The 85,042-nt window shown below is 67.6% G+C and carries 81 protein-coding genes, 1 tRNA gene and 1 pseudogene; 43 read left to right on the forward strand and 40 right to left on the reverse strand.

What is annotated here, in order from left to right; translation table 11 throughout:
• Nucleotides 1-161 precede the first annotated feature (161 nt).
• The 3 genes from AB0P21_RS33955 to AB0P21_RS33965 all read right to left on the reverse strand — a co-directional run bounded on the left by AB0P21_RS33955 (nt 162) and on the right by AB0P21_RS33965 (nt 2,572).
• A complete protein-coding gene (locus AB0P21_RS33955; protein WP_363702163.1) occupies nt 162-860 on the reverse strand; it encodes a class I SAM-dependent methyltransferase in 699 nt (232 codons plus the stop codon).
• Nucleotides 861-864: 4 nt separating this feature from the next.
• Nucleotides 865-2,361: a hypothetical protein gene (locus AB0P21_RS33960; RefSeq protein ID WP_363702165.1), complete on the reverse strand. Its 1,497-nt coding sequence runs from the start codon at nt 2,359-2,361 to the stop codon at nt 865-867.
• A gap of 88 nt (nt 2,362-2,449) precedes the next feature.
• Nucleotides 2,450-2,572 (reverse strand): hypothetical protein, encoded by a 123-nt coding sequence (locus tag AB0P21_RS33965; RefSeq protein ID WP_363702167.1) that lies wholly within the window; start codon nt 2,570-2,572, stop codon nt 2,450-2,452.
• Nucleotides 2,573-2,742: 170 nt separating this feature from the next.
• Here AB0P21_RS33965 and AB0P21_RS33970 point away from each other — a divergent pair, with 170 nt between their 5' ends.
• Genes AB0P21_RS33970 through AB0P21_RS33980 form a run of 3 tightly spaced genes read left to right on the forward strand, consistent with a single transcriptional unit; the run spans nt 2,743 to nt 6,008 of the window.
• Nucleotides 2,743-3,513: a GntR family transcriptional regulator gene (locus AB0P21_RS33970; protein WP_363702169.1), complete on the forward strand. Its 771-nt coding sequence runs from the start codon at nt 2,743-2,745 to the stop codon at nt 3,511-3,513.
• A complete protein-coding gene (locus AB0P21_RS33975; protein WP_363702171.1) occupies nt 3,510-4,169 on the forward strand; it encodes a YdcF family protein in 660 nt (219 codons plus the stop codon). The genes AB0P21_RS33970 and AB0P21_RS33975 overlap by 4 nt, the downstream gene beginning before the upstream one ends.
• A gap of 57 nt (nt 4,170-4,226) precedes the next feature.
• The gene (locus AB0P21_RS33980) at nt 4,227-6,008 is read left to right on the forward strand and encodes an NHL domain-containing thioredoxin family protein (protein WP_363702173.1); all 1,782 of its coding nucleotides are present in this window, start codon (nt 4,227-4,229) and stop codon (nt 6,006-6,008) included.
• Nucleotides 6,009-6,016: 8 nt separating this feature from the next.
• Here AB0P21_RS33980 and AB0P21_RS33985 read toward each other — a convergent pair whose 3' ends face one another.
• The 6 genes from AB0P21_RS33985 to AB0P21_RS34010 all read right to left on the reverse strand — a co-directional run bounded on the left by AB0P21_RS33985 (nt 6,017) and on the right by AB0P21_RS34010 (nt 12,372).
• Nucleotides 6,017-6,265 carry a DUF6458 family protein gene (locus AB0P21_RS33985; protein ID WP_020389121.1) on the reverse strand — a complete coding sequence of 83 codons (249 nt, stop codon included), beginning with the start codon at nt 6,263-6,265 and terminating at the stop codon, nt 6,017-6,019.
• Between the two features lie 70 nt (nt 6,266-6,335).
• Entirely contained in the window at nt 6,336-7,106 is a 771-nt protein-coding gene (locus AB0P21_RS33990; RefSeq protein ID WP_363702175.1) for a DUF4097 family beta strand repeat-containing protein, read from the reverse strand.
• Nucleotides 7,107-7,214: 108 nt separating this feature from the next.
• A complete protein-coding gene (locus tag AB0P21_RS33995; RefSeq protein ID WP_363702177.1) occupies nt 7,215-8,447 on the reverse strand; it encodes a hypothetical protein in 1,233 nt (410 codons plus the stop codon).
• Nucleotides 8,444-9,103 (reverse strand): hypothetical protein, encoded by a 660-nt coding sequence (locus AB0P21_RS34000; protein WP_363702179.1) that lies wholly within the window; start codon nt 9,101-9,103, stop codon nt 8,444-8,446. The genes AB0P21_RS33995 and AB0P21_RS34000 overlap by 4 nt, the downstream gene beginning before the upstream one ends.
• Complete coding sequence (locus AB0P21_RS34005; protein WP_363702181.1) at nt 9,100-10,320, reverse strand: hypothetical protein; 1,221 nt, start codon at nt 10,318-10,320, stop codon at nt 9,100-9,102. The genes AB0P21_RS34000 and AB0P21_RS34005 overlap by 4 nt, the downstream gene beginning before the upstream one ends.
• A 192-nt stretch (nt 10,321-10,512) precedes the next feature.
• Nucleotides 10,513-12,372, reverse strand: a complete 1,860-nt coding sequence (locus AB0P21_RS34010) for an acyl-CoA dehydrogenase (protein ID WP_363702183.1) — start codon at nt 12,370-12,372, stop codon at nt 10,513-10,515.
• A 90-nt stretch (nt 12,373-12,462) separates the two neighbouring features.
• On the opposite strand from AB0P21_RS34010, the pseudogene AB0P21_RS34015 reads away from it, so the two are divergent.
• Both AB0P21_RS34015 and AB0P21_RS34020 read left to right on the forward strand, forming a co-directional pair.
• Nucleotides 12,463-12,600, forward strand: a pseudogene (locus AB0P21_RS34015) (histidine phosphatase family protein); the annotation flags it as partial.
• A 103-nt stretch (nt 12,601-12,703) separates the two neighbouring features.
• Nucleotides 12,704-12,826, forward strand: coding sequence for a hypothetical protein (locus AB0P21_RS34020; RefSeq protein ID WP_363702185.1), 123 nt, complete (start codon nt 12,704-12,706; stop codon nt 12,824-12,826).
• Here the strand turns inward: AB0P21_RS34020 and AB0P21_RS34025 are convergent.
• On the reverse strand, nt 12,823-13,740 hold the full coding sequence (locus AB0P21_RS34025) for an endo-beta-N-acetylglucosaminidase H (RefSeq protein ID WP_363702187.1): 918 nt from the start codon (nt 13,738-13,740) through the stop codon (nt 12,823-12,825). The genes AB0P21_RS34020 and AB0P21_RS34025 overlap by 4 nt on opposite strands.
• A gap of 205 nt (nt 13,741-13,945) precedes the next feature.
• Between AB0P21_RS34025 and AB0P21_RS34030 the strand changes: the two genes are divergently transcribed.
• From AB0P21_RS34030 to AB0P21_RS34040, 3 genes are read left to right on the forward strand one after another with little or no spacing between them, the layout of a single operon-like run.
• A complete protein-coding gene (locus AB0P21_RS34030) occupies nt 13,946-15,229 on the forward strand; it encodes an MFS transporter (RefSeq protein WP_363702189.1) in 1,284 nt (427 codons plus the stop codon).
• Between the two features lies 1 nt (nt 15,230).
• A complete protein-coding gene (locus tag AB0P21_RS34035) occupies nt 15,231-16,397 on the forward strand; it encodes an anhydro-N-acetylmuramic acid kinase (protein ID WP_363702190.1) in 1,167 nt (388 codons plus the stop codon).
• A gap of 26 nt (nt 16,398-16,423) precedes the next feature.
• Nucleotides 16,424-17,320 carry an alpha/beta hydrolase gene (locus AB0P21_RS34040; protein WP_363702192.1) on the forward strand — a complete coding sequence of 299 codons (897 nt, stop codon included), beginning with the start codon at nt 16,424-16,426 and terminating at the stop codon, nt 17,318-17,320.
• Here the strand turns inward: AB0P21_RS34040 and AB0P21_RS34045 are convergent.
• Nucleotides 17,310-17,783: an AAA family ATPase gene (locus AB0P21_RS34045; RefSeq protein WP_363702194.1), complete on the reverse strand. Its 474-nt coding sequence runs from the start codon at nt 17,781-17,783 to the stop codon at nt 17,310-17,312. The genes AB0P21_RS34040 and AB0P21_RS34045 overlap by 11 nt on opposite strands.
• 87 nt (nt 17,784-17,870) lie before the next feature.
• Here AB0P21_RS34045 and AB0P21_RS34050 point away from each other — a divergent pair, with 87 nt between their 5' ends.
• From AB0P21_RS34050 to AB0P21_RS34060, 3 genes are all read left to right on the forward strand, one after another.
• Complete coding sequence (locus AB0P21_RS34050) at nt 17,871-18,917, forward strand: MerR family transcriptional regulator (RefSeq protein WP_363702196.1); 1,047 nt, start codon at nt 17,871-17,873, stop codon at nt 18,915-18,917.
• A gap of 246 nt (nt 18,918-19,163) precedes the next feature.
• Nucleotides 19,164-19,463: a hypothetical protein gene (locus AB0P21_RS34055; RefSeq protein WP_363702198.1), complete on the forward strand. Its 300-nt coding sequence runs from the start codon at nt 19,164-19,166 to the stop codon at nt 19,461-19,463.
• A 210-nt stretch (nt 19,464-19,673) separates the two neighbouring features.
• Nucleotides 19,674-21,338, forward strand: coding sequence for a hypothetical protein (locus tag AB0P21_RS34060; RefSeq protein ID WP_363702200.1), 1,665 nt, complete (start codon nt 19,674-19,676; stop codon nt 21,336-21,338).
• On the opposite strand, the gene AB0P21_RS34065 is transcribed toward AB0P21_RS34060, so the two are convergent.
• A complete protein-coding gene (locus AB0P21_RS34065; protein ID WP_363702202.1) occupies nt 21,335-23,833 on the reverse strand; it encodes a polysaccharide lyase family 8 super-sandwich domain-containing protein in 2,499 nt (832 codons plus the stop codon). The two genes, AB0P21_RS34060 and AB0P21_RS34065, sit on opposite strands and share 4 nt — an antisense overlap.
• Nucleotides 23,834-23,962: 129 nt before the next feature.
• Here AB0P21_RS34065 and AB0P21_RS34070 point away from each other — a divergent pair, with 129 nt between their 5' ends.
• Together AB0P21_RS34070 and AB0P21_RS34075 are read left to right on the forward strand one after the other, a co-directional pair.
• Nucleotides 23,963-24,652, forward strand: a complete 690-nt coding sequence (locus AB0P21_RS34070; RefSeq protein ID WP_363702204.1) for an SDR family oxidoreductase — start codon at nt 23,963-23,965, stop codon at nt 24,650-24,652.
• A gap of 40 nt (nt 24,653-24,692) precedes the next feature.
• Nucleotides 24,693-25,448, forward strand: a complete 756-nt coding sequence (locus tag AB0P21_RS34075; RefSeq protein ID WP_363702206.1) for a DUF4097 family beta strand repeat-containing protein — start codon at nt 24,693-24,695, stop codon at nt 25,446-25,448.
• 19 nt (nt 25,449-25,467) lie between these two features.
• Here AB0P21_RS34075 and AB0P21_RS34080 read toward each other — a convergent pair whose 3' ends face one another.
• The gene (locus AB0P21_RS34080; protein WP_363702209.1) at nt 25,468-27,387 is read right to left on the reverse strand and encodes a protein-arginine deiminase family protein; all 1,920 of its coding nucleotides are present in this window, start codon (nt 27,385-27,387) and stop codon (nt 25,468-25,470) included.
• A 175-nt stretch (nt 27,388-27,562) separates the two neighbouring features.
• Between AB0P21_RS34080 and AB0P21_RS34085 the strand changes: the two genes are divergently transcribed.
• From AB0P21_RS34085 to AB0P21_RS34095, 3 genes are all read left to right on the forward strand, one after another.
• Nucleotides 27,563-29,716 carry a (Fe-S)-binding protein gene (locus AB0P21_RS34085; protein WP_363702211.1) on the forward strand — a complete coding sequence of 718 codons (2,154 nt, stop codon included), beginning with the start codon at nt 27,563-27,565 and terminating at the stop codon, nt 29,714-29,716.
• Between the two features lie 88 nt (nt 29,717-29,804).
• Nucleotides 29,805-30,650, forward strand: coding sequence for a hypothetical protein (locus AB0P21_RS34090; RefSeq protein WP_363702213.1), 846 nt, complete (start codon nt 29,805-29,807; stop codon nt 30,648-30,650).
• Nucleotides 30,651-30,652: 2 nt separating this feature from the next.
• On the forward strand, nt 30,653-31,432 hold the full coding sequence (locus tag AB0P21_RS34095; protein WP_363702215.1) for a hypothetical protein: 780 nt from the start codon (nt 30,653-30,655) through the stop codon (nt 31,430-31,432).
• Here the strand turns inward: AB0P21_RS34095 and AB0P21_RS34100 are convergent.
• Nucleotides 31,429-32,223: an SDR family oxidoreductase gene (locus AB0P21_RS34100; protein ID WP_363702217.1), complete on the reverse strand. Its 795-nt coding sequence runs from the start codon at nt 32,221-32,223 to the stop codon at nt 31,429-31,431. The genes AB0P21_RS34095 and AB0P21_RS34100 overlap by 4 nt on opposite strands.
• Before the next feature lie 110 nt (nt 32,224-32,333).
• Here AB0P21_RS34100 and AB0P21_RS34105 point away from each other — a divergent pair, with 110 nt between their 5' ends.
• From AB0P21_RS34105 to AB0P21_RS34120, 4 genes are all read left to right on the forward strand, one after another.
• Nucleotides 32,334-33,101: a hypothetical protein gene (locus tag AB0P21_RS34105; protein ID WP_363702219.1), complete on the forward strand. Its 768-nt coding sequence runs from the start codon at nt 32,334-32,336 to the stop codon at nt 33,099-33,101.
• A complete protein-coding gene (locus AB0P21_RS34110; protein ID WP_363702221.1) occupies nt 33,098-33,925 on the forward strand; it encodes a DUF4097 family beta strand repeat-containing protein in 828 nt (275 codons plus the stop codon). Before AB0P21_RS34105 ends, AB0P21_RS34110 begins: the two co-directional genes overlap by 4 nt.
• 45 nt (nt 33,926-33,970) lie before the next feature.
• Nucleotides 33,971-34,192 carry a hypothetical protein gene (locus tag AB0P21_RS34115; protein WP_363702223.1) on the forward strand — a complete coding sequence of 74 codons (222 nt, stop codon included), beginning with the start codon at nt 33,971-33,973 and terminating at the stop codon, nt 34,190-34,192.
• A 124-nt stretch (nt 34,193-34,316) separates the two neighbouring features.
• A complete protein-coding gene (locus tag AB0P21_RS34120) occupies nt 34,317-35,837 on the forward strand; it encodes a hypothetical protein (protein WP_363702225.1) in 1,521 nt (506 codons plus the stop codon).
• A gap of 78 nt (nt 35,838-35,915) precedes the next feature.
• Here the strand turns inward: AB0P21_RS34120 and dcd are convergent, their stop codons facing one another.
• Together dcd and AB0P21_RS34130 are read right to left on the reverse strand one after the other, a co-directional pair.
• Nucleotides 35,916-36,491, reverse strand: coding sequence for a dCTP deaminase (gene dcd / locus AB0P21_RS34125; protein WP_363702227.1), 576 nt, complete (start codon nt 36,489-36,491; stop codon nt 35,916-35,918).
• Between the two features lie 173 nt (nt 36,492-36,664).
• The gene (locus AB0P21_RS34130; protein WP_363702229.1) at nt 36,665-37,105 is read right to left on the reverse strand and encodes a MarR family transcriptional regulator; all 441 of its coding nucleotides are present in this window, start codon (nt 37,103-37,105) and stop codon (nt 36,665-36,667) included.
• A gap of 236 nt (nt 37,106-37,341) precedes the next feature.
• Between AB0P21_RS34130 and AB0P21_RS34135 the strand changes: the two genes are divergently transcribed.
• A tRNA-Gly gene (locus AB0P21_RS34135) sits at nt 37,342-37,415 on the forward strand.
• A 79-nt stretch (nt 37,416-37,494) separates the two neighbouring features.
• Here the strand turns inward: AB0P21_RS34135 and AB0P21_RS34140 are convergent.
• The 8 genes from AB0P21_RS34140 to AB0P21_RS34175 form a co-directional block, all read right to left on the reverse strand.
• Nucleotides 37,495-38,649, reverse strand: a complete 1,155-nt coding sequence (locus AB0P21_RS34140) for a site-specific integrase (RefSeq protein ID WP_363702231.1) — start codon at nt 38,647-38,649, stop codon at nt 37,495-37,497.
• Nucleotides 38,649-38,852, reverse strand: a complete 204-nt coding sequence (locus tag AB0P21_RS34145) for an excisionase family DNA-binding protein (protein ID WP_363702233.1) — start codon at nt 38,850-38,852, stop codon at nt 38,649-38,651. Before AB0P21_RS34145 ends, AB0P21_RS34140 begins: the two co-directional genes overlap by 1 nt.
• Before the next feature lie 83 nt (nt 38,853-38,935).
• Nucleotides 38,936-40,039, reverse strand: a complete 1,104-nt coding sequence (locus tag AB0P21_RS34150; RefSeq protein WP_363702235.1) for a DUF3631 domain-containing protein — start codon at nt 40,037-40,039, stop codon at nt 38,936-38,938.
• A gap of 251 nt (nt 40,040-40,290) precedes the next feature.
• Nucleotides 40,291-41,166: a bifunctional DNA primase/polymerase gene (locus tag AB0P21_RS34155; protein ID WP_363702237.1), complete on the reverse strand. Its 876-nt coding sequence runs from the start codon at nt 41,164-41,166 to the stop codon at nt 40,291-40,293.
• A complete protein-coding gene (locus AB0P21_RS34160; protein ID WP_363702239.1) occupies nt 41,163-41,522 on the reverse strand; it encodes a hypothetical protein in 360 nt (119 codons plus the stop codon). Before AB0P21_RS34160 ends, AB0P21_RS34155 begins: the two co-directional genes overlap by 4 nt.
• Before the next feature lie 194 nt (nt 41,523-41,716).
• Nucleotides 41,717-43,915 (reverse strand): cell division protein FtsK, encoded by a 2,199-nt coding sequence (locus AB0P21_RS34165; protein ID WP_363702241.1) that lies wholly within the window; start codon nt 43,913-43,915, stop codon nt 41,717-41,719.
• A 2-nt stretch (nt 43,916-43,917) separates the two neighbouring features.
• Nucleotides 43,918-44,760 carry an ABC transporter permease gene (locus tag AB0P21_RS34170; protein WP_363702243.1) on the reverse strand — a complete coding sequence of 281 codons (843 nt, stop codon included), beginning with the start codon at nt 44,758-44,760 and terminating at the stop codon, nt 43,918-43,920.
• Nucleotides 44,757-45,008 carry a DUF6284 family protein gene (locus AB0P21_RS34175; protein WP_363702245.1) on the reverse strand — a complete coding sequence of 84 codons (252 nt, stop codon included), beginning with the start codon at nt 45,006-45,008 and terminating at the stop codon, nt 44,757-44,759. Before AB0P21_RS34175 ends, AB0P21_RS34170 begins: the two co-directional genes overlap by 4 nt.
• Nucleotides 45,009-45,168: 160 nt before the next feature.
• On the opposite strand from AB0P21_RS34175, the gene AB0P21_RS34180 reads away from it, so the two are divergent.
• From AB0P21_RS34180 to AB0P21_RS34190, 3 genes are all read left to right on the forward strand, one after another.
• Nucleotides 45,169-45,534: a winged helix-turn-helix domain-containing protein gene (locus AB0P21_RS34180; protein ID WP_363702247.1), complete on the forward strand. Its 366-nt coding sequence runs from the start codon at nt 45,169-45,171 to the stop codon at nt 45,532-45,534.
• Nucleotides 45,535-45,607: 73 nt separating this feature from the next.
• Nucleotides 45,608-46,981 carry a hypothetical protein gene (locus AB0P21_RS34185; RefSeq protein ID WP_363702249.1) on the forward strand — a complete coding sequence of 458 codons (1,374 nt, stop codon included), beginning with the start codon at nt 45,608-45,610 and terminating at the stop codon, nt 46,979-46,981.
• On the forward strand, nt 46,978-47,508 hold the full coding sequence (locus AB0P21_RS34190) for an NUDIX hydrolase (RefSeq protein ID WP_363702251.1): 531 nt from the start codon (nt 46,978-46,980) through the stop codon (nt 47,506-47,508). The genes AB0P21_RS34185 and AB0P21_RS34190 overlap by 4 nt, the downstream gene beginning before the upstream one ends.
• Here the strand turns inward: AB0P21_RS34190 and AB0P21_RS34195 are convergent.
• The 4 genes from AB0P21_RS34195 to AB0P21_RS34210 all read right to left on the reverse strand — a co-directional run bounded on the left by AB0P21_RS34195 (nt 47,505) and on the right by AB0P21_RS34210 (nt 55,721).
• The gene (locus tag AB0P21_RS34195; protein ID WP_363702253.1) at nt 47,505-48,254 is read right to left on the reverse strand and encodes a hypothetical protein; all 750 of its coding nucleotides are present in this window, start codon (nt 48,252-48,254) and stop codon (nt 47,505-47,507) included. The genes AB0P21_RS34190 and AB0P21_RS34195 overlap by 4 nt on opposite strands.
• Before the next feature lie 483 nt (nt 48,255-48,737).
• Nucleotides 48,738-51,635 (reverse strand): M36 family metallopeptidase, encoded by a 2,898-nt coding sequence (locus tag AB0P21_RS34200; RefSeq protein WP_363702255.1) that lies wholly within the window; start codon nt 51,633-51,635, stop codon nt 48,738-48,740.
• Between the two features lie 90 nt (nt 51,636-51,725).
• Entirely contained in the window at nt 51,726-54,632 is a 2,907-nt protein-coding gene (locus AB0P21_RS34205; RefSeq protein WP_363702257.1) for a M36 family metallopeptidase, read from the reverse strand.
• 90 nt (nt 54,633-54,722) lie between these two features.
• The gene (locus tag AB0P21_RS34210; protein ID WP_363702259.1) at nt 54,723-55,721 is read right to left on the reverse strand and encodes a hypothetical protein; all 999 of its coding nucleotides are present in this window, start codon (nt 55,719-55,721) and stop codon (nt 54,723-54,725) included.
• 129 nt (nt 55,722-55,850) lie between these two features.
• Here AB0P21_RS34210 and AB0P21_RS34215 point away from each other — a divergent pair, with 129 nt between their 5' ends.
• On the forward strand, nt 55,851-56,396 hold the full coding sequence (locus AB0P21_RS34215) for a hypothetical protein (RefSeq protein WP_363702261.1): 546 nt from the start codon (nt 55,851-55,853) through the stop codon (nt 56,394-56,396).
• Nucleotides 56,397-56,446: 50 nt separating this feature from the next.
• On the opposite strand, the gene AB0P21_RS34220 is transcribed toward AB0P21_RS34215, so the two are convergent.
• On the reverse strand, nt 56,447-56,830 hold the full coding sequence (locus AB0P21_RS34220; protein ID WP_363702263.1) for a DUF779 domain-containing protein: 384 nt from the start codon (nt 56,828-56,830) through the stop codon (nt 56,447-56,449).
• 5 nt (nt 56,831-56,835) lie between these two features.
• Complete coding sequence (gene adh / locus AB0P21_RS34225; RefSeq protein ID WP_363702265.1) at nt 56,836-58,359, reverse strand: aldehyde dehydrogenase; 1,524 nt, start codon at nt 58,357-58,359, stop codon at nt 56,836-56,838.
• A gap of 113 nt (nt 58,360-58,472) precedes the next feature.
• Here adh and AB0P21_RS34230 point away from each other — a divergent pair, with 113 nt between their 5' ends.
• Nucleotides 58,473-59,936, forward strand: coding sequence for a GAF domain-containing protein (locus AB0P21_RS34230; RefSeq protein ID WP_363702267.1), 1,464 nt, complete (start codon nt 58,473-58,475; stop codon nt 59,934-59,936).
• A 109-nt stretch (nt 59,937-60,045) separates the two neighbouring features.
• On the opposite strand, the gene AB0P21_RS34235 is transcribed toward AB0P21_RS34230, so the two are convergent.
• On the reverse strand, nt 60,046-61,059 hold the full coding sequence (locus tag AB0P21_RS34235; RefSeq protein ID WP_363702269.1) for a LacI family DNA-binding transcriptional regulator: 1,014 nt from the start codon (nt 61,057-61,059) through the stop codon (nt 60,046-60,048).
• Between the two features lie 149 nt (nt 61,060-61,208).
• Between AB0P21_RS34235 and AB0P21_RS34240 the strand changes: the two genes are divergently transcribed.
• Together AB0P21_RS34240 and AB0P21_RS34245 are read left to right on the forward strand one after the other, a co-directional pair.
• On the forward strand, nt 61,209-62,123 hold the full coding sequence (locus tag AB0P21_RS34240; protein WP_363702271.1) for an amidohydrolase: 915 nt from the start codon (nt 61,209-61,211) through the stop codon (nt 62,121-62,123).
• Nucleotides 62,120-62,683, forward strand: coding sequence for a cysteine dioxygenase family protein (locus tag AB0P21_RS34245; protein ID WP_363702273.1), 564 nt, complete (start codon nt 62,120-62,122; stop codon nt 62,681-62,683). Before AB0P21_RS34240 ends, AB0P21_RS34245 begins: the two co-directional genes overlap by 4 nt.
• 317 nt (nt 62,684-63,000) lie before the next feature.
• Here AB0P21_RS34245 and AB0P21_RS34250 read toward each other — a convergent pair whose 3' ends face one another.
• Together AB0P21_RS34250 and AB0P21_RS34255 are read right to left on the reverse strand one after the other, a co-directional pair.
• Nucleotides 63,001-63,459 carry an HNH endonuclease signature motif containing protein gene (locus tag AB0P21_RS34250; protein WP_363702337.1) on the reverse strand — a complete coding sequence of 153 codons (459 nt, stop codon included), beginning with the start codon at nt 63,457-63,459 and terminating at the stop codon, nt 63,001-63,003.
• A 37-nt stretch (nt 63,460-63,496) separates the two neighbouring features.
• Nucleotides 63,497-64,366, reverse strand: coding sequence for a DUF222 domain-containing protein (locus AB0P21_RS34255; protein WP_363702275.1), 870 nt, complete (start codon nt 64,364-64,366; stop codon nt 63,497-63,499).
• A 200-nt stretch (nt 64,367-64,566) separates the two neighbouring features.
• Here AB0P21_RS34255 and AB0P21_RS34260 point away from each other — a divergent pair, with 200 nt between their 5' ends.
• Together AB0P21_RS34260 and AB0P21_RS34265 are read left to right on the forward strand one after the other, a co-directional pair.
• Nucleotides 64,567-65,379 carry a class I SAM-dependent methyltransferase gene (locus AB0P21_RS34260; RefSeq protein ID WP_363702277.1) on the forward strand — a complete coding sequence of 271 codons (813 nt, stop codon included), beginning with the start codon at nt 64,567-64,569 and terminating at the stop codon, nt 65,377-65,379.
• The gene (locus tag AB0P21_RS34265; RefSeq protein WP_363702279.1) at nt 65,372-65,905 is read left to right on the forward strand and encodes a hypothetical protein; all 534 of its coding nucleotides are present in this window, start codon (nt 65,372-65,374) and stop codon (nt 65,903-65,905) included. The genes AB0P21_RS34260 and AB0P21_RS34265 overlap by 8 nt, the downstream gene beginning before the upstream one ends.
• Here AB0P21_RS34265 and AB0P21_RS34270 read toward each other — a convergent pair.
• Together AB0P21_RS34270 and AB0P21_RS34275 are read right to left on the reverse strand one after the other, a co-directional pair.
• A complete protein-coding gene (locus tag AB0P21_RS34270; protein WP_363702281.1) occupies nt 65,892-66,890 on the reverse strand; it encodes a hypothetical protein in 999 nt (332 codons plus the stop codon). The two genes, AB0P21_RS34265 and AB0P21_RS34270, sit on opposite strands and share 14 nt — an antisense overlap.
• Complete coding sequence (locus AB0P21_RS34275; protein WP_363702282.1) at nt 66,883-67,122, reverse strand: hypothetical protein; 240 nt, start codon at nt 67,120-67,122, stop codon at nt 66,883-66,885. The genes AB0P21_RS34270 and AB0P21_RS34275 overlap by 8 nt, the downstream gene beginning before the upstream one ends.
• A 134-nt stretch (nt 67,123-67,256) precedes the next feature.
• On the opposite strand from AB0P21_RS34275, the gene AB0P21_RS34280 reads away from it, so the two are divergent.
• On the forward strand, nt 67,257-67,652 hold the full coding sequence (locus AB0P21_RS34280) for a RidA family protein (protein WP_363702284.1): 396 nt from the start codon (nt 67,257-67,259) through the stop codon (nt 67,650-67,652).
• A 39-nt stretch (nt 67,653-67,691) separates the two neighbouring features.
• On the opposite strand, the gene AB0P21_RS34285 is transcribed toward AB0P21_RS34280, so the two are convergent.
• Entirely contained in the window at nt 67,692-68,327 is a 636-nt protein-coding gene (locus AB0P21_RS34285) for a hypothetical protein (protein ID WP_363702286.1), read from the reverse strand.
• A 249-nt stretch (nt 68,328-68,576) separates the two neighbouring features.
• On the opposite strand from AB0P21_RS34285, the gene kdpF reads away from it, so the two are divergent.
• From kdpF to AB0P21_RS34320, 7 genes are read left to right on the forward strand one after another with little or no spacing between them, the layout of a single operon-like run.
• Nucleotides 68,577-68,666: a K(+)-transporting ATPase subunit F gene (gene kdpF, locus AB0P21_RS34290; RefSeq protein ID WP_363702288.1), complete on the forward strand. Its 90-nt coding sequence runs from the start codon at nt 68,577-68,579 to the stop codon at nt 68,664-68,666.
• On the forward strand, nt 68,666-70,300 hold the full coding sequence (kdpA, locus tag AB0P21_RS34295) for a potassium-transporting ATPase subunit KdpA (RefSeq protein ID WP_363702290.1): 1,635 nt from the start codon (nt 68,666-68,668) through the stop codon (nt 70,298-70,300). The genes kdpF and kdpA overlap by 1 nt, the downstream gene beginning before the upstream one ends.
• An 11-nt stretch (nt 70,301-70,311) precedes the next feature.
• Nucleotides 70,312-72,315: a potassium-transporting ATPase subunit KdpB gene (kdpB, locus tag AB0P21_RS34300; protein ID WP_363702339.1), complete on the forward strand. Its 2,004-nt coding sequence runs from the start codon at nt 70,312-70,314 to the stop codon at nt 72,313-72,315.
• 14 nt (nt 72,316-72,329) lie between these two features.
• Nucleotides 72,330-72,917 (forward strand): potassium-transporting ATPase subunit KdpC, encoded by a 588-nt coding sequence (kdpC, locus tag AB0P21_RS34305; RefSeq protein ID WP_363702292.1) that lies wholly within the window; start codon nt 72,330-72,332, stop codon nt 72,915-72,917.
• Between the two features lie 16 nt (nt 72,918-72,933).
• Nucleotides 72,934-75,519, forward strand: a complete 2,586-nt coding sequence (locus AB0P21_RS34310; protein ID WP_363702294.1) for a DUF4118 domain-containing protein — start codon at nt 72,934-72,936, stop codon at nt 75,517-75,519.
• Nucleotides 75,516-76,193 carry a response regulator gene (locus AB0P21_RS34315; protein WP_363702296.1) on the forward strand — a complete coding sequence of 226 codons (678 nt, stop codon included), beginning with the start codon at nt 75,516-75,518 and terminating at the stop codon, nt 76,191-76,193. Before AB0P21_RS34310 ends, AB0P21_RS34315 begins: the two co-directional genes overlap by 4 nt.
• Nucleotides 76,194-76,209: 16 nt before the next feature.
• The gene (locus tag AB0P21_RS34320; RefSeq protein ID WP_363702298.1) at nt 76,210-77,226 is read left to right on the forward strand and encodes a magnesium and cobalt transport protein CorA; all 1,017 of its coding nucleotides are present in this window, start codon (nt 76,210-76,212) and stop codon (nt 77,224-77,226) included.
• On the opposite strand, the gene AB0P21_RS34325 is transcribed toward AB0P21_RS34320, so the two are convergent.
• Nucleotides 77,223-78,107 carry an alpha/beta hydrolase gene (locus AB0P21_RS34325; RefSeq protein ID WP_363702300.1) on the reverse strand — a complete coding sequence of 295 codons (885 nt, stop codon included), beginning with the start codon at nt 78,105-78,107 and terminating at the stop codon, nt 77,223-77,225. The genes AB0P21_RS34320 and AB0P21_RS34325 overlap by 4 nt on opposite strands.
• A 62-nt stretch (nt 78,108-78,169) precedes the next feature.
• Between AB0P21_RS34325 and AB0P21_RS34330 the strand changes: the two genes are divergently transcribed.
• Both AB0P21_RS34330 and AB0P21_RS34335 read left to right on the forward strand, forming a co-directional pair.
• On the forward strand, nt 78,170-79,012 hold the full coding sequence (locus AB0P21_RS34330; RefSeq protein ID WP_363702302.1) for a hypothetical protein: 843 nt from the start codon (nt 78,170-78,172) through the stop codon (nt 79,010-79,012).
• A 100-nt stretch (nt 79,013-79,112) separates the two neighbouring features.
• A complete protein-coding gene (locus AB0P21_RS34335) occupies nt 79,113-80,048 on the forward strand; it encodes a PE-PPE domain-containing protein (RefSeq protein WP_363702304.1) in 936 nt (311 codons plus the stop codon).
• Here the strand turns inward: AB0P21_RS34335 and AB0P21_RS34340 are convergent.
• Complete coding sequence (locus tag AB0P21_RS34340; protein WP_363702306.1) at nt 80,045-81,466, reverse strand: aromatic amino acid lyase; 1,422 nt, start codon at nt 81,464-81,466, stop codon at nt 80,045-80,047. The genes AB0P21_RS34335 and AB0P21_RS34340 overlap by 4 nt on opposite strands.
• Before the next feature lie 129 nt (nt 81,467-81,595).
• On the opposite strand from AB0P21_RS34340, the gene AB0P21_RS34345 reads away from it, so the two are divergent.
• The gene (locus tag AB0P21_RS34345) at nt 81,596-82,471 is read left to right on the forward strand and encodes a hypothetical protein (protein ID WP_363702307.1); all 876 of its coding nucleotides are present in this window, start codon (nt 81,596-81,598) and stop codon (nt 82,469-82,471) included.
• Between the two features lie 61 nt (nt 82,472-82,532).
• Here the strand turns inward: AB0P21_RS34345 and AB0P21_RS34350 are convergent, their stop codons facing one another.
• Nucleotides 82,533-82,778 carry a type B 50S ribosomal protein L31 gene (locus tag AB0P21_RS34350; protein WP_363702309.1) on the reverse strand — a complete coding sequence of 82 codons (246 nt, stop codon included), beginning with the start codon at nt 82,776-82,778 and terminating at the stop codon, nt 82,533-82,535.
• Nucleotides 82,775-83,887, reverse strand: coding sequence for a GTP-binding protein (locus tag AB0P21_RS34355; protein WP_363702311.1), 1,113 nt, complete (start codon nt 83,885-83,887; stop codon nt 82,775-82,777). Before AB0P21_RS34355 ends, AB0P21_RS34350 begins: the two co-directional genes overlap by 4 nt.
• Nucleotides 83,888-84,021: 134 nt before the next feature.
• Here AB0P21_RS34355 and rpmG point away from each other — a divergent pair, with 134 nt between their 5' ends.
• Both rpmG and rpsN read left to right on the forward strand, forming a co-directional pair.
• Nucleotides 84,022-84,189 carry a 50S ribosomal protein L33 gene (rpmG, locus tag AB0P21_RS34360; RefSeq protein WP_363702313.1) on the forward strand — a complete coding sequence of 56 codons (168 nt, stop codon included), beginning with the start codon at nt 84,022-84,024 and terminating at the stop codon, nt 84,187-84,189.
• A 7-nt stretch (nt 84,190-84,196) separates the two neighbouring features.
• Nucleotides 84,197-84,502 carry a 30S ribosomal protein S14 gene (gene rpsN, locus AB0P21_RS34365; protein WP_363702315.1) on the forward strand — a complete coding sequence of 102 codons (306 nt, stop codon included), beginning with the start codon at nt 84,197-84,199 and terminating at the stop codon, nt 84,500-84,502.
• The last annotated feature ends 540 nt before the right edge of the window (nt 84,503-85,042 follow it).

Consider the following 85,042-nt stretch of genomic DNA (forward strand, 5'->3'; position numbering starts at 1 on the left):
GAGATAGTGCGCCAGGTGGCCCGGGGTTCGGGTGGTGCCGCGCGCTAGGGAGACCTATAGACAAGAACAAAGACAACTGCAGAGAAAGATTGAGTGGGATGCTGCCTGGCTCGGGTGCGCTTGCTGCCTCCAGCAGGTAGTAGCCGTGGAAGTCGGTCCGACTACCTGCGAGCCACCACATAGGTGTTGCTCCCACCGATGGTTGTGACGTCGGCGAAGCCTGCGCCAGTGATGACTTCAGTCAGTTCGCCGATCGGAGTGACCCGGCGCAGCATGATGTCTTCGTCCTGGCTGCCGTCACGATGGCGCCACACTCGCCTGGTGGTCGCGATGCGGTTGATGAGGTTCCAGGATGATTCGACCTCAACCTCGGCGGTCACCAGGTCGTTGGTCAGCTCAATGCTCCCGGTGCCCAACGGTGGCCGGAGCATGGTGGCAATCAGCAGGAAGCCGCCGGGCGCAGCGTGGACTCCGAGAGTTTCGACCGCGGCGCAAAGGTCTTCATCGGTGAGTTGGTACGCAAGGGAATTCCCGAGGCAGAGAACCAGATCGAACTGCCGACCAAGTCGAGCAGACCTCATATCGCCGACCCTGAGGTCCAGACCGGGATGAACGGCCTGCCCGTACTCGATGAGGTCAGGCTGAATATCCACTCCTGACCCATCACAACCGTAGGCGTCTTGGAGCGCGGCGAGATGCCGACCGGTTCCGCATCCCAGATCGAGCACAGACCCCAAACCAGCGCCGATGGTCAACTGCTCGACGACAGCGATCAGATCGCCGCCATCGGCGAGATGGTCATAGAGGTCGGGCCGGCGATACATGAGATTCGCATGCGCCAACCGGGCCGCCAGATTCATTGAGTCACCCGTCCCTTCCTGTCACGTGCCTGTGGCTCTGCAACGAACGCTCGACGGCAATTGTGTCGTACAGCAGAGGCGGTACGACGCCATCACGCGCCAACGCGGTGTGAATCAGCTGGAGGCATCTGCGGTCGAGGAAGCCCTGGTCGACCAGAATCGAGTCATCCAGCATCTGTTCAAGGATGGTTGTACCGTGGCGTCGAATTGCCAGTTCCATAGTGGATTGGAACGATTCCACCGTTCTTGGATCGGTGACATGTGACCCGAATCCGGCCCGGCGTAGATAGTGACGAAGGAGCGTCTTTCTCGATCTCCATGCCACGGGCAACGACTCGCACAGTCGCAGCAATGCCGAATCGGCGAGTGGCGCCACGGGCCAGAGCCCGTGCGCGATGTAGGCCGGATTCCTGGCCGCGAACACCATCAATGTCGGTATCGCGACGGGCGATGCCGGGGCTGTGTTGGCCTCCAGGTCAGCGACGGCTCGCAGCGCTCGTTCACCAAGCCAGCATGGCAATTCTGGTGGTGGGGTGACGTGCATGCCGGGTTGCTCGGAGCCGCGCAATGCCATCAGTTCGTCGCCCCCGAATCCAGTGAGGAGGACCTGGGTGCCGGCGTCGCGCAACCAGCCTCTCAAGTGATCGAACGCCTCGGCATACACGTCGCCATCGGCATAGTGCAGACGATCGGTCGACCTTGGTCCACTCGGCTCGAACGGGAGGTGCGCACGGGCCGGGACGGTGTAGTCCCGCAAGTGGAGGCGATGGATGATCGCCTCCCGCCGGGACGCTTGCTGCTCACCGATGGACCCATCGATCGCCAGACCAACCGAGGCGACACCGTCCGCGCCGGCATGAGTGAATGCGGTGGCGACGACTGCGGAGTCCAGCCCGCCCGAGATCTCCAAAGCCCGCCGAAGATCTGTGGTTCTGGACAGTTCTGCAAGGCGTGCTGTCAGCAGACGATTGAATGCCTCGACCGGGTCACTACGTCGCCGGAGCTCGCGCGCTCTGAGAACATGTTCGGCTGACTCGGGATATCTGACTGAGATGCCGCTGCCGTCAATGATCGTCACCGATCGCTCGGTAAGCCTGTGAAGACCGTCGTAGATCGTGTCGGCCGAATATCGTTGTCTTCTGGTCAGCAACCTGGCTACAGCCCGGTCAACCAACTGATCCGGTGATACCGACTGGAGAAGGTCCGTCGGATTCCAGCTTCCTCGAAGCATCGAGCCGTCCATCACCAGGTACAGCGGGCACACACCGCCGGAACCTGCATTGATGCGGATGCTTGAGGCGTCACCCTCGATCAGCAGTGATTCTGCGCCGTCGTGGTTCTCATGCACGAAGATCTGCCAACCGTCGCCTGTGAGGTCGATCTTTGCCGACACCATCGGGTGCTGCAGCGGCGTCAGATGGCCTGCAGGTCCACGCAGTCCGCCTCGCTCTTGACGCCACGCACTGTCGAGTTGGTCCAGATCGACCGCCAGAGTCAGCATCTCTCCCGCTCCTCGCGATCAGTCACGCTGGATTCAGAAGGGGGTGGCGACTTCTTGTCGTAGCCACCACCCCCGGAGCGCAGTTGGATCAGTAGCAGAGATCCCCGTTCGCGTCGTACACACCGGGCGCCTTACGCCCGTACTCGTCGGCCAACGGTGGGATGCCGGTGATGGCATCACCTTCGAACAGGTCTTCCAGATCGATCAACATGGTGTCCTCCAGATAGCTCGGCCCGCTGGTAGCGAGATGATCACAATGAGTTACAGGTGGTTCTATTAAGACAAGCGTCAACAGTGATGTCAATAGGGATACCTCTATTTGGTTCAGAGGGATGGAGTCTGCAGTCACGGCTACGGTTACGTGAACAAGCGAGGAGGGCGATGAACGGCGGTTACAGGGCTCTCGCAGCAACGCTGCGAGAGGCGATCATGCGGGGCGACTATGCGCCGGACTCAACGTTGCCCAAGCAGGAGGAGCTGGCTGAACGGCACAGCGTCAATGTGAAGACTGTTCGTCATGCCATCGCATTGCTTGCTGCCGAGGGATTGGTGACACCGATACGGCGTCGCGGAACTGTCGTCCGCGAACGGCCGCCCCTGCGGCGGCTCGGCGCGGAGCGGTACGCGAAGAGCAAATGGAAGTTCGGCAACGTCGTCGCCTTCGTCGCCGACCGTGAAGCATCTGGGCAGGACTGGAAGCTGACGGACCAGACGCAGACGGTTGCCTTCGTGGAAGCTGATGTGGAGGTGGCCGAGGCGTTCGGGATCGAGATCGGCGCCGGGGTCTGTGAGCGAGCCAGGCTCGTGCGGGACTCGACCGGTAAGCCCACCCATACGTTGACCAGCTACTACCTCCCGGTCGATGTGGAAGGAACGCCGCTGGTGGATCCGACGCCAGGGCCTGCCGGACGGGGCGGCGGCTTCGCGGTACTCACTATGCAAGGGCTTGAGCCCGACACTATGACCGAGACGTTTCACTCCCGGATGCCCACCCCGGACGAGATCGAAAGACTGGATCTGCCGTCCGGGGAACCAGTAATGATTCTTCATCGAACGACCATGACTCGAACCGGGCGAGTGGTTGAGTTTGCCAGAGGTGTCCATGTGGCCAGCCGGTTCTCCTGGACCTACACGTTCCGGATTCCTGAGTGAGCGGCCAACGCATCCCGGACGAGCACCGTGCTGATGCTCAGGTTCTCTGGGACTACCACGACATGCGTCATGAGTTGCGGCAGACCGAGGTGGGTATCGGGCTTGGGAGCCACGATCTTGGTGTTGCCACGTGTGCGGCGGAGCTGTACCACCGTGGGGTATTTCCCCGGATTCTGTTCACTGGCGCCAATGCGCCGACGACTGTTAAGCGGTTTCCGCGAGGGGAAGCGGTCCACTACGCCGAGCACGCGGTCGCCCTGGGAGTGCCCGAGATGGACATCATCGTTGAGTCCGAGGCAACAAATACCGGTGAGAACATCGTGTTGGCGCGGGCAGCACTGGCGGAGCGTCGGGTTTTCCCATCGGCTGTCACCTTGATTTCGCGGCCCTACCAGCAGCGCCGTGCCTTCGCTACGTGCCGAAAGCTGTGGCCTGAGGTGGAACCGACCTGTGCGTCGCTGCCCATGCCGCTTGATGAGTACGTCGCTGCCATCGGTGATGTGGATCGGGTGCTCAACATGCTCGTCGGTGACACTCAGCGCATCGAGGTGTTCGCGGTCCGCGGATTCGCCATCTCGCAGCCGATGCCGGCCGAAGTCCTGGCTGCGTACCGGAGTCTGGTGGAGGCGGGGTACACGGAGCGGCTGGTTGCCTGAGTCCTCGGTGAGGGAGGGCTTGTGTGACGTACTGGCGTGACGGCGGACAATGGGGGTATGCATGTACGCGCGCCGGAGCTCAAGGGTCGGGGATGGTTGAACACCGGGGGTCGGGAGCTGAGGCTCGCTGACTTCAGGGGACGATTTTTGATTTTGGATTTCTGGACGTTTTGCTGCATTAACTGTCTGCATGTGTTGGATGAGCTGCGGCCGCTGGAGGAGAAGTACGGGGATGCGTTGGTGATTGTGGGGGTGCATTCGCCGAAGTTTGCGCATGAGGGGGAGGAGGCTGCGGTCAGGGCTGCGGTGGAGCGGTATGAGGTGGGGCATCCGGTGTTGGATGATCCGGAGTTAGTGACTTGGCAGAACTACACGGCTCGGGCCTGGCCGACGTTGGTGTTGGTGGATCCCAATGGGTACATCGTGGCGCAGTACTCCGGGGAAGGGCATGAGCATGCGTTGGATGCTCAACTGGCGGAGTTGATTGCTGAGCACGAGGTGGCGGGGACTCTTACGCGGGGGAAGTCGCCGTATGTGGCGCCGGAGCCTGAGGCTACGGAGTTGCGGTTTCCGGCGAAGGTTGTTGCCTTGGGCGACGGGTTCTTGGTAGCGGATGCCGGGAATCACAGCGTTGTTGAGTTGGCGGCGGATGCGACGACCGTGGTCAGGAGGTTCGGTAGCAAGGAGCGTGGGTTCGTCGACGGGCAAGCGGCGAGATTCTCTGAGCCGAACGGGCTGACCGTGTTGCCGCGGGAGGTCGCGCAAGAGGTTGGGTACGACGTGGTGGTGGCTGACACGGTCAATCACGCGCTGCGGGGGATCAACCTGGCGACCAATGAGGTCAGCACGTTGGTGGGGACCGGGAAGCAGTGGATGGACGGGGACGGCACGGGAGTGCTGAGTTCGCCCTGGGATGTTGCGTGGTGGCAGGGCAAGGTGTGGATTGCGATGGCCGGCGTGCATCAGCTGTGGACCTTCGATCCGTTCACCCAGGTCACCGAGGTTGCGGCGGGGACCACCAATGAGGGGCTGAGGGACGGCGAGCTCGGGCAGGCCTGGTTTGCGCAGACCTCTGGGCTTGCGGCGGATGGCGAGAAGCTGTGGCTGGCTGACTCGGAGATCTCGGCGTTGCGGTGGATCGAGGACGAAGCGGCGCACACCGCGGTCGGGACCGGGTTGTTCGACTTCGGGTTGCGGGACGGCAAGGCCGAGGAGGCGTTGCTGCAGCACCCGTTGGGAGTGACCGTGTTGCCGGACGGGTCGATCGCGATCTCCGACACCTACAACGGCGCCGTACGCCGGTACGACCCGGTCTCCGGGCTGGTCGAGACGATGGCGACTGGTCTTGCCGAGCCGAGTGGGGCGGTTGTCGCGGGCAACGAGTTGCTGGTGGTCGAGTCGGCCGCGCATCGGCTGACCAGGGTTCCGCTGGGGGCGAGTGCGAAGGCTGACGAGTTCAGCACCCGGACGCAGCGGCCGCCGATGGAGATCGCGGGCGGTGAGGTCACGCTGGACGTGGTGTTCACGCCGCCGCCGGGGCAGAAGCTGGACGATCGCTACGGACCGTCCACCCGGCTGCTCGTCTCATCGACTCCGGAGGCGCTGCTCAAGGAAGGCGCAGGGGACTCGACCGATCTGACCCGGCGGCTGGTGATCGACGAGCGGGTGGGCGACGGGGTGCTGCACGTCGCGGTACAGGCTGCTTCCTGTGACGACTCTGCTGAAATCGAGTTCCCCGCCTGTCACATGCATCGGCAGGACTGGGGCGTGCCTGTGCTGGTCAGCGCGGACGGCGCCAACCGGCTCGAGCTGGTGCTGTCGGGAGCGACGACCAGCTGACCGCGCTACTACTCCTTGATGTCGCGGTGGTGCTCCTCGACGACCCGGTACTCCTCTTCGACCGCCGGGTCGAGCGCGTCGTTGGGGACGCGGCGGCGCCGGTTCGTGATGTAGAAGGAGAGCACGATGCCGGCCAGACCGGCCAGCATGAAGATGTAGCCGACCGCGGTCAGGTCGACGGCATCCCAGGAGTCACGCACGGCAAACGCCAGGATCGCGCCCACCACCATCAGGAAGATCCCCACACCGATGCTCATGTCGAGCCCTCCTCGCAGTCAACAGGACACATTCAGCGTACGAGGTACCCGACAGTAAACATACGAAGCGTCAGCGGGCGGCCAGGGTCACGTCGCCGCTGACCGTGTCGGCGTCGATGGTGTGGCCGCCGTCCGGGTCGTTGCCGAGGCCGTTCTCGACCTCACCGCTGTGCGTCCTGGTCTGCACCTTGTACCCACCGGCCGGCGCGGTCACCTCGACATCGCCGCTGGTCCCCTTGGCCCGTACGTCGGCAGCCTCGTCCAGCTGCAACTCCAGATCACCCGAGGTGGTCTCGACGTTCACCGAGCCGCCCTTGAGCCGCCTGGCCTCGATGTCCCCGGAGTTCGCCTGGACCTCGAGCTTGCCGGTCAGCCGGTCGATCTCGACGTCCCCCGACGTCAGGTCGAGTTTCACGTCGCCGGTGACGTCGGTCAGCTTGACGTCCCCCGACCGGGAGGACGCGTCCACCCCGCTCGCGCCGCTGATGGTCAGGTCGCCGCTGCCGTTGTCGCCGTTCACCTTAGTCCCGCGCGGCACCGTGACGACGAAGTCGGCCCGGCAGTGCCAGCCGCAGTCGTGGTTGAGCTTCAGCGTCTCCCCGTCGACCTTGAACGCGTCACCCCGCTTGAACATCCAGTACGCGCGCTTCTGCTCGACCGTCGTCTTGTCCACGTCGGCCACCCGGATCGTCACGTCGGCATCAGGCGACTCCAGCCGGACCTCCGAGATCTTGCTGGTCACCTCGTGGCCGGTGTTCGAGTCCTTGTCCCCGATGGTCCAGATCGCCATCCCGGCCCCCGCCACCAACAGCAGCGCCCCTACCTGCTTGACCGTAGCCATCGCCATCCACCTCTGCTCGTCCCCGCCTGATGGCACGACAGTAGGTCCGTACGACGCTCCGCCGGATCAGGCAGAACCCTCAGAAACGCCCTGACGGCCGCCTCAGGGTCAGGACCGGTACTCACCCCGGCTGACCGCGGCCGGCAGGTCGTCCGTGATGGTGCCGAAGAACGTCCGCGCCCACAGGTCGTCGCCGTGCCAGTAAGGTCCGTCGTCGCCCGGCAGGGAGGCCGGCGCGCTCTTGTGCTTCAACGCGTTCCGGCAGTCCGAGCACAACGGCAGCTCCAGCGTGTTGCCGTCCGCCTCAACCCGAGTGAGCTGGCCAGAAGCCCTTCCGTGCAAGGGATTGAAGGCACAAAGCGGCTGTACTGCGGAAGCCTTCCGCCCCGCCGCGAGAGCCTGCGCGATGTCGTACTCCTGCCGCCCCCGATCGAGCAGCACCATCGCGCCGACCACGTCGACCAGGTCCCGCGAAGCATCCAGCACGCGCCCCGCCGCATCGTGTGCGTCGAGCGCGAACTGCTGGTGTCGCAGCCCCTCGCCGGCCACGGTCGGCAGCGCCGCCAGGTCGGACCCGAGCTGAGTCAGCTCGGCCGTCGTCTCTTTCGTCAGGCGCCGTCTGCGCTCGGCAGCCACCGTCGCCGCCACATGCGGCGGGATGGTGAACGCCTTGCGGTTACCCGGCGTACGGCGCCGCAGGCCGATCACCAGGCCGAGGACCACCAGCAGCGCGAGCACCGCGAGGACGATCCCCAGCGCGTTCACCCCGTCGGAGGACTCACCACTGTCGTCGCTGCGAGACGGCGACCTGCCGGCTTCCGTAGTACGGGCCGGCACAGGCAGCAGCGGCCCGGCCAGCAGTTCGTAGAAGCGAGCCGCGACCTCAGCCGGTCCGGCGTCGTACCCCGTGTCGTCCAGCGCATGTTCCCGAGCCGGGCTGAGCTTCTTCTCGTCGAGCTGCGGGATGTCCTTGGCCTCGTACCACGGGAAGCGCCCGCCGCCGTCGATCACGACGTACAGGCCGGGCTTGCGCATCGCGTCCATCACCAGGGTGAGGACGTTGCGCTCCTTGCCCTGGAACGCGTCGCTCGGCAGAAGCGGCAGGATGATCGTGTAGACCGGAAAGCCGAGCGCCGCCGCCTTCTCCTTGACCGGAGTCCGCAGGCTCTGGGGCAAGCCGTTGGCGTACGCCGGGTCGATGTACAGCGGATCCTTCGCCAGCGCGGTGGCGATCTCGCGAGCCCGCTCGACCGGAGTCTGGACCGGCTGGGCCCCGGCCGGCACCGCCGCGATCGACAGCACCAGCGCCAGCACGAGAGTCAGCGCATATCTGGCCTTCACAGCCGTCCTCCACCACGTCGGGCGACCAGTGCCGCCAGTCCGAGTACACATCCGGCGAGCAGTGCGCCGCCCATCAGGCCGAGCATGAGCCCACCCAAGCCGTTCTTGATCGCGCCACCGGTGGTGAACGGCTCCGGCTCGTACGACCGCTCCTCCCGGGGCGGCAGCGGTTCGGTCCGGGCCGCCTTGGGCTCGTACCGGTCGCGCACCCGAACTGCGTCCAGATACTCCGACAGCTGATCAGTCATCGTCGCGTCCCTGGCCGACGAGTACGTGCGCGACGGGCCGTAGGCGCGGACCAGGTGTTCGGCGCCGTACGTGATGTCGCCGTCCATCACCAGGTAGATCCCCGGCTTGCCGTTGGCATTCGCGAGCCAGCCGGCCAGCAGTTCGGTGTCACCCTTCTCCTGAAACCAGGTGCCACTGGGGATCACCGCGATGAAGACAGCCAGCTCCGACTTCCGGATCCGCTCGATCAGCGGCGCGACCTGGTCACCGACCTCCGCCGCGTACTGCGGATCGACGTACACCGGCGTGGTCTTCCAGGCGGCGACGGCGGCGGTGACTCGTGGGTCGGTCGGAATCCGAGCGGAGGCAGTCGACGGCAGCGAGACGAGCAGGGCCACCGCGGCCAGCAACAACGCGAGGCGCTTCACCGGACACCTCCGTAGACCCGGGTGACCCGCTCGGCCAGGTCGTCCGACAGCGCGCCGAAGCCGGTCGCGACCATCGGGCTGTCCTCGGGATCGAGGGTCCAGTAGGCCACCATTTCGCGGCCGAGCAGCCCCGACTTCTTGCGGACCAGCAGGCCCCGCGGAGTCTTGCCGCCCGCAACGGTCTTGGCGCAGGTCCGGCAGGCCGGTACTTCGGTGTCGTCCGACCAGGCAGCCCGGACGGTGCCGGACGGGTGGGTCGGGTCGAAGAAACAGGGCGGCAGCAGGTCGTTGCTGCTGGCCACCTGGAAGGCCTGCCGGGCGAGCACGAAGGCGCCGGCCAGCGCGAGCGTGTCGTCGTTGTCGCTCGCTCGCAGCGTCCTGGCCGCTTCCAGCCGCGCATTCGCGTCGTCGCGCAGGTCGAGCTGCAGGGTGGTGGGGTTCTTCTGCTTCTCCAGCGCGCGGAGGGCCCGGCCGGCCTTCGGGATCCAGCGGTCCGCCTGGGTCCGGATGGAGCTGACCGGGGTGACCTGGCCGCGCTTGACCGGGGCGGGCCGGTTCCGGCGCCGCAGTACCAGGGTGAGGACGAGGACGAAGCCGAGCAGGGCGCCGATGCCCATCCCGACGAACACCGACCGGTCTTCCTTGTCGGTGGTCGACAGTCCGGTCCGCCGCGGCGTCTCCACCTCGAGATCGCTCGCCGCGATCTCGGGCAGCGGGCGGCCGTCGTACGCCGTACCGGCCTGCTGGATGGTGCGGACGATTCTCGGGGCCGGCCGGTCCTTGACGATCTTGTTGTCGAGCGTGTCGTCCAGCTGGACGCTGACCAGCGAGCGGCCCTTCAGCCCGCCGGGCCGGACGAACTCGTCCGTGCCGCTCCAGTACTCGTCCCAGACCGTCCAGACCAGGTACAGACCGGGCTTGCCGATGCGGGCCTGCAGCAACGTCGGGAGATCCAGGTTCTCCTGGCGCAGGTACGGCGTCCGCGGCAGCAGCGCGATGAACACCGGGAACCCGGCGGCACTCGAGGCCGCCTTGATCCGGTCCAGCTCGCTCTGCGGGAAGGCCGGCAGCATCGCCGGATCGACGTACAGCGGGTCCTTGGCCCAGGCAGCGGCGATCTGGTCAGGGAGCTCGGGGGGAGCGGCCTGGGCAGGTGCCAACGGCAAGAAAGCCAGTACTGCGATCAGCACGGCCAGGCGGCGGAGGGATGCGGACATCGCGCTCAGCCTACGACGCCCCGAATGGTCCACGTCAGCACAGACGTGATCCTGACCGAATCGGTTCCGGTTTTAGCCGCGACCCTGACTCGGACAGGGGAGACCAGGCCAGGGTCGCGGTACCGCAAGAAGAACTCTTCCGTAGACCAATCACCCCGCAACAGGGCAGATCGCGGGGCAGCTTGGGGCAGATCAGAAGGCGGATTCGGGCAGGTCCATCACGTCGAGGTCGGTCAGCTCGGCCTTGATCCGCTCGGCCCGGACGGTCGGCATGGTCGAGCGGACGAACCACTGTGCGGCGGCCAGCTTGCCGGTGTAGAAGTCCTGGTCGGCCGCCGACAGTTCGCCGCCCAGCTTCTCCAGCGCGACCTCGGCCTGCCGCAGCATCAGCCAGGAGCAGACCACGTCGCCGAGCACGAAGAGCAGCCGCGAGGTGTTCAGGGCGACCTTGTAGACGTTGCGCGGGTCACCGTTCTCGGCCTGCGGGTTGCTCGACATCAGCGCCTGACCCATCACGCCGAGGATCTTCTGGGTGTCCTCGAGACCGCGGGCGAGCAGCCCGCGCTCTTCCTTCAGCCGGCCGTTGCCGGCCTCGGAGGCGACGAACGCCTGGATCTGCTCGGACAGGTGGCCGAGCGCCTTGCCCTGGTCCTTGATGATCTTGCGGAAGAACAGGTCCTGGCCCTGGATCGCGGTGGTGCCCTCGTACAGGGTGTCGATTTTGGCATCCCGGACGTACTGCTCGATCGGGAAGTCCTGCAGAAAGCCCGAGCCGCCGAAGGTCTGCAGCGACTCGGTGCCCAGCAGCGTCCAGGACTTCTCCGAGCCGTAGCCCTTCACCAGCGGCAGCAGCAGGTCGTTGACCGCCTCCGCCTCGACGTCGTGCCCGCCCGCGTACCGCGCCTGCTCGGCCCGGTCCTGGTACGTCGCGGTGAACAGCACCAGCGCGCGCAGCGCCTCGGAGTACGACTTCTGGGTGAGCAGCGAGCGCCGTACGTCGGGGTGGTGGGTGATCGTCACCCGGGGAGCGTCCTTGGCCGGGTTGGTCAGGTCGGCGCCCTGGACCCGCGCCTTGGCGTACTCCAGCGCGTTCAGGTAGCCGCTCGACAGGGTGGCGATGGCCTTGGTGCCGACCATCATCCGGGCGTACTCGATCACCTGGAACATCTGCGCGATGCCGTTGTGCACCTCGCCGAGCAGGTAGCCCTTGGCGGGGGTGGTCTCGCCGAAGGTCAGCTCGCAGGTGGTGGAGACCTTGATGCCCATCTTCTTCTCGACGCCGGTCACGTAGGCGCCGTTGCGCTCGCCGGTCAGCTCGCCGGTCTCCAGGTCGAAGTCGAACTTCGGCACGATGAACAGGCTGAGCCCCTTGGTGCCCGGGCCGCCGACGCCGTCGATGCCCTGCGGGCGGGCCAGCACCAGGTGCACGATGTTCTCGGTCATGTCGTGCTCGCCCGAGGTGATGAAGCGCTTGACGCCCTCGATGTGCCAGGAGCCGTCGTCCTGCAGGGTGGCCTTGGTCCGGCCGGCGCCGACGTCGGAGCCGGCGTCCGGCTCGGTCAGCACCATCGTCGCGCCCCAGCCACGGTCGATCATGTGCTTGGCGATCAGCTTGTCGCGGTCGGTGCCGTTGCGCCACAACACGTGCGCGAAGTTCGGTCCAGCGGCGTAGATGTGCACGGCCGGGTTGGCGCCCAGCACCATCTCGGCGGCGGCCCAGCGCAGCGAGGGCGGGGTCGGCTGGCCACCGAGCTCCGGCGGCAGCTCGAGCTTGAACCACTCGGCGTCGATATAGGCGTGGTAGCTCTTCTTGAACGACTCCGGCATCGTCACCTCGTGGGTGGCCGGGTCGAAGACCGGTGGGTTGCGGTCGGAGTCCTCGAACGACGCGGCGATCTCGTTCTTCGCCAGCCGGTCGATCTCGCTCAGCACCTCCCGCGCGGTGTCGACGTCCATGTCGGCGTACGGGCCCTGTCCGAGCACCTCGCCGCGGCCCAGTACCTCGAGCAGATTGAACTCGATGTCCCGAAGATTCGACTTGTAGTGGCTCACAGGGTTCCCCTACCTCTATCCGACTGTACTCACGAGTAACTTGAGTATATACCGGCCAGTAACGAACGCAAAGCAGATTGACTGACTGCCATGCCGACGACGCTGATCTACGAGACGCACGCCACCACGGTCGACAACGAGCGAGGGGTGGCGACGGGCTGGCTGCCGGGCGAGTTGTCAGCCGAAGGGCAGCGGCAGGCGGCCTTGCTGGGGGAGCGGCGGCGAGACGTCGACGCGGTGTTCAGCTCAGACCTGCGGCGCGCAGTACGGACGGTCGAGCTGGCCGGGCTCGTTTCTCGGCGACATCAAACGCCTGTACGACGGGCGCACGGTGCTGGTGGTCGCGCACTCGGCCAACAGGTGGGCGTTGCAGCACCTGCTGGCCGAGGTTGCGCTGGAGGACCTGGTGGATGCCCCGTTCGACTGGCAGCCGGGGTGGGTCTACCAGGTCTAGGGGGTGTAGACGGTCGCGCTGTTGTAGAGCTTCTGGGTGAAGGCGGACATGTAGGTGGCGGTGTTCGCCTCGGTGAGGTTGTAGGTGAGGAAGACGCCGTAGCCCTCGCTCACCGTGCGCTGCGCGAAACTCGCGGCGGTGGCGGAGCTGGTGGCCGTGTAGGACGTGGCGGACGGCGAGAGCTTGGACTTGGCGCTCGGGCCGCGCGGGACGCTCCACGTTCCGTAGTACGGGTTCCAGGCGTAGTCGAAGGTGTTGGCGATGCTCTGGCCGTTGTAGCTCAGCCGAGCCGCCGACGGGCCGATGTCGTAGAGGGTGATGAGCTTGGTCGGCAACTTCTGGCGCAGCGCGGAGACCAGGTAGAAGAACGAGCTGTCGTTCGGCTGGCCGGTGCCGTTCTTGCCGTACTCCGCGTACTCGTCGTCGAAGTCGATCCCGTCCAACCCGTACCGCGTGACCGCGTCGGCCAGCTGCTGCGCGAACGCGTCGGCTGCGGCCTGGCTCGGGAAGTTCGCGAAGCCGGCGCCCTCGTGGTTGCCGAGGATCGACAGCAGGACCTTGATCCCCTTCTGCTGCAGCGGCCGGACCTGGGTGGCCACGTTGTCGAGCACGCTCTGGACGTTCTCGTTGAAGTGCAGATAGGCCCTGGTGCCGTCGTAGTTGATGTTCGCGGCGAAGATCACCGCGACGTCGATCACCTGCGCGCCGCCCTGCGCCAGCGTGTACTTGCCGGCGCTCAGCATGCTGTGGTCGTTCACCTCGATGTAGGCGACCGTGATCGGGCCGGTCTTGGCCGCGCGGCACTGCCGGCCCACGGCGGCCTCGGCGGGCAGCGCGGCGCCGGTCGCCACCACGGCGCCGGTCGCGGCCAGGCCGGACAGGAGGGTTCGTCTGCTGATGGGTGCTGGGCTCATCGATCAACTCCGGGGTCGGGGGCGGTCAACTAAACCGGTATAGCGGATGATTCTCGACCGCGGTGGACGCTGCGTCAAGAGATTGGCGCGGACGGTGACGAGGCGGGCCGTTTGAGACAGCTACTCGCCCTGGATGGAACTCATAGACCAAGATGGGGGTATTGGCGGGAGGAAAGTTTCGGGGGCCGAGCCGGGAAGAGGAACGATGACCACAGCACTCGAGGCCAGGCGGACCCGCAGGTCCCTGGTGGCCGGTACGGTCGGGAACTTCGTCGAGTGGTACGAGTTCGGCGCCTACGGCTTCTTCGCCACGGTGATCGCGGCGAACTTCTTCAGCAGCACCTCGACCAGCGACGCCGAGAGCCTGATCAAGACCTACGCCTCGTTCGCGCTGGCGTTCTTCTTCCGGCCGATCGGGGCCGCGGTGTTCGGCCGGGTCGGCGATCGGATCGGCCGGCGTCCGACGCTGATCCTGGTCCTGCTGCTGATGACCGCGTCGACCACGCTGATCGGCCTGCTGCCGACGTACGCGACCGTCGGCGCCGCCGCGCCGTGGCTGCTGACCCTGGTCCGGGCGCTGCAGGGGCTGTCGGCCGGTGGTGAGTTCGGCGGCGCGGTGTCGATCATGACCGAGTTCGCGCCGAAGAATAAGCGCGGCCTGTACGGCGCCTGGCAGTCGCTGACCGTCGCGCTCGGACTGCTGGTCGGCGCGGGGCTAGCAGCGATCCTCGCGACGGTGCTGAGCAAGGAGGCGCTGACCGACTGGGGCTGGCGAGTGCCGTTCCTGCTGGCGCTCCCGCTCGGCCTCGTCGCGTTGTTCCTGCGCCTGAGGCTGGAGGAGACGCCGAACTTCGCCAAGGTCCAGCAGGAGGCAGGGCCGCCGGCCGACAAGGTGGAGGTGGCCAAGGCGATCGCCCTCGGCATCGGCCGGCTGATGGGCTGGTCCGCGGCCGGCTACACCTTCCTGGTGGTGATGCCGTCGTACCTGCAGGCGACCCTCAACGCCACCTTCCAGCAGGCGCTGGTGGCAACGGTTCTGGCCAACCTGGGCTTCGCGATCTCGATCATGCCCGCGGGCTGGTTGAGCGACAAGATCGGTCGTCGCCCGGTGATGGTGACGGGCGCGGCGCTGGTCGTCGTACTGGCCTTCCCGCTGATGAATCTGCTCCAGGACAAGGAGAGCTCGAACGCCGCCAAGGGCTTCGCGGTCTTCGCCGCCGGGCTGGTGGTCGGGTTGATGGCCGGGCCGGGACCGGCCATGCTGGCAGAGATGTTTCCCACCAGAGCGCGGTACACCGGTCTCGGGCTGGCCTATTCGCTGTCGAACGCCGTCTTCTCCGGCTCGGCCGGCCTGATCATCACCGAGCTGATCAAGCGGACCAAGAACATCGACATCCCCGCGTACTACGTGGTCGCCACCTGCGCGGTCTCCGTGATCGCGCTGCTCACGCTGCGCGGCGACGACCACCAGCGCGAGTTGCGGGACTGAGATGCGCGTCATCGGCCTGATGTCCGGCACCTCGTACGACGCGATCGACGCGGCGGCCGCCGACCTGCGGATCGAGGACGGCCAGCTGGTGCTCACCCCGCTGGGCCTGCTCAGCGACACGTACCCCGCGCCATTGCGGGACGAGATCGCCAAATCCTTGCCTCCAGCAACCACTTCGCTGGAGCAGGTCTGCCGGCTCGACACCGGGATCGGCCAAGCCTTCGCGGCGGTCGCCCAGCAGGCGGTCGAGCAGCTCTGCGGCGGCCAGGCCGACCTGATCGTCTCGCACGGGCAGACCGTCTTCCACTGGGTCGACGACGGACAGGTGCGCGGCACGCTGCAGCTCGGGCAGCCCGCCTGGATCGCCGAGGCGACCGGTGTCGCGGTGGTGTCCGACCTGCGCTCGCGCGATGTCGCCGCCGGCGGTCAAGGCGCACCACTGGTCAGCATCGTCGACGTCCTCTGGCTGAGCGGCCGTCCCGGTACGCCGGTCGCGCTCAACCTCGGCGGGATCGCCAACATCACTGTGGTCCCGGCGACTGGTGATCCGATCGCCTTCGACACCGGCCCGGCCAACGCGCTGGCGGACGCGGTCGTCCGCGACCTCACCGGCGGGCAGTCGACCTTCGACGCGGACGGGGTGATGGCAGGCCGAGGACTGATTCACCCAGAGCTGTTCGACCGCCTGCTCGCTGAGCCGTACTACGCGCGGCCGGCGCCCAAGAGCACCGGCAAGGAGCTCTTCCACCTCGGTTACCTGGCAGAGGCGATGAGCGGCTTGCCGCAGATCCCGTCGGACGACCTGGTCGCCACAGTCACGGCGCTGACCGCACGGACGGTCGCCGACGCAGTACGCGCTCATGGCGGGACAGAGGTGATCGCGGCCGGTGGCGGCATCCGCAACCCGGTGCTGATGAGCATGCTGGCCGAGGAGCTGCGTGGCGTGCCGCTGCGCAGTACTGATGAGCTGGGATTGCCGTCGGCGGCCAAGGAGGCGTACGCGTTCGCAGTACTGGGGTTCCTGACGGTGAATGGGCTGGGCGGGACTGTGCCGAGCTGTACGGGAGCACGGCACACCAGTGTGCTCGGGTCGATCACGCCTGGCGCGGGGCCGTTGCCGGTGTCGCCGCCGCCTGTGCAGCCGCCGACTGCGTTGCGATTGAGCTGACCCGGTGGCCGTGTGACGATCCAGCGATGATCAAGGCTCAGGAGATCTCCGTCGATGGCCGGCCGGCGCTGCTGACCGTGCCTACCGAGGTGCCGGTCAGGGCTGGGGTGGTGGCGCTGCACGGGTCCAGCAGTTCGGCGTACCGGCAGGCGATCTTTGAGCACCTCGCAGCCACGCTGGCGCCGCTGGGGGTCGCAGTACTGGCGTTTGAGCGGGCGCCTTGGCCGTACGACGATGTGGACATCCCGTACGCCGTACAGGCTGAGGGGGCGGTTGCGGCCTATCGCGAACTGAAGGCGCATCACGACGTACCGGTTGGGTTCTGGGGTGTCAGTCAGGGCACGTGGGTGGCGGCGCTCGCTGCGCAGCAGTTGCCGGAGACAGCGTTCCTGTTGCTGCTCGGGTGCGCTGGAGTGAGTCCTGCCGCGCAGATGCGGTTCGCTACGGAGCTGTCGGTTCGGCGGGCTGGGTATGACGTCGCTGGCGCTCTGGAGATCCGCGATGAGGTGGCTGAGTTGCTGCGCGGCAAGAAGCGCGGCGAGGTGGCTCGGGACTCGGCGGAGCGGGTGGCTGTGGATGAGTTGCTGCAGCGGCAGTCCGGCGAGCCGTGGTTCGACCTGGCCGGGATCCCGGTGGACCTGGGCGACGAGCTGCCGGTGTGGCACGAGATCGACTTCGCGTCGGAGCCGCTCTACGCGACCGTGAAGTGCCCGGTGCTGCTGATGCACGGCGAGGACGAGGCAAACCTGCCGGTGCCGGAGACGCTGGACGTCTGGCGGCGAGCGGCCGCGGTGTCGGGCAACACGCAGGTGGAGAGCGTCCGGATCCCTGGCGTCGGCCACTGGCCCGGTACGCCGGACCGCTCGGTGGACGGGATCAGCGAGGACTACGGCGCGATCCTGCGGGACTGGTTCACTCGTTGACCCAGGCAAGGATCTGCCGGGCCGACTCCTCGGGGGTGCCGTCGCCGCGCACCGACCTGGGGACCAGTTTGCGGGTCTCGGCGGCGTCCTTGAGCGCGTCGATGATCCGCTGCTTCGACCAGCCGCGTTCAGCCAGCCGCTTACGGCGTACTGGATCGGGGCAGTCGAGGTGCAGCCAGCGGCCCTCGGGGAGCTCCGTCGGGAACAGCGGGGAGAGCAGCAGCACCGGGAGGCCGGAGCGGCGGATCAGCTCGGTGATCCGGAGCCACAGCGCGTTGTACGCGGGCCAGATCGCCGCGGCCGACGGATCGGCGATCTTGATCCCCAGCAGCCGGCCGTCGTGGTCGAGCAGTTCGTCCATGTCCATCACGACCAGCGGACCCGAGCGCAGCCGCAGCAGCTCCGGGACCACCGTCGACTTGCCCGCGCCCGGGGCGCCGGACACCACGAACAATCTCGTCACAGCCTTATTTTCACCCGGCCGGGTGAACGCCGGGTGCCGGGTCGGCAGGTTGACCTTCGAGTTGGTCGAAGACCCAGGATCGGCGACATGACAGACGAGCTGCTGACGATCAGCGCCTTCGCCCGCCAGGTCGGGCTGACCCCGAGCGCACTGCGCTTCTACGACGACTGCGGGCTGCTCCGGCCGGCCTCGGTCGACGAGCAGAACGGCTATCGCTACTACTCGCCGTCGCAGGAGCCACGGGCCGCGTTGCTGCGCGATCTGCGGGAGATCGACCTGCCGCTGGCCGAAGTACGGGTGGTGCTCGATGAGGGCGCGGCGGCCGGCGTGGCCGTCGTACAGGCTCATCTGCGGACGGTCGAGGGCAAGGCGGACGCGGCTCGGCGGGCGACGGCCCGGATCCTCGCCTCGATGCCGGCGGTGCCTTATGAGTGCGCGGTGACGTTGGGCGGCGCGGAGCTTGCCAGTGCGATCCGGCAGGTGGCGGTTGCGGCGGCGTCGACTGATGAGATTCCTGCGCTGGCTTGCGTCTTCTTCGAGCTTGCTGAGGACGAGTTGTCGGTGGTGGCGACCGATCGGTACCGGTTGTCGGTGCGGAAGCTGCAGCCGGTGTCGTTTGCCGGGCATCCGCGCAATCTGCTGGTCCACGCGGCTGAGCTGACGGCGCTGGCTCGGTGGGTCGGGGCTGCGGCCGAGGTCCGGCTGGAGACCGGGCCGAGCGGTACTGCGTTGGTGGTCGACGGTGAGTCTCGAGCCCTGCCGGTGGTGGACGAGGAGTTCCCGGCGTACCAGTCGATTCTCGACGGGCTGACGCCGCCGGTCTGCCGGGTGGTGGTCGATCGGCAGCAACTGCTGTCGATCCTGACTGGGGAGACTGTCGCCCTGGACATCGACTCGGGCCGGCTCAAGGTGACAGCGGTGGACTCGGGGGAGTCGCTCGGAGAACTGGAAGGCATCGGCTCGGGGGCCGTACAACTCGGCTTCTCGGCTTCGTTGCTGGCAGCCGCGCTGAGCGTGAGCGTCGGACCAGATGTCCTGCTGGAGCTCTGCGCCGTGGACCGGCCCGTGGTGGTCCGCTCGGCCGACCAGGGCACCTTCACCACGCTGGTGATGCCAACCCGCCTCGACGGGTGACGCCCACCTTCTAAAGCTCTCTCGCTGTCATCAATCGCTTACACAGCGGCGTTTTCTGCCGTCGCCGCAGCCGGCGCGCGGGGCGCGGTACTGGCGTGTGCAGCCGGTACTGCGCTCGCCGGGGCGAGCCTGCTGAGCAGTAGAAGCGTCCGGGCGGCGGTAGTAGGAGTACCTTGAGACATCGGAGTTATTGGCGCCTCAAGGTCGAGCGCGCCATTGAGCCTCCGGTGTGACGAGGCGATGTAGATGTCGTTCCCCCTGTTCCTTCCGTCAGTCCAGGCCCCGGCCGAACCGCTGCGGCTGAGACCGTCCGACATCACGCTCGGCGTGATCTTCGCCGAACTGAACGCTGCCAGGTCAGCGAACCAACTGGAGCGTGGTGCGCCCAGGATCGGCGCCGTCGGTGGACCACGCGCCGACCGGCTGCTGCAGAGCCTGGAGGCCTGCGAGGCCGCCTTGCTGGAGCGCAACCTGCCGGTCCCACCGGGGATCCGCGACGAGCTCCGGCTCCGCCGCAGCCTGTACATCCCCCGCGGCCGCGGCTAGCTGATCGAAACCCTCGTCCTGTCCGCATGAGGCAGGGCGAGCGGCAGCCTGCCCTGGGGCGAATTGACGACTGGGCGTAACAGATCACTGCGGGATCAGTTATCCCGGGTACGACGGGTGGACGGCGGGTTCCTGCACGCCCCGCTGTGGTCTGTACCGGTCGGCCCTCCGCCCAGGGCCGAAGTTTGCCGTTCCAACGGGAGTGCTTTCATGCGTTTCGCCCGCATCGTCTTCGGTCTGCTGCTGGCTCTGGTGGGGTTACTGGTCACGGTGGCCGCAGGCGTCGCCGCGTTCTGGCTGGTCGGTCCCGACGACACCCTCGACACCGGTGCACAGCCGCTGTCGAGCCGGGGGGTGGCGGTGATGACCGCGCCCGACCTGGTCGACCGGCACGGCCCGACGCTGCACGTGACCGCGTCGGCGGCCAAGCCGGTCTTCGTCGGGGTCGGTCGCGACCTCGACGTGGCCAGCTACCTGGCCGGCTCGGAGTACAGCCGGGTCGTCTCGTTCGACCTGCCGTCGCGGTTCGAGACCCAGGCGATGAAGGGCAGGTCGGCCGCGCTGACCCCGCCGGCCGGGCTGGACTGGTGGACCGTCCAGGCGACCGGGACCGGCGACCAGTCGATCAGCTGGCCGATCGTCGACGGCCGGTACGACGTGGCGGTGCTGAATGCCGACGGCTCACCCGGCGTCGACGCGCAGGTGACCTTCGGGATCGAGATCGACGGCCTCTTCGGAACCTGCCTGATGATCTTCGGCGGCGGAATCCTGCTGCTCGTCATCGGCCTGCTGCTGATGTTCGTCCGCCGCCGTCCGGCGCCGCCGATCCCGCTGCCGATCCCGGTCCCCGTGGTCGCGCCGGTGATGCCGTACACGCCGCCGGCGCCGAAACAGACCACCCAGGTACGCCGTACTGCGGGCCTCGCGGCCGCCGCGTTGCTGGTGACCACCGGCTGCGCCGCCGTGCCGCTGAAGAACGTCAGCCAGGAGATCAGCACCAAGCCCGCGGTGACGCTGGCCGACGGGCAACTGCTGCTGGACAAGTACGCCGAGGTCCAGAACCGGGTGAACCAGACCCGCGACGCCAAACTGGCTGCCACGATCGAAGCCGGTCCGCGGCTCGTGCAGACCCGCGCGGCCACCTTCATCTCCGCCAAGATCGATGCTGCCGGCAAGAACATTGCGAAGCCGGTGAGCTACTCGGACATCGAGGTCGGCGCGCCCGAGTTCGCGAGCTACCCGATGCGCTTCGTCAGTACGGCGAAGCTGTCCACCGGCCTGACCGAGCGGCAGTTGGGCGTCTGGGAGCGGAGCAACGCGGGGTCGCCGTGGCTGCTGACGCACGCTGTCTTCCCCGCGACGGCGGTGGACGTGCCGCCACTGGAAGGCCTGCGGGTGCCGGGCCAGGCGGACATGGCGAAGCTTCCGCTGCTGCCGCAGACCGCCGGCAACAACCTGGCGAAGTACCTGTCGGAGGGCCCAGCATCCCGGCAGGCCGCTTCCTTCGTGGCGTCGGCGGACCTGACCGTGCTGCTGGCCGCGCGGGCCAAGGAGATCCGCGACCAGCCCGTCAAGGACTACATATCGACCGTTGCCGACACCTTCAGACTGTCCGGACAGCCGACCACCTTCATTGCCGCGAACGGCGACGCGCTGGTCTTCGTCAACCTGACCGAACAGTTCCTGCAGACCATCGAGCCGGGCAACAACGCGTTCTGGACCAGCGGCGAAGTGCTTGCCTACAGCAACAATGTTAAGTACTTCCAGACTCTCCGGCAGGACTACCTGCACGAGGTCGCGCTGGTCATCCCCTCGACCGGCAAGACCCGGGTGATCGGGATCCGCAGCCAGACGGTCGGCGGCGGCGGGAGCTAGCCGCGGAAGGTGGCCGTGAGCGTGCGGCCGTGTGCTTGGTGGGTGGTGTAGGTCAGGCGGGTGCCGGTGAGGGTGTGCTGCACGGTGACCCCTGGATCTGCGGTGACTTTGGTGAGCCAGCGGGCCAGGATCGTCACCGTGATGGTCGAGCGGGTCATGGTCGGGTCTGAGATCGCGATCGTGGTGGTGCCCGCGCGGTGTTGGGTGAGGAAGGATGCCGGGCCGTCGATCGTGTAGTTGAGGAGCTGGTGGCGGCCAGGGGTGAAGGTGTTGGCCGCTGTCAGGTGGAGACCCGGGTGGTGGATCGCCTGGAGGCGTGGGGTGTTGGAGAGCAGCAGGAGCCGGCCGCGGCGGTAGGTGTGGAGGGTGGCTTCGGTGGCGTGGGGGACGAGGGCGTAGGCGAGTGAGCTGCGCGGCGGGGGTGGGGCGGCATAGGTGGAGCCCGCTGATGCCGACTCGTGGGTGAGCGTGAAGACCTGCTTGCTGACTGCGGTGTCCGGGTTGGCCGTGCGGATGACACGGCGGCTGCGCGTGACCTGCTCAAGGCCTACCGCTACTGGGCTCGGTTGCAGGAAGTAGTAGCCGAGGGCGGTGCCTGCGGTGGCGTTGGCGTAGCGGAGCCAGTCGAGGTCACCAGCGCCTGTGCCCGACCAGGGCCGGCCGTTTCGCTGCCGGCCGGTCAGCTGCACTTCGTCCGCCGGTCCCGCGATGCGCGCATCGAGGGTGGTGATGGCTGGGCTGTTGATCCCCGCTGCGAGTACGACGATCTCGTCGTCCAGCAGGAACCACGACTTGGTCGACTCAGCGTTGCGATAGGTCACGAAGTCGGCCGGGAGGTGGTCGCGATCGGCATAGGCCTGGTCGCTCGACTGGATCCAGCCGGCGACTCCGTAGGCGCCCAAGGTCGCGCCGCCGGAGTACTGGTTCGTGCCGACCGGGAAGTAGACGTACTTGTTCTGCAGCTCCGACGAGGCGGTGAACTCCGGCGGGCGGTCGTAGTACGCCGTGCCATAGAGCTCGGGGATCGATTTGCGTTGCTCCAAAGGTGTAGTGATCCCAGCCAGCCGGTACGGCGAAACGGTGGTCAGGTAGTCGACGCCGTACGCCTGCGTCTGGTCCTGCCCGCTCAGGTAGAGGTAGTGGGCGCCGTCGCCCTGGAACCACGGCAGCAGGTTCTCGCCGCTCATGTACTCGTACTTGCTGATCCGGCCCGAGCTGCGCGCCAGCGCGAACGCGTAGCCGGGCCGGCGGTGCACGGTCCGGTCCATCGAGTTGAAGGCGACCGAACTCGCGGCCGGGTTGAGGTCCACCGGCTTGATGTTGCTATCAGCAACGATATCGGCGAGCCGTGCGATGCTGACCGGCGAGACGAAGCTGTTCGGGTTCAGCGTCGGCCGTGCGGTGAACTTCACGTAGCCGCGCAGCCTCCCGGCGTCCGCGGCGGCCGCGTAGTCGGCCAGATCGACGATCGCCTCGATCACCACCGCGACGTCGTCGTACCCCGTCGCGGGCCGCGAGATCGCCCGGCCCTTGACGATCTCCATCATCCAGCCCTCGAAGATCAGCGGCGCGAACCCGTGCTCGACCCAGCCCTGCACCACCTTCACCAGTTCGCCGCTGGAGGCGTAGCTGGTGCCGTCGAGGGTCTTCACGGTCTGCACGACGCGGGTCAGCAGGGCCTTGCCGTACGAGCCGGTGTAGGCGACCGAGTCGTGCTGGATGAACGAACCGTCGGCGTAGTACCCGTCGGTGACGCCGTGCTGGAGACGATCCGGATCGACCGTGGCGAAGACCGTGAACTGGTCCTGCAACGCCTTGCGGATTCGCGCGTCGTCGTCGAGCAGCGCGCCTTGGATGATCCGGTTGGCAGTGATGTCGACCAGGTTCGCGCCGGTGTGGAAGCGCGAGTCGAGGTCGACGTCGCCGTTCTTGCCGTTGCGCAGATAGGCGTCCATCGAGGCGACGTACGTCGTGATCAGGTCGGCCGGGGCGTCGAGCAGCGCGAGCGTCTTCCCGGCGTACCCGGAGATGCCGATCTCCCAGGTGAACCAGTTGCCGTAGTAACCCGTCGCCTGGTCGCCATAGTAGTTCGCGTGCAGCCAGCGCAGCTTGTCGAGCACTCGAGCCTGTACTGCGGTGTTGCCCTGCAGGTCGGAGGCCGGGCCGGGGCGCCTGGTGGCGAGCGCGATCTCGTAGAGGTGCTGGAAGGAGGCGCTGAGGTTCGGATCGCTGGTGCCGAGCGGGAGGCCGGCGAAGAGTTCTCCGGGTTTGGCGCGGTCCAGTGCGGCGAGCCGGGTGCGGGCGGTCTGGTCGAGGGTCGCGAGCTTGGCCTTGACCTCCGGCCGCGCGTTCGACTCCGGCGTACCGGTGAAGATGGCGAGCAGGTTGCCGAGCAGACGTGGTGCTTCTGAGGCCGCTGCCGAGGCAGGTCTGACCGCGGTCAGCAGGGCGGCGGCGGGGACGAAAGACAGCAGGCGACGGCGACTGAGCTGCACTGGTACTCCCGGGCGAAGGAGAAAAACCTCACACCCTGAGTCAATCAGCCGAAACTATGTAACGGCAATCGCTGACCGCGCTATGCTTTAGATGAAATTTCAACTGCAAACCTCAGAGGGTGGTCCCAAGTGGCGTCGTCAGTGCTGGTTGTCGGAGGAAGCGGTGGCCTCGGCCGGGAGATCGCCCGGTACTACGCGGGCCGGGGCGACTCGGTCGTCGTGACCAGCCGCTCCACCGAGCGCGCGGAGGCCGCAGCAGCCGAGATCGGTGGCAACACTCGTGGCCTGGCCATCGACCTCGCCGACCCGGAGACGATCGAGAAGGCGCTGGCCGACATCGGCGAGCTGGACCACCTGGTGATCACCGCGATCGAGCAGTACGGCAACACGGTCAAGGACTTCAGCATCGCCGACGCCGTGAAGGCCTCGACGGTCAAGCTGGTCGGCTACACCGAGGTCGCCCGGGTGCTGCACGAGCGCTTCCGGCCGGGTGCCTCGATCGTGCTCTTCGGCGGCCTCGGCAAGCTCCGGCCGTACCCGGGCTCGACGATGATCACCGCGACCAACGGCGCCGTCTCCGGCGTGATGCGCACGCTGGCCGTCGAGCTGGCCCCGGTTCGGGTCAACGCGCTGCACCCCGGTGTCGTCGGTGACAGCCCGACCTGGGCCGACCGCGACCAGACGCTGCTGGTCAGCCGGACGCCGACCGGCCGGGCCGCGACCATGGCCGAGGTGGTCGACGCCACCGACTTCCTGCTCCGCAACGGCGCCGCGAACGCGATCGACCTGCACCTGGACGGCGGCGCCCGGGTCGCCTGACGGACTATCTTGGGTGCTCCACCGCCCCAGGAGGCTTGCCATGCGTCGAGGTTACGAAGCACCGGTCGATGGTCCGATCGCGATCGAGGTCGGCGTGTTCGCGCAGGCCGGCTCGGTGAAGGTGCAGGTCCGCGAGGACTGCACCCGAGCAGTGGTGGGGCTGTCCACCACCGAGGAAGAGGGCCCGTCGGCTGCCGCCGTACGGGATGCAGCCGTTGAGTCCGGCCCGGCCGGGCAGCTCATCGCCACAGTTCACGGCACCAGTACGCAGAACGCCGCGCCGGTCGAGGTCACGGTGGTGGCGCCGCCTGGCAGCACTCTCGTCGCCCGGGCCGACAGCGCCCATATCGGCGCTGCCGGTCTGGCCGACGCGGAGCTCACCACCGGGTCGGGCAACGTGTCGGTGCCGGAGGCGGGCCGGGTGTTCGTCGAGTCCGGCTCCGGCGCCGTGACCATCCAGAAGGCCACCGACGTGAACGCGACCAGCCAGTCCGGCGCGGTCTCGGTCGGCGCCGGCCACCGCGTCACAGCCCGTACTGCGAGTGGCGCCATCGTGCTGGCCGCCACCAGCGGCGAGGTGACCGTGAAGTCGGTCAGCGGCGGCATCACCGTCCGCGACTTCCAGGGCGGCTCGATTCGCGCCGACAACACCAGTGGCGCAATCACGATCCACGCCACGGCCAGCGGCGACGTACGGGCCGGCACCATCTCTGGCGCCATCACCGTCACAGCCGTCCCCGGCGCGAACCTCAACCTCCGGACCTCGACCACCACCGGCCAGGTGAAGGCGCCGTAGCCCTGCTGCCCGTTGCGCCTTAGCCCTGCTTCCACCACCCCTTGGCCGGGGTGATGCGCAGGGTGTTGGTCGCGCAGTGGATCTCACCTTCGGAGATGTGCACGGAGGTGAGGTCGTCGGCATAGGCGATCTGGTAGCCGATCCCGGCGAAGGCCTTGTCGATGGCAGTGGCGAAGACGTCCTTGCCGTTCACGACCGGGCCGTAGGTCTTCGGCGCGACGTACCGGCCGGCGTTCAGGACGAGTCCGTTGACCGTGCCGGGGATCTCGGCGACGGCATCGCGCATCGCGTGCAGTCTGGCGACCAGCTTGTCCTTCTCGGGACCGTCAGGCGTCGAGCGGATCTCGGTCTCGAGCATGCCGTAGTCGAGGCTGCGGGCCGTGTACAGGGCCGGGATCCGGACGACGTCGGCGTCGGTCAGCCCGGACTTCTGCTCGAGCACGGCGAGGTTCGCCTGGATCTTGGCTGCTGCCTCCTCGTTGGTCCCGACGAACTGCTCGTCGGCCAGGAACTCGTTGGTCGAGCGCTGGTCGATCCGCTCGTCGTACGGCCACTCCAGCTTCGGCAGGTTGCCGTGCATGATCTTGCCGCCCTGGCCGGCCTTCTGGACGCCCTTCAGCAGGTTGAGCCCGGCGGTTGGATCGGCGACCACGGCCTTCCAGCCACGTGGGCTGCCAGGCACCGGAACGAACTGGATGAACTCGTCCACGTGCCCGATCGTCAGCCACGAGGTGTCGACCGAGATGATCTCCTGCTTGCCCTGCGACTTCAGCAGCTCGACCATCTCAGTCGCCGGGCCGGTCTTGTGGTCGAGCCCGTCGCCACCCAGCACGATCTGCCCGAGCGGGTGTCCGGGTGTCGGCGGCAGCGTCTCGAGGTTGCCCATCGAGTCGTAGCTGTTGTTCTCGTCGGCCGTCGGCACGTGTTCGTTGTGGACGGCGGCCACATCGCGCCCGGCCAACTCGGTGAAGATCACCCGGGATCCGACCCGGCGGTCGTCGTTGACCGACCCCAGCAGCACCTTCATCCCCTGTGGCTTCCCGCCCGGACCAGGGATCGACATGTACGCCGGTTCGAAGATGTCCTGCGTCCACGAGTCGCCGCTCTGGTCGAGGATCCTCAGCGGCGCGCCCGAAGCCTTGGCCTGCTTGCGCACGACGTCCTGCCAGCCCTTGGTCTCCGCGTCGTCACTGAGCGACGAGAAGACGTACTCGAGCTTCTGGGTGTTGAGCTGGGTCAGCACCGGCGCTTCCTTCAGCACCACGTGATCGGTCGCGGTCGAGCCGCCGGCCGTCACGGTCAGCGTCACGTTCGCCGTACCGTCCCAGACCGCCGAGTCGCGGACGATGTCCTTGCCCTCGATCCCCAGCTCGACCCCGCGCCGCAGCTCAGCGGCCGTCAACCGCGTCGAGGGGCCAACGAGTTGCCAGCCCGACGACCGCTTGACGAACAAGTTCACGGACCCCGACACAGCGAGCTGCCCTCTGGCATCCTTCGGCGCCAGAATCCAAGGCAGAGTGCGAATCCGCGCCAGATCCTTCTCGTCCTGCGTGCCGTTCACCACCGAATCCGCGGCGTCGTTGCAGGCAGCCATCTCCCGGTCGGCGAGGTTCTGCTCCTTCTGATGCGACTTCACCAGCAACTGGTACAGCCGCTCCGCCTCGTCCTTGTCCGGCAGTTCGGACAGCTCGTCCTTCTTCTTGTAGAAGGCTTCGTCATTGGCGGCCTCACGCGCCACCGCCGCGGCCGCGATCTTCCTGGCCGGCGCCTGACACCGGCCGGCGTCGTCGTCGAGATTGGCCAGGAACAGCGCCGGCTGCCCGGCCAGCAGTCGCGCGTACGGCGTACTGGTGGCTGCCGCGGGCGCGATGGCAGCACCGGTCATCAGGGCGGTGACAGCGCCCACCACAAGCAGGTCGCGGGTCACGGGTCGTCTCATCCGATGGATCCTTCACAGCCGGTAACAAGTCGTTCCCAGCCTCCCGATCCGATGTCGGCAACCTGTCAGGAACGCGTCCCGTTCCGGTCCCCGCGGAAGTGAGACGCAACACGCGGGGGGTGATGAGGCCGACACCGACATGACTGACCGGTAACCAACCAATAACATCGCTGGTATGCAGATCCTCGCCATCGTCGTCTCGCTCGCGATCGCCGCTGTCGGTATCGCGCTGTTCGGCAAGACGATCGGGCACATCATCAGCGTGATCAAGCTCGGTCAGCCGACCGCCGGGCGCACCGACAACCCGGGGCAGCGCACCGCGACACTGGCCAAGGAGTCGCTGCTGCACACCCGGATGCTGCAGTGGAGCCACATCGGCGTCCTGCACTGGTTCGTGGCGTTCGGCTTCCTCGGGCTGGTGCTCAGCCTGGTGACGGCGTTCGGGCAGCTGTTCGACGCGCACTTCGCGCTGCCGCTGATCGGGCACTGGTTCGTCTTCGAGTGGGTCAGCGAGTTCCTCACCTGGACCGGGCTGATCTCGATCATCGGGCTGATGGCGATCCGGCTGCGCAACCTGCCGAAGGGCGAGAAGGCCCGGTACAGCCGGTTCTTCGGCTCCCGCGCCTGGCAGGCGTACTACGTCGAGTACACGATCCTCGGCGTGCTGATCTGCATCCTGCTGCTGCGCGGGCTGGAGTACGAGCTCGGTGCGGGCAGCAAGTTCCACTTCCCGAGCACGTTCTTCGTCGGCCAGGGCCTGTTCGGCGGATTGAGCGAGCACGCGCTGGAGAACACCGTCTACCTGGTCGCGATGATCAAGATCCTGATCTCGTTCGCCTGGATGATCACCATCTCGCTGAACGCCACCATGGGCGTCGCCTGGCACCGGTTCACCGCCTGGCCGAACATCTGGTTCAAGCGCAAGGCCGATGGCGGTACCGCGCTCGGCGCGCTGCAGCCGATCATGGTCAAGGGCGAGCCGATCGACTTCGAGAACATCGAGGAGCTGGACGAGGACGCCGCGCTCGGCGTCGGCAAGATCGAGGACTTCACCTGGAAGGGCCTGCTCGACTTCACCACCTGCACCGAGTGCGGCCGCTGCCAGTCGCAGTGCCCGGCCTGGAACACCGACAAGCCGCTGTCGCCCAAGCTGATCATGATGAACCTGCGCGAGCACGCGTACGCCAAGGCGCCGTACCTGCTGGCCGCCGATGACGACGCCCGCAAGTCGCTGCCGGAGCTGGTGATGGCCGAGCAGGAGCGCCCGCTGGTCGGTCCGGCCGACGTCGCCGTGATCGACGAGGAGGCGCTCTGGGCCTGTACGTCGTGTGGCGCCTGCGTCCAGCAGTGCCCGGTCGACATCGAGCACGTGGACGCGATCATGGACATGCGCCGCTACCAGGTGCTGATCGAGTCGTCGTTCCCGTCCGAGCTGAACGGGCTGTTCAAGGGCCTGGAGAACAAGGGCAACCCGTGGAACATGAACCCGTCCGGCCGGATGGACTGGGCCAAGGGGCTGCCGTTCGAGGTCAAGACGGTCGGCACCGACGTCGAGACGCTGGACGAGGTCGAGTACCTGTTCTGGGTCGGTTGCGCCGGCGCCTTCGAGGATCGCGCCAAGAAGACCACCCAGGCCGTCGCCGAGTTGCTGAACATCGCGGGGGTGTCGTTCGCAGTACTGGGGGACGGGGAGACCTGCACCGGTGACCCGGCCCGCCGGGCCGGGAACGAGTTCGTCTTCCAGCAGCTGGCGATGCAGAACGCCGAGGTGTTCAAGGAGACCGGCGCGAAGAAGGTCGTCTCCACCTGCGCGCACTGCTTCAACACGCTGAAGAACGAGTACTCCCAGCTCGGCGTCGAGCTGGACGTCATCCACCACACCCAGCTGCTGAACCGGCTGGTCCGCGAGGGCAAGCTGACCCCGGTCGCGCCGGCGGACAGCTCGCTGAACGGCCAGAAGATCACCTACCACGACCCGTGCTACCTGGGCCGGCACAACCAGGTGTACGACGCCCCGCGCGAGCTGCTGGAGATCATCCCGGGCGCGGAGTTCGCCGAGATGCCGCGCAACCAGACCAAGTCGTTCTGCTGCGGCGCGGGCGGCGCGCGGATGTGGATGGAAGAGAAGACCGGCACCCGGATCAACCTGAACCGGACCACCGAGGCGGTCGAGACCGGCGCCGACAAGATCGCCACCGGCTGCCCGTTCTGCCGGGTGATGCTGTCCGACGGGCTGACCGCCAAGCAGGCCGACGGCTCGGCCCGCGAGGAGGTCGAGGTCCAGGACGTCGCCCAGCTGCTGCTCGCGTCCGTCAAGCGCGGCGACTGAGTGTTCTCTGCAACTTCCGGCAAATTCCCTTCCCGGTGAGCTGTCCAGCTCATAAGCTCCGCTGGTTGTTTCAATGGGGAGGAAAATCGTGAAGTTCCGTACTCGGGCAGCGGCCGCCGTGGTGGCGCTGCCGATGATTTTGGGCGTTGCGGCGTGTGGCGGGGGCGACAAGGCGACCGGTGACCAGGCCGGTGGTGGCGCATCGCAGAGCGCGCCGGCCACCAGCAGCACGCCGTCGGCGACGACCAGCAGTACTCCGGTGGAGCCGCCGAAGGCCGAGGAGCCGCTCCGGCTGACCAACGCCAGCTTCCTGCCGGCACTGAAGGCGGGCACCGGCAAGGCGAAGTCGTGGAAGGCCAAGACGGTGATGACGGCCGGTGGCCAGAACATCACCATGACCTCGGCGCAGAGCACCAACCCGCTGGCGATGAAGCTGGACATGGTGATGCCGGCCGCCGGTGGCGCGATGCAGATGATCCTGGTCGGCTCGAACCTGTACCTGTCGATCCCGCAGCAGACCGGGGCCGGCAAGTTCGTCAAGCTGAACCTGAAGGACAGCAAGGATCCGTCGGTCAAGCAGTTCGGTGACCTGCTCCAGAACGCGGACCCGATGAACTCGTACAAGGGCTGGGACAAGAGCCTGCAGAGCGTCAAGTTCGTCAAGACCGAGACGATCGGCGGCCGCGAGCTGGACCGGTACGACGTCACCGTCGACACCGCGAAGGCGCTGAAGGCGATGGGTCAGCAGATCCCCGCCGGAACGGCCGGAGTACCGAAGACGCTGGTCTACTCGACCTGGATGGGCAGCGACAAGCTGATCTACCAGATGAAGTTCGCGATGCCCGGCGTCAGCATGCTGATGACGATGTCCGACTACAACCAGCCGGTCGCCATCTCGGCCCCGGCGGCGAACAAGATCGTCGCGAAGCGCTGATCATGAAGGTGCGTTCCAGGGTGGCGGCACTGGCCGCCACCCTGCCGCTGCTGGCCGGCGTCGCCGGGTGCGCCGACGACGCCGCGGTCAAGCCGGTCACCGGTACGACGAAGCCGGCTGCGGTGCCCGCCAAGGCGGTCGCGCCGCCGGCCCGGCTGACGACGGCCACCTTCGTGCCAGTGACAGCTGCGGCCTACGCCAAGGTGAAGTCCTGGACCGGCGTGATGCGGATGAGCGCTGGTGGCCAAGTGCTCACCGCGACGATCACTCAGACCTACAAGCCGGATGCGGTCCGGGTGGATCTGAGCAGCCCGCAGTTCGGCGGGCCGGCGCACGGGATCCTGACCAGGGGCGCGATGTACCTGTACATCCCCGATCCCAAGCTGCACGGCAAGTACCTCAAGTTCTCGCCGAAGAGTTCGGACCCGACGGCGATGCTCTTCGCGCAACTGCTGGGCGCCTCTGACCCCGCGACGGAGTTGAAGGCGATGCGCAAGGCGGTGCTCAAGGTCAAGTTCGTCAAGGCCGACACCATCGGCTTCCGCAAGGTCGACCGCTACGACCTCACCCTGAACAACGCCGTGATGCTCCGGGCGATGGGGATGAAGGTCCCGGCTGGCCTGCCGAAGACGTCGGTGGTGGCGACCTGGCTCGGCCCCGACCGGCTCACCTACAAGCAGATGACCAGCGGCGCCGGTTCGCAGACCCAGACGACCATCACCGGCTACAACACCGGCGTCACGATCGCCGTGCCGCCGGCGAGCAAGATCCTCAAGCGCTAACGCAGGTACGAGGCGCCGTTGAAGTCGAGGACGGCGCCGCTCGACCAGCCGGCCTCGGCGGATGCCAGCCAATGGACCGCCGCAGCGACCTCGGGGGCCGTCGCCACCCGCCCGAACGGGCTCTGCGCGCGGATCGCGTCGCCGCCGGGCCCGTTCAGACCCTGTGCTGCCATGTCCGTCGCGATGAAACCGGGCGCGATTGACGTCACCGTGATGTCATGTGGCGCCAACGCGACCGCCATCGACTGCCCGAAGGCGTGCAATCCCGCCTTACTCGCCCCGTACGCCGGTACGTCCGGCTCGCCGCGATACGCGCCTCGCGACCCCACGTTGACGATCGCGCCTCGTCTGACGCCATCGGCAGGCGTCACGTCGAGCATCTGCCGGGCCACGCACCAGGTCAGGTGAGCGGCACCCTCCAGGTTCACCGCGAGGGTCCGGCGCCAGGCCGCGACCCAGTCGTCGTACGAGGTGTCGGCGAGCGGATGTCCGATCCGCCGCGACCCCGCGACCGGGTCGTCGACGAACAGCGCCGCGTTGTTGACCAAGACATCGATCCGGCCCAGGTTGCGTGCCGATTCCTCAATGAACAAAGGGATTGCGGCGGCATCCCCGAGATCGCCGGACACCACCGAATGGCCCTCGCCAGGCAGTTCGGCCAGTACTGCGGCGGCCTTGTCGACCGCGCCCCGGCAATGCAGCACGACCCGGTCGCCGGCCGCGGCGAACACCTTCGCGACCTCCGCGCCGACGCCTCGTGACGCACCGGTGACGAGCACTCCTCTGGACATCCCAATCCCCTCTCGACGGACCGCTCTCATTCTGCCCTGACATCACCCTGGCGGCGGCGTGACATCAGAAGGTGTTGACAGTGACGTCACTATGACGTCATGATTGCGTCATGGAACTTGATCACTACCTCGAGTCGGTCCGCCGTAGCGTGGAGAACGCCACCGCGCTGGCCGACGACCAAACTCGCTCGGTGGCCCAGCGCCTCGGAGCAACGCTGGATGACGCGGGCCGGCTGGCCCTCATCTCAGCCCTGTCCGACGCCGCCGGGGAGATCAGCCGCGAGCTGTCCCCCGGATCGGTCGAGCTCCGGATGGCCGGTGGCCGCCCCGAGTTCGTGGTCACGCCGGCCCCGAGCCAGCTGACCGGCGCCGATGACGACGACCTGGACGACGACGACAGCGCCGCGCCGGTGGCCGACGAGATCGCGCCGGACGCCGACGAGCCGACCGCGCGGATCACGCTGCGGCTGCCGATGTCGGTGAAGAACAAGGTGGACGAGGCCGCCGCCGCCGACGGGATCTCGTCGAACGCGTGGCTGATGCGCACCGTGATGACGGCGCTGACCAGCGGGCGCGGTGGCTACGGCCGTCCGCCCCGGCCGCCGCGCCCGCCGCGGCCCGGCATCTTCGCCCCCGACGGCCCGCTCGGTCCGGAGGGACCGCTCGGCCCCGAGGGCATCTTCGGCCGGGAAGGCGTCTTCGGACCGGACGGGGTGTTCGGACCGGACGGCCTGTTCGGCGAAGGACGCCGCGGTGACCGCGACCGCAGTGAGCGCGGCGACCGCCGTGACGATCGGGACCGCAACCGCGGTCGCGACCAGGGACAGCACCGGGGTGGACGTGGCCCGGGCCAGCGCATGCAGGGGTGGGCACAGTGAGCGTCAGCAGCCAACTGATCGGCGAGGCCGGCGAGATCGACCGGGTCCGGATCGAGATCGGCTCGGGACTGGTGGAGATCGGCCCGTCCGACGACGGCCGGACCACGGTGACCGTGGACTCCGACGACGCCAAGGACGGCGACCTGGTGGTCGAACTGGTCAACGGTGAAGTCGTGATCGAGGGCCCGAAGAAGGCCCGTCGTGGCCCGGAGATCCACGTTCGGATCGCCACCTCGGTCACCCTGGACGCCCGGATCCAGACCGGCTCGGGGGACATCAGCTCCCGGGTGCCGCTGGGCGAGGCCCGGCTGTCCACCGGTTCGGGGGACATCCGTGCCGAGCGGATCGAGGGCGACCTCGCGGCCACCACCGGCAGCGGTGACGTCCGGATCGGCTCCGCGGCACAGACCGTCCGGGCCAAGACCGGCTCGGGCGCCATCGACATCGGCGAGTCCATCGGCCAGGTCGGCGTCAGCACCGGTTCGGGCGACGTCCGGCTCGGCGACGCGGCCGGACCGACCACGGTCAAGGTCGGCTCGGGTGACATCACCATCGAGCGGATCCGCGACCACTCGATCGCGACCTCCGGCTCCGGTGACGTCCGGGTCGAGTCGGCCGAAGGTCCCAGCGTCCGGGCGGAGACCGCTCGCGGCGACGTGCAGATCGGCGTACCGGACGGGGTGCCGACCTACCTCGACCTCAAGACGGTCACCGGGCAGATCCGGTGCGACCTCGAGCCCGGCCAGAAGCCGGCCGAGGGGGAGCCCTCGCTGATGCTGCGGGCCCGGACCGTCTCCGGCGACATCACCGTCGTCCGGGTCTGAACCACCACCAACCATTCGTCCACGGGGATCACCTGAGGGAGCAAGATGATGATCAGCGAACACCAAGAGGTCGCCCGGCACCGGGTCGCCGAGCAGATCCGGCAGGCCGAAGTACGGGCCCAGCGCAAGGAACGGCGCGAGGCGCTGCGGGTCGACGGCGAGCCGGCCGGACCGCGGCACGAGCTCGCGGGAGCCCTGCGGCGGTTGGCCGATCGGCTCGAGCCGCAGCCGCGCCACCGGCGTACCGGCTTGTCCGTGGTGCGGTGAAAACGATGACTGGTCAGGCACTTTGCAGCTTGTTGCAACGCCTTGGTCTGATCACGGTCCCGAGCCGCTGACGCTGCTAGCGTGCACGCGTCAGCTGTGCTCGAGACCTGGGGAGTAAGAAACGATGTTGCGTCCGTTGGCCACCTTGGCCGCCGCCACCGTGCTGCTGGCCGGTTGCAGCGGGGGAGACGACAAGAAGTCGGACTCCACGCCGGGAGATGACACCAACACCTCGAGTTCTTCCCCGACTCCGACCACCCCGGAGCTGCCCAGCTTCGACCCGCCCAAGGGCTTCAGCATCTTCACCGCGGTCGCCGAGGAGCGGCCCGCCGACGGCAGCATCGATCCGACCGGGGGCAAGGCGGGCATGGTCGGCAAGACCACGCTGTACGCCAACAAGACCGGTCTCAACGGTGTCTGGATCGACGGCAGCCAGAGCTGGCAGGTGCCGGCCAAGGAGATCGAGTCGACGAAGGTGATCGACTACGCCCGGCCGACGGCCGTCCAGCTGGACGGCAAGGAAGCCATCGCGATGGCCTACGTGCAGAACGTCGAGGCCGGCGGCACCCAGAAGGCCCACGGCCAGGTCGTCTTCCAGTGGATCGATCCGGCCGACGGCAAGGTGCTGTCGACCGTCAGCACCGACCTCACCTCCACGGTCGGCCCGGGCACCACCGGCGGCAGCCTGACCAACCAGGAGTACGACCCGGCGACCGGGCAGTTCGCGGTCACCCTCGGCACCAAGGCCAGCGGCAACAACCTGAACTCCGGCTTCGCCACCGCGTACGCGGATCCGGCCACCAAGAAGGGCCTGGTGATCCCGACCGTCGAGGTCGCGGGTGTGCTCAACGGCACCGTCGTCGGCGCGAAGGGCCGCAGCCAGGAGAACGCCAAGGACCTGTCGATCGTCGCCATCGACGGTGCCACCGGCGCGGTCAAGAAGAACATCCCGACGCCGACGACCAACTACCTCTCCGCCGAGAGCAGCGGCGGCAAGCACGCGTACCTGTCCGGCACCAGCTACGTCCAGGACACGAAGTACACCCACCACACCGACACCACGCTCTACGCCGTCGACTTCGCCTCGCTGGCGGTCGCCGAGACGAAGCTGCCGAAGGGTGAGGACGGCATCGGCTTCGGCTGCCTGTCCGATCACGTCAGCAGCCTGATCTGCAACTACGTGACCAAGGCCGCCGACGGCACCGAGGTCAAGGAGATCATGGGTCTCGACGACGCGACCGGGAAGAAGTCCTGGGGCTTCTCGTCGGCGTCGGCCAGCCGGGTCGTGCCGACCATCACCACCATGTACAACGGCTACGCGTACGGCAAGGCGGAGACGCTGCCCGCGGTACTGGATGCCAAGACCGGCCAGGACGTTCCGGCCCCGGCCCCGCCGCCCGGCTCGACGCCGTCCACGAGCGAGTCGCCGACGCCCGCCGGGACCACGCCCACCGACGATTCCGGCGCGACCCCGGACGGCAATCCGTCTCCCGGCCGGCCCGCGTGGGGCGACCCGTCGCTGATCTTCGGCGAACCGCTGTCGCCGGAGGCGGTCTCGAAGTACGGCAGCACGTATCTGCTGAGCGCGGCCGGCAAGGCGCCGGGCAGCGAGCGGATCCTGGTCGTCCAGAAGGCGATCGGCTGATCCTGAGGCAAGCATGAAGAAGGCCCCGGCGCGGTTGCGCCGGGGCCTTCGTCGTACCGGGTCTTCGGCGTACCGGGCTCAGATGCCGCCGCGGAGGAAGTTCTGGTAGGAGCGTGACGGCGTCGGGCCGCGCTGGCCCTGGTAGCGGGAGCCGTACTTCGCGGAGCCGTACGGGTGCTCGGCCGGGGAGGAGAGCCGGAAGAAGCAGAGCTGGCCGATCTTCATCCCGGGCCAGAGCTTGATCGGCAGGGTGGCCACGTTCGACAGCTCCAGCGTCACGTGGCCGGAGAAGCCGGGGTCGATGAAGCCCGCGGTGGAGTGGGTGAGCAGGCCGAGCCGGCCCAGCGAGGACTTGCCCTCGAGCCGGGCGGCCACGTCGTCGGGCAGCGTCACCAGCTCGTAGGTGGACCCGAGCACGAACTCGCCCGGGTGCAGGATGAAGGGCTCGTCACCCTCCGGCACCACCTCGCGGGTCAGGTCGGGCTGTTCCTCGGCCGGATCGATGTGCGGGTAGCGATGGTTCTCGAACACCCGGAAGAATCGGTCCAGCCGTACGTCGATACTCGACGGCTGCACCATCGCAGGGTCGAAGGGGTCCAGCTGGACCCGCTTCGCGTCGAGCTCGGCCAAGATGTCACGGTCGGAGAGCAGCACGAACGCAACTTACCGCAGCGTGCTGCAACTCCGCTTCCCGTGGCGCCGATACCGTCTCGGCGCCGCGAGCGTCGACCGTTCCTGGCCGGTCCCGCCGGGACCTGGCCGCGTACCTGTTCCGGAGCCCTCAGCTCCCCGGACCGTCGTCGCGGCTACGGGCCCTCGGCAACAGCTCAGTGAGCGAGCTTGTTGAACTTCGAGACCTGGCCCGCGAACGTCTTGACCTGGGCCGGCGACCAGTCCTTCAGCAGTTCCTCGACCACCTTGTGGCGCTTCTTCCGGGCTGCGGCGAGCTTGCGCTTGCCGTTCGCCGTCAGCGTCAGCAGGGTCGCCCGGGCGTCGGACTTGTCCGCGGCCCGCTTCAGCAGACCTTCTTCCTCGAGCCGTGCGCAGGCCCGGCTGACCGGACCCTTGTCCACCTCGAGCGCCGCGACCAGATCGGCCATCCGCACCGGTGCGAGCTCCTCGACATGGTTCAGCAGCGCGTACTGCGCCGGCTCCAGGTCCGGATGCGCCTCGTCCGACAACGTCCGCTGCAGACTGCGCAGCCGGCGTGCGAGCGTGACGAGCTCCTTCTCCAGGTTCTCCAGAGCATCGTTAGTGTCAGTTGCCACCGTTCACCCCTTCTTTTTCAGTTGCCCCGCAACCATCTTGTCCGGCCCCAGTCGGGACCGCATCCTCACGTTGCGTCGAATGTTGCCCCCGGCAACGCGTTCTAATCTGCCAGAAGATGACCGGCCTAACCAGTCCTGGGCGTGCCCTTTGTGGAAAACTCCCCGATAACCCCCTGTGCAAACTGCCCGGGAGACCAGGTATGATCCTCTGAGTCCGCCGGGGAACCGGCAGATCCGCGGGTGTAGTTCAATGGCAGAACATCAGCTTCCCAAGCTGACAGTGCGAGTTCGATTCTCGTCACCCGCTCCATCGTAAAACCCCAGGTCAGAGCCCACTTTCTGACCTGGGGTTTCGTCGTCTCAGGGGTCGGGTAGAGCCCCCGTGCCCGCTACGTGCCCGCTGCTTCTGGAAGGTCTTCCGAACTCGCCTCGTCCGGACTCTCTTGCAATTCCTTCCTTACAAGTTCTGACATTCCCCGCGCCACCTTCCGGCGACGTTCGTCGTTGGTGTGCTGATAGATCAGCGCGGCGCGGCTACTCGCATGCCCCATGCGCTCCATCAGCTCTTGCAGCGTCGCGCCAGACTCAGCAGCCCAGGTGTTGCCGGTGTGCCGGAGGTCGTGGAAGTGCACACGGCCGACCAGGTCGGCCGCGATGAGGCCGCGTCGCCAGTTCCGCTGGAACGTCGATCGGCGCAACTGGGCACCCTTGGCGCCAGTGAAAACGAACGCGTCTGATTTCGATTCCACATAGATCGCGAAGTGTGTCCGGATATCGTCCAGCACGAAGTCATCCAGGAAGATCGTGCGCCGACCGGCTGCCGACTTCGGCGGTCCGGTCCGCAATTCGCCGGTCGGCAGTTCGACCACCGTCCGCCGAACTCGAATGATGCCGTTCTCCAGGTCCACGTCCTGCCTCTGCAGCCCAGCCAGTTCACCCCACCGCAGACTCCCGAAGACGGCCATCAGGATCAGTGCCCGGAAGCGGGGCCGCATTCCGTCGGCCACCTGGTAGACCTCACTGACACTGAGGACAGGTCGCTCCGGACTGCGCTCGGTCGCCGCGCCCTTGATGTAGCAAGGGTTCATCTCGATGATTCGGTCCTCCACGGCCGTCGCCAGAATCGATCGAAGCAGGCGATAAGCCTTGGCGGTGGTGACCGGTCCTAGGCCGCCATCCAACAGCGCCTGCCGCCAGTTCCGCAGCTTCGGCGCAGTCAGACTGCGCAGTGGCTCATGTCCGAGTTTCGGCGCGATGTGGTTCCGGAGAATGCCGCTGTAGAGCACCAGCGTCTTCGGCCGAAGTCCTGGCCGCTCCCGAATCCAGGCCCTCGCGTACTCACCCAACGGGACCTCTCCGAGTGCGGGGTCGATCCAGTGATTGCGCGAGAGCTCGGCTTCCTTGAGAGTCAGCCAGCGTGCCGCATCGGTCTTCGTCGCGAAGGTGTCAGGTGCGGGCCGGTCGATGCCATCCGGTCCGGGATAGCGGGCCTGGTATCGACCGGACGGCAGCTTGCGAATTCGTCCAAATCGTCTCTTGGTCATCAGGCCGCCTCTCCCATGCGTGCCAGCCGGATCGGCTGAACGGTGTTGTTCTCGATGTGCTCCCGAATCGCCGACTCGGGAATCCGGACCTTGCTTCCGAGCTTCACGAACTCGATCCGGCGCTCCGCGATCAGACGGCGGGGGTACCTCACGCCGCTCTCGTTGAAGGTGCCGAGCATCATTGCGGCCTCTGTGACATCCAACAGCCGGTCAGGTTGGTTAGTTGCCGTAGACAACGTGGTGCTCCCTTGCTTCGTGATCCGATCGGGGCCGGTCGCGCGGGTGGTCATGCGGTCTCGCAGGTGGGGTGTGCGTGGGTGCCGTCGTCGTATGTGAGGGGTTGGCGGCACCCAATGCAGGTGGCCTGTTGGGGTGGTTGCGGGTGATCCGTCCCATCCGTCCCAACCGTCCCCGCCCAGGTCAGAGCGGGGACGATTGAATCTGTGGGACGGTTCGATCCGTCCCACGGAAGTGATCCGTCCCCGGCGTGACCTGCAAAGGGACGGTTGGGACGATCCGGGACGGTGTCCCCCTGGGAGGTGTTTTCCGGGACGGTTGGGCAGTACCTGGCCCAGGTGTCTGCGAAGTCATCTCGGATGTATCCCTTGGATTGAGTGCCGTCTTCCCATCGGTGGTTCTTCGGGGTGATGTCGTACTCCCGCAGCAGCGCCGCGAGCCGACGAACGGTGATGCCTCCCGGCGCGGGCGTCTCCGCCCAGGGCGATTCATCGTCAGCCCGAAGCCGTTGCACGATCACTGCAGACGGCAGCGCACGTGCGGTCCCGAACGCGGTCCGGCAGTCGTTCAGGAGCCGGATCGACTGTGATGCCTCGGTGGAATCTTGAAGCTCCGCAATCAACGTCAGGGCCGCGTTCCTGGCCCGGTTCGGCCAGTGCCCGCCCGCCAGATCCGCCAGAGCAATCAACGGCTCCCAGGTGTCGGCCGCGCGGTCTTCCAACGGCATGTCCGGGGCTGCATTGGTCAGCTCGTCCAGATGGCCACTAACCCACTCGTGCAGCCGGTCGCGCAGCTCGGCCAGGACCGGCCCGTCACGACGCACGCGGTAGGGCTGCACGGACTCCCCGGCTGCCCGGCGACGCATCCGGATCACGGCGGCCCGGTCTTCAATCGTGTCCGGCATCATCCCGATCCCGGCCAGCGCGGCCATGGCGAAGGTCTCGATCTTCTCGACCGACCGGCTACCGGCGTCGTAGCGCAGCGTCGGGCGGCCGCGCTGGTGACCGGCGTTGAGCAGCCCGCGAAGGTCTTCGTTGTCGCCTGCCTTCGGCCCAAAGATCGTGTCGGCCTCATCGATCAGCAACGTGGGCGGATCAGACGGTGCGAGACCGATCGACCGGTAGACCGCCGATGGAGACGCGTTGGTGGTCATCAACGGCCGATGCGACAACCCATCGGCCATGTCCAGCAGCCGCGACTTTCCGCACCGCTTCTCAGGTGCACGGATGACAAGCCGCGGAGCACAGTTCCACGCCGACACCGCATGCGTAGCAGCGATCCACAACACCACAGCGACCCCGGCCGCGTCGCTCGGCAGAACAACGTACCGCCCGATGACAGCGCGGACCTCGTCCAACAGCTCCGCGCCGTCAACGGCGTCGGCCTGGTCGTGGTTGTTGTCGGTCATGCGGCAATCCCTTCGTCGCGGAAACCGCCGGTGATGGCGGCTCTGATGTCGCGTTCGGTCTGGGCGGCTTGGTGTCCGGCGTAGGTCAGTGCGGTGACGGCGGCGGTCTGGTCGATGGCCCCGGCCGCGACCATCCGGGCGACGCCTCGCGCAGCGCCGTAGAGGGTGGTGCGGCGTCTGCCTTTGGGTGCGCGGCGTACGGCGTCGAGGTGGGCGTCGAGGAGCTTGTCCGGGTGGGAGATGCCCCCGCCCGGTTGTGCTGTGGTCGGGCTGGTTTTCGGGCTGGCCAAATCGGCCGGCATAGGAGGAAGGCACGCGGTCACGAGGGCGGGGGGCATCTCACGTACTTCGGTCGTTCCATCACCCCACGCGTAGGCGCGACCGGTCCGGTGGTGGATCGACGGCGGGAGAACGACGTAGCCGCCGTCTGCTTTGATGTCGATGCCTTTGTGTCCGGGCATCGGCCGGGACGGCATGTTGTGGCCGGGGTGGCGGTAGTAGAGGTGCTGTCCCCAGTTGCCCGTGCGAACGTGGAGAGTGCGCGGGACGAGGTGGCGGAACTGGAGACTGAGAAAGCTGGTCCGCCCGCCGTGCGCGGGGTCGATGTCCACCACCAGGAGGCCGGACACGGCACCGGTTCGGACGGCGAGCTGGCCACGCGGGACGGCGGCGACGATCGCGGCGACTCTGTCAGGGTCGGTGCTGGCGGCGTAGAAGCCGTGGCAGGTCAGGTGTCCGCAGATCCCGGGGTTGTGGTCGATCGCGTCGCGGCAGTCGGAGCAGTTGGCGACCGGCCGCTTGGAGCGGCCGAGCATGAACACGGGCCAGCCGCGTTCGGCGGCGGCGAGGGCTTCGGTGAGGATCTCGGTCATCGCTTGTCTCCCTTGCTGGTGGAGTTGCTGGCTGCGCTGTGGGTGCGGCGGTAGTAGCTGATGACCTTGCGGCCGAACCGGACCCGCAGCCCGGAGCCGTCGCAGCGTCCGCAGTGCCGGAACGCGTTGCCGAACGGGGATTTGAACTTGCCGACGCCCTTGCAGCGGCGGCACTTCCCGAACGGCCAGACAGCGCAGGCGAGCAGGTAGAACGCGGCGACGCCGGTCACGATGAGTGCCACGGTGGCGGCCTGGGCGACGCTGTGGGCGGTAGCGGTGAGATCGACCGAGGCGCCACCCAGGTAGCTACTGTGGGTAGCGGCGGTCAGGAGGGTGGTAGCGGCGGTGGTGGGCATGAAATGCCTCCAGAGGGCTGTTTTTGGGCGTGAGGAGCCGTGACCGCTACCCGCTACGCGCGGATGAACGGCCAGGTGGTGGCTGGGTTGCGGGGTAGCGGGACGGGTAGCGTTGCCGCTACCGGTAGCGGTGTGGCCGCTACTTCAACTCGTCCCGCACCCTGTTGAGTTGGTTACTCTGTGTTGCCCGCGGCTTAGGTGTTGCGGCGGGCGATGGCGGCCCTGATGTCCTCAGACTTGGCGCCCTTGCGGGTCGCGCCGTCGCGCTTGACGTTGACGCTGGACACGTTCAGCCCGCGCGCCTGAGCACTGATCGCGTCGGGTGTTGTGCCGTCGTATTGCTCGGGCATCTGGTCGGCCAACCGTCCGGCGATGGTGTCCCAGTGGGCGGCGGTGTCGGCGCCCATCACGGTGAGGATGTCGGCCAGCACGTCACGAGAACCGCGCTGCATCTCCTCGCCTGCCGCCATGCCGGACAGCAGTCCGAGCCGTTCCCGCAGCACGCGGGCGGCGGTGAGGATCTTGTCCGCGTCGGTGGCGTCGGCCAGCTCGGTGCGCACGGTCGGTGTCGCATCCGATGCGCCGTACAGATAGCCGACGCCTCGGTACTCGTCACCCACCGGCAGGGTGGCTGCGTCGAAACCTTCCTGATAGGCGTCGCCGCCCAAGATCGCTTCCGATACGACCCGGTTGCCGCACTTGAGGGCGAACCGCAGGGTGTGGTTATCCCTGTACCGGTTGAACAACCGGGCCACGTCGCCCGCGCCGACCCCGGACGGCTTCTGCGAGCTGGACTCGATAATCACACCCGCGCTCGGGCCGACGGCCTGGATGCGGGAGAGCTTGGCGGCGATCTCCTTGTTCACGTTCTGGTCTTCGGTCTCGAAGTACACCTGGAACTCCTCCATCACGAGCACCAGGACGTGCAGGTCCGGGTAACGCGGGTCGTTGTGGAGTTCCTCGGTCAGCTTCCCTTCGGGGCACAGCTCCACGGGCAACGTCGTCAAGATCGAGTTCACCCGGTCGATGTGGGCGAGGATCTCGTCCAGGATCGCCCGGAACGTCTCGATCGGGTCATCAGTGTTCGGGTTGGGATGGGTACCGAACACGATGCGGTGGGCAACCTTCTTGAACGCCAACCAGTCCGGCGAGTTCTTCCCGTCCACAACGATCAACCGCACGTTCGGATCGAGCGCGGCATAGAGCGCCAGCAGACGGGCGAAGTACGTCTTGCCCTTGCGGGGCTGGGCCCCGACCAGCAGCGAGTTCCACATCAGCGACAGCTTGACCGGCGAGTCCCGCTCATCGCGGCCGATCACGAACGCCTTCCAAATCGACCGGCGCTTGCAGTCCAGCAGCGACGTCCGGCCCACCGGCACCGCGAGCGGATCCCGGTCGGCCACGAACAACGTGTGGCGTCGCGAGCTGGACTTGTCCGGGGTCAGGAACACCTGATTGACGTGCACGTCCAGGCCGGAGGCGATCTTCTCCCGGCAGTTCGCGACATCGGTCCATCCCTTGCCGTACGGGAGATCGACCAGCACCTGAGAACCGGTGTTGCGGGCGTCGCGGGACATTTGCGACCCGAACCGGACTTCCTGGTCGGTGCGGTCGGGCTTGCCGAGTCCGGCCGCGTAGTAGGCGCGCAGCACGATGTCAGAGTTCAGCTTCCGGAACCGGGGAGCGACTACCGCCGTACCGACCAGGGTCTGTCCGGCCGGGCGGCCGTAGTGCGCAGCGGCGGCGACCAGACCGGCGCCCGCAACGGCCGCAGCAGCCGTAGGAGCGGCGTTGAGGGCGATCGGGGCACTGATGGCAAGGCCCAGGTTCTGGGCCGCGAGAACGCCGCCACGCCAAAGGCGGGTGCGCTTGAGCTCGCGGTGGATCTTCTCCCATTCCTTGAGCTCGTTGCCGTCTGCGGCCTTCTGCTCAAGGGCAAACGAGTTCGGCACCCACCACCAGCGGAGCTGGTTGCTGACCACGCGAGTGAAGCCGCGTCCGGCGAACCAGGCGAGCTTTGCGCCGTACCAGGGCGACCGGACCGCGTGGAATGCGGCGACGTGTCCCGAGCGGGCGACGGCGCGGCGGACTGTGGCGCGGAGGTTCTGCGGCAGCAGATGAACTGGGATGATCGGCAGTCGCTCCCCCGCAGCGACCGCGACCGGCAGCCCCGGAGCGTCAACGGGGACCAGGACCTTGCCCGCGCCGGGGGCGGTGTCGGAGTCGTCGTCCAGGGCGACTTCATAGGCGGTGTCCATCCGCTCGACCTCACCGGCCGACAGCGGCACCGCTATGCCGGCCGAATTCTCCCCACCCTGGGAGTTGTCGTCGCGGCGGGCGCGGCGCGCGTCCAGGTCGATCGGCTCGGGGATCTCGTTCGCGTTCTCGGTCATGGTCACTTCTCCCCGTTCTCGGAAGGGCGTTCGTGGATGAGGTGAGCCAGTGCCGCGCCCATGCCGAGCACGGCGACGGGCAGGCAGGCAACAACGGTGGTGATCTGCCACGGCGCTTGAGTGACTCCGGCCGCGTCGAGTAGGTGATAGGCGACCTGGCCGAGTCCACCGAGGATCAGCGCGCCGAGCGCGGACCATCCGGCGAACCTTCGGGCGGTGGCGGAGACCTGGCGCGACAGCCATACCCGCAGCGCGAACGCGGCGTAGGTCTCGACACCGATCGGGAGCGTGATCGCGGTGTTGATCGTGAACCCGTCCGCGATCCCCGGCAGTGGGTGCACGACCCCGAAGCCGGTCAGCTCACCCAACCCGACCCAGCCGGACCAGACTGCGATGAACGCGGGCAGCGACAGCAGCAGCACCGGCCAGGACCGCACCGGCCGAGCGCCTCGGGTGGGCTCGTTCGCGGGCTCCGGGAGGGCAGCCGCGGGAACCCCCTCAGACTTGGGTGGGTCGGCAACGATCACCGGTTCTACAGGCGGCGTGACCTGCGGAGATGCCCCCTCCTCCGCCGCGCGGGGCATCTCATCGTGGGTCAACTCGGCCTCGGTTTCGGGTGCGGTCTCGACCGGGTCCGGCACAGTGTGCAGGTGCGTCCCGGTGACCGTGGCGTCTTCCTCGATCAGCGCCAGCCGGACCGCACGGGCCTTGTCCTTGCCGATCCGGAATTCCTTCATCAACCGGTTCTGCGACGGGACACCACCGGTCTTGGCAGCGAGCTTGCGGGCGGCCGGGACCAGGTCCTCAACCGGCACGGGGTAGGTGGAGCGCATTGGAATGCTCATGCCACGACCTCCGCGCCGGTCTTGCTGGTGTCGGCCAGCTCGTTGCTAGCGGCGAGAACCCGCCGTGCAGCGCGCCGCACCCGACGCCGATCGATGGCCGACGGCGAGGGACCGGCATTGATGAAGGCGATCTGCGCGTCCAACAGGTCTAGTTCGGCAGCGATCAGCGGCCACTCTCGTTCGATCTTGGCCAGGTCGGCGGCGGTCGGTTCGTCGCCGGAAACGGCTGAAAGGTGGATGATGCTCATGGGTTCGTGCTCCTCTACGCAATGGATTGGTGCGACCCGGACGCCTCGGCGGCTGCAACCGCCGGGGCGTCGCTTCAACTGCATTGCCCTAGCGTGCCCTAGGGTTTTCCATTGTGTCAATACCGTGCCGTGCTCTAGTGCGCTCCGCTAAGCTGGAACGGTGGCTATCGACCGAGAGAACGCGCAGCCGTTGCAGGCCCAGGTGGCGGACGACATACGTCGACGCATCGCGGCGGGGGAGTTCAGTGCCGGGGCGAAGCTGCCACCACTTCGCGCCCTGACGACTGAGTACGACGTTGCCGAGATGACTGTGCACGCAGCGATTCGCGAGCTTCAGCGCCAAGGCCTCGTGATTTCGTCGCGAGGCCGAGGCACCTTCGTCAGTGACGACATCGATGGGAAGGACCTCTCCGGGACACCTGGCGTCTACGACCCGACTAGTCCCGAGGCTCAGATCGAAGAGCTGCGCAGGATCGTTGCGGACCTCGTGGTTCGGGTTGATCGCTTGGAGTCTCATGACGACTAGTCAACGGCCGATCAGGACGCCAAACCATGAAAGAGCTCTGCAACTCGTCTGCACGTCGGTTGCAGGAATCTGAATGAGTCCGCAGGAGGAGGTGTGGACTCCCGCGACGGTCCAGCTATTCCAGGACGCGTATCGATCGGTCTTCCCGCTAACGACCGACGAGAAGTTCGCCCAGGACGTGCTGCGGGTTGCGACCCGAACTCTCTACAACTGGCGGAAACACCCCGAGACCAACATGCGAAGCCCCGTGCAGAGGGAGCTGAGCCGAGCGCTTCTCGCCGCACCACCCGAAGTGATCGAGCGATTTCGTGCCATGCGGTACCCGCCAACTGGTGGCCTAGACGGCGCGCAGATGCCGGACGCCGGCCAAAATCTGACGGTCTATCCGGCCGCGTTGGATGGCGCGATCGCGGTTCTCGGAAGCCTCGCTGACCCGTCTGCCGAACACGCGAACTATCGCCCCGGTGACCTCGCCGCGACGGTGCTTGATTGGCTCACATCCTCAATCGGCCAGGCTGCGACCGGTGCCGATGGCACCCGAGTAACGGCCGCGAACGTCGCCCAGATCCGAACCATGATCTCGGCTATCGACACCATTGAACGGACGGTCGGCGGAGCTGAATGCCGAGCCACAGCGAGGCGCTACCTGCACGCCGTTGCCCTCCCGATGCTGCACCGAGAGGCGGAGAGCCAGACGCGTACGGACCTGTTCTCCGCCGTCGCAGAACTCTGCGAGATCGTCGGCTGGATGTACTACGACGCTGGTCTACACGGCATGGGGCAGGCGTACTTCACGCAGGCACTACGACTGACCCGGGAGGTCGGCGACGATGCCCTGTCTGCGTACCTCATGACCAGCATCAGCCACCAGGCGCTGCACCTGGGCGAGGCGGCCGCCGCCCTCCGCGCGGCGAAAGCCGCCCGCATGGTTGCAGAGTCCGCCAGCAGTCCACATGTCCTGGTAGAGGCCGACCTGCTGGTCGCCCGTTCCCACGCGGCGCTGGGCCAGGGTGGAGATGCGACGGCAGCACTACAGCGCGCGGAACACTCCTACGAACGCAGCGAAGCAGCTGGTGCACGCGCGTGGGAACCGCAATGGGATGACGTCATGTTCGCCAGCCACGCCGGAACCTGCTGGAGCGACATTGGCAACTTCAAAGAAGCCCGACGCCTCTTGAGTCACGTATGGGACTCGTCACCGGACCGCCCGCGAAGGCTCATCTATAGCGCAGCAGAACTCGGAATCGCGGCAGCCCGGGAGGGCGAGGTGGACCTCGCTTGCCAACACGGCCAGGATGTCGTTTCGCTTCGCGCCACCGTCGACTCAGGGAGAACCCAGCAGAACCTAGACCGGCTGGCGAACGAACTCCGCCCCTACCAAGCCTCCGGTGTCGTACGCGACTTCTTCAACTCAAGCGGTATTAACCTAAAAGGTGCCACCAAATGAACGATGCGACTCGTATCGCTGACCTAGTTGCTGAGGGCGAACCCGAGAAGGAATTCAATCCTGGAATCGCTGGGCGGCTACCTAGGAAGACGGCCGCTGGTGGCGCATTGATCCGTAATGAATTAGGCCAGATTCTGTTTCTCGAACCGGTCTATAAGCCAACTCTGGAGATTCCCGGTGGTGTGGCTGAATACGACGAGTCGCCACTTGACGCTTGCTCTCGTGAGATTCGCGAAGAGCTTGGATTCGACATTGAGCTCGGCAATCTGCTTATTGTTGACTGGGTGCCTGCTCAGGGCGTTTGGTACGACGGCCTCATGTTCATCTTCGACGGAGGCATTCTGAGGCGCGAGCAGATAGAGCAGATCAAGCTGGATCCTACAGAGGCAAAGTCATTCAAATTCCTTCCGCTAGCGGATGCGAAAGTGCGGCTGCGTCCTTCGTTGGCGCGCAGAGTCGCTACTGCTGAGGCGGCGATGCGGAGCGGAGCGTCCTTCTACGCTGAGTTCGGTCGCCGCCTGGTCTAGTCGGCCTCTTTCGAGGTCTGGTCGGTTGTAGCGCTGATATCAACATCAAGCTTCAGAAATGACGCGCGCAATGCCACCTCAGTCTTGTCTAGTGCCTCCTTGCGGCGTTGTACGGATTCGGCGGTTAATTGCTCCGTCTTAATGCTTGCTTCTTTGATGGATTTCAACACTTCTTCAAGCTCGGTATTGATCTCTGCTCCATCTGCGTATATCTTCTCGATTTTCTCAAGTATGGACACGGGTGTGTCTTCGAACTTCTTCGTCTCTTCCGATATATCGCCAAGCTCGCTGAGATTGCGCGCTACGACGGCAATCAGATTTTCGACTCTCTGTCGCTGCTCTTCATTTCTGCGAAGCAACTCGCGAGTTGACCTATTTGTTTTCAGCATGATAATCGGATGGTAGGTGACCATCCGTGCAAGCGGTCGGGCATTCGCGATCATCAAAAAATTGAGTGCGGGAGATAGCACAAGGATTCCCATGCCGAGATTGATTGACCAAGTAATGACTTGCGCCCACCGCTGGTCTGTATCTACGCCGCGTAATGCATTGAAGCAAATCGGAGTCGTCCACGCGTAAGCTACGAGTGGAGGAATCCACAGCGCGACCATGAATCGTTGTATGCCATTCCACTTAGTGGCACCCCAACGGGCGATGATGGCGCGAGCTTCGAGTATCTGGGCCAACGCCAGTACGGGTAGCGTTTGAGCGCTCGTGGACCAGAACTCTGGAGGAATCGTCGCCATCGAGTGAGTATGCACGCCATCGCGAGCGTGCGCCTAGGGAGAGTTGTGGCGGCTTCACGGGCGGCGTGCCCGAGCCGTGCCCGATCGGATGGATCAGTGCGGAGAATCGAGGTCATCAGCGGTAAGTCCTGCCGCACGCTGCGCGCAGAGCGCGGCAGCGTGAAACTCCACAGCGTGACAAGTCTGTTCCCAAGCTGACAGTGCGAGTTCGATTCTCGTCACCCGCTCCAGCAGACCCCAGGCCGGCGGCCTGGGGTTTTTTGCGTTCGGCGGGTTTCGGACCGGCCGGTGGCGGGTAGCCGGGGCCGGTCGTTGCCCGCTCAGTGGCGGCATTTGCATTTCGAATAGCCCCCCATTTGTCCTTGCAAACCAGGGGTGACAACCATTCCACACTGATCGAAAGGTGTCGATGGGCCTCCGCTGACAAAGCCGAAGGGCCGGCCGAGCTGCTGCTCGACCGGCCCTCGCGGGTACTGCCGGGTGCTACTTGCTGCCGAAGACCTGCAGTTCGGTCATGTCGGTGAACGAACAGCCGCCGAAGCCGCCGTCGGGGCAGTTGGTGGCGAAGTCCGGGACCTGTGGGCTCAGCATCACGAACCGGACGTACTGCACGCCGGTCGTGTTGCCGGTCGGCGTGACCTCGTTGTACTTGCCCCGGTTGGCGGCGCCGAACTCGCCCTCCTGGGCGGTGGCCCAGGTGGTGCCGTCGACGGACGTCTCGATCCGGTACTTCCCGGTCGAGGAGCTGCCCGGGTCGCCGCAGACGTTCGACGGGTCGACCGAGAACTTGCTGATGTTCACGGCGGCCGGCAACTTGATGTCGACGGTCTTCGGGATCATCACGTTGGTCGGGGTGCCGTCGTCGTCACCGGTCGTGCTGCCCCAACCAGGACCCTGGCTCGAGTCGATCACGTTGGCCGGGCCACAGCCGAACGAGGTGAGGTCCGGGCCGGTGAAGTCCACCACCGAGCCGCCGCCTGACGCTGCCGCCCAGTTGCGCCGCGGCGTGAAGTTCGCCGTCGTACCGGTGGCCTTGACCGTCAAGGGGTTCCCCAGCAGCTCGTAGCCGACGCCCGAGACGACGAACTTGCCGTACGTGCCGGGCAGTACGCCGGTGATCGTGTACTTGCCGTTGGCGCCGGTGACAGCGGAGTAGTCACCCGCGTAGCCGGACGCGTGGCCACCGATGAAGACCAGGGCACCAGGCACCGGAGCGCCGCTGTCCTTGTCGGTCACCGTGCCGGTGATGGTGGTGGTCGCACCGGTCGGCGGGATGTGGAAGTCTTCGACCGGCTGCGCGTCGCCGCCGTCGACGGCACCGGCGAACCAGCCCATCCCGCGGTTGGCGAAGACCTGCCAGATGATCTTGGCGTTCTTGCCGCCGCTGGCGACCAGGTCGGCCTGGACGATCGCGTTGCGCATGTCCAGCATCGTCGGGTCCGCGGCCGAGAGCTCCATCGCGCGGGTGATGATGCTGACCGCGTAGGTGTGACCGAAGCGCTCCCGCAGGTCCCACAGGGTCTGGGCCCAGACCTCGCCCGACGAGTGCACCTCCGGTGTGCCGCCGATGGTCGGGAAGTCGCCATAGGTGTAGCCACCCTGCGAGCCGTCGATGCCGACGCAGGCCGGCTCCTTGGCCCTGACCCGGCAGTCGTTCGGCATGGTGCGGATGGTGCCGCCGGCCGTGTCGTACCGGCCGATCCGCATCTCGCCGTTGGCGGTGGTGTCCTTCTCCAGCCCGTGCGAGGCGAGGTAGTCGAGCGCGTAGAAGTCGCTCCACGCCTCACCCATCGAACCGGCCTGGATGCTGTTCAGCGTCGAGTTGCCGGTCGCGTCGACGACCAGCCGGTTCGACAGGCCGTGGGTGTACTCGTGGTACAGGATCTCGGCCGAGTTCGACGAGCTGGTCGCGACCGTCCCGTCGTCGTCGACGCTGCCGAACAGGTACATCTGCATGGTCGGCGGGGTGCCGTCCGGCGGGGTCGACATGTTCGCGTTGTCGATGTGGTTGGCGTCCGGGCCGCCGTCCTCGCCGGTGGCCGCGCCGTCCAGCGAGTTCAGCTGGACCGCGTCGCCACCGTCGGCGTCGAACGAGCCGGCCGCCTTGGTGAAGCTGATCGGCGGCTTGGCCAGGTAGTCGTGGAAGTTGCTGGCCAGGTAGAAGCCGTTGGTGACGTCCTCGTTCAGGTTGGTCTTCCAGGACTGCGGCTGCGCCGGGTCCCAGGTGCAGATGGTGATCGGCGTACAGAGCGGGCTCGACTGGAACGGCACCAGCTTGTACTCCGAACCGCCGGCCGTCCCGGGAGCCTTGACCGTCTCGCCCGGGTTTGCCTGGTTGTCGTCGTTCACGTCCGCGAACGCCGCCACCGACGTGCCCTCGAGCAGCGTCTTCGCGCCCTTGGGCAGCCACTTGTTGTAGATCAGGTTCTCGGTGCGCTGGACGCCGCCCTTGGGCGCGCCCGGGTAGTTGTCGATCACCAGCGCGTCGCCGTTGCCGTTGCTGGACAGGTCGCGCCGGTAGAGCAGCGTGCCGGTCTGGGCGTCGATCACGTGGGTGTAGATCAGCGTGCCGCCCGCGTTGGTGTACGTCGACCACGCCTTCCGCAGGCCGTCCGCGGTGTGGAACCAGACCGTCTTGGCGTAGTCGCCGTTGCTCCACGTCGTGGTGGCGCCGACGGACTTGGCGGTCGCGCTCTTCGCGGTACCGCCGATGTCCACGGCTGCAGCGGATCGGGCCGCGGCGGCCGTCACCGAGGGAGCAGCCCGGCGGGCAGCGGCCTGGGGAGCCAGCCCGGCGATCGGTGCGCCCTGCAGCGAGATCAGCTGGCCGGCCTTGGTGACGTTGGCCTTCAGGCCGTTGCCGAACACCTCGATGCCGTCGACCTCCTGGACCCAGGAGATGTGGTGCGTGCCGAGGTCGTCGACGTACTCCTTGCGCAGCTTGAGGCCGGCGAGGTCGGTGGTCGAGAGCCGGAAGACCTCGGGGTGCGCCTTGACGTAGGCGAGCGCGATCTCGGCGGCCTTCTGGGTGCTCTTGCCGGTGAGGAAGCCGTCCAGCTTGGTCACCTGCGCCGGAGTACCGGTGTTCTCGTCGAGCGCGACGACACCCTGGCTGCCCAGCGAGGTACGGAACTTCTCCGAGGCCGCGGTCTCCTTGCCGACGATCTTGGCGGCTCGGTGGTAGCTCGCCCGGGCACTCGGAGTACGGGCGTCGTAGTTGCCCTTGCGCTCCTTGGCGGTGAGCGACTTGGTCGCCTCCGCGGGCGCCTTCGGATCAGGGGTGGCGGCCATCGCGCCACTGCCACCGGTCACTGCCAGGACGGTCGAGACGCCGACGGCGGTGACCGCGACGAACCCCCGTCCCTTGCCGGAAACTCTCACAACACACTCCAGAGGAAGTCGGGGATCTGCTGAGCCGAAAGGCCGGCCGAGCGGATGCTCGACCGGCCTCTCGGAGGTACTGCGGGGGTGCTACTTGGTGCCGTAGACCTGGAGTTCGGTCATGTCGGTGAACTGGCAACCACCGAAGCCACCGTTCGGGCAGTTCGTGGCGAAGTCCGGAACCTGCGGGCTCAGCATCACGAACCGGACGTACTGCACGCCGGTGGTGTTGGCGGTCGGGGTGACCTCGTTGTACTTGCCGCGGTTGGCGGCGGTGAACTCACCCTCGAGCGCGGTCGCCCAGGTGGTGCCGTCGACCGAGGTCTCGATCCGGTACTTACCGGTCGAGGCGCTGCCCGGGTCACCACAGGTGTTGGACGGGTCGATCGAGAGCTTGGAGATGTTCACGGCGGCCGGCAGCTTGATGTCGATGTTCTTCGGGATCATCACGTTGGTCGGCGTACCGCGGTTGTCGCCGGTGGTGCTGCCCCAGCCGGTGCCCTGGCTGGAGTCGATCGCGTAGCCCGGGCCACACTGCGGCGAGAAGTCCGGACCGGTGAAGTCGACGACCGAGCCGCCGCCGGACGCTGCCGCCCAGTTGCGCCGCGGTGCGAAGTTCGCCGTGGTGCCGCCGGCCTTGACCGCCAGCGCGTTGCCGAGGACCTCGTAGCCCGCGCCCGATACGACGAACTTGCCGTAGGTGCCGGGGAGGACGCCGGTAATCGTGTACTTGCCGTTGGCGCCGGTGACAGCGGAGTAGTCACCCGCGTAGCCGGAGGCGTGACCGCCGATGAAGACGAGCGCGCCGGGCACCGGAGCGCCGGTGTCCTTGTCCGTCACGGTGCCGGTGATGGTGGTGGTGGCGCCGGTCGGCGGGATGTGGAAGTCCTCGATCGGGTGCGAGTCGCCGCCGTCGAGCACGCCGGCGAACCAGCCCATGCCACGGTTGGCGAAGACCTGCCAGATGATCTTGGCGTTCTTGCCGCCGCTGGCGACCAGGTCGGCCTGGACGATCGCGTTACGCATGTCCAGCATCGTCGGGTCCGCGGTGGACAGCTCCATCGCGCGGGTGATGATGCTCAGCGCGTAGGTGCGGCCGAAGCGCTCCCGCAGGTCCCACAGGGTCTGGGCCCAGACCTCACCGGAGGCGTGCACCTCCGGAGTGCCGCCGATGGTCGGGAAGTCGCCGTAGGTGTAGCCACCGACCGAGCCGTCGATGCCGACGCAGTTCGGGCTGACCGCCTTCACGCGGCAGTCGTTGGCCTGGGTGCGGATGCTGCCGCCACCGGTGACGTACTTGCCTTCGAGCACCTCGCCCGGGGCGGTGGTGTCCTTCTCCAGACCGTGCGAGACCAGGTAGTCGAGCGCGTAGAAGTCGCTCCACGCCTCACCCATCGAGCCGGCCTGGATGCTGTTCAGGGTCGAGTTGCCGGTGGCGTCGACGACCAGGCGGTTCGACAGACCGTGGGTGTACTCGTGGTACAGGATGTCGGCCGCGTTGGAGGAGCTGGTGGCGACGGTGGTGTCGTCACCGGCCGCGCCGAACAGGTACATCTGCATCACCGGCGGCGTACCGTCCGGCGGGGTGTTCATGTTCGCGTTGTTGACGTGGTTGGCGTCCGGGCCGCCGTCCTCGCCGGTGGCCGCGCCGTCCAGCGCGTTCAGCTGGACCGGGTCGCCGCCCGCGGTGTCGAAGCTGCCGGCCGCGGGGGTGAAGCTGATCGGCGGCTTGGCCAGCCAGTCGTGGAAGTTGCTGGCCAGGTAGAAGCCGTTGGTGACGTCCTGGTTCATGTTCGTCTTCCAGGAGTCCGGCGTGGCCGGGTCCCAGGAGCAGAGGGTAGACGCGGTGCAGAGCGCGTTCGCCTGGAACGGAACGAACTTGTACTCCGAACCGGTCGGCGTTCCCGGTGCCTTGACGGTCTCGCCGGCGTTCGGCACGTTGTCGTCGTTGACGTCGGCAAAGGCCTGGACCGAGTTGCCCTCGAGGAGCGTCTTCGCGCCCTTCTTCAGCCACTTGTTGTAGATCAGGTTCTCGGTGCGCTGGGTTCCACCCTTGGCGGCGCCCGGGTAGTTGTCGATCACCAGCGCGTCGCCGCTGCCCTCGCTGCGCAGGTCGCGGCGGTAGAGCAGGCCGCCGGTCTGGGCGTCGATGACGTGGCTGTAGATCTTCGAGCCGCCGCTGGCCTGGACGTAGGTCAGCCAGCCCTTGCGGAGCCCGTCGGCGGTGTTGAACCAGACCGGCTTGACGGTGTCACCGTTGGAGTACTTGGTGACCGCGCCGGACTTGGTCGCCTTGGCCTCGGCTGCCTTGCCGTCGACGTCGGTGGCGGCAGCGGACCGGGCGGCGTCGGCGCTGAGGGCCGGAGCGGCCGCGCGGGCCTCCGCCTTCGCGACCAGGCCGGCGATCGGGGCGCCGAGCAGCGAGATCAACTCGCCCTTCTTGGTCACGTTGGCCTTCAGGCCGTTGCTGAACACCTCGATGCCGTCGACCTCCTGGACCCAGGAGATGTGGTGCGTGCCGAGGTCGTCGACGTAGTCCTTGCGCAGCTTCAGGGTGCCCAGGTCGGACTCCGACAGCTTGAAGACCTCCGGGTGCGCCTTGACGTAGGCCAGCGCGATCTCGGTCGCCTTCTTGCTGCTCGCCGCGGTGAGGAAGCCGTTCAGCTTGGTCACCTGCTCGGGCGTGCCGGTGTTGGGGTCGACCGACACCACACCCTGGCTGCCCAGCGAGTTGCGGAACTTCTCCGAGGCCGCGGTCTCCTTGCCGACCGCCTTGGCGGCCCGGGCGTAGTCGGTGCGGGCGCTCGGGGTACGGGCGTCGTAGTTGCCCTTGCGCTCCTTCGACTCGACCGACTTGACGTTCTCGCCCGATGCCTTGGGGTCCGGGTTGGCCGACGTGGCCGCGGTCGCGCCGCCGCCCGCTGTTACCGCCAGGACTGTGGTGGCGCCGACGGCAGTGACTGCCAGGAGCCCCCGTCCCTTGCCAGAAACTTTCACAACAATGCTCCAGAGAAAAGTTTTGCGGCTCGCCCCACACGACCCGTCCGGCCCGACTTTAGGCCTGGCGGTCGGCCCGGGGAAGGGTTATTACCGGAATGACGCCGATGCACGGGTTGTCCTTCGGGCGCGGAGCAATACCGCCAGCGTCAGGACGACTGTCGCTGTCAGCAACGATCCGGCTGCGAAGAGTGTCGAAACCCCTGGGTGGACAAGGGATTCGCCGCGCTGCGCCTGCCAGATGGTCAGCCAGATCAGCCCGGCGTACGCCGTCGCGGCGATCCAGACCAGCGCGGTGCGCGGGCCCTCCGGACGGAGTACCGGGAACCGGCGGGCGAGCAGAATGAGGCCTAAGGCAACCAATGGGATCAGCTGCAGGGCGTGGATGCCGAGGAAGTGGCCGATCCGCAGGTCACCGCCCTCGGTGCTCCAGCCGGTCAGCGGCATCCCCGCGCCGCCGTCCTCGACGCCGACCGAGTGCGAGCCGAGGAAGTCCTCCCGGCCGGTCTCCGCGAGCGCCTTCTGCTGGGCCGGCGTGGTGCGGAACATCAGCGAGCCGGCCAGCATGCCGACCAGGCTGGTGCCGAGCGCGAGCCGGATGCTCCAGCGCAGCGCCTTGTCACCCGGCTTGTCGAAGAGCAGTTGCACGGCGATCACGAAGACCGCGAACCAGATCACGTAGACCGTCATCGCCATCAGCTCGTGCATCAGGGTGTCGGTCGGCGTCGACTGGTTGAAGTGCAACTGCCGGCCGCGCACCACCACCTGCCCAGTGATGATCACCATCTCGGCCGCCACCCCGAAGGCCACCGCGGTACCCATCCACCAACCGAGTCGCCGCGCCTTGGTCTGCAACGACAGCAACCACGCCAACGTCAGGCTGTACGCCACGAAGCTGATCGCGAACTTGAGCGGCTTCATCCAGATCGGATGCCCGAGCAGCTGCCGGTCATCGAGGATCGCGCCGGCGATGCCGACCACGACCATCACACTCAACGCGATGGTGACCGCCAGCAGCGGCCGATGCAGTCGCCGAGGACGACTCGGCAACGCCGGTACTACGGTCCGGATCTCCCCCACAGAAGTCATACGTCGATCGTCGGCGGCCGGAACCCGAAGCGCAGGAGGGGCAAGCCCCCGTCCGGCCCTGGTGTTATCCCTACCCTGACAGGGAAAACCCTTGGCAACAACAGGGTTCCCAGCCCTAGCGTCGACCCCATGTCTCTGCTTGCCCAGGCCCAAACGCTGCAGGACGAAGCCAACGACCTGCTCACCCGCCTCGAGCTCGAGCGGGCATTCCCGTCGTTCGGTCCCGCACTGCTGATCGGCAGTGCCCGGTCGGGACTGCTGGTACTGCGCGATCTCGACGTCATGTTCACCGCCCCGGACGCCACCGCCGGCGCAGTACTGGCCGGCCTCGCCGACATCGCTCGGCGGGTCGAGCTGCTGTCCGTCGACTTCCGCGACGAGCGTGCTGACCGTCGGCCGACCCCGCAGTTCACGGACGAGAGGTTCTACGCAGTACTACGGCATGCCGGCTGGAAGATCGACCTGACCATCTGGGTGCACGCTGTCGAGCGGCCGCACGTCGCCGACGCGTTGCGGGTACAGGCGGCCACGGTGGAGGAGAAGGAGGCGATCCTCCGGCTCAAGTCCACGTACTCCGGTTATCCCGACCAGGTCGGCGGTTCGGAGATCTATGCCGCCGTGCTGGACCACGGCGTTCGCAGTACTGCGGAGCTGGCTGCTCATCTGGGCAGGTGAGTGCCGGCCCTTCGGCAACGCCACCGAAGGGCCGGCACTCGTTCAGGGGGTCAGAGGAGTCCCAGGGTGGCGGACTCCTCGTCGCTGAACAGGCGGGACCGGATCAGGAAGCGGACGCCCTCGGGGGCCTCCACCGAGAAGCCGCTACCGCGGCCTTTGACCACGTCGACGGTCAGGTGGGTGTGCTTCCAGTACTCGTACTGGTTCTTCGACATCCAGAACGCGACCGGCTGATCCAGGCCGTCGATGACCAGGTCACCCAGGTGGATGTCCGCGTTGCCGGTCTTGAACTCGCCGTCGGGGTAACACATCGGGGAGCTGCCGTCGCAGCAGCCACCGGACTGATGGAACATCAGCGCGCCGTGGATCTCGGTGAGGCGGCGGAGCAGCTCCGCCGCCTCCTCCGTGTAGGAGACTCTCTCCACAACAGTCATCAGGATCAGAAGAACCCGAGCTTGTCCGGCGAGTAGCTGACCAGCAGGTTCTTGGTCTGCTGGTAGTGGTCGAGCATCATCTTGTGGTTCTCGCGGCCGATCCCGGAGTTCTTGTAGCCGCCGAAGGCCGCGTGCGCCGGGTAGGCGTGGTAGCAGTTGGTCCAGACCCGGCCGGCCTGGATCTCCCGGCCCGCCCGGTACGCCGTGTTCATGTCGCGGGACCAGACACCGGCGCCGAGCCCGTACAGGGTGTCGTTGGCGGTCTTGATCGCGTCGGCGTAGTCGTCGAACTTGGCCACCGAGACGACCGGGCCGAAGATCTCCTCCTGGAAGATCCGCATCCGGTTCTCGCCCTCGAAGATGGTCGGCTGGATGTAGTAGCCGCCGCTCAGGTCGCCGCCGAGGTCGGCCTTCTCGCCACCGGTGATCACCTTCGCGCCCTCGGCCTTGCCGATGTCGATGTACGACAGGATCTTCTCGTACTGGTCGTTGCTGGCCTGGGCGCCCATCATCGTGTCGGTGTCCAGCGGGTTGCCCTGCTTGACCGCCTCGGTGCGCGCCTTCGCGTCGGTCAGGAACTGGTCGTAGATGCCGCCCTGGATCAGCGCCCGGGACGGGCAGGTGCAGACCTCGCCCTGGTTCAGCGCGAACATCGTGAAGCCCTCGAGCGCCTTGTCGTAGAAGGCGTCGTTGTGCGCCGCGACGTCGTCGAAGAAGATGTTCGGGCTCTTGCCGCCGAGCTCCAGCGTCACCGGGATGATGTTCTCCGAGGCGTACTGCATGATGAGGCGGCCGGTCGTGGTCTCACCAGTGAACGCGACCTTGGCCACTCTGTTGCTGGAGGCAAGCGGTTTGCCGGCCTCGACGCCGAACCCGTTGACGATGTTCAGCACGCCCGGCGGGATCAGGTCGGCGATCAGCTCCATCAGCACGTGGATCGAGGCCGGCGTCTGCTCGGCCGGCTTCAGCACGATCGAGTTGCCGGCCGCCAGCGCGGGGGCCAGCTTCCAGACCGCCATCAGGATCGGGAAGTTCCACGGGATGATCTGCGCGACCACGCCGAGCGGCTCGTGGAAGTGGTAGGCGACGGTGTCGTCGTCGACCTGCGAGATCGAGCCCTCCTGGGCGCGCAGCGCGCCGGCGAAGTACCGGAAGTGGTCGATCGCCAGCGGCATGTCCGCGGCCAGCGTCTCGCGGACCGCCTTGCCGTTGTCCCAGGTCTCGGCGACGGCGAGCAGTTCGAGGTTGTCCTCGATCTTGTCGGCGATCTTGTTCAGGATGTTGGCGCGCTCCGCCGCCGACGTCCGGCCCCAGCCCGGCGCCGCCCCGTGGGCGGCGTCGAGCGCGGCCTCGACGTCGTCGGCGGTGCCTCGCGCGATCTCGGTGAAGTTCTCACCGGTCACCGGAGTCGGGTTCTCGAAGTAGCCGCCCTTGACCGGCGGCACCCATTCGCCGCCGATGAAATGGTCGTACCGGGACTTGAATTCGATCGGACTGCCGTCGCTACCCGGCGCTGCATAGATCGTCATTAATCCTCCTGCAGAAAAAGAGCGTTGGCCCGCACCGTAAATCGGGCGACGTTGCACCGACGTTGCAGAGCTTTCGCTCTTGAATGCGCGCTCTTTCCAGGTGAGTCTGGAGCGTGGACGCACCGGAGCAGGCGCGCCGGCTCAGTGAGCTGTACGACGAGGTGCTCGGCGGGGGCCGGGTGCCCGGTGTGCCGCGCCCGCTGGAGCCGCGCCCACTGGTCGCGGAGTCCTGGCAACGTTCGCTGGCCGCCTCGGTCGACCCCGAGCTCGACGGCCCGCCGATGGTGCTCGCGGCCGACCTGCTGGCCGCGCTGCGCGACGCCCACCCGTTGCGCGCCGTGCTGCCGATCCTCCGGGCGACCCTGACGAGCATCGCCGACGAGGCCTCCCACATCATGATCGTCACCGACGCGCAGGGGCTGATCCTGTGGCGCGAAGGCGCGGCCGACGTCCGCCGGCAGGCCGACCGGATCGCGCTGACCGAGGGAGCGGTCTGGTCCGAAGACGCGATCGGCACCAACGGCATGGGTACTGCGCTCGCCGCGGATCAACCGGTCCAGATCCACTCCGCCGAGCACTTGGTCCGCCGGATCCACGCCTGGACCTGTGCCGCGGCGCCGGTGCACGACCCGGACACCGGCAAGGTGATCGGCGCCGTCGACGTCAGCGGTCCGCTCCGCACTGTCCACCCCGCCATGATGGCGCTGGTGACGGCAGCCGCCCAGCTCGCCGAAGGGCAGCTCCGGGTCCGGATGGCCAGCGCCGACGAGAGCCTGCGCGCTCGCAACATGCGCCACCTGACCGCGCTGGGCGACGCCCCCGGTGCGCTGCTCACCCCGACCGGCCGGGTGCTCGCCGTCCAGCCGCTCGCCTGGCTGCCTGATCGCCTGGACGTCTCGACGGGAGCTTCCCGGATCGAGCTCGGCGATGGTCGCGAGGCCGTGGTCGAAGAGCTGGACGAAGGCTATCTATTACGCATCCCCGGCCCGGTACGCCGACGCCGCCCGCTGCTGCGGCTCAAGCTGCTGGGCTCCGGCCAGCCGGTCGCCACCGTCGGCACCCGCGATGTCGCCCTGACCTTGCGCCGGGCCGAGGTGCTCGCGCTGCTGCTCCTGCATCCGTCGGGGCTGACGGCCGAGCAGCTGATGCTGCAGCTCTATGGTGACGAGGGGAACCCGACGACGGTCCGCGCCGAGATGCACCGGCTTCGCAATCTGCTCGGCCCCGGCGTACTCGACACCAAGCCGTACCGGATCGTCGCCGAGGCGTCGGGTGACGTCACCGACGTACTGGCTGCGCTCGGGAGCGGAGACCTGGCCAAGGCCGTCGACCTGTACTCCGGTCCGCTGCTCGGGCGGTCGGACGCGCCGGCGCTGCGGGTGGAGCGGGACGAGCTGGACGCGACGCTGCGGCGCGCAGTACTGGACTCGCCGGATGCCGAGCTGCTCTGGCGCTTCGCGCAGACCTCGACGGGGGCCGAGGACCTCGAGGTGTTCGAAGTACTCGACCGGGAGTTGCCGGCCGGCGACCACCGCCGGCCCGCGGTGTCGGCCCGGCTCGGGCGGCTGGCGAACTAGCGCGACCGGTCCGAAGCTGCCAGTTCCATATCTTGGACAGTGGAATTTAAGTGCAGTGAACTAGTCTAGTTTCGCAGGTGTGGCCGTCGTGGGTGACTCAGCGTCGTCGTCACGCCTGCGAGGGCGCGGCGGCGACCGAGCCACGCTCGATCAGGGTCGGCTCGACCGTGGTCCGGCGGACCCGGCGGTTGGTGTCGACGGCCGAGGTGACTCTGCTGACCACGTCGGCGACCAGGTCGTCGAGCGGCCAATGGAAGGTGGACAGCGGCGGACTGAGCAGCTGGGACATCGGCTGGTCGTCGTAGCCGAGCAGGGACAGCTGGTCGGGGATCCGGAGGCCGAGCTCGCGGGCGGCGGCGTACACGCCGAAGGCCATCGAGTCGGCCAGCGCCAGGATGCCGGTCGGCCGGCCGGCGGCGCTGAGCAGCTCACGGGCGATCTCGGTGGCGCTGGTCAGGTCGTGCGGACAGGGCACGATCCGGACCGTCAGCTTCAGGTCGAGCGCGATCCGCTGGGCGATCTCCTCGGCCGGGCGCTCGATGTCGAACCGGCGCGACGGGCTCAGCACGGCGACGTCGCGGTGGCCCGCGTCGGCCAGCCGGCGCAGCGCGGTGCTGACTCCGGTCTCGTTGTCGAACAGCACCTCGGACTTCGCCTTCGCGGCCGGCAGTCCGTCGCCGATCGCGATCACCGGCGCCTGCTCAGCGATCTTGGCCCAGCCCTTGGCGCCCGGATCGATCGGGATCACCACGATCGCGTCGGCGCGGTGGTCGACCAGGTGCTGGGCGAGCTGAAGCTGCCGGTCGGCGTCGCCGGCCGAGTCGATGATCCAGGCGTTGCGGTCGGGGGCCAGCAGCTCACGGCCGAGCGCGGCGGCCAGCCGTTGCTGCCACAGGTCCTCCAGCGAGGCGCACAGGACGCCGACCGAACCGCTCCGGCCGGAGGCGAGCGCGCGGGCGACGGGGTCGGCCTGGTAGCCGAGACGCCCGGCGGCTTCCTGCACCCGCGCTTGCGTCTCCGGCGTTCCTTGCAGACCTCGCAGCGCGTAGGAGACCGCGGCCATCGAGAGCCCGGTGTCCGCTGCGATGTCCTTGAGGGTCGGCCTGCGGCCAGTTCCGGACATGGAACCGACCCTAGGCCACGGCGGGGACATAGGCCTGTCGACCGGTGCACTTTGGCCGGGTGGAACTTGACAGATCAGGCTTTGAAGCGCTTCACTACGGGAGTCTTGAAGCGCTTCAAAGAGGATCAGCCGGCTGTGGAGGTGGACGCGTGAGTGGAGTGATCGACGTCCACCAGCACCTTTGGCCGGCCGAGTTCGTCGACCGCCTCCGGGCCCGGACCGAGCCGCCGTACCTGGCCGGCTGGACGCTGCACACCATCGGCGAAGCGCCGTACGAGGTGGATCCGGCCGCGCATGCCGTGGACAAGCGGATCGCGGCCGAGCTGGACGAGGGGACCTCGCTGGTCGGGCTGTCGCTGTCCAGTCCGCTCGGGATCGAGCTGCTGGGCGATGCCGCTCTCCTGGATGCCTGGCACGTCGGTGCTGCCGCGCTGCCTGAGCCGTTCAAGGCCTGGGCTGCCGTTGACCTGTTGGAGCCGGATCTCGCTGGGCTGGAAGGCCTGCTGGGACACGGGTTTCTGGGTCTTCAGCTACCTGCCCAGGTGCTGGGTTCGCCGGGTGGCTGGGAAGCCATTGCGTCGTTGCTGGGGCTGGCGGAGCGGCTGAACAAGCCGATTCTCGTGCACCCCGGGACGCCGTTGCCGCCTGGCGAAGAGCTGCCGGGGTGGTGGGCGCCGGTGGTCGATTACACGGCGCAGCTGCAGGCCGCTTGGTGGGCCTGGCACGCGTTCGGCGGGCGTACGGCGTACCCGAAACTGCGGTTGTGCTTCGTCGCCGCGGCTGGCCTGGCGCCTGTGCACCACGAACGGCTGACCGCCCGCGGCGGGCGGCTCGGCACCATCGACTCGAACCTGTACGTCGACACCTCGAGCTACGGCCCGCAGGGGATTGACGCCGTCGCCAGAGTCCTCGGGATCGACCAGGTCGTGCACGGCACCGACCGGCCGTACGCCGGGACCGTCGACCTCCGCCAGGGCGACGCCGCGACCGCGGTGATTCGCCACGACAACCCGCACCGGCTCCTGTACGGACCGGTGCCACCTCCTGAGAGGGGAGTGCAGTGACTGCTCAGCCCGTCGAAGACACACCCGTCGTACCCGCGCGCCATGCCAGCCGGCTCGTGGAGCTGAACGACTGTCTGTCGCTCGACAACCTTCCGGGACGTGATCTCACCCCCAACGAGCTGGCCGAGCTGGCCGGCGGGCTGGCGGCCCAGCCGCACCTGTGGGAGGACCAGGTCGCCTACAGCGACGACGAGCGGGTCTTCGCGTCGCTGCACCGCGACGCCAACGTCGACGTCTGGCTGATCTGCTGGACCCCGGTCAACGACACCGGCTGGCACGACCACGACATCTCCTCCGGCGCCGTCGCGGTCGCCCGCGGCCAACTCGTCGAGCACAACCTGGCGATCGGCACCGAGCCGATCGAGACCGAGATCGAGGCCGGCGACGTCTACGGCTTCGGCCCCGAGCACATCCACCGCGTCGTCGGCTCGGCCCCGGGCAGCGTCACCATCCACGCCTACAGCCCGCCGCTGTGGCGGATGGGCCAGTACTCCGTCAAGGAAGGCGTCCTGCGCCGGGTCTCGGTCTCCTACGCCGACGAACTCCGCCCCCTGGACTGACCCGAGTCAATCGGTGGGAGCAAGACAACAAAGCTTCCAGGACGAAGAACAAGTACAGAAATAGATAGTTCAGTGGCTGGCGCAGGCCGTGGTTCTCCGCCTGCCTGTGGACAACGAGCGAGCTCTCACCAGCAGATCAGGTGAGAGCTCGCTCGTTTGCATGGCACGAAGAAGACTCGGCGTACTGCTCGACCCGCCTGAGCTGGTGGGTGCGGTTAGTCGGGGGCCTGGCCTGAGGTGGTAGGCGTGGGCGGTTGGCGTCCACCGGGTTCGGTGGGCGCTGCGGGCTGGGCGGCCGGGCCGTGGTGCGGTGGGGGTTAGGGACCGGCCGAGGGGATGCCTGACTCGCCCCATGGGTTGAGGTCGGCGACTGATGCTGGGCTGAGCCAGGACAAGCCTCCGGCAGGCGACCCTGCGGTGACCAGGTTGGCAGCGCGGAGCGGGTCGCGTGCGTCGGGTGGTGGATCGACCATGATCGTCGTGGACGCGTGCTGCTCCAGGACGTGGCTCATCAACGTGTGTGGGTTGGTCGGGGTGGGGTCGGCCCAGGTCGGGCGGGCGACCGCGACAACGCCGTTGGTGATGGTGATGGTCCAGTGGCCGGCGTGGACCGCACGGTGGTGAGCGCCGCACAGCAACACCAGGTTGGTGATGGAGGTGGGGCCGCCATCGATCCAATGGATCAAGTGGTGGGCGTGACAGTTCGAGGGAGGGGCATGACAGATCACGCAACCTTTGTCGCGGCGATTCAGAGCGCGGCGGATGTAGCGAGACACGAACCGCAGTTCGGTGCCGACATCCAATGGCTGAGAATCAGTGCCGAGGACGAGGGGGAGGACGCGGGCGTCGCAGGCCAGGATCCGGACGGCGGCGGCTGTGAGGTTGTCGCTGAAGACAAACTCGCCGACGGCGTGGGCGGTGGCGGCTTGGAGGTCGGCGAAGTCGATGGTGACGGTGAGGTGTGGGACGCCGGGGATGCCGGGGGGTGGCGGTGGCTCCGGTGGCGACCTCGAGGATGGTGACGAGGGCGTCGGCGTGGCGTTTGCCGTGTGGTCTCGGGTCGGGGTCGCCGTCGATGGTCTTGTGGGGTTTGGCCAGGTCGTAGAGCGCCGTCTTCAGGAGTTCGGCGTTTTCGGCGGCGAGGTAGCCACCGAATTTGATGCCGCCGTGGACTGGTTTGAGCCAGAGGGTTTCGTCCTGGTAGGGGTCGGTGGGTTCGGGGCCGTCGGTGTCGAGGCGGGTGAGGACTTCGCGGCCGAAGGCGCGCAGTTCGAGTGGGGTGAGGATGCGGGCGGTGTCGATCAGCTGGTCCTCGGCGAACCGCAGGTCCTCGGACGGAACAGTCGGCGGTGCTTTCTCCAGGGTGGTGATGATTTCTTTGGCGTGCGCGGGGCTCACCACGGCGGTGTCGAGCGCGGTGGTGACGGCTTCGTAGTGGGGGAGGAGCAGGGCGAGTTTGAGGTCGCGGCGGAGTTCGCCGGGGTTGCGGCGGTGGTGCAGGGACAGCAGTTCGGTGGTGTCTTTGGCGCCGAGTTCTTTGGCGAGGCCGCGTCGTTCCAGGTCGGCCGTTGCCTGCCACGACCAGGCCTGCAGCGCGTTCACGGCAGCGTCGACGGTGTCGAGAGTGGACAGCAGGTCGCTGTCACTCAGTCGGCACGATGCGGGTAGCTGCTCGATCTCCATACCCACGAGCCTAGACAACCCCACCGACAGTTTTCGCAGCCGAAAGCCCTTGTAGATAAGGGGATCTACGAGTGACCGGATCCGGTCAGGTTGTCCACAGGACGGTTGCGGATGTGGATATCGAGAGTGCCTGATCTGCCCCAGGATGCCCCGCGAAATGGCCTGTGCCGCTGTCCGCGAGGTCAGCAGAGTCGGATGCTATGACGACTCAGGTTGATTTCGAGGTGCACTACACGTCGTTGCACGACGAGGAGACGAGACTCAATTCTACTTTGCGCGGGCGGTTCGAGTTGGCCCGGATGCAGCATCTGCTGGGGAGCTACCTGCCGGAGCCGCCGGCCGAGGTGGCGGATATCGGGGGTGGGCCGGGGGCCCACGCCTGTTGGTTGCAGGAGCGTGGGTACTCCGTCGAGTTGCTGGATCCCGTCGAGCGGCACGTCGAGCAGGCGACGGCGGCGGGGCTCAGCGCAGTACAAGGGGATGCTCGGCGGTTGCCGTGGGAGAACGGGCAGTTCGACGCAGCGTTGCTGGCCGGACCGATCTATCACCTGACCGAGGCGGCGGATCGGCGGCTGGCGTTGCGGGAGGCCATCCGGGTGGTCCGGCCGGGTGGGTTCCTGGCGGTGGTGGCGATCAACCGGGCGGCCAATCTGATCGGGTCCACGATCGCCAACACGCTGCTGAAGCGGCAAGGAGTGGTCACCGACATCCTCGAGACGGGGTACAGCCCGGACAACGAGCGGATGGCGCAGACGACGTACCACACCACCACCCAACTGCGGACCGAGCTGACCAACGCCGGTCTGCGGTCCGTCACCATCCACGGGCTGACCGGCCCCGGCGGCTGGCTGACGGTCGCCCTCGACCGGTACTTCGGCGAGATCGAACTCCCCGACTTCCTCTGCGAACCGGTCCCGATGGAGACCGCGCTGGAATGCTCCCGCCTCGCCGACCGCCACCCGGAGCTGACCCCGTCGAGCTCGCTGCTGTTCGCGGTCGGTCAGTGTGTTTGACCGCCGGCGCCGGCGGAAGACCCACGAGGAAGCAGTCCGGTACGCCGCCAACGGCTGGCCGGTCGTGCCCCTCGCAGTACCCCACCGAGGCGGCTGCCCCTGCGGCAAAGCCTGCATCGAGCCCCACGCGGCGGGAGAGGTGGTCCGCGACGGAACCAGCGCCGACGAGGTCTGGACCGGCCCGGACAGCTGGGGGATTGGTTTGGTGGCTGAGGGGTTCGACGTGATGCAGTTGCCGGCGCAGTACGGGGCGTTGCTGAACCATCAGTTGAAGGCGGGTTGTCCGACGGCGATGGCGCCGGCCAAGCGGCAGTGGTGGTTCTTTGTGGTCACGGGGTCGGTGTCGCGGGAGCAGGTGCGTCGGGCCGGCGGCGTACTGCGCTCAGGCGTGGCCGACTGGGTGCCGGCGCCGGGCACGTGGTTGGAGGACACCGGGCGGATCCGGTGGCTGGTGCAGCCGTATCTGACCGGGTGGAGGCCGTACCAACGCAAAGACCCGATAGACGAGGTGTTCAGCGGCCTTTGAACCGGCGGCTCGCCTTACCTACGCCGGCCAGCACGAGGGGAAGGAAGATCGCGACCAAACCGATCACCGCAGCCCCGACCACCCACCTGGTGTCGTCCGGTGCCGCAGTGGCGCCGGAGCGGGCGGATGCGCGGCTCGCTGTCACCTCGGCGAGCTGCGCTTCGTAGAGCTTCTGCCGTAGCGGAGCGTCTGCGGCGGCACCGGACGGGACCTCGGGCCAGGGTGCCACGCAGACACCCGTGGTCGGGTCCTTCTCCTGTCCTGCCGAGCAGACCACCTCGGCCACCCGGTGGTCGCTCGGCGGGGTCAGGAAGGGGGCCGGCAACGAGACCACACCGATGCCTAGGGCAACTACTGCGCAGCGCAGCAGCGGCGCCCGGTTGAGCACGCTCGAGTTCGTCCAGGCCACGAACGTCCGGGTGCGGTTCAGCTGCGCCTCCGGTACGCCGGCCGCGTCCGCCGGATCCTTCACCCGGTCGCCGCGGGTCAGGAAGGCCAGGTACGCCGTCGCGAGCAGCACCGCGAAGCCCAGGAACAGGCTGGGCAGGATGCCGCGCGCAGGCAACGGATTGTCGGTGACCGAGAAGGCCAACGTCAGCGCACCGGTGTACAGCGCGAAGATCGCCGTCGCGCCCTTCTGCACGAACTCCGCACTGCCCCGGGCCCGGTCGATCCCACCCTTGGCGACCGTCAAGATCGCCTCGCTGAACGCCGCCGCCGACGCGCGATCGGCATCCAGGTCGGCCTTCACCTCAGCCAGATCAGCACTCAGTACTGCGGCCTGCTCCGCCCGCCCAGCGCTCTGCAGCGCAGCCCGCTCCGCCCGCTCGGCCGCCGCGGCAGCAGCCCGCTCGGCAAGCTCGGCCTCGTACTTCGCTGTCGCCAGCGCGATCCGGGCCGCGAAGAACGCCGTGCGCTCCTCATGGTTGGCAGGCCGGGGCAACCCCCGTGCCAACCGCAACAAACGCCCCGCACGGTCACTCACTCGGCGGGCTCTCGAGATACGACTCCTCGGCCGTCGAGCTGTCGAGATACGACTCCTCACTCGGCGGGCTCTCGATGTACGAGTTCTCGAGCCCCAGCCCGGAATCGACCAGCCGGCCGTTGACCGTATGCAGCGGACTACTCCCCAAGTGCACCAGCACCCCGCTCACGCCGAGCTCGAACTCGTCCTCCTGATAGCGCCGGCGTTCCCACCGGCAGTACACGTCCGCCACCCCGTCACCCCCACAGTGCGTGATTTCCCCGCGCCAAGAATGCACTGTCGGTGACAAACACGGAAGGGGGTGGCCGGTTCGGCGGTCGGCAGGATAGACATGCCCAAACCGCGCTACGTGGGGGGACCACACCGATGTCAGAGCTTTCGATCCAGCCGTTGAACCCGCAGATCCTGCCGGCCGCGACGGGCAACTACACGCACGGCGTCCAGGTGGACGGCGCCGGCCGGCTGGTCTTCGTCAGCGGCCAGGTGCCGTGGGCCGACGAGCTGGGCAAGATCCCCGACTCGTTCGAGGAGCAGTGCCGGATGGTCTGGCGCAACGTGCTCGCCGTACTGGCCGAGTCCGGGCTCGGCCTGCGGAACCTGGTCAAGGTGACCACCTACCTGTCCGACCGCCAGTACCGGGCGCTCAACTCGAAGATCCGCGAGGAGATCCTCGGTGAGCACGCCCCGGCACTGACGATCATCATCTGCGACATCTACGCCGAGGAGTGGCTCCTCGAGATCGACGCGATCGCCGCCACCTGACCAGCGATCAGCTCAGCTCAGGCCCAGATCAGACGAAGCTCAGGCCCAGGTCTCCGCGTGCGTGATGGCGCCGTTCGGGGCGCCGATCTCGGAGATGACGTCCTCGGCGTCGGCCTCCAGCGCCTCGAACGGGTACTCCGGTACGACGTACGCGCGAGCGCCGGCCACCAGATCGACCCCCGGCAGCTCGAACCACGCCTCGCCGACCTCGCGGCTGATCTCGTAGATGGCCTGCTCGGCGGTCTCGACCGGCTCCCGCTCACCGGTCTCGTCCAGCTCGGCCGGGTGCCGCTCCTGGGCTGACCGGCCGGCCTCCAGCAGCGCCTCCAGGTCGACCACGCGCAGGTCGAACCGCGACACCACGCTGATCACCTGGTCGAGCTCCTCGGCCTCCTCGTCCTCTTCCTCGCCGACCTCGTCGTCCAGCAGCAGCGGCGCGGTCCCGGTGTGCTCGAAGACGGCGTCGTTCCAGCCCTCGACCAGCTCCTCGAGGGCCGAGTTCTGCTCGTAGAGGGCGTTCTGGTCCTCTTCACCGGTCATCGCGAGCAGGGCCTCGGTGTGGGCCTGCAGGCGTTCGGCCAGCTGGCGGCTGGCCTCGGCCAGCGCCTTGCGGCTCTCCTCGGAGAAGAACTGCTCCCCGGTGGCGGAGAACTCCTGGTTGTCCACTTCAGTCACTGCGTCTTCCCTCACTGTGGTCGGGCCTGCTCATGCCAGCCGTAAGTATGCGAGAGACGTGTGAGAGCTGGATGGGCGGGTGTGAGAGAGCTGCGAGAACCCTGCTGACGGCGCAAACAAAGCAGTTCAGTGAAGACATGAGCACTGATGCCGAGAGGTGGGGACAGCCGTGAAGGACGTGCTGTACCTGGCCCTGTGTGTAGCCACGTTCGCGACCGTCTGGTTCGCCCTGCGCGGGGTGGAGAAGCTGTGAGCGCCGAGAACATCGCCGGCCTCCTGGTGGCCGCGGCGCTGGTCCTCTACCTGATCGCCGCCCTGATCTTCCCCGAGAGGTTCTGATGTCCGACACCGCCGCCGGCCTGCTCCAGGTCGGCCTGCTGGTCGCGCTCCTGGCCGCCGTGTACCGCCCGCTCGGCGGCTACCTGGCCCGGGTCTTCACGTCCGAGAAGGACGGCCGGATCGAGCGCGGCGCCTACAAGTTGCTGGGGGTCGACGCCAAGGCGGACCAGACCTGGGCGGTCTACGGCCGCTCACTGCTCGCCTTCTCGGCCGTCAGCCTGGTCTTCCTCTACCTGCTGCAACGCCTGCAGTCGTACCTGCCGCTGTCACTGGGCCTGCCGAACGTCGAGCAGGGGCTGGCCTTCAACACGGCCGCCTCGTTCGTCGCGAACACCAACTGGCAGTCCTACTCACCCGAGGTGACGATGGGCCACCTGGTCCAGTTCGCCGGCCTCGCGGTGCAGAACTTCCTGTCCGCCGCTGTCGGCATCACCGTCGCGGTCGCGCTGATCCGCGGCTTCGCCCGGTCCAAGACCAACCGGCTCGGCAACTTCTGGGTCGACCTGACCCGGACGATCACCCGGATCCTGCTCCCGATGGCCGTGATCGGCGGCCTCGCGCTGGTCGCGATGGGCGTCGTACAGAACCTCTCCGGCGGCCACGAGGTCACCTCGCTGATCGGCCAGGGCCAGCACCTGCCCGGCGGCCCGGTCGCGAGCCAGGAGGTGATCAAGGAACTCGGCACCAACGGCGGCGGCTTCTACAACGCCAACTCCGCGCACCCGTTCGAGAACCCCAACCCGCTGTCCAACCTGTTCGAGATCTTCCTGATGCTGGTGATCCCGGTCGCGCTGACCCGCACCTTCGGCCTGATGGTCAACGACAAGCGGCAGGGCTACGCGATCCTCGGCGTGATGACGACCCTCTGGGCCGCCTTCACCGCCGCGCTCACCGCCTTCGAGGTGCGCGGCGACTCGCTGGAGGGCAAGGAGACCCGCTTCGGCGAATGGGCCTCCACCCTCTTCAGCTCGACCACGACCGGTACGTCGACCGGCGCCGTCAACGCGGCCCACGACTCGTACAGCCCACTCGGCGGCGGTACTGCGCTGTTCCACATGATGCTGGGCGAGGTCACGCCGGGCGGCACCGGTTCGGGGCTCTACGGGATGCTCGTGCTCGCCGTGCTGGCCGTGTTCGTGGCCGGGCTGATGGTCGGCCGGACACCGGAGTACCTGCGCAAGAAGATCACCGCGCGGGAGATGAAGCTGGTCTCGCTCTACATCCTGGCGACGCCTTCGCTGGTGCTGATCGGCACCGCGGTCGCGATGGGGCTGGAGTCCGCCCGGGCGTCGATCTTCAACACCGGTGGACCGCACGGCTTCTCCGAGGTGCTGTACGCCTTCACCTCGGCCGCCAACAACAATGGCAGCGCGTTCGGTGGCCTGAGTGCCAACACGCCCTTCTACAACACGGTTCTGGGCATTGCGATGCTGCTCGGCCGCTTCGTGCCGATCGTCATCGTGCTCGCCCTGGCCGGTTCGCTGGCCCGGCAACAGCCGGTACCGGTGAACGCGGGCACGCTGCCCACCCACAGGCCGTTGTTCGTCGCACTGCTGATCGGTGTCGTGCTGATCGTCACCGGTCTGACCTACTTCCCCGCACTGACTCTAGGACCCCTCGCGGAGGGACTGTGAACACCCCGAAGATGCTGCTCACCTCGCTACCGGACGCGCTGCGCAAGCTCGATCCGCGGGTGATGGTGAAGAACCCGGTGATGTTCGTGGTCGAGGTCGGCGCCGTCGCCGCCACGATCCTCGCCTTCACCGACTCCACCGTGTTCGTCTGGTGGATCGTGGTCTGGCTCTGGCTGACCGTGGTGTTCGCCAACCTGGCCGAGGCGGTCGCCGAAGGACGTGGCAAGGCCCAGGCGGCCACGCTGCGCCGGGCCAAGACCGAGACGTCGGCCCGGCGGCTGGCCGCTGACGGCGTCACCGAAGAAGAGGTACCGGCTACCGCACTGCGGCTGGGCGATCGGGTGGTGGTCGAGGCCGGCCAGATCATCCCCGGCGACGGAGACGTCGTCGAGGGTGTGGCGAGTGTCGACGAGTCGGCCATCACCGGTGAGTCCGCGCCGGTGATCCGCGAGTCCGGCGGCGACCGCAGCGCGGTCACCGGCGGGACGAAGGTGCTGTCGGACCGGATCGTCGTGAAGATCACCACCAAACCCGGTGAGAGCTTCATCGACCGGATGATCGCGCTGGTCGAGGGCGCCTCGCGGCAGAAGACGCCGAACGAGATCGCCCTGAACATCCTGCTCGCCAGCCTGACGATCGTGTTCCTGATGGCGACCGTGACGCTGCCGCCGCTGGCGAAGTACGCCGGGATCGACCTGAGCATCGTGGTGCTGGTCGCACTGCTGGTCTGCCTGATCCCGACCACCATCGGCGCATTGCTGTCGGCGATCGGTATCGCGGGCATGGACCGGCTGGTCCAGCGCAACGTGCTGGCGATGTCCGGCCGGGCGGTCGAAGCGGCCGGTGACGTGAACACGTTGCTGCTCGACAAGACCGGCACCATCACGCTGGGCAACCGGCAGGCGTCGGAGTTCATCCCGCTCGCCGGGGTGACCGAGACCGAGCTGGCCGACGCGGCGCAGCTGTCCAGCCTGGCCGACGAGACGCCCGAGGGCCGCTCGATCGTCGTCCTGGCGAAGACGAAGTACGGGCTGCGGGAACGGCACACCGGTGAGCTGCCGCACGCGTCGTTCGTCGAGTTCACCGCGCAGACCCGGATGAGCGGCGTCGACGTGGACGGCCGGCAGATCCGCAAGGGCGCGGCCGGCGCGATCACCGCCTGGATCCACGACCAGGGCGGCACCGTGGTGGCCCAGCTCGGCGACGTCGTCGACGGCATCTCCGCGTCCGGCGGCACCCCGCTGGTAGTTGCCATCAGCAAGGAAGAGGTGACCCGGCCGCTGGGGGTGATCCACCTCAAGGACGTGGTCAAGGAAGGGATGCGGGAGCGCTTCGACCAGATGCGCGCGATGGGCATCCGGACCGTGATGATCACCGGCGACAACCAGCTGACCGCGAAGGCGATCGCCGAAGAGGCCGGGGTGGACGACTTCCTCGCCGAGGCGACGCCCGAGGACAAGATGGCGCTGATCAAGAAGGAGCAGGAGGGCGGCCGGCTGGTCGCGATGACCGGTGACGGCACCAACGACGCGCCGGCGCTGGCCCAGGCCGACGTCGGCGTGGCGATGAACTCAGGGACGTCGGCGGCCAAGGAGGCCGGCAACATGGTCGACCTGGACTCCAACCCGACCAAGCTGATCGAGATCGTCGAGATCGGCAAGCAGTTGCTGATCACCCGCGGTTCGCTGACCACGTTCTCGATCGCGAACGACGTGGCCAAGTACTTCGCGATCCTGCCGGCCCTGTTCGCGGCCGCCTATCCGGGCCTGGACAAGCTCAACCTGATGCGGCTGGACTCGGCCGAGTCGGCGATCCTGTCCGCGGTCGTCTTCAACGCGGTGGTGATCATCGCGCTGGTCCCGCTGGCGCTGCGCGGCGTGAAGTACAAGCCGTCCTCGGCCTCGGCGATGCTGCGCCGCAACCTGCTGATCTACGGCGTCGGCGGCCTGGTCACCCCGTTCGTCGGGATCAAACTCATCGACCTGCTGATCTCGCTCATCCCGGGCATCGGCTGAGAAGGAACAGACAAATGTCCAGCAGATTCCCCGCGACCTTCCGCCAGTTCGGGGTCGCCACCAGGGCACTCGCGGTGTTCACCCTCGGCCTGGGGGTGATCTACCCGCTCGCCATGACGGGCGCCGCCCAGGTGCTCTTCCACGACAACGCGAACGGCTCAGTGATCCAGGTCGACGGCAAGGACGTCGCCTCCGACCTGATCGGGCAGGACTACTCGAAGGACCTGTCGCTGTTCCAGACCCGGCCGTCGGCGGTCAAGTACGACGCGGCGGGCAGCGCGGCATCGCAGTACGGGCCCAACAACGAGGAGCTCGCGAAGCTGATCGCCGAGCGCCGGGCGGCGGTGGCCAAGCTCGAAGGCGTCGACCCGGCGAAGGTGCCGCTCGACGCCCTGACGGCCGGCGGCAGCGGGCTCGACCCGCAGATCAGCCCCGCGTACGCCGAACTGCAGGTCAACCGGGTTGCGCGGGAGCGCGGGCTCGACGTGGCCGAGGTGCGACAGTTGGTGAAGGACAACACGTCCGGCCGCACGCTCGGATTTCTCGGCGAACCACGCGTCAACGTGGTCACCCTGAACGCCGACCTGGCCGACCGGAACTGACTGAGACGATGGAGCGATGAGCAGAAGCGGCCGCGGGCACCTGAGGATCTACCTGGGTGCCGCGCCCGGCGTCGGCAAGACCTACAAGATGCTGGGCGAGGCGCAACGGCGGCTCGAGCGCGGGACCGACGTGGTGGTCGGGTACGTCGAGACCCACGGTCGCGAGCAGACCGCCGCCATGCTCGACGGGCTCGAGGTGGTCCCGCGCAAGATCCTCGACCACCGCGGCGCGAGCTTCACCGAGATGGACCTGGCCGCCGTGCTGGCCCGCCGGCCGGAGGTCGCGCTCGTCGATGAGCTTGCCCACAGCAACGTTCCGGGCAGCCGGAACGCCAAGCGCTGGGAGGACATCGACGCGCTGCTGACCGCCGGGATCGACGTGATCTCGGCGGTCAACATCCAGCACCTGGAGTCGATCAACGACGTGGTCGAGAAGATCACCGGCGTCCCGCAGCAGGAGACCGTGCCGGACCGGGTGGTCCGGGCCGCGGACCAGATCGAGCTGGTCGACATGACCCCGGAGGCGCTGCGCCGCCGGATGGCGCACGGCAACGTCTACGCGGCCGACAAGATCGATGCTGCCCTGGGCAACTACTTCCGGGTCGGCAACCTGTCCGCGCTGCGCGAGCTGGCGTTGCTCTGGCTCGCCGACCGGGTCGACGCGGGCCTGCAGCAGTACCGTTCCCAGCACGACATCGACTCCACCTGGGAGGCGCGCGAACGAGTCGTGGTCGCGCTCACCGGCGGACCCGAAGGCGAAACCCTGATCCGGCGTGCCGCCCGGATCGCCGCCCGCTCCTCCGGCGGGGACCTGCTCGCTGTCCACATCACCCGGTCCGACGGACTGACCGGCGCCAACCCGTCCGCACTGGCCCAGCAACGCGCCTTGGTCGAGAGCCTGGGCGGCACCTATCACCAGGTCGTCGGCGAGGACGTCCCCGACGCGTTGCTCTCCTTCGCCCGCGCGGAGAACGCCACCCAGCTGGTCCTCGGCGGCAGCCGCCGGTCCAGGCTGTCCGCGCTGTTCACCGGCCCCGGGATCGGGTCGAGCGCGATCCGCGACTCCGGCGACATCGACGTCCACATCGTCACCCACTCGGAGATGGGCCGCGGCCGGTTGCCCCGGATGCACGGCAGCCTCTCGCGCCGCCGGCTGATCTACGGGTTCGCGCTGGCCGTCGCCCTGCCGCCGCTGTTCGCGTTGCTGTTCAGCCTCGGCGACGACACCCTCAACCTGACCAGCAACGTGTTGGCCTTCCTGTTCGCCGTGGTCGTGGTCGCGCTGGTCGGCGGTCTGTGGCCCGCTCTCTTGACCGCGGTCGCGGGCACGCTGGTGCTGAACTGGTTCTTCACCCCACCGACCCGTTCCTTCACGATCACCGAGCCGAACAACGCGCTCGCGCTGAGCATCTTCGTGCTGATCGCCGGACTGGTCTCCTCGGTGGTCGACCGGGCGGCCCGGCGTACGCGCCAGGCCGCGCGGTCGGCAGCCGAGTCCGAGACGCTGGCGACCCTCGCAGGCTCCGTACTCCGCGGCGAAACCGCGCTCCCCGCGCTGCTCGAGCGAGTCCGCGAAGCCTTCGGGATGACCAGCGCCTGCCTGATGGAACGCGTCGACACCGACGAACTGACCGAGACCTGGCACCCACTCGCCTCCGCCGGTACGCCGACCTGCCGGCGCCCCGAGGACGGTGACGCCGAGATCCCCGGTCGCGACAACCTCGTGCTCGTCCTGCAAGGCCGGTCGCTGGCCGCCGACGAGCGCCGCCTGGTCGGAGCCTTCGCGGCCCACGCGGCAGCGCTGGTCGACAAGGCCCGCCTGAGCGAGGCGGCCGCAGAGGCCAAACCGCTCGCCGAAGCTGACAAACTCCGTACTGCGCTCCTTCGCGCCGTCGGCCACGACCTGCGTTCCCCACTCGCGTCGGCCAAGGCCTCGGTGACCAGCCTGCGCAGCTCGGACGTCGACTGGACCGACGGCGAGCGTGACGAGTTGCTGGAGACAGCCGACGAGTCGCTCGACCGCCTGACCCGGCTGGTCGACAACCTGCTCGACCTGAGTCGCCTGCAGGCCGGAGTACTGCCCGTCTTCCCGCGGCCGATGGCGCTGGACGAGATCATGCCGAGCGCGCTGGCCGAGCTGGGCGACAGCAGCGCCGCCATCACCGTGGACATCCCGCACACGCTGCCGCTGATCAATGCCGACCCGGCTTTGCTGGAGCGGGTGCTGGCCAACCTGCTGGCCAACGCCGTCCGCTACTCGCCAACCGGCCGGCCGCCGATGGTGACCGGGAGTTCGCTCGGCGACATCGTCGAAGTACGGATCATCGATCGGGGTCCCGGCATCCCGCGGCAGGAGCGGGACCGGATGTTCGCGCCGTTCCAGCGGCTGGGGGACACCGACAACACCACCGGCGTCGGCCTCGGACTCGCGCTGGCCCGCGGGCTGGCCGAGGCGATGCACGGGTCGCTGCAGCCGGAGGACACGCCCGGCGGTGGCCTGACCATGGTCGTCTCCTTGCCGGTGGCAACCTTGAGGCCGGACGACGCGCCGGTGCCGGGCAGCCGGGAGCGGTCCGCGTCCGGACCGGAGGTGCAGGGATGACCAGAGTGCTGGTGGTCGACGACGAGCCGCAGATCGTGCGCGCGTTGCAGATCAACCTGAAGGCCCGCCGGTACGAGGTACACGTCGCGGGGAGTGGGACGGCGGCGCTCAAGGTGGCCGCGCAGTACCCGCCTGACCTGGTGATTCTCGACCTCGGACTGCCCGACTTCGACGGTGTCGACGTGATCCGCGGGCTGCGCGGCTGGACCGAGGCGCCGATCCTGGTGCTGTCCGGGCGGACCGACAGCACGGACAAGGTCGAGGCGCTCGACGCCGGCGCGGACGACTACGTGACCAAGCCGTTCGGCATCGACGAGTTGCTGGCCCGGATGCGCGCAGTACTGCGGCGCAGCAACCTCGCCCAGGACGAGCCGGTCGTGACTGTCGGCGGGGCCCGGGTGGACTTGTCGGCGAAGCGGGTGACACTGGAGTCGGGAGAGGACGTGCGTCTGACGCCGACTGAGTGGCACCTGCTGGAGGTGCTGATCCGGCACCCGGGCAAGCTGATGTCCCAGCGGCAGCTGCTGACCGAGGTCTGGGGACCGGGGTACGAGACAGCGGGTGGCAACCTGCGTTTCTACATGGGTCAGTTGCGCCGCAAGCTCGAAGCCGACCCGGCCCGGCCGGTCCACCTGCTCACCGAGCCTGGGATGGGCTACCGCTTCGAACCGTGAGTCAGGAGGCTCGGCAGTGACAGTGATCGACAACGCGGTCTACGTCGACGGCCGCCGGGTCTCCGAGCCGGACACGCTCGAGGACACCTACGAGCAGGTCAGGGCGCTGCAGGGGATGGCCTGGATCGGCCTCTACCGGCCGGACCCGCTGGAGATCGAGTCGATCGGCGACGAGTTCGGCTTCCACCGGCTGGCCGTCGACGACACCATCTCGGCGCACCAGCGGCCCAAGCTGGAGCGCTACGACGACGTCCTCTTCACCGTACTGCGCTCCGCCTCCTACCGCGACGACGTCGAGCGGGTGGAGTTCGGCGAGCTGCACGTCTTCACCGGCAACGACTTCGTGGTCACCGTCCGGCACGCCGAGTCGCCGGATCTCGGCGTCGTCCGCAAGCGGCTGGAAGAGACGCCCGAGCTGCTGAAGCTCGGCCCCGAGGCGGTGCTCTACGCGATCCTCGATCAGGTGGTCGACGAGTACCAGCCGGTGGTCGACGGGTTGCAGGGCGATATCGACGAGATCGAGGACCAGGTCTTCAACGGCGATCCCGAGGTGTCCCGGCGGATCTACGAGCTGCTCCGCGAGGTGGTCAAGTTCATGCGCGCGACCCAGCCGTTGCCGGCCATGTTGGCCGACCTGCGGGCGGGCTTCTCGAAGTACCGGGTCGGGGAGGAACTGCAGCGCAACCTGCGGGACGTGGAGGACCACGTCGAGCGGGTGGTCGAGCAGTCGGCCGGCTTCAAGGTGCTGCTGATCAACCTGATCGGCGTCAACGGCACCCTGGTCGCGCAGCGCCAGAACGACGAGACCCAGCGGCTGTCCGAGCTGAGCCTGCGGCAGAACGAGGAGGTCAAGCGGATCTCCTCCTGGGCCGCGATCCTGTTCGCGCCGACGCTCGTCGGCACCATCTACGGGATGAACTTCGTGCACATGCCCGAGCTGCGCTGGCAGCTCGGGTATCCCTTCGCCGTGTTGCTGATGCTGGTGGTCAGCCTGATTCTCTACACGGTGTTCAAGAAACGCGGCTGGCTCTAACCGCGGGCCAGTAGCTCGTCGAGCATCTCGGCCTCGCGCTGGTAGGGCTCGAAGTGACCGCCGCCGAGCTCCCGCAATGTTGCTGTGGGCAACTTGTCGATCAGTCGCTGGGCGGCGCTGAACGGGCAGTTCCGGTCGGTCGGCGAGTGCCACCAGGTCAGGCTGGTCCTGATCGCGGCCAGGTCGATGTCGGTCCACTCGCCGCCCAGGGCGAGCATCTCGTCCAGCCACCCGTCCATCCCGTGCTCGAACGCGACCACCGTCGCGCGCTCCTGCCCGGCCCGCCAGCGGGGGTCCTTCATGATCTCCAGGTCGGCGGGCGGGGCTGTGGCCATCGCGGCCTCGAGCGGAGCCAACGGGGCCGTCTTCACCACCTCGTACGCCGCGGTGAGCTGCTTGCGCAGCGCCTCTTCGTCGCCGTCCCGCGCGAGCCGGAAGGCTGAGGTGTTGAACGGGATCATCTGGTCGTACTCGTCGTCCTCCAACTGCGGGAAGCCGACCATCACCGTGGCCGCGAGCACCCGGTCCGGGTGATGAGCCGCGAAGGCCAGCACGTGCGGTCCGCCGCCGGAGCCGCCGATCAGGTGCACCCTGTCGTGCCCGAGGTGATCGAGGATCGCCGCGAGGTCGTCGGAGTGCTCGCGGAACTTCCGCCCAGGCAGCCGGGTGGAGTCGCCGAACCCGGGCCGCTCGGTGTTGATCACCTGGAGACCGCGCTCGACCCAGATCGACCGGTCGGCCCGCACGCTCCAGCGCGAGCCCGGGGTGCCCGGCAGGCGCAGTACCGGGATGCCTTCGCCGCTTCTGGTCCAGGCCACCGTCCGGCCGTCCGGAAGGATCAGCTGTTCGTCGAGCACGTCGGAGTACAGGTCATCAGACATGGATCAGATGATGGCTGACTTCTTCAAGACTTGAGAGGGTCCGGCGCGGCAAGCTGGGCGGTATGAAGATTTTCGAGGCTGCACGCGAGTTTGTCCGGACCGATGCGCGGGTGCTGGAGCGGCGGTTGTTCGCGACCGTGTTCGAAGGGGCCGATCCGGCCGGGGTGGTGGACGCGCTGCGCGGCTACCAGAACGCGGACGGCGGCTTCGGGCACGGGCTGGAGCCGGACAAGCGCTGTCCGGACAGCACCGGGCTCGACGTGGAGACCGCCTTCGACGTGCTGCTCGCCGCCGGAGCGCGAGACGACGAGCTAGTACGCCGAGCCGTCGACTGGCTGCAGTCGACGGCGACCCCCGAGGGAGCCGTCTCGCTCGCCTCGCCGGTGATCGAGGGCTACCCACGAGCCGAGCACATGTCCGAGTGGACCTACACCCCGGCCCTCAACCCGACCGCCGGCCTGGTCGGCCGGTTGCACGCGCTGGGCGTCGAACACCCCTGGCGTGAGCAAGCTGCTGCGTGGTGCCAAGCGGAGCTGGACAAGGGCCTGCCGGAGGACGCGCACGCAGTACACGAGTCGTTGGAGTTCCTCGAACACGCTGGCACGCCGGACCTCGATCGGGTGCGTGACTGGCTGCCGAAGGTCTCGTACTACCGGGCGGACGCGGCGGACCCGTCGTACGGGGTGACGCCTTTGCAGTTCGCCCCGACCCCCGACAGCGTCTGGCGCCCACTCTTCGACGACGCCCAGCTCGAGGGCCACCTCGACCGCCTCGTCGCCGACCAACAGGACGACGGCGGCTGGGCGATCACCTGGGAGCCCCCGGGCAAGGCAGCCACCCTCGAATACCGAGGCATCGTGACGGTGCAAGCACTCCGCACCCTGAAGGCCTACGACCGGCTCTGACCCTTTCGACCCTGCTGGAAAGGTGGCCGGTCGCGGTTGCGGCCGGTCACCGATCGGCGGCACGCTGCGAGCACCCCCACGACCTTTCGAGAGGTGTTCGATGCGAACTCAGAAATCGATTGCCCGTCTGACGGCCGGTGTCGTCGTCGCGGCCGGCGCGCTGGTGGCGACCCTGCCGGCGCAGGCTTCGGCCGCCGCCTGCCCGGCGACGGCGGTGTTCCAGACCGACGGCTACACGGCCGGCGAATCGCTGGTGAACTGGAACAACTCGCGCTTCAACCACAACGTCCCGGCCGGTGTCCAGATCGTCCAGGTGCCGTACTTCGCCGGCGTCTTCCCGGTCGTCGACCGGTTGGCGCTGGACGCGTCGGTGGCCGAGGGGGTCGGCAAGCTGACCACGGCGGTGACCAACTTCCACGCCACCTGCCCGTCCGCGCACCTCACCCTGTCCGGCTATTCCGAGGGTGCCGTGGTGGCCGGCAACGTGCTGGAGAAGTTCGCGAAGTCGACCGCGATCCCGCGCGAGCAGCTCAACGGGGTGCTCTACGGCAACCCGCGGCGGCCCTTCGGCAACGGCGGCCGGGGCGGCGTCGCCGGTGGGATCGAGACGAACCTGCCGTCGATCCTGCCCGGCGTCACCATGCAGGGCCCGCACGACTACGCGGGGATCGCGGTCCGCGAGGTCTGCAACGAGAACGACGGCATCTGCAACTCGACCAACATGATCACCAACCTGGCCGCGTTCGCGAACGGGTTGTCCGGCTACCTGTCCGGCGATCACGGCTACGACCTGGACCCGATCCGCGACACCGGCAACGGCGTCACGCTGGTCGCGCAGAACCCGCGCCTCCCGTACGGCGCTCCGCTCCCGTTGCCGATCGGCACACCGTGGCAGATCCAGCAGTTGCTGTTCGGCGACGGTCCGGCCCGGCAGGCAGCCGTCACCGCGCGCAACGGCCTCGGTGGCTTGCTGTCGCCAGAAGCCATTGCGCTGCTCGACAGCCGGCCCTGGTTCCGTCTGCTCGCTGCGGCCTAACCGGCTTCGGCTGGGTGTTCGACCTGGCGGTCGCCCCATTGGGTCAGCAGGCCCCGGGCGATCTCCAGGTCGTCGCGCAGGGAGCGGTCGGTCAGGATGTCGGGGAGCGCGGCCAGTGCGTCGGCGAGCCATGGACCGATCGCGGCCGGCGCCAGCTTCTCCGGTTCCAGCCCGGCCAGCCGCACAGCCCGTACTGCGGTGACAAGTTCGCAGGCCAGCACGTCCCGCAACCCATCCAGCAACTGCCCAGTCAGTACTGCGGCCTGCGGCGCGAAACTCGCGTGGTGCTCGGCACCCCGCGACAGCGTCGCCGTACCGAGGGTGGCCGGCTGAGCTGTCGAGCGGACCGAGGCGAGGGCATCATGGGCGACGTACTCGATCATCATCACGCCTGAGCTGGCCTCTGAGCCGCTGGCCAGGAACCGGCTCAGGCCGGTGAAGTCCGGATCGACCAGGTTGGCCACCCGGGACGTGGACAGGGTGGCGACCGAGTGCAGGCTGAGCCGGAGCGAGTCGAGGCCGAGCGCGATCGGCATCGCGTGCCAGTTGCCGTTGTGCAGCACGGTGTCGCCGGCCACCAGCGGGTTCTCGGCCGACGCGTTGATGTCGACCGCCAGAGCGTTGCCCAAGGCATCGACATGGTCGACGGCCGGGCCGAGCACCTGGGCGAAGGCGCGGAGGCCGAACGGGTCCTGCACCCGGGCCGCCGGGATCGGGAGCTGGTCGAGCAGCCCACGCATCCGGCGGGCGACACGGACCTGCCCCGGTTGCGGGCGAGCGGCGTGGACGCGTTCGTCGTACACCTCGGCGTTGCCGCGCATGGCGACATGGGAGAGCCCGCCGACCAGCGGGACGACGTTGATCAGGGTCGCGGCCTCGACGTACGCCAGGCAGCACTCGGCCAGCGTGATCGCGTTGCTCGACAACAGGGGGAGTGCGCTGGTGCCGTCGATGACGTCGCCGAGCGCCAGCCCGAGCTCGGCCAGCGCGCCGAGATCGCCGGTCCCGATCGCCCCGCCGCGGTGCAAGTCGGGCAGCTCGTCATCGTTGAGCAGGGCAATGATCGCGTCGGCCACCTCAGGGGTGAGCCCGGAGCCGCCGGCGGCGAGCTGGTTGACCCGGATCAGCAGTCCGAGCCGCACCACGTCCTTCGGGTACGGCGTGGTGCCGGTCGTCGAATGCGAGGCCAGCAGCCGGGCACCGTGCTCCGGGTCCGAGGTGAGCACGTCCCGGTTGGCGCCGACCCCGGTGGTCCGGCCGTAAACCGGCCGGTGCAACGCGATCTCGACGACCGCTTTGGCCGACGCCGTCATCCGGTCCCGCGCCGCCAGACCCAGGCGGACCGGCGTACGGCGTTGACCGAGCGACACCGCATCCAGCGGCGACAAACCCGCGCCGACAATCTCCACCGGTTCCACCCGCCCAGTGTGGGTCCTGACCGCTACTCCACGTAGTACCGCCGCTGGTCCTCCGTCTCGAATCCGAGACATTGCCCCAGGGAGATCGGTGGTCGGAGAAATGTCGTAGCCGCCCGGGAGGATGGCGCTATGAGTGTCTCCGAGCACCAGTTGACCGTTGCCGCGCCATTCGACTTCACCGCGTCACTGCGCTTCGTGGGCCAGTTCGCGCCGACAGCGGGTGAGCAGCAGATCGAGCGCAGCCGGCTCACCAAGGCTTTGCGCGTCGCGGGGTCGACTGTTGTCGCCGAGGTTGCTGCGGGGGAGGGCGATGTCGTCGACGTACGGCTGACCGGGGCGGAAGCGGCTGGGACGGTCGAGGCCGCGCTGGATCGGGTCCGGTTCTTCCTCAGCCTGGATGACGATCTGACCGACTTCTACGCGGCCGCGGACGGTGACGAGCCGTTCCGTGCGGTCGTCCGGCGACTGCATGGGTATCACCAGGTGAAGTTCAGCTCGCCCTGGGAGAACGTCGCCTGGGCGATCTTGTCGCAGCGCACGCCGAGAGCCCTTGCGGCTCAGGCGAAGGCCGTGCTGATCGAGAAGACCGGCAACCTGGTCGAGCTGGCCGGGGTCACGCATCCGGCTTTTCCCGACGCGGAGCAGATCGCGGAGCTCTCGCCGGCGGAGTTGGCGGAGTGCATCGGTAACGAGCGCAAGGCCGGCTATCTGCACGGAGCGGCTCGACGCTGGCTGGAGCTGTCAGAGGTGGAGCTGCGGCAGGCGCCGTACGACGACGTACGGGAGCAGTTGCTGTCCTTGCCGGGGATTGGGCCGTGGTCGTCGACGTTCGTGCTGATCCGCGGGCTTGGGCGGATGGACCAGGCGCCGGCGGACAAAGAGCTGATGCGTGCCGCGGCGCGGGTCTATGGGGAGAGCATCGACGAGACCGCGCTCGGCCGGCTGGCTGAGCGATACGGCGCTTGGCAGGGCTACTGGGCTCACTATCTGAGAGCCGGCGGCTGAGCGGGCACGCAGAAGCCCGCCGATCCAGGGGATCGGCGGGCTGGGAGAGGTGCGGTGAGAGTCAGACCTGGCCGTAGCGCTTCTTGAACTTCTCGACCCGGCCCTGGGTGTCCATCACGCGCTGCTGGCCCGTGTAGAACGGGTGGCTGGCGGACGAGATCTCGACGTCGACGACCGGGTAGGTGTTCCCGTCGTGCCACTCGATGGTCTCGTTGCTCTCGCGGGTGGAGCCGGTCAGGAAGCTGAAGTTGCCGGACTTGTCACGGAACACGACCCGGCGGTAATCGGGGTGAATGTCAGCCTTCATGCTGCGGTACTTCCTTCCAGATAAGGGGCGAACGGATCAGTCAGCTTGAGGTCCGACTCATCCGTACGAAGGACACAACCGTCCAGGAGCCGTTCTAATTCCCGGATGTCCAGATCGACTCCGGTGATCGACAGGTACGACCCCCGGTCGCCGTGCTCGGGGTGCCACTCGAGGGCCGACCGGGCCTGGTGGGTCTGGCCGACCTCGGACCAGCGCTCGATCGGGAGGTCGGCGAGCCAGGGGCCGAGGACGCCGAGGGCGATGTTGGTGCCGAAACTGTCCCAGCCGAGCCGGGAGTGTGGTTGGGAGGCGAGCCAGACCGTTCCCTTGCCGCGCGCCGAGGTGGAGACGAGTTCTTCCAGTGCGTCGTACAGGCGTTCGGGGTGGAATGGGCGCGCTGACTGCCAGACCAGGGTCCGGACCGGTCCGTCGGTCTGCAGGGGAGCGCTGATCGAGCCCGGCTCCATCCACGCCTCGGCCGCATCCGGATCATGCAGCCGTACGCCGAACAGCTCGCGCGCCGCCGACGCCGGCCGGACCAGCACCTGAGGATTCAGCGCCAGGGCCAGTGCTCTCGTGGTTTCAATCTCGGTCGTACCGCTCAAAATCACTGCGTTCGCGTACTCGACCTGGCGGATCAGCACCTCGGCGATTGCCCGCCCGTCCTCAGCAGCGGTCGGGACCCCGCGATCGTGGATGAAGTCGTCCCCACTCACATCAGCGGGGAAGGTCGTCGGGTCCAGCACGGTCAGCACCGCCTCCACCCGGAGTTCGGCGCCGGCGTCACGGGCGATCTCCTCGGCCAGCGCCTGGGTGTCGCCCGCCCCGGGGACCGAGACGATCGCGGCGCCGTACTTCTCCGTGGCCGCGATGCTGACCAGCAGCGGGACGAGTGAGCCACGCAGCGCGCAGGAGACGCACGGATGCCCCATCCGGATCAGCTCTTCGTCGATCACGCCGGCCGCGGTCCGGGCGATCCGTACTACCGAGCCACCCACCAGGCCGGTGAGGTCGTACTCGACGAGGACGGTGTCGCCGGTCAGCAGCTCGTCCGCCACGGCGGCCCGGATCCGTTCGTCGACACCCGTCAGCAAGGTCACCGGTAGCATCTGGACTCCCGTCTTATTGAAAACGATAACCAGTTCAACGTACACTCCGGGCAACGGGAATGTCAGCCCGGGTGGGCGGCGTTGAGTCGTGCAGAGTTCAACGGCACCGTGACGGTGCCCGGAAGGAAGGTCTGATGGCCAAGCACAACGAGCTGCGCCCGATCGTCAAGCTGCGCAGTACCGCGGGGACCGGGTTCACCTATGTCACCCGCAAGAACCGCCGCAACGACCCCGATCGGCTCGTGATGCGCAAGTACGACCCCAAGGTCCGCGAGCACGTCGACTTCCGCGAAGAGCGGTAAGGGCCCAGTGGCGAAGACGAGCAAGATCGCGAAGAACGAGCAGCGCAAGCGCACGGTCGCCCTGTACGCCGACCGTCGCGCCGAGCTGAAGCGGATCATCGCCGACCCGGCCTCGAGTTTCGACGACCGCGGCGCCGCGCAGCTCAAGCTGCAGAAGCTGCCGCGGGACGCGAGCCCGATCCGGGTCCGCAACCGCGATGTGGCCGATGGCCGGCCGCGCGGGTTCCTGCGCAAGGCGGGGATCTCCCGAGTCCGGTTCCGCACGATGGCCCACCGTGGGGAACTGCCCGGGATCACCAAATCGTCTTGGTGATCCCCGTCGGCGGGGCGGCCGGAATCAGGTGGTTCCGGCCGGTCCGCCGGCCTGATCGGTACCCCTGGTCAAAACCACTCTCCAGAGCGTGTATTGTTCTTCTTGTCGGAGCGAGTGCGGGACGCGAAAGCGGCCGGTTGCTTCGATCACCCCCTGAAGGATCCAGGAGCTGAAACGCGCCTAGTGCGGGTTTCGGTCACTGAGTCACGCAGGGAACTGGATCGAAAAGGGCCGATTTGACTGGCCCAGGACGAAACAGTAATGTTTGGCGGGTTGCCCCGGAGCTTGAATCGCAAGGTTCACAGCGCGGTGTGCGTCCGATTCTTGAGAACTCAACAGCGTGCCGAAAGTCAATGCCGAATTTGTTTTATCCCGTTTCACGGCATTGGGCGATCTCTTCTCACTGGGACCTATATGGGTTTTGGTGTGGGGTTGTCTTATGTTCGTGTTCGGATTCCTTTGAGAAATTATGATTCAAGTCAGTTTGATTGTTTCTGAGATATCAAAGGGTCACTCAAAGTAGTCTGTTCCTCGTCTCTT

The sequence above is a fragment of the Kribbella sp. NPDC056861 genome, assembly GCF_040687575.1.
Classification (GTDB): domain Bacteria; phylum Actinomycetota; class Actinomycetes; order Propionibacteriales; family Kribbellaceae; genus Kribbella.

Excerpts from the sequence above, each read along its gene's own strand:
- AB0P21_RS33955 (WP_363702163.1), bottom strand. The coding sequence starts at position 860 with ATGAATCTGGCGGCCCGGTTGGCGCATGCGAATCTCATGTATCGCCGG.
- AB0P21_RS33960 (WP_363702165.1), bottom strand. The coding sequence starts at position 2,361 with ATGCTGACTCTGGCGGTCGATCTGGACCAACTCGACAGTGCGTGGCGT.
- AB0P21_RS33965 (WP_363702167.1), bottom strand. The coding sequence starts at position 2,572 with ATGTTGATCGATCTGGAAGACCTGTTCGAAGGTGATGCCATCACCGGC.
- AB0P21_RS33970 (WP_363702169.1), top strand. The coding sequence starts at position 2,743 with ATGAACGGCGGTTACAGGGCTCTCGCAGCAACGCTGCGAGAGGCGATC.
- AB0P21_RS33980 (WP_363702173.1), top strand. The coding sequence starts at position 4,227 with ATGCATGTACGCGCGCCGGAGCTCAAGGGTCGGGGATGGTTGAACACC.
- AB0P21_RS33985 (WP_020389121.1), bottom strand. The coding sequence starts at position 6,265 with ATGAGCATCGGTGTGGGGATCTTCCTGATGGTGGTGGGCGCGATCCTG.
- AB0P21_RS33990 (WP_363702175.1), bottom strand. The coding sequence starts at position 7,106 with ATGGCTACGGTCAAGCAGGTAGGGGCGCTGCTGTTGGTGGCGGGGGCC.
- AB0P21_RS34005 (WP_363702181.1), bottom strand. The coding sequence starts at position 10,320 with ATGTCCGCATCCCTCCGCCGCCTGGCCGTGCTGATCGCAGTACTGGCT.
- AB0P21_RS34025 (WP_363702187.1), bottom strand. The coding sequence starts at position 13,740 with ATGAGCCCAGCACCCATCAGCAGACGAACCCTCCTGTCCGGCCTGGCC.
- AB0P21_RS34030 (WP_363702189.1), top strand. The coding sequence starts at position 13,946 with ATGACCACAGCACTCGAGGCCAGGCGGACCCGCAGGTCCCTGGTGGCC.
- AB0P21_RS34035 (WP_363702190.1), top strand. The coding sequence starts at position 15,231 with ATGCGCGTCATCGGCCTGATGTCCGGCACCTCGTACGACGCGATCGAC.
- AB0P21_RS34040 (WP_363702192.1), top strand. The coding sequence starts at position 16,424 with ATGATCAAGGCTCAGGAGATCTCCGTCGATGGCCGGCCGGCGCTGCTG.
- AB0P21_RS34050 (WP_363702196.1), top strand. The coding sequence starts at position 17,871 with ATGACAGACGAGCTGCTGACGATCAGCGCCTTCGCCCGCCAGGTCGGG.
- AB0P21_RS34055 (WP_363702198.1), top strand. The coding sequence starts at position 19,164 with ATGTCGTTCCCCCTGTTCCTTCCGTCAGTCCAGGCCCCGGCCGAACCG.
- AB0P21_RS34060 (WP_363702200.1), top strand. The coding sequence starts at position 19,674 with ATGCGTTTCGCCCGCATCGTCTTCGGTCTGCTGCTGGCTCTGGTGGGG.
- AB0P21_RS34075 (WP_363702206.1), top strand. The coding sequence starts at position 24,693 with ATGCGTCGAGGTTACGAAGCACCGGTCGATGGTCCGATCGCGATCGAG.
- AB0P21_RS34080 (WP_363702209.1), bottom strand. The coding sequence starts at position 27,387 with ATGAGACGACCCGTGACCCGCGACCTGCTTGTGGTGGGCGCTGTCACC.
- AB0P21_RS34085 (WP_363702211.1), top strand. The coding sequence starts at position 27,563 with ATGCAGATCCTCGCCATCGTCGTCTCGCTCGCGATCGCCGCTGTCGGT.
- AB0P21_RS34095 (WP_363702215.1), top strand. The coding sequence starts at position 30,653 with ATGAAGGTGCGTTCCAGGGTGGCGGCACTGGCCGCCACCCTGCCGCTG.
- AB0P21_RS34100 (WP_363702217.1), bottom strand. The coding sequence starts at position 32,223 with ATGTCCAGAGGAGTGCTCGTCACCGGTGCGTCACGAGGCGTCGGCGCG.
- AB0P21_RS34105 (WP_363702219.1), top strand. The coding sequence starts at position 32,334 with ATGGAACTTGATCACTACCTCGAGTCGGTCCGCCGTAGCGTGGAGAAC.
- AB0P21_RS34115 (WP_363702223.1), top strand. The coding sequence starts at position 33,971 with ATGATGATCAGCGAACACCAAGAGGTCGCCCGGCACCGGGTCGCCGAG.
- AB0P21_RS34120 (WP_363702225.1), top strand. The coding sequence starts at position 34,317 with ATGTTGCGTCCGTTGGCCACCTTGGCCGCCGCCACCGTGCTGCTGGCC.
- AB0P21_RS34140 (WP_363702231.1), bottom strand. The coding sequence starts at position 38,649 with ATGACCAAGAGACGATTTGGACGAATTCGCAAGCTGCCGTCCGGTCGA.
- AB0P21_RS34150 (WP_363702235.1), bottom strand. The coding sequence starts at position 40,039 with ATGACCACCAACGCGTCTCCATCGGCGGTCTACCGGTCGATCGGTCTC.
- AB0P21_RS34155 (WP_363702237.1), bottom strand. The coding sequence starts at position 41,166 with ATGACCGAGATCCTCACCGAAGCCCTCGCCGCCGCCGAACGCGGCTGG.
- AB0P21_RS34160 (WP_363702239.1), bottom strand. The coding sequence starts at position 41,522 with ATGCCCACCACCGCCGCTACCACCCTCCTGACCGCCGCTACCCACAGT.
- AB0P21_RS34165 (WP_363702241.1), bottom strand. The coding sequence starts at position 43,915 with ATGACCGAGAACGCGAACGAGATCCCCGAGCCGATCGACCTGGACGCG.
- AB0P21_RS34170 (WP_363702243.1), bottom strand. The coding sequence starts at position 44,760 with ATGAGCATTCCAATGCGCTCCACCTACCCCGTGCCGGTTGAGGACCTG.
- AB0P21_RS34175 (WP_363702245.1), bottom strand. The coding sequence starts at position 45,008 with ATGAGCATCATCCACCTTTCAGCCGTTTCCGGCGACGAACCGACCGCC.
- AB0P21_RS34185 (WP_363702249.1), top strand. The coding sequence starts at position 45,608 with ATGAGTCCGCAGGAGGAGGTGTGGACTCCCGCGACGGTCCAGCTATTC.
- AB0P21_RS34190 (WP_363702251.1), top strand. The coding sequence starts at position 46,978 with ATGAACGATGCGACTCGTATCGCTGACCTAGTTGCTGAGGGCGAACCC.
- AB0P21_RS34195 (WP_363702253.1), bottom strand. The coding sequence starts at position 48,254 with ATGGCGACGATTCCTCCAGAGTTCTGGTCCACGAGCGCTCAAACGCTA.
- AB0P21_RS34210 (WP_363702259.1), bottom strand. The coding sequence starts at position 55,721 with ATGACTTCTGTGGGGGAGATCCGGACCGTAGTACCGGCGTTGCCGAGT.
- AB0P21_RS34215 (WP_363702261.1), top strand. The coding sequence starts at position 55,851 with ATGTCTCTGCTTGCCCAGGCCCAAACGCTGCAGGACGAAGCCAACGAC.
- AB0P21_RS34220 (WP_363702263.1), bottom strand. The coding sequence starts at position 56,830 with ATGACTGTTGTGGAGAGAGTCTCCTACACGGAGGAGGCGGCGGAGCTG.
- adh (WP_363702265.1), bottom strand. The coding sequence starts at position 58,359 with ATGACGATCTATGCAGCGCCGGGTAGCGACGGCAGTCCGATCGAATTC.
- AB0P21_RS34235 (WP_363702269.1), bottom strand. The coding sequence starts at position 61,059 with ATGTCCGGAACTGGCCGCAGGCCGACCCTCAAGGACATCGCAGCGGAC.
- AB0P21_RS34255 (WP_363702275.1), bottom strand. The coding sequence starts at position 64,366 with ATGGAGATCGAGCAGCTACCCGCATCGTGCCGACTGAGTGACAGCGAC.
- AB0P21_RS34260 (WP_363702277.1), top strand. The coding sequence starts at position 64,567 with ATGACGACTCAGGTTGATTTCGAGGTGCACTACACGTCGTTGCACGAC.
- AB0P21_RS34280 (WP_363702284.1), top strand. The coding sequence starts at position 67,257 with ATGTCAGAGCTTTCGATCCAGCCGTTGAACCCGCAGATCCTGCCGGCC.
- kdpA (WP_363702290.1), top strand. The coding sequence starts at position 68,666 with ATGTCCGACACCGCCGCCGGCCTGCTCCAGGTCGGCCTGCTGGTCGCG.
- kdpB (WP_363702339.1), top strand. The coding sequence starts at position 70,312 with ATGCTGCTCACCTCGCTACCGGACGCGCTGCGCAAGCTCGATCCGCGG.
- kdpC (WP_363702292.1), top strand. The coding sequence starts at position 72,330 with ATGTCCAGCAGATTCCCCGCGACCTTCCGCCAGTTCGGGGTCGCCACC.
- AB0P21_RS34310 (WP_363702294.1), top strand. The coding sequence starts at position 72,934 with ATGAGCAGAAGCGGCCGCGGGCACCTGAGGATCTACCTGGGTGCCGCG.
- AB0P21_RS34315 (WP_363702296.1), top strand. The coding sequence starts at position 75,516 with ATGACCAGAGTGCTGGTGGTCGACGACGAGCCGCAGATCGTGCGCGCG.
- AB0P21_RS34325 (WP_363702300.1), bottom strand. The coding sequence starts at position 78,107 with ATGTCTGATGACCTGTACTCCGACGTGCTCGACGAACAGCTGATCCTT.
- AB0P21_RS34330 (WP_363702302.1), top strand. The coding sequence starts at position 78,170 with ATGAAGATTTTCGAGGCTGCACGCGAGTTTGTCCGGACCGATGCGCGG.
- AB0P21_RS34335 (WP_363702304.1), top strand. The coding sequence starts at position 79,113 with ATGCGAACTCAGAAATCGATTGCCCGTCTGACGGCCGGTGTCGTCGTC.
- AB0P21_RS34345 (WP_363702307.1), top strand. The coding sequence starts at position 81,596 with ATGAGTGTCTCCGAGCACCAGTTGACCGTTGCCGCGCCATTCGACTTC.
- AB0P21_RS34350 (WP_363702309.1), bottom strand. The coding sequence starts at position 82,778 with ATGAAGGCTGACATTCACCCCGATTACCGCCGGGTCGTGTTCCGTGAC.
- AB0P21_RS34355 (WP_363702311.1), bottom strand. The coding sequence starts at position 83,887 with ATGCTACCGGTGACCTTGCTGACGGGTGTCGACGAACGGATCCGGGCC.
- rpmG (WP_363702313.1), top strand. The coding sequence starts at position 84,022 with ATGGCCAAGCACAACGAGCTGCGCCCGATCGTCAAGCTGCGCAGTACC.